We start from the raw sequence: 109,530 nt of genomic DNA, 5'->3' as shown, positions 1-109,530 counted from the left end.
CCGCCGATGTCGATCTGCTCGACGATGTCGGCATCCGGCGCCCCAGAGCGCACCGTCTCGACGAAGGGGTAGAGGTTCACGACCACGAGCTCGAACGGCTCGATGCCGAGCTCGGCGAGCTCCGCCTCGTGGTGCTCGAGCCGCAGGTCGGCCAGCAGGCCGGCGTGGATCGCCGGGTGCAGCGTCTTGACGCGGCCGTCGAGCGCCTCGCGGAATCCCGTGACGCTCGCCACCTCGGTGACGGCGAGCCCCGCATCCGCCAGCATCTTCGCCGTCGAGCCGGTCGAGACCAGCTCGACGCCCGCCGCGGCGAGGGCACGGCCGAGCTCGACGATGCCTCGCTTGTCGCTCACCGAGAGCAGCGCGCGCCGGAACGGCACCTGGTCGCGATCGCGATAGAGGCTCTGCTCGTGCTGGGGTCCGCTCACTGTGCTGTCCTTAGCTGTCGGTTCGGTCGAGGCGATGCTCGAGCCCGTGGTCGGCGAGGTCGATGGTGCCGTCGGCGATGTGGGTGATGACGCTCGCCAGCAGGTCGCGCTCGACGAGCTTGATGCGGTCGTGGAGGGAATCCTGCGTGTCGTCGGGCAGCACGGGCACGCGCTGTTGAGCGAGGATCGGGCCGGTGTCGATGCCGCTGTCGACGATGATGACGCTCGCACCGGTCTGCGCGACGCCCGCCGCGAGCGCGTCGCGCACGCCCTGGGCGCCGGGGAACTCCGGCAGGTGAGCCGGATGGGTGTTGAGGATCGCCGGCTCGAAGCGCGAGACCGCCGAGGCCGAGAGCAGCCGCATGAAGCCCGAGAGCACGACCAGGTCGGGCTCGAAGGCGTGGATGCGGTCGGCGATGCGCGCCGACCACTCCTCACGGGGTGCCACGAAGGGCTCGACGAAGGTGGGGATGCCGGCCGCGGCTGCCACCTCGAGGCCGCCGCACGCACGGTCGGCGCCGACGGCGATGATCTCGGCAGGCACGCTCCCCGCGTTGGTGCGCTGGAGCAGATCGGCGAAGTTGGTGCCGCTGCCGGAGACGAGGACGACGAGGCGCAGCACGTCCTCCATCCTACCGAGGGTCGCGATCCGTCTCGCCCTCGCCCTGCTCGCCCGCGTCGGCGACCGGCTCCACCGGCTGCGTGCGGGTCTGATCCTCGGTCGAGACGGCGACGACCGGCGAGGTCTCCTGGGCCGGCGTCGAGCCGTGCGTCGGCGTCGGCTCAGGCTTCGGCTTCGGCTTCGGCTTCGGCGCAGGCGTCGACTCAGCGGCCGCCAGCGGCTCGACCGCCTCCGTCGGCTGGTCGTCCGACCACTCCGAGGGTATGGAGGCATCCTCGTCGACCGTCTCGCCCGGACCCCGGCCGAAGCCGAAGAAGTCGCGCAGCGTCGAGCCTTCTCGCTCGGCGGCCAGCGGCACCGCGAAGCCTCCCGCGAGCGCCCCCGTGCCCCGCCCGCCTGCGAGCATGCCGATCAGCAGGCCGATGCCGATCTCGAGGGCTCCCCACGCGGCGACCAGCACCGCATCCGGCCCCGTGACGGAGAGGCGGCCAGGGCCGATCGCGCCCGTCGAGAGCATCGCCAGGATGCCGAGCAGCGCACCCGCGAGCACACCGCCGCCCAGCGCGGCGATCGCGAGCTCCCACCAGTGCACCGGTCGACCCGGCGTGCCGGCCAGCAGGCTCTGACGCGCGAGGACGCCGACGAGCACCGCGGCGAGCACGGGCAGCACGACGACGACGGCCATCCACGGCTGGGCGCTCGGGTCGATCGCAGCCAGCAGCGGCATCGCGGGCACCGGGCCGAGATCGGTGCCGAGCGGCGAGACGCTCGAGCCGCGACCGATCATGAACCCGGGCCCGATCGCCCAGGTGGCGCCCCAGACGATCGCGACGGGGGCGAGCGCCAGCTGCAGCAGGAACATCACGATCACGCCGACCGCGGTGACCCCGAGCGACTCGAGCAGCAGCAAGCCCTCGGTGAAGCGCAGGAACAGCCCGGCGCCGACGAGCAGCGCACCGACGCCGAGCACCGCGATCGTGCTGCCGACACCGGTCCGGAGCGCCGTGCGGATCGAGCGCAGCCAGCGATCCTCGATCGTGAGCGTGCGAGCGGCGGCGAGGAGCCAGTCGTGCTTGTGCACCGCGAGCACCGCGCCGCCCATGCCCACGAGGGCGACGAGCGCGGGGAAGACGGCGGCATGTGCCAGATTGGGCGCCGCCGTGGCGTGCTGTGCGCTCACGCCGACGAGCAGGCCGATCGTGCCGGTCGCCGCGGCACCGAGCACCACGGCGATGGTCGTGTCGATGATCGGCAGCGTGGCGAGCCTGCGACCGCTGCGCCAGTGCAGCCAGAAGGTGATCAGGCCGATGCCCCACGCACCGAGCGAGAGCACCCACGAGCGCCCCGCCTCCTCGAGGCCGACGGCGATGACGGCGTCGCGGCCGAGGGTGACGCCGAGGTCGACGCCGTGGCCCACGAGCCACGCGTCCGCGGCGAGGCGCCACTGCAGCAGCGGGTCGCCCCCGAAGCCCTGATCGATGCCCCAGACGGCGAGGCAGACGAGCGCGCACAGCACGAGGCCCACCGCCGCGATGGCGGCGGACTCGACTGCCTGGCCGATCCCGGCCCACACGCGACGCACGGCAGGCACCCTACCGAGGCATCCGCCCTCTGTGTCGCCGCCTCGCCGCGCGACGCGGGCTGGCTAGACGGTAGGTTGGATGGGCACGGCGCGGCCCGCGAGACGACTGCCGGCCGCCGTTCTTCAACTTCACCGCGAGGGGTTCGAGCCGCATGGCCAAGATCATCTACACGTACACCGACGAGGCGCCGATGCTCGCGACGCACTCCTTCCTGCCGATCGTGAGCGCGTTCGCCGCCGCGGCCGACGTGGAGGTCGAGAGCCGCGACATCTCGCTGGCAGGTCGCATCGTCTCGGCGTTCGCCGACCTGCTGCCCGCCGACCAGCGGGAGTCGGATGCGCTGGCAGAGCTGGGCGAGCTGGCGAAGACGCCGGAGGCCAACATCATCAAGCTGCCGAACGTCTCGGCATCCGTGCCGCAGCTGAAGGCAGCCGTCACCGAGCTGCAGGCGCAGGGCTTCGCCCTCCCCGACTACCCGGATGAGGTCACGACGGATGAGGAGCGCGAGATCCGCGCCCGCTACGACGCCATCAAGGGCTCCGCCGTGAACCCGGTGCTGCGCGAGGGCAACTCGGATCGCCGCGCGCCGCGCTCGGTGAAGGAGTACGCCCGCAAGCACCCGCACTCGATGGGCGCGTGGGCTGAGGATTCGAAGACGGCCGTCGTCACGATGGACGCCGGCGACTTCCGTGCGAACGAGCAGTCGGTCACGCTCCGCGCAGACGACACCCTGCAGATCCGCCTCGTCGGCACCGACGCGGAGACGACCGTGCTGAAGGACGGCCTCGCTGTGCTCGCCGGCGAGATCGTCGACGCGACCTTCATGAGCGCGTCGGCGCTCGACGCGTTCCTGCGCGCGCAGGTCAAGCGCGCCCGAGACGAGCACGTGCTGTTCTCGGCACACCTCAAGGCGACGATGATGAAGGTCTCCGACCCCATCATCTTCGGCCACGTCGTGCGCGCGTTCCTGCCGACCGTCTTCGAGAAGTACGGCACGCAGCTCGAGCAGGCGGGCCTCTCGCCCGAGAACGGCCTCGCCTCGATCCTCTCCGGCCTCTCGGAGCTCGACGACTCGACCGCCGCCGGCGTGCGCAAGGCGATCGAGGACGGCATCGCCGATGGCCCCCGCCTCGCGATGGTGAACTCCGACCGCGGCATCACCAACCTGCACGTGCCCTCTGACGTGATCGTGGATGCCTCGATGCCGGCCATGATCCGCCAGTCCGGCCACATGTGGGGCCCGGACGGCGAAGAGGCCGACACGCTCGCCGTGATCCCCGACTCCTCCTACGCGGGCATCTACCAGGTCGTCATCGAGGATTGCCAGGCCAACGGCGCCTTCGACCCGACCACCATGGGCTCGGTGCCCAACGTCGGCCTCATGGCGCAGAAGGCCGAGGAGTACGGCTCGCACGACAAGACCTTCCGCCTCGAGCGGGCAGGCCGCGTCGAGGTCGTGAACGGCGCCGGCGAGGTGCTGCTCTCGCACGACGTCGAGGCCGGCGACATCTGGCGCGCGTGCCAGACGAAGGATGTGCCGGTGCGCGACTGGGTCAAGCTCGCGGTGACGCGCGCTCGCGCCTCGTCGACCCCCGCGGTGTTCTGGCTCGACAAGGCTCGCGCGCACGACGCCGAGCTCATCAAGAAGGTCGAGGAGGAGCTGCCGAAGCACGACACTGCGGGCCTCGACATCCAGATCCTCAGCCCGATCGAGGCGACCAAGCTCTCGATCGAGCGCATCCGCCGCGGTGAGGACACCATCTCGGTGACCGGCAACGTGCTGCGCGACTACAACACCGACCTCTTCCCCATCCTCGAGCTCGGCACGAGCGCGAAGATGCTGTCGGTCGTGCCGCTGCTCAGCGGCGGTGGGCTGTTCGAGACGGGCGCCGGCGGCTCTGCCCCGAAGCACGTGCAGCAGCTGGTCGAGGAGAACCACCTGCGCTGGGACTCGCTGGGCGAGTTCATGGCGCTGGCCGAGTCGTTGCGCCACCTGTCGGAGTCGACCGGCAATGCGCGCGCCGGCGTGCTGGCCGAGACGCTCGATGCAGCGACCGGCTCGTTCCTCGGCGACAACAAGTCGCCCTCGCGCAAGGTCGGCGAGATCGACAACCGCGGCAGCCACTTCTGGCTCGCCCGCTACTGGGCTGAGGAGCTCGCAGCGCAGACGGACGACGCCGCGCTGGCCGCGACGTTCGGGCCGGTCGCCGAGCAGCTGGCCTCGCAGTCGAACACCATCGAGCAGGAGCTGCTCTCGGTGCAGGGCAGCCCGGTCGACCTGGGTGGCTACTACCGCGTCGACACCGACCTGGCCGACGCCGCCATGCGCCCGAGCGCCTCGCTGAACGCGATCCTCGCGCCGCTGCGCTGAGGCGCGCCGACCAGCGCTGACGCACGCGACGGGCCCGGCTTCGGCCGGGCCCGTCGTCGTCTCGGCAGATGTGCAGCTGAGAGCAGGCTCGCCTGCACTACGCAGCCGAGTGCCCGCTCAGCCGCACATCTGCCGAGCGCGGCCAGCGATGGTCACCCCGCCGGATGATCGCGAGGATGTCGCGCTCGACATTCGGCCAGTCGTCGACGATCTGGCGATAGGTGAGCCTCAGCGGCAGGTACCCGCGGGCGGCGAGCTGCCGGTCGCGCGCTCGGTCTGCCTGCTGCTGCTCCCAGTCCGAGTGGAATGCCTTGCTGTCGCACTCGATCACGAGCCTGTCCCCCACCAGCAGATCGACCCGCATGCCCTCCCAGATCGAGATCTGCGGCCGCACCATGATGCCGAGCAGCCGCAGCCGAACCCTGACCATCGACTCCGTGCCCGACTCAGCGCGATCGAAGGGGTCCGCCAGCAGCTGGATGCGCACCGGTGCATCGCGCAACCACTGCTCCAGCTCGTGCTGCGTCGCCATCCTGAGCTGCACCAGCGAATCCGCCACGACCACCACGTCCTCTGCGCTTCCGCACTTGAGCAGGCAGCGGAACGCGATCTCCAGCTCGTCCACCGCCTGCGCGACCGCCGGTCGCCCGCCGTGTGGCGAGCAGCCGCGCTTGCCCGCCCGCCTGGGATAGCGAGTGTGACTGCGCACCGTCAGCGCCTCCGGCACCCACACGCCCCGAGCCCGCAACGCGCTCGCGCAGGAGAGGCAGCCGCCGGCTCGCACTGCCGCGATGACGGCCGCATCCGCGCCGTCCTGCGCGAACCAGCCGTCGCGCAGCCGTTGCAGCGAGCGCTCGCGCACAGCACGCGCGAGCTGCGCCTTCGTCCAGCCGCCAGAGAGGAGCTGGGCCGCCGTGAGGACACCCAGCGAGACAAGGAGCGGATCGAGCATGGCGCGGAGACTGCCACGACCGCGCGCGGTCCCGGGGCGGCGGCACCCGCGCCTGTGGATCAGGTCAGGTCGTCGTGCTCGCCGCGGCACCAGGCGATGTGCCGGGCCGCCGAGCGCTCGACCGCCGCGGGGCCATCCTCGATCAGCTGCCCGGGGATGTTGCCGTAGATGCGCCGGTAGCGCAGCGGCGCGAGCTGGTCGGCGATTCGCCGCACGACGCCGGGCGACATCGGGATGTTGTTGGGGAACGAGCGCATGAACCCCAGGCTCGCCCGGTCTGGCTTCGGCTGGATGGTGTCGCCGGCGAGCAGTGATCCCTCACCGTCGCTGCCCTGCTGCCACACCACCATCGCCGAGCCCGGGAAGTGCCCGCCGAAGCGGATCAGCCGCACACCGGGCAGCAGCTCGACCTCCTGGTCCCACAGCTCGACCCGCTCGTGCTGGCGCTGGATCCAGGATGCGTCGCGTCGGTTGACGAGCACGCGCGCGTCGAGCGCATCCGCCCACGCGCACTGCACCCCGAACATGTGCGGGTGCGAGGCTGCGACCGCCACCAGCCCGCCGAGCTCGCGCACCTGCTCGACGGCGGCATCCGTGATGGTGCCGATCGGGTCCCAGAGCAGGTTGCCGCCGTCGGTCTGCACCAGCAGCGCCCGCTGGCCGATGCCGACCGCGGGCTCGGACGTGATCGCCCAGAGGCCGGGCTCATCCTCGACCACGTCGACGCGCATGCCGTCGCGCTGCTGCACGTCGACGGAGGTCCAGACCTGCCCGTGCCGCGGCACCCACTGGCGCTCGTCGGCGCAGATCGGGCAGGTCTCTGGCAGGGGCTCGGCGGATTCCACGCCGCACGTCGCGCACAGGATCGTCATGGCTCCACCCTGCACCCGCAGGCCTCCCAGCGCCAAGGGAATCGCAGCATCGCCCGCCGCGTTGGCCCCGGCATGCGAGCAGCGATCTACGACAGCTACGGCGGCACCGACCGCATCCGCGTGACCGACGTCCCAGAGCCCAAGGTGGGCCCCGCGACCGTGCTCATCCGGGTGCGCTCCGCCGGCGTCAACCCGGTCGACTGGAAGGTCATGGCCGGCTACCTCGACGGCATGTTCGACGCGGTCTTCCCGGTCATTCCGGGGTGGGATGTGTCGGGTGTCGTCGAGGCCGTCGGGCTCGACACACCGGAGTTCCAGGTGGGCGACGAGGTGATGGCCTACGCGCGCAAGGACGCGCTGATCGGCGGCACCTTCGCAGAGCTCGTCGCGGTGCCGGTGCGCGCCGTGGCGCGCAAGCCCGCCTCGCTGGACTGGCACCAGGCAGCCGGCCTGCCGCTCGCCGGCCTCACCGCCTACCAGCTCATCGATCGCCTGGAGGTCGCCGAGGGCGAGACCGTGCTCATCCACAACGCCGGCGGCGGGGTCGGCTCGCTCGCCGTGCAGATCGCCATCGCACGCGGCGCGCGCGTCATCGGCACCGCCGGCGAAGGCAATCACGAGCGGCTGCGCGAGCTCGGCGCCGAGCCGGTCGCCTACGGCGACGGTCTGGTCGAGCGTGTGCGAGCGCTCGCGCCAGAGGGCGTCGACGTCTCGCTCGACCTGGTCGGCGGCGTGCTCGGGCAGGCGAAGGCACTGCTCCGCGAGGGCGGCAGGCTCGGCTCCATCGCCGACGGCTCGGTCGCCGAGCACGGCGGCCTCTCGCTCTGGGCTCGCCCCAGCAGCGCCGACCTGGCGGTGCTCGCGCGCCTCGCCGACGACGGCGACCTGACGGTGCCCATCGACGCAGTGCATCCGCTCGATGACGTCGCAGGCGCCTTCGAGCGCAGCATGACCGGCCACACCGCCGGCAAGATCGTGATCGAGATCAGCGCCTAGCGCAACCCGGCAGGACGACGAATGCCCCCGGCGATCGCCGGGGGCATTCTCGCTGGTCGCGTCAGAGCGACTCGATGATCTCCCGCATCAGGCGAGCGGTCTCGGTCGGCGTCTTGCCGACCTTGACGCCGGCGGCCTCGAGGGCCACCTGCTTCGCCTCCGCCGTGCCCGACGAGCCCGAGACGATGGCGCCTGCGTGGCCCATGGTCTTGCCCTCGGGAGCGGTGAAGCCAGCGACGTAGCCGACGACCGGCTTCGTCACGTTGGCCTTGATGAAGTCCGCAGCGCGCTCCTCGGCGTCGCCGCCGATCTCGCCGATCATGACGATCGCCTTGGTCTCCGGGTCGGCCTCGAAGGCCTCGAGCGCGTCGATGTGCGTCGTGCCGATGACCGGGTCGCCGCCGATGCCGATGGCGGTCGAGAAGCCGATGTCGCGCAGCTCGAACATCATCTGGTAGGTCAGCGTGCCCGACTTCGACACCAGGCCGATGGGGCCCTTGCCGGTGATGTTCGCGGGCGTGATGCCGACGAGCGACTCCTCCGGCGTGATGATGCCGGGGCAGTTCGGGCCGATGATGCGCGTGGTGCCCTTGGCCTTGGCGTGCGCCCAGAACTCGGCGGAGTCCTGCACGGGGATGCCCTCGGTGATGACCACGAGCAGGCCGATGCCCGCGTCGACGGCCTCGATGACGGCGTCCTTGGCGAAGGCCGGCGGCACGAACACGATCGAGGTGTCGGCGCCGGTCTCGGCCATGGCCTCGGCGACCGAGCCGAAGACGGGCAGCTCGACCTGCGAGCCGTCCTGCGCGACGTGCGAGACGGTCGTGCCGGCCTTGCGCGCGTTCACGCCGCCGACGACCTGGGTGCCGGCCGCGAGCATGCGGGCGGTGTGCTTCGAGCCCTCGCCGCCGGTGATGCCCTGGACGATGACCTTGTTGTCCTTGTTGAGGTAGATCGACATCTCTTGCTCCCTTACGCCGCAGCCAGCTCGGCGGCCTTGTCGGCTGCCTCATCCATCGTGTCCACGACCGTCACCAGCGGGTGCGCGGCGTCGGCGAGGATCTTGCGACCCTCCTCGACGTTGTTGCCGTCGAGGCGCACGACGAGCGGCTTGGTCGCCGCGTCGCCGAGGATCTCGAGTGCCTGCACGATGCCGCGGGCGACCTCGTCGCACGCCGTGATGCCGCCGAAGACGTTGACGAAGACGCTCTTGACGTCTGCGTCGTTCAGGATGACGTCGAGGCCGGCAGCCATGACCTGCGCGGATGCGCCGCCACCGATGTCCAGGAAGTTGGCCGGCTTCACGCCGCCGTGACGCTCGCCCGCGTAGGCGACCACGTCGAGCGTCGACATGACCAGCCCCGCGCCGTTGCCGATGATGCCGACCTGGCCATCGAGCTTCACGTAGTTGAGGTCCGACTCCTTGGCCTTCGCCTCGAGCGGGTCGGCAGCCGCCTTGTCCTCGAGCGCCGCGTGACCCGCCTGGCGGAAGTCGGCGTTCTCATCGAGCGAGATCTTGCCGTCGAGCGCGATGATGTCGCCGCCCTCGGTGAGCACGAGCGGGTTCACCTCGACCAGCGTGGCGTCCTCCTTGACGAAGACGTCGTAGAGCTTCACGATGACCGGAGCGACCTTGGCGACCAGCTCCTCGGGGAACTTCCCGGCACGCACGATCTCCTCGGCCTTCGCGGCGTCGATGCCGACGGCGGGGTCGACCTCGATCTTCGCGAGCGCCTCGGGTCGCTCCTCGGCCAGCTGCTCGATCTCCATGCCGCCCTCGAACGAGCACATGGCGAGGTACGAGCGGTTCGCGCGGTCCAGCAGCACAGAGAAGTAGTACTCCTCCTTGATGGCTGCGCCCTCTGCCACCATCACGCGCTGCACCGTGTGCCCCTTGATGTCGAGGCCGAGGATGGCTTCCGCTGCATCCTTCGCCTCCGCGGGGCTCTTGGCCAGCTTCACGCCGCCTGCCTTGCCACGCCCGCCGGTCTTGACCTGTGCCTTCACGACGACGACTCCGCCGCCGAGCTCCGTGGCTGCTGCCTCGGCCTGCTCGGGGGTGTCGGCCGTGATGCCGCGCAGCACAGGAACCCCGTGCTGCTCGAACAGGTCTCTTGCCTGGTACTCGTAGAGATCCACGCGTCATCCAATCCGTGTGTTTTGGGGGGATTCGCCGCGACAAGCCTAGCCCCGCCAAGGGGGCGCTCCTGCGCGCTTTCGGTGCTCCGAACCCCGAAGATTCGGCTTTCTTGCGGCTTTCGTACGAGCCTCGCCTTGCTTGCGGCGCTCGCACCGACCCCGGACGATGGTTGCACAGGAGGACACATGGATCCCGCACTGCAGCGTCGGCCCGACCTGCCACCGCCGGTCGAGTCGATGACCTCGAAGCTCAACTGGCTGCGCGCCGGCGTGCTCGGCGCGAACGACGGCATCGTCTCGACGTCGGCGCTCATGGTCGGCGTCGCGGGCGCGGGCACCTCCGTCGGCGGCGTCCTCACGGCGGGGCTCGCGGCGCTCGTCGCCGGCGCGTTCTCGATGGGCGTCGGCGAGTACGTCTCGGTCTCGTCGCAGCGCGACAGCGAGCGCGCCGCCATCCGCCGCGAGCAGCTGTTCCTGGAGGCACAGCCAGAAGCACAGGTCGATCAGCTCGCGCACATGTATGAGCTGCGCGGCCTCAAGCCCGCGACCGCGCACCAGGTGGCGGTCGAGCTGACCGATGCCGATCCGCTGCGCGCGCACCTCGACGTCGAGTACAAGCTCGACCCCGAGGATCTCAACAACCCGTGGTCGGCCGCCGCCGCCTCCGCGCTCGCGTTCACGCTCGGCTCGCTCGTGCCGTTGCTCGCGGCGCTGCTCTCCCCCGCCGCCTGGATGCCCTGGCCGATCATCGTCGCGACGGTGCTCGCGCTGCTGGTGACCGGCATCGTCTCCGCCCGCATCGGCGCCTCGAGCAAGCGCGCCGCGATGCTGCGCGTGCTGCTGGGCGGCATCGTCGCGCTGGCAGCGACCTGGCTGATCGGCTCGCTCTTCGGCAGCCCGGTGCACTAGCCGAGTGTCGACCGCGCCGGCCCGTCAGCCTCCGCGACCTGCCCGCTCGCGCTCCTGCTCCTGCTCCTCCGGCAGATCGAGCTCGCCGACCACCGAGACCGAGACGTCCTGCACCCGCCAGTCGAGCGCCATGATGTCGGCGACCGCACGGTCGACATCCGCCACCTTCACCGTGCCGCGCCTGGGCACCACGAAGGCCTCGACGTGCAGCACCTGGCCCTCGTCGCGGATCCTGCTGGCCGCCTCGCGCACCCAGCGACGCCGCCGCAGCAGCACGTCGATGCGACCGTGCACCGGGTCGGGCTCCGACTGATCAAAGGTGGTGGCGCGCATGTCCATGAGGTCGAGCACGGATGCGCGGGTGTTCTTGACGCCGTCCCACAGGATGCTGAGGGAGATGAAGAGGGCTGCGGCGCCGTCGAGCCACCAGATGCCCATGCCGATGCCGAGCACTCCGATGATCGAGCCGACGTTCGTCGTCCAGTCGGCCTGCGCCATGTCGGCGTCGGCGTAGAGCAGCTTGTTGTTGAGCTGCTTCGCGAGCCGCATCTTCATGCGGCCGTAGATGAGCGGGCCGATCACGATCAGTGCCATCACGGACACCATCACCCAGCCCTGCCACACGGTGACGCCGAAGAGCTGCATGGTGCCGATCGGCGGATGCTCCTGCTTCACGAGGCCGCTGATCGCCTCGAAGCAGAGGTTGGCGCCGACGGCGAGCAGCGCGACGCCCGCGACGAGGTGGCCGACGCCCATCGCCCGGTGGTAGCCGTATGGATGCTTCGCGGTCGCGGCGCGACGCACGAACGGCAGCGCGACGAGGAACGCGATCTGCGGGATCGTCGAGAGGATGTCCTCCACCCAGGCCGTGCGCATGGCCTGGGAGTTGCCCATCACCAGGGCGACGACCGTGATCGTGCAGGCGGTGTAGGCGAGCACCGCCCACTCCAGCGTGCGCGCCTTGCGCATCGCTCGCGCCTGCTCCTCGGGCAGCTCGCGCCCGCCGATGCGGCTCACGGCTCGCCCTCCGTCTCGGCGTCGAGGTGCCGTTCGAGCGCCGAGAGGAACGCGTTCTCGCCCATCGGCGCGAGCATGACGAGGCCGCTGGTCGAGCCGTCCTGCTGCTCGGCCTCGGCGTAGGAGCGGGTGAGCGCCACACGGTCGCTCCAGGGCGTCTGCTCGGTGAGGCCGCCGATCACCAGGTCGAGCTCGCCGATCTCGAGCAGCTGCACGAGCGACTGCTCGCTGCCCTCCGTCCACTCGACGCTCGCTCCGATCGAGCCGGCGAAGGAGCCCACGAGCGCCACCTCGGTGCCGGCGGGCTGCTCGCCGCTGGTGTCGACGTGCGGCGGGTTGGGCGTGATGCCCACCTGCAGCACGCCCCCGGTCACGTCGTCGAGCGTGCCCTCCACGTCGGACGGGATCGTGATGCCGCAGCCGGCAAGCACTGCGGTGAGTCCCGCAGCGAGCGCGACGGCAACGGGGCGGCGCATCCCGGGGCGGCGCATCCAACGTGCTCGCATGCCCGCAGGATAGCGCCGGTGTCCCCCAGCCGCGATGCACTCAGCGCACGCTGTAGCGCAGCTCCGGCCTGCCGGTGCCGCCGTAGCGCGGCGCCACCGCCGCCCGGCCCTCGATCACGAGCCTCTCGAGGTATCTGCGGGCGCTCACGCGTGCCATCCCCAGCTGCTCCGCGACCTCCGTGGCGCTGACGGAGCCCTCGACGCCCGCGAGCAGCGCCGCCACTCGATCGAGCGTGAGCTGCGAGCCAGCCACCGGCTGCTTCTGCCGCTCGCTGGGCTGCAGCATCGCGTCGACGGCGCGCTGGTCGAGCGGGTGGGTCGAGAGCGTCTCCGCCTGTGCGAGCTCAGCCCGGATGGCCTCCAGCCGTTCGCGCATCGCCTCGAGACCGAACGGCTTCACCAGGTAGTGGCGCACGCCGAACGCCCGCGCGGCGCGCACGGTCTCGAGGTCGCGGGCGGCGGTCACAGCGACGACCTCGCCGGCGAAGCCGCGCGCCCTGGCGACGCGCAGCACCTCGATGCCGGATGCGTCGGGAAGGTGCACGTCGAGGAGGACGAGGTCGGGGCGCACGGCTTCGATCGCCTCGAGCGCGTCGCGACCGGTGCCGGCCTCGCCGACGACGGCGAAGGCGCCGTGGCGCTCCACGAAGCCACGCGTGACGAGCGCGACCGCCTTGTCGTCCTCGACGATCAGCACGCGCAGCAGCCTCATGCGCGCACCTCGTCGACCGCGACGGTGCTCTCGACCACGGGCAGCGTCGCGATGAAGCGCGCACCGCCCAGCGGCGACGCCTCGACGATCGCGCTGCCGCCGAGTCGCTGGGCGACTCGGCGCACCAGGGTGAGTCCGTAGCCGCGCGAATGGCTGCCGGGGCGCTGCTTGGTCGAGACTTCGACGTCGAAGATCGACTCGCGCATCTCGGGCGCGACCCCCTCCCCTCGTCGTCCACCGTGATCGTCACGACGCGTCCCGCATCCGTCGTCTCGTCCGCGAGCGCCACCTCCACGCGTCCACCGGTCGAGGCGTCGAGCGCATTGTCGACCAGGTTGCCCAGCACCGTCAGCCAATCGCCCGCGACCGCCGCCGACGGGGCGGGCTGCAGCGCCGCATCCGTCGCCACCAGCTCGACCCCGTGCTCGCGCGCCTGCGCGCGCTTGGCCATCATGAGCGCGGCGACCTCGAGCTCGAGGATGCCCGACTCGGGCTCGAGCGGGTCGAGCGCGCCGCCGGCGCCCGCGCGCTCGATGACGCCCATCGCCGCATCCGTCTCGCCCAGCTCGAGCAGGCCGCCGAGCGTGTGCAGCGTGTTGGCGAACTCGTGCTGCTGCGCGCGCAAGGTCTCGGTCATCCCCTGCGCGCCAGCCAGGTCGCGCAGGGCGGCGTCGAGCTCGGTGCGGTCGCGCAGGATGAGCACGGTGCCCACCGCGCGGCCGTCGACGATCACCGTGTCGGCCCGCGCCACGAGCACGCGCTCACCGACGAGCACGAGCTGCTGCTCACCGGCGTCGGCCAGCAGCGGCTGCAGCTGCGCCTCTGCCACCTCGGAGACCGGCACGCCGGCGAGGTCGTCACCCTCGCGCCCGAGCAGCCGCAGCGCCGCGTCGTTGCAGAGCGCGATCGTGCCGTGCTCGTCGAGCACGACGAGCCCCTCGCCGATGCCGTGCAGCGTGGCGTTGCGGGTCTCGAGCATCGCCTTGATCTCGTCGGGCTCGACGCCGTGGATGCGCCGTCGCACGAGCGCCGCGGCCCAGGTCGCGAGCACGACGCCGAGCACGGCCGCGGCCGCGAGGCACACCCCGAGCACCCAGATGTCGTCGAGCCAGTCGGCGCGCACCTCGGATTCGAGGATGCCGACCGAGACCTGTCCGAGCAGTGAGCCGTCGACGTCGTAGACGGGCACCTTCGCCCGCCAGGAGACGCCGAGCGTGCCCTCCTGCGTGCCGACGAAGCGCACGCCGGTCTCGGCGGTGGTGGGGTCGGTCGAGACGCGCTCGCCGATGTTGTCGGGATTTGGATGCGAGAAGCGGATGCCGTCGCGGTCGGTGACGACGACGTAGGTCATGCCGGAGGCGATGCGGATGGTCTCGGCGATCGGCTGGATGACGCGGGAGGGATCCGGATCGTCGTAGGCGTCGATGACGGAGGGGAGCTGCGCGACCGATTCGGCGGTGCCGACCATCCGGTCGACGTAGGCGCTGCGCAGCACGCGCTCCTGGATGACGGCGGCGGCGGCCCCGGTGCCGAGGATGACGACGAGCATGATGGCGCTCTGCAGCAGCACCAGCTGCGTGCGCAGCGTCATCGCTCGTCCCACGAGCCCCATGCTAGGCCGCCCGGAGGCCGCTCGAAGGCCGCTCGAAGCCTGACCGAAACGACCGAAACGCACCTTTCGACCACAACGCCGGCCGCCCATCCGAGCCGGGCTAGGTTCGGCGAAGATCGTGACCCGGCATGGCGCCGGGCGCTCAAGGAGGAGACGTGCGATCCATGCACCCGAACACCGCGCGCAACACGCGCACGCAGTCCATGTTCCGAATCGGCCTGGCGGGTGCAGCGGCACTCGCGCTCGCCGCCTGCTCATCCGGCGGCACGCCCGCTGACGGCGAGGCGCCCGGCGCGATCAGCGCCGTCAACGTCATCGCCCCCGCCGATCCTGGCGGCGGCTGGGACCAGACCGCCCGCGAGATCTCGCGCGTGCTCACCGAGGACGGCATCGTCGGCTCCGCACCCGCGTCGAACATCGGCGGCGCCGGCGGCACCGTCGGCCTCGCGAACCTGGCGACCGAGACCGACCCCAACACGCTCATGGTCACGGGCTCCGTGATGGTCGGCGCGGTCGAGACGAACGCATCCGACACGCGCATCGAGGACATGACGCCGATCGCGCAGCTCACCGAGGAGCCGCTCGTCATCGTCGTGCCTGCCGACTCTCCCTACGAGTCCCTGCAGGATCTGGTCGACGCGATCGTCGCCGAGGGTCAGGGCGTCGCCGTCACCGGCGGCTCGGCCGGCGGCATCGACCACATCCTCGCGGGGCTGCTGCTCACCGAGGCGGGCGTCGCGCCCGAAGAGGTGCCCGGCACGCTCAACTACGTCGCCAACTCCGGCGGCGGCGAGGCGCTCACCATGCTGCTCGGCAACACCGTGCAGGCCGGGATCTCCGGCGTCGGAGAGTTCTCGGAGTCGGTGCTCTCCGGCGACCTGCGGGCGCTCGCGGTCTCGAGCGCCGAGCCCGCAGAGATGCTGCCGGACGTGCCGACGATCCAGGATGAGGGCATCGACGTCACCATCACGAACTGGCGCGGCGTCATCGCCCCTGGCGGCATCTCCGACGAGGAGCGCGCGGCGCTGATCGACCTCGTGACGCAGCTGCACGACAGCACCGTCTGGGCCGACGCGCTCGAGCAGCGCGGATGGACGGATGCGTTCCTCGCCGGTGACGACTTCGACGCGTTCCTGACGGAGGACATCACGCTGACGCAGGAGACCCTGCGCACGATCGGCCTGATCGAATGACCGCCACGACGACCGCCGGCGCACCCTCGGGTGCGCCGGCGGCGTCGCGTGCCGCGCGCATCGAGGCGATGGCCTTCGTCGGCCTCATCATCGTGCTCTCGATCGCCGTGCTCATCGCGACCACCACCATCCGCGAGCCTCCCGGCTCCACCAACACGCTCGGGGCGCGCGTCGTGCCCTACGCCGTCGGCGGCCTCATGCTCGTCAGCGCCATCGTCGTCCTCGTCGCACAGCTGCGCGGCCGCTTCGGCGAGGCGGAGGAGGGCGAGGACATCGACACCGAGCACGGCACCTCGTGGGGCGTGACCGGCATCGTGCTGCTGAGCTTCCTCTCGCTCATGCTGACGATCCCGCACCTCGGCTGGCCGCTCGGCGTCACCATCCTGTTCACCGGCGCATCCATCGCCCTGGGCGCGAAGCGCTGGTGGGCGGCCGTGCTGATCGGGCTCGCCATGGGTGTCGTGACGCAGCTCATCTTCGGCACCCTGCTCGGGCTATCGCTGCCCGTGACGGGCACCCTGACCTCCTGGATCGGCCTCTGATGGACACCTGGTCCCTGCTGCTCGACGGCTTCGCCACGGCGATCCAGCCCGTCTACCTGCTCTACGCGCTGCTCGGCGTGCTGCTGGGCACGGCCGTCGGCGTGCTGCCGGGCATCGGCCCCGCCATGACGGTCGCCCTGCTGCTGCCCATCACCGCCGTGCTCGAACCGACCGCGGCGTTCATCGTCTTCGCGGGCATCTACTACGGCGGCATGTACGGCGGGTCCACCACCTCCATCCTGCTGAACACCCCGGGTGAGTCTGCGTCGATCGTGACGGCGCTCGAGGGCAACAAGATGGCGCGCGCCGGCCGCGGCGCCGCCGCCCTCGCCACCGCCGCCATCGGCTCCTTCATCGCGGGCACGATCGCCACGGTGCTGCTCACGCTGCTGGCGCCGACGGTGGCGCGCTTCGCGGTCAGCCTCGGCCCGGCCGACTACTTCGCCCTGATGGTGATCGCCTTCCTCACCGTCGGCGCCCTGCTCGGCAACAGCATGTGGCGCGGCATGGTCTCGCTCGCGCTCGGCCTGTTCGTCGGCCTCATCGGCGTCGACACGCTGACCGGCCAGTCGCGCTTCACGCTCGGCATCCCGCAGCTCGGCGACGGCATCGACGTCGTGCTGGTCGCCGTCGGGCTCTTCGCGCTCGGTGAGGCGCTCTACGTGGGCTCGCGACTGCGAGGCGGCGAGCTGCCGATCATCCCGATCACCCGCGGCTGGCGCACCTGGATGCGCCGCTCCGACTGGGCGCGCTCGTGGAAGCCGTGGCTGCGCGGCGCATTCATCGGCTTCCCGATCGGCTCGATCCCGGCCGGTGGCGCCGACGTCGCGACCTTCCTCTCCTATGCGACAGAGCGCAGCCTGGCGAAGCCGGAGTACCGCAAGCAGTTCGGCAAGGGAGCGATCGAGGGCGTCGCGGGGCCCGAGTCGGCGAACAACGCGGCGGCCGCGGGCGTGCTCGTGCCGCTGCTGACGCTCGGCATCCCGACCACCGCGACCGCGGCGATCATGCTCTACGCGTTCCAGAGCTACGGCCTGCAGCCCGGCCCGCGCCTGTTCGAGTCGCAGCCGGAGCTCGTGTGGGCGCTCATCGCGAGCCTCTACATCGGCAACGTGCTGCTGCTGGTGCTCAACCTGCCGCTCGTGGGCATCTGGGTGAAGCTGCTGCAGATCCCCCGGCCCTACCTCTACGCCGGCATCCTGGTCTTCGCGGGACTCGGCGCCTACGCCACGAACTTCACGGTCTTCGACATCGCCGTACTGCTGGTGCTGGGCGTCGTGGGCTTCTTCATGCGGCGGCTCGGGTTCCCGATCGCACCGCTCGTGATCGGCGCGATCCTCGGCCCGATGGCCGAGGAGGAGCTGCGCACGGCGATGCAGATCGGCCAGGGCGACCCCGCCTACCTCGTGCAGAGCCCGTTCGCGGTCATCGCCTACGTGGCGATGGCGCTCATCGTCGTGCTCGCCCTGTGGCTCAAGCGCCGCCGCGCGCGCTATGAGGCCTCGCTGCCGACGGTCGAGACGACCACGATCGCGGCGCTCGACGAGGACATCGAGCTGCACGAGCCGCATCCCGAGCTCGACCGCGGACGGCTGTCGACGACGGCGCTGCCGAAGATCCGCCGCGATGGGCCCAACCATCCAGAGGGTCCTGAGATCGGCGGCGACTGACCGCAGCACCACACGACGGATGCCGTCCCGGATGACCCGGGGCGGCATCCGTCGTCCGTGCCAGCGGTGGGCGGCCGGTGCACCTGGTGCGCGTGGGCGACCGATGCGCTGGTGCGCGTGGGTGGCCCGGCGTAGCGTCGTGCTCGACGCGGCCGACGGCGACCGCGACTGACGATCGGAGAACCCAGTGGACTTTCGCATCGAGCTGATCTTCGTGCCGGTGAGCGACACCGACAGGGCGAAGGCGTTCTACGGCGACCAGCTCGGCTGGAACGTCGACCACGACCAGACGGTGCAGCCCGGGCTGCGCTTCGTGCAGGTCACGCCGCCCGGCTCTGCATGCTCGATCGCCTTCGGCGAGGGAATCGCGGAGGATGCGCCGGGCAGCATGCGCAACGTACAGGTCGTCGTCGAGGATGCAGATGCAGCGCGCGCCCAGCTGGTGGCAGCCGGCGTCGACGCGAGCGAGGTCGACGACCTGGCCTGGGGGCGCTTCGTCAGCTTCGCCGATCCGGATGGCAACCGCTGGACGCTGCAGCAGCTGCCCGACTACGGTGCGCAGGCCTGACCTCTCCTCCCTCTCCTCCTCCTCCGGTCATCGAGTAGGCCGCAGGCCACCCCACCGGTCATCGAGTAGGCCGCAGGCCGTATCGAGATGACGCCCGATCTGCCAGGCTGAACCCATGCAGGAGCACGAGCAGCGCGAGCACGACCGGATCCCGCCAGAGCTCGATCCCGACTTCGAGCGCTACGACGACGGCAAGCCCCCGCGCACGATGCGCCGCCGCATGCAGCCGTTCATCTGGCTGGTCGGCGCGGTCACGCTGCTCGCGATGGTGCTGCTGGTGACGCAGGGACTGTAAGCCGCCTTCAGGTCACATGGCTTCGCGACGCGTGCGGCTGCGCCGCGCGCTCGACCTCAGCCCAGGACGGGCCTCGGCGCTGGCGTCGCGGCGTCGACCCGAAAGGGTCGACGCTTCAGCTCCAGCGCGCAGCCTTGAGCCCTCCGCGCGCAACGCGCTTCGCACATGGCGCGCTACGGGCTCAGCTTCTCGATCGGCGCGATCTTGATCAGCAGCCGCTTGCGGCCCGCGCTCTCGAAGAGCACCTCGGCGACGCGCTTCTTGTCGACGCCCGTGATCGTCTGCACCCTGCCCTCGCCGAAGTCCTTGTGGCGGATGCGGTCACCGGGCTCGAGCACGAGGCCCGAGTTGTCGCGCACCTCGGTGATCGTGTTCGCGAACTCGCGCTTCGGCCCCTTCGGCAGCGCCTTGGGGGTGTCGCGGAAGCCGGTGACGAACGACTCCCGCGGGCCGTCGCTCCAGCGGCCGCCGAGCGCCTGCTGCGTCGACGGGCGCATCGTCGACGGCGGTGTGCGCCAGTCGATCAGCCCGGCGGGGATCTCCTCCAGGTAGCGGCTCGGCACTGCGTTCTCGACCTGGCCGAACTGCGCGCGCGACATCGCGAGCGAGAGGTGCAGGCGCTTCCTGGCACGCGTGATCCCGACGTAGAACAGCCGCCGCTCCTCGGCCAGCCCGCCCGGCTCGTTGGCCGCCATGCGGTGCGGCAGCAGGTTCTCCTCGATGCCGGTGATGAACACCGCCTCGAACTCGAGGCCCTTCGCCGTGTGCAGCGTCATGAGCGAGACCTGGCCGCCCGAGTCGTCGAGCTCGTCGGCCGCGGCGACGAGCGAGGTCTCGGTGAGGAAGTCGATCAGGTTGGCGCCCGGGTTCTGACGCCGGAACTCGCGCGTCACCGCCACGAGCTCCTCGACGTTCTCGAGCCGTGCGGCATCCTGCGGGTCGAGCGAGCGCCGCAGCTGGTCGGTGTAGCCGGAGCGGCTCATGAGCTCGCGCAGGATCTCGCCCGGGTCCGCCTCCGGACGCGCGCTCCACTCGTCGAGCAGCGCAGCGAGATCCTTGATGGCCGCGGCCACCTTCGGGCCGAGCGCGAGCTCGTCGACGCGACGCATCGCATCCCGCAGCGTCATCTGCTGCTCGTCGGCGAAGGCCTGCAGCGCCGCCTCGGTGGCGGGACCGATGCCGCGCTTGGGCACGTTCATGATGCGGCGCAGGCTCAGGGCGTCGTCGGGGTTGGCCACCGTGATCAGGTAGCTCATGGCGTCCTTGATCTCGGCACGCTCGTAGAACTTCGTGCCGCCGATCACGCGGTAGGGGATGGCGCTGCGGATCAGCACCTCTTCGAGCGCCCGCGTCTGGGCGTTCGTGCGGTAGAAGACGGCGACGTCGCTGTAGGACATGTCGCCGCCCGAGGTGAGCTCGACGATCTCGTCGGCGACGAACTGCGCCTCGTCATGCCCCGAGTAGCCGGTGAAGCCGACGATCATCGCGCCGTCGCCGGAATCCGTCCAGAGGTTCTTCGCGCGCCGGTCGAAGTTGTTGCCGATCACGGCGTTGGCGGCAGAGAGGATGTTCTGCGTCGAGCGGTAGTTCTGCTCGAGCATGAGCACGCGGGCGCCGGCGAAGTCGCGCTCGAAGTCGGTGATGTTGCGGATGTCGGCACCGCGGAAGGCGTAGATCGACTGGTCGGAGTCGCCCACGACCGTGAGGGATGCGCCCGGCAGGTCGCTGCGGAGCTCAGGCAGCTCGGCGCGCGTGACGGGCTGCGTGAGCTCGCGGATGAGCGCGTACTGCGCGGCGTTGGTGTCCTGATACTCGTCGACCAGGATGTGCCGGAAGCGCTTGCGGTACTGCGCGGCGACGCGTGGGAACGCACGCAGTAGGAAGACCGTCTGCGAGATGAGGTCGTCGAAGTCGAAGGCGTTCGCGCGCCGCAGCTCGGCGTCGTAGGCGCGCCACAGCTCGAGGAAGGCCGCGTCGAGTGGGTCCTCCAGGCTGGCGGTGCGCGCCCAGGAATCGACGTCGTGCAGCTCGTTCTTCGCCTTCGAGATGCGGCCCGCGACGCCGCCGGGCGTGAGCCCCTGGATGTCGGCGCCGCGCTGCTTGATGAGCCGCTTGATGAGCGCGCGCACGTCGCCGGAGTCATAGATGGTGAACGTCTGCTTGAAGCCGAACTCCTCGGCCTCGCGCCGCAGGATGCGCACGCAGGCCGAGTGGAACGTCCTGATCCACATGCCGCGCGATTCCTCGCCGACGAGCTGCTCGACGCGCTCTCGCATCTCGGCGGCGGCCTTGTTCGTGAAGGTGATCGCGAGGATCTGGCTCGGCCACGCCTCGCGGGTGGCGAGCAGGCCGGCGATGCGGTGCGTGAGCACGCGCGTCTTGCCGGAGCCTGCGCCTGCGACGATCAGCAGCGCGGGACCGCGGTGCTCGACCGCCTCGCGCTGCGGCGGGTTGAGGCCGGCGAGCAGGTGCTCGGGGATGCCGTCGCCGCGGGGGCCTGTCGGTCCGGGTCGCTGCACGTCACCGAAGCCGTCGTCGCCCAGCCCCCACAAGTCGCTCATTCGTTCAATTCTACGCGGCGCCGCCCACGGTCCTGCTCGTCGAGCAGGCCCGGAGGGCCGTATCGAGACGCCCTTGCCAGGTCTCGATACGGCCGCTGCGCGGCCTACTCGACCAGCGGGCGCCGCCTCGCCACCAGCAGGCCAGCGCCCGCGAGCGCCAGCAGCATCGCCAGCAGGGCGATCGTCATCGGACCATCGGCGCCGGTGCGCGGCAGCTCGCCGGCAGCCTGGCCGCCGTCGTCGGCTCCGCCACCGACACCGCCGTCATCCGTGCCACCGTCATCCGTGCCGCCGTCATCGGTGCCGCCGTCGTCGGTGCCATCACCGTCGCCAGGCTCCGTCGGCGGCACGACCGCCTCGCAGGTGCCGGCCGCCACACGCAGCGAGACGCCCTCGTGCGGCGTGTCCGCGATCCAGGCGACGGTCGGCGTGCCCTCGGTGCCCGCATCGCACCAGCGCAGGGCAAGGCCCTCGTTGGTGTAGCCGACCGGCATGGTCGACGGAGCGAGCACATCGCGCTGCACCGTCAGCAGCCCGTCGACGAACGCGAGCTCCGAATGCCGGTTCTCGCACGCCTCGTCGCAGAGCGCCCAGAGCGTGTTGCCGCCGGCCTGCCAGTCGAGGCCCATGACGATCTCGAGCGCCGGGCCGGGCGTGGTGGTCTGCAGGATCGTGATGCTGCCGTCGGCCTCGAGCACGGCCAGGTGCAGCTCGCCGGTCTGCTCGATCGCGAAGGCGAAGACGCCGCCGAAGTGCTCGCCGTATGCGGCGGGCTGATAGGCGGTGCCGGATGCGTCCACGACGCCCAGGCGGGTGGCGTCGGCGTCCGAGATCCACTCGACCGCCTCGATGCCGAGGTTCGCGCCCAGCGCGCCCAGCGCATCCGTCACGTTCCACTCGTGCGTCGTGGTCGATGCCCCGTCGGCGCCGAGCTCGACGCGCAGGATCGACGGGCGGCTGACGCCGCCGAAGGTGTTGTCGCGCTCGGTCGCGACGTAGATCGCGCCGTCGCCGCCGACCGAGATGCCCTCGCCGTCGGGCTGGCCGCTGCCGTCGGCGTAGTGCGGCACCCACGACTCCACGATCGTGAAGAGGCCGTCATCGCCTTCGGCGAGCTCGAAGATCTCGGAGTTGTCGTTGTTGATCGCCCACAGCGTGCCGTCGGCGTCGAAGTCGAGCCCGGACATGTCCTCGCCCCAGGTGTCGACCGCCACGGCGTCGACCACGGTGTCGCCGTACGGCCAGGCCACGGCGTCCACGACGGGCTCCTCGACCTCTGCGCAGTCGTTGACGAGCTCGAAGGTCGCCGTCGCGGCATCCACGAACTCGCCCGTCATGTCAGCGCAGCGGGCATAGCTGACGGCCGCGTGCGCCTCCCACGCGAAGTGGTCGACGACGCTGCCGGATGCGTCGCGCAGCGTCACGCTGTCGCCGCCGCCGAGGCCGAAGTCGGTGTTGTAGGTGCCCTCGGCGTCGGTGATGATCGCTCGGTAGCCGCCTGACTCGATGGTCGTGCCCTCAGGCAGCACGATCGGCTCGTGCTCGGGGTCGGCGTCGACGATCGTCCAGCCGGAGAGGTCGATCGTGTTCACCTGGTCGGTGTTGGCCAGCTCGACCCAGTCGCCGCGCGGGTCGCCGTTCGACTCGACCTCGTTGATGACGATGGGCGAGTCGACGCTGCGCGCGACGTTCGCGGCGCCGCGGGTGGGCTCGGTGTCGCCGAACTCGCCCGTGCCGTCGGGCACGCGGCCCTCGGTGACGGCGTGGTCGGTCCAGGCGTACTCGTCGACGAGGCCCGTGCCGGCTGCCGTGAAGAGGCGGATCTCGTCGTTGCTGCCGAGACCGAAGCCGGCGTCGGTGGCGTTCGACTCGATCACCAGGAAGGCGCCGGGCTCGATGACCGTCCCTGCCGCGATGGGCAGCGCGCTGAGGTCGTCGTCGTCGCGCAGGATCCAGCCGCTCACGTCGACGGCGACATCGCCGGAGTTCGTCAGCTCGACCCAGTCCGGGCCGCCTGTCGCGTCGTCGGACTGCACCTCGTTGATCGCGACGGTCGAGTCGACCGGCTCCACGATCACGACCTCGCGCTCGACGTTCGCGGCGCCGGGCGTCGGCTCGGTGTCGACGAACGCACCCGTGCCGTCGGGCAGCCTGCCCTCGGTGAAGGCGTGATCGGTCCAGCCGTAGGAGTCGATGAGCGTCGTGCCGTCAGCCGCGAAGATGCGGGCCGTGTCGTTCGAGCCGAGGCCGAAGCCATCAGCCCCGGCGTCGGGCTCGATCACGAGGAACGCGCCGGGCTCGAGCATCGTGCCGTCGGCCACGCGCAGATCGCGCTCGTCGTTGTCGTCCTTGACGACCCAGCCGGAGAGGTCGACCGGGTCGAGGCCCGTGTTGAGCAGCTCGATGAAGTCGGGCGCATCGGTGGCGCTGTTCGACTGCACCTCGTTGATGACGATGTCGCTGTCGGCGGCGAAGGCCGCAGGGGCGGTGAGGAGGGAGACTGCCAGTGCCGCTGGGACGGCGGCGGCAAGCATGGCGGTACTGCGTCGGCGCATGGGGGTTCCTTCGATGAGAGGGGTGCCCTCAGCAAACGCGCGCCAGGCATCCGGCAGGTGCCCGACGGGAAACGTCAGGTGAACGACGGATGGCGAGTCCGCGATCCCAGGCACCCACCGTGTCGAAGGGTCAGGTGGTGACGCGGTGCCAGAGATCGGGGTGGTCGACGAAGACGCCCTCGAGCCCGAGCTCGGCGATCAGCAGCCACTCGCGCTGCCAGTCGCCCCATGCAGCCTGGTCCGCTCCGAGCCGATGCTCCGGCTCGAGGAAGGCGTTCTCGGGCCGCAGCGTCCAGGTGATGGTGCCGAGCCCGGCCGCGCGCGCCCGCTCGACCAGGTCGCTCGTGCGCAGCACACCGCCCGCGCGCTCGAACAGCGCGCCCTTCGCGACGCTGATCGCATCGACGCGCTGCGCGAGCGCGGCCAGACCCGCGTCGGTGCGCTGTGCGCGGTAGGTGACGGATGCGTCCTCACGGCCGACGAGGTCGGCTGCGGTCCCGTCCTCGTCCATCAGGTAGACGAGCCGTGCCTCCACGCCCCGCGCGCGCACCTCGTGCAGCACAGTCTCCTCGAAGGACTCGACCACGAGCCTGCCGGGAGCCGTCCAGCCTGTGCCGGCCACGGCATCCGCCAGCATCTCGTCGAGCGGGAAGCCGATCGCGGCGTGGTGGGTGGCGTGCTTGAGCTCGGCCACCACATCGAGCCCGGTGTCGTCGGCGATCGCGAGCAGGTCGGTGAAGCGCAGGATGCCCTCGGCGCCGTCGCGACGCGCGCTCAGCGGGCGCAGCTGCGGCAGTCGTTCGCGGGCGCGGAGCGTGGCGAGCTCGCTCCAGGTGAGGTCTTCCACGAACCAGCCGGTGAGCTCGTGCCCGTCGATGGTCTGGGTGCGGCGGCGGTCGGCGAGCTCGGGGTGGCTGGCGATGTCGGTCGTCTCGCTGAGCTCGTTGTCGTGGCGCACGACGAGCACGCCGTCGCGGCTGGCGACGAGGTCGGGCTCGACGGCGTCGGCACCGAGGCTCGCGGCGAGGCGGATGGCGGTCTCGGTGTGCTCGGGCGCCCAGCCCGAGGCACCGCGGTGGGCGATGAGGCTCGTGGTCTGCACGGCGTCAGGGTAGCGGCGCCGGATGACGTGTGCGCGCAGGGCGAACGGCCAATGATCCACAGCAAAACCATGCACAGAGTCGGTACGCTGACGTCGTCCGCTTTCGCGGCCACCCGATCTCTTGAGGAGCACTCCCTTGGCAGGCAACCCGGCGTTCCGCAACTCGCCCGCGTTCACCGAGAACTCGCAGCGCGCTGCGCAGGCCACCCCCGGTGGGCAGCAGGCGCCCTACGGCCAGCAGCAGCCCTTCGGCCAGCAGCAGTACGGGCAGCAGCCCTACGGCCAGCCGCAGCAGTATGGCCAGCAGCCCTACGGTCAGCAGCAGGGCATCCCCAGCCCCGAGCAGCTGAACCAGCAGTTCAACGCCCCGGCGGCCGGCCCTGTCGAGACCGAGCGGCTCACCTACGACGGCGTGATCATGAAGACAGGCCTCACGCTCGGCGTGACGGCGCTCGGCTTCATCGTGACGCTCGGCATGCTGCTCATGACCGGCACGTCGATGCCCTTCTACGTGCTCACCTACGGCGGCGCGCTCGTCGGCTTCGTGCTGGCGCTCGTCAACATCTTCAAGAAGGAGCCGAGCCCCGCGCTCGTGCTCGCCTACGCCGGCGCACAGGGCCTCTTCCTCGGTGGGTTCTCGGGCCTGCTCGAGTTCGGCATGGGCCTCGACGGCATCATCTTCCAGGCGCTGATCGCCACCGCATGCGTGATCGCGGCGACGCTCGGGCTGTACGCCTTCCGCATCGTGCGCACCTCGCCCAAGATGAACAAGATCTTCTTCATCGTGCTGATCGGCTACGGGCTCTTCTCCCTGGTCAACTTCGGCATGATGCTCTTCGGCGCGACGGGCGACCTCGCCTTCGGCATGCGCTCGGCACCGAGCCCGCTCTTCGGCATTCCGTGGGGCGTGCTCCTCGGTGGCCTGGCCGTGCTGCTCGGCGCCTACTCGCTCGTGATGGACTTCGAGGGCATCGAGCTGGGCGTGAAGCGCGGCGTGCACAAGAAGTACGGCTGGTCGGCGGCCTTCGGCCTGACGATGACGATCATCTGGCTCTACGTCGAGATCCTCCGCATCATCGCGATCGTGCGAGGCAACAACTAGGACGCGGAGCGATCCTACGGACGAAGGGCCCTGGCATCTGCCGGGGCCCTTCGTCCGTCCGCGCCGCTACTGCTCCCGGCTCGAGAGCACGCAGAACTCGTTGCCGTCGATGTCGGCGAGCACCGTCCACGAGACATCCGGCCCCTGACCGACGTCGATGCGCGTCGCCCCGAGCGACTCCAGGCGAGCGATCTCTGCGTCGCGATCGTCGCTCGTGTGCGGCGCGAGATCCATGTGGATGCGGTTCTTCGTCTGCTTCTCGTGGTCGACGCGCACGAACACGAGCCCTGGCGGCACCTGCTCGAAGCGCAGCGTCGGCTGCAGCTCCGCCGCCCACTTCGGGATCAGCACGACCTCGTCATCGGCGTCGAAGGCGATCTGCCAGTCGAGCACCTCGGCCCACCAGCGGGCCAGCCTGGAGACATCCGTCGTCTCGATCACGTTCGAATACCAGCGCAGCGCCATCGCGGCCTCCTCGGTCGGTGCGGCCAACGCTACGCCCGGCCGACCTCGCCCGCGAGGCCGCGCATCCGCGCTCCCCCTCGCCGCAGAGCACGAGCGCCCCGCCTCCCCTGCGGGGTGACGGGGCGCTGCTGCTGCGTCGCGCGCGCTGTCAGCTGATGACGGCGGCCGACTCGTCGTGCGCGGCGGCATCCTTCGGCGGGCGCCGCGACCAGAACGACGCAAGCAGGGCGCCCGAGACGTTGTGCCAGACCGAGAAGATCGCGGCGGGCAGCGCGGCCTCCGGCGTGAAGTGGGTGCGCGCGAGGCCTGCGGCGAGACCCGAGTTCTGCATGCCGACCTCGATCGCCACAGCGCGCCGGGCCGAGGTGTCGAGCCCGACCGACTTGGCGGCCAGGAAGCCGAGGCCGTAGCCGATGCCGTTGTGCAGGATGACCACGAGCACCACGAGCAGCCCCACCGACAGTATGGTCGCGGCCGAGCCCGCGACCACGGCCAGCACGACGAGCGTGATGCCGGTGACGGAGACGAGCGGCAGCCAGGGCAGGATCGCCTGCACGAGCTTCGGCAGCAGCAGTCGCAGCACCACGCCGGCGATCACCGGCAGCAGCACGATGAAGATGATCGACTGGAACAGTCCCCAGGCGTCGACCGGCAGGTACGAGCCCGCGAGCCACAGCACCAGCAGCGGCGTCAGCACCGGCGCGAGCAGCGTGGAGGCGGTGGTCATCGCGACCGAGAGTGCCGTGTCGCCCTTGGCGAGGTAGACCATCACGTTCGACGAGGTGCCGCCGGGCGCGGAGCCGACGAGCACGACGCCGACGAGCAGCGCGGGCGGCAGCTGGAAGGCGAGCGCCAGGGCGATGGCCGTCAGCGGCATGATCACGTACTGCGCCACGATGCCGATGAGGAACGCCTTCGGCTTCTTGGCGATGACCTTGAAGTCGACCGGCTGCAGCGTCAGGCCCATGCCGAGCATGATGATGCCCAGCAGCGTGTTGATCCATGGTCCGAGCGGCAGGAACAGCTGCGGCATGACGATCGCGATCGCGCCGGCGATGAGCACGACGAGCGGGAACCAGGTGCCTGCGATGCGCCCGATGCGCTCGCCGACGGGTGTGGTGCTGGACATGTCAGACCTCTTTCATTGCTGTCTGATAGCGAAGCACATCGCGCATGCCCGAACGGACAGGCTCGCTCAGCGGTCGAGCTGCGCCAGCGCGTCCTCGAGCGCCACCCAGGCGAGCATCGCGCACTTCACCCGCATCGGGAACTTCGCGACGCCGGCGAACGCGACGGCGTCGCCCAGCAGCTGCTCGTCGGGCTCCACCGTGCCGCGCGAGCGCAGCAGCTCCCGCAGCGCCTCGATCCGCTCCCGCACCTCGGCCACGGTGAGCCCCGGCGCCTCCTCCGCGAGCACCGACGCCGAGGCCTGCGAGATCGAGCAGCCCTGCCCGACCCATCCCAGCGCATCCACGCGTGCCTCGTCACCGGTGACGTCCAGGCGCACGCGCAGCCGGATCTCGTCGCCGCACGTGGGGTTGCGCAGGAAGCGCTCGGCGTCGAAGGGCTCGATCTCCCCCTCGCCCGAACGGCGCTTCGAGTGCTCGAGGATGAGCTCCTGGTAGAGCCCCGCCAGCGGATCGGCCATCAGGCTGCCCCGAAGTAGGCGCGCACGCCCGAGAGCACGTCGAGGAAGTGGTCGACCTCTGCCTCTGTCGTGTACAGGTAGGCGGATGCGCGGGTCGTCGCGGCCACGCCGAGGCGGCGGTGCAGCGGCTGCGCGCAGTGGTGCCCGACCCGCGCGGCGATGCCCTGCGCATCGAGCACCTGGCCGGCGTCGTGGGCGTGCACGCCGTCGACGATGACGCTCGCGATGCCGGCGCGCTCGACGCCGGGAGGCGGGCCGACCAGGCGGATGCCGTCGATCGAGGCCGCACCGGCCGCGAGCCGCTCGCCGAGCGCGAGCTCGTGCGCCGAGATCGCCAGCATGCCGACGGCCTCGAGGTAGTCGACCGCGGCGGCGAGCCCGACGATCGAGGCGACCGGCTGCGTGCCTGCCTCGAACTTCTGCGGCGGGGGCAGGAACTCCCGCTCGGTCATCGTGACGGTCGTGATCATGGAGCCGCCGACGCGGGCAGGCGGGAGCGCCTCGCCCAGCGCCTCTGCCAGGTAGAGCACGCCGATGCCGCCGGGGCCGAGCATCTTGTGGCTCGAGAACGCCGCGGCGTCGACGCCCAGCGCACGGAGGTCCACCGGGCGATGCGGCACGGACTGGCACGCGTCGAGCACCACGAGCGCGCCGACGGCATGCGCTGCGGCCACGATCTGCTCGACGGGCGCGATGAGCCCCGTGACGTTCGAGATGTGCGCGAGGGCGACCACCCTGGTGCGCTCCGTGATCAGCGCGAGCGCGGCATCCGCCGTCCACACGCCGTCGTCGTCGACCTCCACCCAGCGCAGCGTCGCGCCGGTCTCGTCGGCGAGGCGCTGCCAGGGCAGCAGGTTGGCGTGGTGCTCGGCCTCGGTGATGAGGATCTCGTCGCCCTCGCGGATGCTGAGGCTCGGGTCGGTGCTGTCGGCCCGGTTGGCCTCGGCGAGCGAGAGCGCGACGCTGTTGAGCGCGTCGGTGGCGTTCATCGCCCACGAGATCTCGGTCGGCCGGGCGCCGACGAAGCGGGCGAGCGACACGCGCGCCTGCTCGTAGTCGTCGGTCGCGAGCCCCGCGAGCGTGTGCGCGCCGCGGTGCACGGCGGCGTTGCGCTGCGTGCGGAAGGCCCACTCGGCCTCGAGCACCTGGCGGGGCTGCTGGCTCGTGGCACCGGAGTCGAGATAGACGAGCGGCACGTCCGCCGGACGTTCGGCCAGGATCGGGAAGTCAGCGCGCAGCTGCTGGATGCGCTCCTCGGTCAGGGCGGTCTGGGTCGCGGTCGTCACCCATCCAGGGTAGTAGCCCTCCCGATCACCCCCATATGCGCGCTTGTCACCCGCCGTCACGGCGAGGTCGACCTCGGCATATGTGCACCTGAGCGTGCAGTCGCGCGCAGCGTGCAGCCCGACCACCGCTCAGGCGTACATCTGCCGAGCGAGTCCAGAGCTCAGCGTCCGGCCGCGGCGCGGGCCAGCAGCACGGCGCGCTCGCGCGCGTTGTCGGTGCGCTCGGCGGCCTCGGTGAAGGCTGCGCTCGCCTCCTCGTCGCGACCGAGCCGCGCCAGCAGCTCGCCCCGCACCGAAGGCAGCAGGTGGCCGATCGCGAGCACCTTCTCACCCGCAAGGCCGTCGACGATCGCGAGTGCGGCCGCGGGGCCGCCATTCGGCCCGGGTGCCATCGACACCGCGACCGCACGGTTCAGCGTCACGATCGGCGAGGACGCGATCTGCTCGAGCCCCTCGTAGGCCGCGACGATGCGCAGCCAGTCGGTCGAGCCGACGTCGGATGCGTCGGCATGCGTCTCGGCGATCGCCGCCTGGAGGGCGTACGGGCCGAAGCCGCGACCGAACGACGCCGCTCGCGCCAGCGATGCCTTGCCACGTCGGATCGCGGCACGATCCCAGCGACGGCGATCCTGGTCGGCGAGCAGCACGGGCTCGCCCTGCGCGTCGACGCGCGCGGAGAATCGCGCGGCGGTGAGCTCGAGCAGCGCGAGCAGGCCGTGCACCTCGGGCTCGTCGGGTTGCAGGGCGGCGAGGACGCGCGTGAGACGGATGGCCTCGCGGCTGAGACCCGGGCGCATCCAGTCGTCGCCCGCGGTGGCCGTGTGCCCCTCGGTGAAGATCAGGTAGAGCACGCCCAGCACCGCGCTCAGCCGCTGCTGCCGCTCGGCGCGCGGCGGCGTCTCGAACGGCACCTGCGCGTCGGCGAGCGCCTGCTTGGCGCGCACGATCCGCTGCTGGATCGTCGCCACCGGCGCCAGGAAGGCGCGGGCGATCTCTGCGGTCTCGAGCCCCGCGACGACCCGCAGCGTCAGCGCGACGCGAGCCTGCTGGCTGAGCACCGGGTGGCAGGCGGTGAACACGAGCCGCAGCACATCGTCGTCGATCTCGTCCGGATCCCACGGCACCGCATCCGCTGCCTGGTGCTGCTCGCGCTCGAGGTCGAGCCCCATCGCCTCGATTCGGTCAGCGAAGCGCTCCTGCCGCCGCCAGCCGTCGATCGCCTTGCGCTTGGCCACCGAGGTGAGCCAGGCCGCGCCGTTGCGGGGCGCGCCCTGCGCCGGCCACTGGGCCAACGCATCCGTCAACGCATCCTGTGCGAGGTCCTCCGCGAGCGCGAAGTCGCCGGTGTAGCGGGTGAGCGTCGCCACGATGCGTGCAGACTCGATGCGCCAGACGGCGACGACGGCGCGCCGGGCGGATTCCTCCGCTCGGCGCGCCGTCTCGTCGCCCGCTGCCTCAGCCAGCGCTGCCGCCCGGTGCCTTCGCGGCCTGCTTGGCCGCCTGCTCCTCGCGCCAGCCCTCTTCCTTCTGCACCCATTCGTTGTCGGCCGGGAAGTCCTCCGGCCCGGTCACGCGGCGCACCTCGAGCTGGGCCCCGGGGCCGAGCGGGCAGCGCTTCGCCCACTCTGCGGCCTCCTCCTTCGAGGCGACCTCGAGGATCCAGAAGCCGTTGAAGAGCTCCTTGGTCTCGCCGTAGGGGCCGTCGGTGACGAGCGGCGGGTCGGCCGTGAAGTCGACGACGAAGCCCTCGCTCGCATCGCTCAGGCCCTCGCCTGCGATGAGCACGCCGGCCTCCATCAGCGACTCGTTGTACTTCCCCATCGCCTCGATGATCTGCTCGAAGGGGATCTCCTGGTACGCCGCGACTGCCTCGTCGTTCGAGCGCATGATGAGCATGTACTGCATGATCTGACTCCTTGTGTGCGGGGGCCGCTGCTCGACCCTCTCACTCAAGACGTCGATCGGGAATCCCCTCGATCGACATCGCGGCAGACTTTTCTCGAGAACTTCTCCGAGGCTCGCTTCAGCGCGTTCTCGGAGCCGCCGCCGCGAGGTACCAGGCAGCGCCGATGACGCCTGCTGCGATGAGCCCGGTCGAGAGCGTGCCGAGGCTCGAGAGCACCGCTGCGACCAGCAGCAGCGCGAGCGCCAGCACCACCAGCGCGCCGGCGAGCCTGCCCGCCAGGCCGCGGGCGCGCATCCGCAGCCCCGCCGCTGCCGCGACCCCTGCGACGGCCATCGTGATCGCGGCGGGCAGCGCGTGCTCGGCCCAGAGCGCGACTCGGCCCTCGCCTGCGAGCACGCCTTCGGCGTCGGCGACGGATGCGTCCCACCACAGGGCCGCACACAGCACGAGGGCGGGCATGACGGCAAGCGGCCCCGCGGTGGCGAGCAGCCCGGCGTGCGCGCTCGGACGCTGCCAGCTCGCGGTGACGACCAGGAGCGCGCCAGCCATCGCGAACGCGCCGAGCACGACGGTCGCGATCGCGGGCACCAGCAGCGCCATCCCGTCGGAGCAGGTCCACGCCGCACGGCCGCCGCCGGTCGCCGCGACCGTGCAGCCGAAGCGCAGCGAGCCCTGCAACCAGCGCGCGGCAGAGAGCCCGGTGAGCAGGGCGCCGGCGAACCCGATGAGCAGCATCCACAGTGCCGCTGCGCGGGCCGCGTACTCCGGCCCCCGCTCCCCCGTCATGCCGCCATCCTCTCGCGTGCCCGCCGCCATCCGCCTCGCCCCACCCCGCGAGCGCTGGTCGCGTGCGTCGCGGGGTGTCGAGTTATGACGAAGTCCGGATGCCCTTGCGGCATCCGGACTTCGTCATTGTTTGAGCTGAGGAGCGACGCACGCGACCAGCGCGCTACACCGCTACTCCCACTCGATCGTCCCCGGCGGCTTCGACGTCACGTCGAGTACGACCCGGTTGATCTCGGCGACCTCGTTGGTGATGCGGTTCGAGATGCGGGCGAGCACGTCGTAGGGCACGCGGGTCCAGTCAGCGGTCATGGCGTCCTCCGAGGAGACCGGGCGCAGCACGACCGGGTGTCCGTAGGTGCGGCCGTCACCCTGGACGCCGACCGATCGCACGTCAGCGAGCAGCACGACGGGGCACTGCCAGATCTCCCCGTCGAGACCGGCGGCCGTGAGCTCAGCGCGAGCGATCGCATCCGCTCGCCGCAGGATGTCGAGCCGCTCCTCGGTGACCTCTCCGATGATGCGGATGCCCAGGCCGGGACCAGGGAAGGGCTGGCGGCCGACGATGACCTCCGGCAGGCCGAGCTCGCGGCCGATGGCGCGCACCTCGTCCTTGAACAGGGCGCGCAGCGGCTCGATGAGCTGGAACTGCAGGTCCTCGGGCAGGCCGCCGACGTTGTGGTGGCTCTTGATGTTGGCAGTGCCGGTGCCGCCGCCCGACTCGACGACGTCGGGGTAGAGCGTGCCCTGCACGAGCCAGCGGATCGGCTCGCCGTCGGCCGCCGCCTCCGCCGCCAGGTCACGCTCTGCCTGCTCGAACGCGCGGATGAACTCGCGGCCGATGATCTTGCGCTTCGTCTCCGGGTCGGTCACGCCGGCGAGCGCCGACATGAACCGCTCGCGCGCGTCGACGGTCACGAGCCGCACGCCGGTGGAGGCGACGTAGTCCTGCTCGACCTGCTCGCGCTCGTCCTGGCGCAGCAGCCCGTGGTCGACGAAGATGCACACGAGCTGGTCGCCGACCGCCTCGTGCACGAGTGCCGCCGCGACCGCCGAGTCGACGCCGCCCGAGAGGCCGCAGATGACGCGGTCGGTGCCGACCTGCTCGCGGATGCGCGCGACCTGCTCCTCGATGATCGAGCCCGAGTCCCAGTCGCCCGGGAGCCCCGCGATGTCGTGCAGGAACGACTCGAGCACGCGCTGGCCGTGCTCGGAGTGCCTGACCTCCGGGTGCCACTGCACGCCGGCCAGCTTCCTGGCGCGATCCTCGAAGGCCGCGACCGGGGTGTCAGCGGTCGTCGCGAGCACCGTGAAGCCCTCCGGAGCCTGCGAGACCGAGTCGCCGTGGCTCATCCACACCGTCTGCGTGCCGGGCTGGCCATCCAGCAGCGCGCCCGCCGCATCCACCGTCATCGCCGTCGAGCCGTATTCGCGCCTGCCGGTCTGCGCGACCGTGCCGCCGAGCTGCGCGGCCATCACCTGGAAGCCGTAGCAGATGCCGAAGGTCGGGATGCCGAGCTCGAGGATGCCCTCGTCGAGCCGGGGCGCGCCCTCTGCGTAGACGCTCGAGGGGCCGCCGGAGAGCACGATCGCCGCGGGATCCTTGGCGCGCACCTCGTCGGCCGTGATGGTCGATGGCACGATCTCGCTGTAGACGTCGGCCTCGCGCACGCGTCGCGCGATGAGCTGCGCATACTGCGCGCCGAAGTCGACAACGAGCACGGGCCGCTGAGCGGTGTCGGACATCAGGACTCCCTGGGCGATGCGGTGGCGGATGCGTCGACCTGCGTGGCCGAGGACCTGGCGGCCTTCTCGGCCTCCAGTCGTGTGAGGTCGGCGACGGCGATGCGGTGCATCGGGCGCTCGACGAAGAAGGAGAGGAAGGGCACGACGCCGCCGAGCGCCATGGCGAGCAGGCGCTTGAAGGGCCAGCGGAGCAGGCTCCAGAGCCGGAAGCTGGCGAACAGGTAGACGACGTAGATCCAGCCGTGCACGATCAGGATCGCGAGCGAGATGTTGAAGCCGTCGCCGAGGGAGGCGATCTCGCAGCCCATGCCGCCGGGCACGAAGAGCGAGAACCACTGGCAGCCGACGCCGGGGACGACCGCCTCGAGCGAGAGCGGGCCGCTCGAGCCGAACGCGAAGACCTCGACATGCGTGGGCGAGTACTTCAGCACCATCTCAGCGACCAGCAGCAGCAGGAAGGCTCCCGTCACCCACGACATGACGCGGTAGAACGGGATCGCCGAGCGGATCTGAGGCAGCTGTTCGATGGGGCGTGGCACGGCATCCAGTCTATCGACGGTCCGCGGCCGCCTCGGCGTCCTCGATCGCCTCGACCTCGCGCTCGAGCGCATCCTTCACGAGCCGGTACCAGAGGTAGAAGGCGAACAGCATGAACGCGACCCACTCGATCGCGTAGAAGACGTTGAGCCAGTTGAGCTGCGTGTCGGTGACGGGCCGCATCGACACGATCGGCTCCGCCCCATCGACCAGGGCGCCGGATGCGGCTGCCGACGGCTGATCGAGGATGGCGTACGACCCGTAGACCAGGCCGTTGTAGTCCTGCCACTCGTTGATGAGCGCAGCGACCGACATCGCCTCGGTCGCGCCGGTCTGGATGTCGCCCTGGGTGGGCGCCTCGGTGGGCATCAGCCTCCCGACCAGGTCGACCTCGGCATCCGACGTGGCGAGCTCGGCGACGAGCCGCTCGGCAGCGGCGGCCTCGGCGAACCACGACAGCGCGACAGGCAGCGACACCGGCCCAGCGGACTCGCTGCCGGGCGGCGCGACGAGCAGCCGGCCGATGACCCACGTGCCGGTCCGCCCCTCCTGCGAGCGGCCGGCGAGCGTGTCGAAGTCCTCGGGCACCCAGGTGCCGCTGAAGGAGACCATGCGACCGCCCGCCTCGGTCGTCAGGGTCGAGGTCGGCTGGGCGACGGTCTCGAGCGGCACGGCCGTCTCGGTGTCGCGCTCGTCGCTCTGGCCCTGCTCGACAGCACGCTCGATCTGCCATTGTCCGAGCACCGCGAAGACCGCGGCGACGAGCAGGCAGAGCGCGAGCACGGCGATCCACTTCGGGCGCGTGGCGACCTGCTTGAAGGTGGGGAGGGGGGTGCTCATGGGCGCCTGCAGTCTATCGGCGCCCGGGCGCACCTTCGCTCGTCGAGCAGGCACCGAAGGTGCCGTATCGAGACGATCCGTGGCGTCTCGATACGCGGCCTGCGGCCGACGAGCGTGGGCGCGACCGCTCCTCGACGAACGTGGAGCGCGGTCGCTCCGCTCAGGCCGCCGGCTCCGGCCGCGTCCTCACCGTGTCTGCCGTCGGCAGCGCGCTCAGCGGCACGATGTCGGGCGCCTCGAGGCGTGCGCGGTCGGCCGACTCGTCGTCGGGCAGCTCCTGGCTCTGCAGCTCGGCGGCGACGCGCTTGTTGTAGGTGTTGACCTCCTGCTCGACCCGAGCGTCGTCCCAACCGAGCGCATCCGCCATGATCCTCGCGGCGACCGGAGCTGCCGCGACGCCGCGATCCCAGGCCTCGATCGAGATGCGGGTGCGACGGGCGAGCACGTCGTCGAGGTGCAGCGCACCCTCGTGGGTGCAGGCGTAGCGCACCTCTGCGCCGATGTAGTCGTCGGCGCCGGGCAGCGGCTCGGCGAGCGACTCGTCCTTGCGGATCATGTCGAGCAGCTCGTCGGTGAGCACGCCGTAGCGGTTCAGCAGGTGCTCGACGCGGTGCTTGTGCAGACCGAACGCGCGAGCGATCTTGGCCCGCTTGTTCCAGGCGGCCTTGTAGCCCTCCGCGCCCAGCAGCGGGATGTCGGCGGTGCACGACTCGGGCACCTTGCCGTCGATCGAGGTCGCGACCTCGTCGATCGCATCCTTCGCCATCACGCGGTAGGTGGTGAACTTGCCGCCCGCGATGATCACGAGGCCTGGCACCGTGTGGCCGACGTGGTGTTCGCGCGAGAGCTTCGCGGTCGAGCCACCGTCGCCCGCGGACAGCAGCGGGCGCAGGCCTGCGTAGACGCCCTCGACGTCGGCGCGCGTGAGCTTCGTGGAGAGCACCCGGTTGACGTTGTCGAGGATGTAGTCGATGTCGGCGGCGGTCGCGGCCGGGTGCGCCTTGTCGAGCTGCCAGTCGGTGTCGGTGGTGCCGACGATCCAGTGGCGGCCCCACGGGATGACGAACAGCACGCTCTTCTCGGTGCGAAGGATCATGCCCATCGTCGAGTGGAATCGGTCGCGCGGGATGACGAGGTGCACGCCCTTCGAGGCACGCACCTTGATCTCGCCGCGAGCGCCGACCATGGCCTGCGTGTCGCCCGTCCAGACGCCGGTGGCGTTCACGACCTGCTTCGCGCGGATCTCGAACTGCTCGCCGGTCTCGTAGTCGTGCGCCTGCACGCCGACGACGCGCTCGCCCACCTTGAGGAAGCCCTCCGCGCGCACACGGCTGGCGACGTGGGCGCCGTAGAAGGATGCGGTGCGCGCGACCGTGGCGACGTAGCGCGCGTCATCCATCTGCGCGTCGTAGTACGCCAATCCGCCGATCACCTTGTCGGTGTCGAGGGAGGGGATCTCCTTCTGGAGGCGCTTCTTCGAGAGGTGGCGGTGCAGCGGCACGCCGGGCTTCATGAAGCCGGTGTAGCTGAACGCGTCGTACATCGCCATGCCTGCGCCGATGTAGGCGCGCTCGATGATCGGCTTCTCGAGCGGGTAGAGGAACTGCACCGGCTTCACCAGGTGCGGTGCGAGCCGCTGCAGCAGCAGGCCGCGCTCGATCAGCGCTTCACGCACGAGCTCGAAGTTCATCTGCTCGAGGTAGCGGATGCCGCCGTGGACGAGCTTCGACGAGCGGCTCGAGGTGCCGGATGCGAAGTCGCGCGCCTCGATGAGGCCGACGCGCAGGCCGCGGGTGACGGCGTCGAGGGCCACGCCCGCGCCGACGATGCCGCCGCCGATCACGAGCACGTCGACCTCGCGGTCGCGCATCGACGCGATCGCCGCCGCGCGCTCCTCGGGGCCGAGCTTCCTCGACCGACTCACGTTGTTGGTGGTCTCAGCCATGGATCCTCCTTCAGTGCGCCGCCTTCGAGGCGGTAGATCTAGCGCGGCGGGTTCGCTTCGACGACCACGTCGATCCGCTGGAACTCCTTGAGATCCTTGTAGCCGGTGGTCGACATGGCCTTGCGGAGCGCGCCCATGATGTTCGCCGAGCCGTCTGCGACGGGCGACGGGCCGTTCAGCACCACCTCGAGCTGGCCGACCTGCTCGACCTGCACGCGGTTGCCGCGCGGCAGCTTCTGGTTGTGCGCCTCCGGGCCCCAGTGCCAGCCGCGGCCGGGGGCATCCGTCGCTCGGGCGAGCGCCGTGCCGAGCATCACGCCGTCAGCGCCGCAGGCGAGTGCCTTGACGACCTGGCCGGAGGTGCCGAGCGAGCCGTCGGCGATGACGTGCACGTAGCGGCCACCCGACTCGTCGAGGTAGTCGCGGCGGGCGGCGGCGACGTCGCTGACGGCGGTCGCCATGGGTGCCGCGACGCCGAGCACGCGCTCGCTCGTGGAGGCGGCCCCGCCCCCGAAGCCGACGAGCACGCCAGCCGCGCCGGTGCGCATGAGGTGCAGCGCCGCCGTGTAGGTGACGACGCCGCCGACCACGACGGGCACGTCGAGTTCGTAGATGAACTGCTTGAGGTTGAGCGGCGTGCCGGCCTCTGCCGAGACGTGCTCGGCGCTCACGGTCGCGCCGCGGATGACCATCAAGTCGATGCCGGCGGCGAGCACGGTCTCGTAGTGCTGCTGCACGGCCTGCGGGCTGAGGCTGCCGGAGACCACGACGCCCGCCTCGCGCACCTGCGCAAGCCGGTCGCGGATGAGCTCTGGCTTGATCGGCTCCGCGTAGATCTCGCGCATGCGGCCGGTCGCCTCGTCGCTGGGCAGCTTGGCGATCTCGGCGAGCAGCGGCTCGGGGTCGTCGTAGCGCGTCCAGACGCCCTCGAGGTTGAGCACTCCGAGGCCACCTGCGCGACCGAGCGCGATCGCGGTCGCGGGACTCATCACCGAGTCGGTGGGTGCGCCCATCACCGGGATGTCGAACTTGAACGCGTCGATCTGCCACTGCAGCGAGACCAGGTCGCTGTCGCGCGTGCGGCGCGAGGGGACGATGCTGATGTCGTCGAAGCCATAGCCCATGCGGGCGCGCTTGCTGCGGCCGATCTCGATCTCCGTCACGCTGTCAGCCTATCGTCGCCAAGCCTCGACGCCGCTCAGGTTGGGCGGCGCCGAGGCTCAGGACCGGTGAGTCATGCATGGGGCGCTGGGCGCCAGAGCACGCTGGTCGACAGCTTCAGAGCACGCTCTTGATCCGCAGCAGCGCCGCCTCGAGCTCGTGCCGCACGGTCGCCGACGTCGCGGTCGTCATGTGCTCCCCGCGGTCGCGCCGCACCGCCTCGCGCACCTGCTGCCGGAAGTCGCTGAGCGCGAGGTCGATGTCGTGCACCGCCATGCGAGCCGCGGCCTTCGTGGCCGTGTGCGACGCATCCGCGGTCTCCGACTGCGGCGGCACGGGCGGCGTCCACGGGTTGGCGAAGGGGGCGGATGCGTCGGTGCCGGATGCGTCGGCCCTGGCGGGCGCATCGGCCCACGCGGGGTCGGCTGCTGGTGCGCTCTGCGGCGCGGGCGCGCTCTTGGTGCCCGATCCCCGCGAGGGCCGCGCTGTGGACCGCGCGTCGCGCTCGGCCTCCGCAAGGTCGGCGCGCAGCGCCTGCATGGCCGACTTCACGCCTTGCCGCACATCCGAGGCCATGCGACGCACCGAATCCGTGATCTCGCTCTCGAGCGTGTGCAGCTCACCGTCGCGCTCGCGCAGCTCGGCCCTGCCTGCGTCGGTGATCGCGTAGGTGACCTTGCGCCCGTCGACGCTCTTGGTCACCAGCCCCTCCTCCTCGAGCTTCGACAGCCGCGGATAGATGGTGCCGGCGCTGGGCGAGTAGGTGCCGCCGAAGCGGTGCTCGAGCGCCTGCATGAGCTCGTAGCCGTGGCGCGGGGCCTCGGCGAGCAGGCTCAGCAGGTAGAGGCGCAGCGCGCCATGGCCGAAGACGGGGCTCATGCGCCCCTCCCTGCGGCGTCGCGGTGCACGACGGTGACGTCGCCGGAGACCGTGCTGGCGCTGAAGTCGAACGCGTTCGCGCCGTCGATCGTCTCGCGACCGCCGCGCTTGGGCATGGCGACGCCGGCGATGGAGCCTCGGCCGGAGACCGTGTGCGTGCTGGCGCGCACGCCCTGGCCGGCATCGAGCCGCACGGTGACGTCGCCGGAGACCGAGTTGGTCGTGATGCTGCGGGGCGAGCCGTGCACGTCGAGCAGCACCTCGCCGCTGACGGTGTCGACGGCGACGCGGTCGAGCGCGCCCGACGCCGTCACGTCTGCCGAGACGCCGTGCACCGAGAGCCTGCCGGTGCCGCCGGAGACCTCGAGGTCGCCAGAGACCGTGTTGAGGTCGAGCTCGCCCTCGTGCGACTCGATCTGGATCCCGCCGGAGACCGTGCTGAGGCTGGCGCGCGAGCGCAGCCCGGTGACGAGGGCGGATGCGCTGACCTGGCCCAGCGACAGCGCCACGTGCCTGGGCACGACGATGCTCAGCTCGACCTTGGCGCGCACGCCGACGAGGGCCTTCACCGACTCCCAGACGTCGTCCCAGGAGACCTTCGGGTGCGAGATCGACAGGCGCCCCTGCTCGAGGGTGACCGTGAGGTCGCGGCCCTCGACGCGGTGCACCTCGACCCGCGCGGTCGGCTCGTCGTGGCCGACGATGTCGACGCTGCCGCCGACGATGCCGACGCGGAGTGCCGTCACCGCATCCAGGTCGATGACCCGGCTCTGCCCCTCGCCGATCGTCCAGCGCTCGGTGATGGTGTCGGCGCCCGAAGCTCCGGCGCCCGAAGCGCTGCGCGGCTTGCTGTCGTTCGATGCGTCGGCGCCAGTGCCGCCGCTGCACCCATCCGCTGCGGCGCCTGCGGCACCATCCCACTGCTCATCCATGACTTTTCCTCCACCTGGCGTGGCGCCCAGCGCGACCACTACTCGCGATATATCGCGTCTTCGAACACACGATATATCGCGTCTGCGCCGACCGCAAGCCCTGCGTGCATCCCCGCTCGCCACCCGCTCGCCACCCGCTCGCGCGCCGAGTGGGGCGCTTCTGCACCAGTGGGGCTGGCACGCCAGCCCCACTCATGCGCACGAGCCCCAGTCGGCCACAGCGGGCGGCGCGCAGCGAGCGGCGGGCGGCGGGCGGCCTGCCCACCGCGAGCGTGCGCTCACCGCGTGTCCTCCACAGCTCCACGCGCGGCGCGAACGCCGCACATCCCCGCTGCGCCATCGTGCGCACATGGCGATCGAACTGCTGCCCTCCGATGCCGACAGCCCGATGCGGCACCGCCTCGACCCGACCCTGCACCGCATCCGTCGGGGCGCCTATGTCGACCGTGCCGCCTACGAGGCGACTCCGGTGCACGATCGCCACGAGTTGCAGGTGCGTGCTGTCGCTGCCGCGCGCCCGGCTGCCGTGTTCGCCCGCGAGTCGGCGCTCGCGCTCGCGCGCCTGCCCCACGGCAGGCCAGCGAACGTCTTCACGATCGGTGCCCCCACTGCTTCGGGCCGCCGAGGCGGTGTCGTCGCGTCGCGGGAGGCGATCGGCGACGACGACATCGTGCTCGAGGACGGCATCGCCCGCTGCGCTCCTGCCTTCGCGCTCGCGCACCTCGCGCGCGTCGGCAAGCAGGCGGATGCCGTGGGCGCGCTCTATGCAGCGCTCCGGCTGCAGCTGGTCACGAAGGATCAGGTGGCGGATGCGCTCGGTCGCCAGGGCCCACGCGGCCGTCGCCGAGCGGAGTGGGTGATCGCATTCGCCGATCCGCTGTCGCAATCGGTCGGCGAGTCCTGGAGCCGCGTGGCGATCCACCGGATCGGCGCTCCGCCGCCGCGGCTGCAGGTGCGGATCGTCACGCGCCTCGGCGTCCGTTTCCCCGACTTCCTCTGGGAGCGGGCGGGCATGCGCCCGCTGGGCGGCGAGTTCGACGGCGCGGCGAAGTACGGGGTGATCGCCGACGCGAACGGCGTGCAGCCGGTCGACGCAGTCATCGAAGAGAAGCGGCGCGACGATGCGCTGCGCGAGCACATCGACACGCTGCACTGGATGTGGGCGGAGGCGCAACGCCCCGAGCGCCTGCGCGACATGCTGTCACGCCACCACCTGCCGGTGCTCAGCAGGCTGCTCCCCGGCTGGTGACGCGGCAGCACCAGCCACTGGGGCACTTGCGCATGAGTGGGGCCTGCGTCCCGGCCCCACTCATGCGCAAGCGCCCCACTCGGGTGGGGCCGCGCGAGCGAGCCAGCGCGGTTGAGACCGCGTGGGCGAGTCAGCGGCGGCACTCGGGCGGGTGCGCGCCAGCGGGCCAGCTGGTCAGCGCCGGTAGTTCGGCGCCTCCACGACCATCTGGATGTCGTGCGGGTGCGACTCCTTGAGCCCGGCTGCGGTGATCTGCACGAAGCGACCCTTCTGCTGCAGCTCCTCGATCGTGCGCGCGCCGGTGTAGAACATCGACTGCCGCAGGCCGCCGACGAGCTGGTACGCCACCGAGCCGAGCGGGCCGCGGTAGGGCACCTGGCCCTCGATGCCCTCGGCGATGAGCTGCTCGTCGCTGGGGACGTCGGCCTGGAAGTAGCGGTCGCGCGAGTAGGCCGTCTTCTTGCCGCGCGTCTGCATCGCGCCGAGCGAGCCCATGCCGCGGTAGGTCTTGAACTGCTTGCCGTTCACGAGCACGAGGTCGCCGGGGCTCTCGTTCGTGCCGGCGAGCAGCGAGCCGAGCATGACCGACGAGCCGCCGGCCACGAGCGCCTTGGCGATGTCGCCCGAGTACTGCAGTCCGCCGTCGGCGATGATCGGGATGTCGGTGCCGGCGTCGTGCGCGGCACGTGCTGCGTCGTAGATGGCCGAGACCTGCGGCACGCCGACTCCCGAGACGACGCGGGTGGTGCAGATCGAGCCGGGCCCGACGCCAACCTTCACGGCATCGACGCCCGCCTCGATGAGCGCCGCAGCGCCCTCGTAGGTCGCGACGTTGCCGCCGATGATGTCGATCTCGTCGAAGCGCGCGTCTCCCTTGAGCTGCGTGACCATGTCGAGCACGCCCTGGCTCTCGCCGTTGGCCGTGTCGACCACGATCACGTCGACGCCGGCCTCCGCGAGCGCCACGGCCCGCTCGAAGGCGTCGCCGAAGAAGCCGATCGCTGCGCCGACCCGGAGGCGACCGTGCGCATCCTTCGTCGCGTTGGGATACTGCTCGACCTTGTCGAAGTCCTTCACGGTGATGAGGCCGCCGAGGCGCCCCTGCTCGTCGACGAGCGGCAGCTTCTCGAGCTTCGTCTGCTCGAAGATCTTGAAGGCCGACTCGCGATCGATGCCGATCGGTGCCGTCTTCAGCGGCGACGGCGTCATGATGTCGCGCACGAGCGTGGTGGCGAACTCCTCACGCGGCACGAAGCGCATGTCGCGGTTGGTGACGATGCCCACCAGCACGTTGTCCGCATCGACCACCGGCAGGCCGGAGACCTTGAACTCGCCGCAGATGCGGTCGACCTCTTCGATGGTCGCGTCGGCGTGCGTCGTGACCGGATCGGTGATCATGCCGGACTCCGAGCGCTTCACGCGGTCGACCATCCCTGCCTGGTCCTCGATCGAGAGGTTGCGATGCATGATGCCGATGCCGCCCTGGCGAGCCATCGCGATCGCCATGCGATCTTCGGTGACCGTATCCATGGCGCTCGACACGAGCGGGATGGACAGTCGGATGCGGCGGGAGAGCCGGGTGCCGGTGTCGGCCTCGCTCGGAATCACATCCGTGCGGCCGGGCAGGAGCATGACGTCGTCGTAGGTCAGGCCGATCGGGCCGAACGGATTGCGCATTTCCATCGCTCTCATCGTATCTATTCGGTAACGGTCCCGCGGCATCCTGGTGAATTGACCTCCGCTGGCGCCGAAATGGACTCGGAGCGGCCGATCGCGCCGCTACTGTGTCACCACCGATGTAACGGGCACGGCGCACACGGCATTCCCAGATGCCCCGCTGCCGCACAACATGGAGGACATGTGAAGACGTCCAGCAGACCTCGACGGGGAGGGCTGCGGCGAGCGATCGCCGTTGCCGTTGCCGTCATGGGAATGGTCGCAGGTGGCGCCGCTGCGGCCACCGCGGCAGACCTTCCCGCGACAGACCAGCCCGGCGCCTATTCCTACAGCGGCACCATCCGCGACGCCGGCGAGCCACTCGAGGGCGTCGAGATCACCGTCTCGGGCAACGGCGTCGACGAGACGACGGCGACGGATGCGGAGGGCCGGTGGTCGATCGCAGTCGCCGAGCCGGGCACCTACACGGTCTCGATCGACACGGCGACGCTGCCAGACGGCGTGACGCTCCGCGACGCGTCGTTCGAGAGCCGGGAGTTCCCCATCGGCGCCTCGACCTCGGTCGGCGTGCTGTTCCCCTTCGCTGCTGCCGGCGACACCGGCGGTGACTCCGGTGGCGACACCGGCACCGGCTCCGAGGGCAACACCGGCACGGGCGGCAACACCGGAACGGGCGGCGACACCGGCACAGGCGCCCAGCCAGGCACCGACGCCGGAGCCGACCCGACGGGGGCCGCGACCGGCACCCGCGACAACAGCTTCGGTTCGCTCCTGCTGGCACGCACCATCTCCGGCCTCAGCTTCGGCCTGCTGCTGGCGCTCGCCGCGATCGGCATCACGCTCATCTTCGGCACCACCGGGGTCAACAACTTCGCGCACGGCGAGATGCTGACGTTCGGCGGCGTCATCTTCTACGTCACGACAACGCTCGTCAACTGGCCGGTGTGGATCGCTGTGGTGGTGACGCTCGTGGCCTCCGCGGCGCTCGGCTGGGCGCACGACTGGGCGATCTTCAAGCCGCTGCGAAAGCGGGGCGTCGGTCTCGTGCAGGTCTTGATCGTGACGATCGGCCTCTCGATCGCGCTGCGCTACTTCTTCCAGTTCTTGATCGGCGGCGGCACTGAGGGCCTCTCGGTCTCGCGCGGCGCCATCGTCGAGGTCGGGCCCGTGTTCATGACCACAGCTGACCTGGTCAGCATGGCGATCGCCATCGTGGTGCTGATCGGCGTCGGGTTCTTCCTCACCAGGACGCGCATCGGCAAGGCCACGCGGGCAGTGAGCGACAATGCCTCGCTCGCTGCTGCATCCGGCATCGACGTCGATAAGGTCATCCGCATCGTGTGGGTGCTCGCCGGCCTCCTCACCGGTGGTGCGGGCATCCTCTACACCTACTTCATCGGCTCCAACATCAAATGGGACGTGGGCTTCACGATCCTGCTGCTGCTGTTCGCAGGTGTCACGCTCGGTGGCCTCGGAAGCGCCTTCGGCGCACTCGTCGGAGCCGTGGTCATCGGTCTCGTGACCGAGATCTCGACGATCTTCATCGCACCCGACCTGCGCTACGCGATCGCGCTGCTGGTGCTCATCCTCGTGCTGCTGTTCCGACCGCAGGGCATCCTCGGTCGCAGGGAAAGGATCGGCTGACATGGATCTCGCCGCCATCTTCAACAGCGCCCTCGGGGAGATCCTCTCCCCGACCACGGCCGCCTTCGCCCTGGCCACCATCGGGCTGAACATCCACTTCGGCTACTCCGGGCTCCTGAACTTCGGGCAGGCAGGCTTCATGGCTGTCGGCGCCTACGCGTTCGCGATCTTCACGATGATGGTCGACCCGACCGCGACGCTCGGCTGGCCGGTGTGGCTGTCGTTCCTGGCCGCCATCGTGGCTGCCGTCATCGCGTCGGTGATCTTCGGCCTGATCCTCGGCATCCCGACGCTGCGGCTGCGTGGCGACTACCTCGCCATCGTGACGATCGCCGCCGCTGAGATCATCCGCTTCACCGTCCGCACGCAGGACCTCACCGCGATCACCGGCGGCTCGCAGGGCTTGCGCGGCCAGGACTACAAGGGCGACATCGACGCGCTCAACCCGCTCACCGGCAGCACCTACGGCTTCGGTCCGTGGACGGCGACCGCCTACGACACCTGGGTGCGCATCATCGCCTGGTCGCTCGTGATCGTCGCGCTCGTCGTCGTCTGGCTGCTGATGCGCAGCCCCTGGGGTCGCGTCATCAAGGGCATCCGAGAAGACGAGGACGCGGTGCGCTCGCTCGGCAAGAACGTCTACAGCTACAAGATGCAGGCGCTCGTGCTCGGCGGCGTCATGGGTGGTCTCGCAGGCGTGATGTACGTGCTGCCACGAGCGGTGCAGCCCGACAACTTCGCCACCACGATGACGTTCTACATCTGGACCGCCCTGCTGCTGGGCGGCGCCGCGACCGTGTTCGGCCCATTGATCGGTTCGATCCTGTTCTGGGTGCTGCTGTCGCTCACGGGCGGCATCCTCACCGGGCTGCAGGCGATCGGTGCCTTCGGCGAGATGTCCGGCACCCAGGCCGGCCAGCTGCGCTTCGTGATCGTCGGGCTCGCGCTCATGGCGCTGGTCGTATTCAGACCGCAAGGCATCCTGGGCAACAAGAAGGAGCTCTCGTTCCATGTCTGAGACCATCACTCCCCCGACCACGCATCCGCTCGTCGACGGGCAGGTCGCACCCGGCTGCAAGAAGGTCGACCCGATCGTCGTCGCCGACGGCGTCATCCGGCAGTTCGGCGGTCTCACGGCCGTCGACGTCGAGCACGTCGAGATCCCGCGTGGCGCCATCACGGCGCTCATCGGCCCGAACGGTGCAGGCAAGACGACCTTCTTCAACCTGCTCACCGGCTTCGACCGCCCCAACAAGGGCACCTGGGCGTTCGAGGGGCAGTCGCTCGCGCACGTGCCCAGCCACAAGGTCGCTCGCCGCGGCATGGTGCGCACGTTCCAGCTGACGAAGTCGCTCGGCCGCCTGACCGTGCTGCAGAACATGCTGCTCGGCGCGCGCGACCAGCGCGGCGAAGGCATCTTCGCTGCGCTCATCAAGCCGCTCTGGAAGGCGCAGGAGGCGGCCAACATCATCAGGGCCGACAACCTGCTCGCGCGATTCCAGCTGGACGCCAAGCGCGAGGACTACGCGGCATCCCTCTCGGGCGGCCAGCGCAAGCTGCTTGAGATGGCGCGGGCGCTCATGAGCGAGCCGACGCTCGTCATGCTCGACGAGCCGATGGCCGGCGTCAACCCGGCCTTGACGCAATCGCTGCTCGACCACGTCCGAGGCCTCAAGGACGACGGCATGACCGTGCTGTTCGTCGAGCACGACATGCACATGGTGCGCCACATCTCCGACTGGGTGATCGTGATGGCCGAGGGCAAGATCGTCGCCGAGGGTCCACCGGAGACGATCATGCAGAACAAGGCCGTCGTCGACGCCTACCTCGGCGCCCACCACGACACCGACCTCGGCACGCTGACCAACCAGCAGGTCGCGCAGATCCACCAAGACGCGGAGGGGGAAGTACCCATCGATCCCGACGACACCACCGCCCGCGATGAGACGACGGATGCGCGGGCCGAGTCGACGACGGACACGGACGACCAGAAGGGCCAGCGATGACCACGACCCCCGTCCTCGAGACGAAGGATCTCGTCGCCGGCTACCTGCCCGGCGTCAACATCCTCAACGGCTGCTCGATCGTGGCGAACCAGGGCGACCTGATCGGCATCATCGGTCCGAACGGTGCCGGCAAGTCGACGCTGCTGAAGGCCGTCTTCGGTCAGGTGCACGTGCGCGGCGGCGAGATCCTGCTCCACGGCGAGGACATCACCGGGCTCAAGGCCAACAAGCTCGTCGGCAAGGGCGTCGGGATGGTGCCGCAGAACAACAACGTGTTCCCCTCCCTCACGATCGAGGAGAACCTCGAGATGGGGCTCTTCCAGGCACCCAAGCTGTTCAGAGAGCGCTTCGAGTTCGTCGGCGCGCTCTTCCCCGAGCTGGTGAAGCGGCGCAAGCAGCGCGCCGGCAGCCTCTCTGGCGGTGAGCGGCAGATGGTCGCGATGGGCCGCGCCCTCATGATGGACCCGGCCGTGCTGCTGCTCGACGAGCCGAGCGCGGGTCTGAGCCCCGTGCGCCAGGACGAGACGTTCCTGCGCGTGGCCGAGATCAACAGCCACGGCGTCACGATCGTGATGGTCGAGCAGAACGCTCGCCGCTGCCTGCAGATCGCGCACCGCGCCTACGTGCTCGACCATGGCACGGATGCATACACGGGCACGGGCCGCGAGATGTTGAACGACCCGAAGGTCATCCAGCTCTATCTCGGCACGCTCGCGACCGACGTCGAGGAGAAGGCACGCACCGAGGCGCAGCCGGTCGTGGAGCCGAAGGCGGAGTAGCCGACAGGCATTGCTGAGGGCCCCCGCTGGTGGAGAGCGGGGGCCCTTCGCTGTGCGCGCGCTCAGCAGGCCGGCCCCTGAGCCGGTGCGCGCCGCAGGCGCACGCCGTGCCGAAGGGCAACGTGCCGAACGGGCGACAGCGAAGAGGGCCCCGCCGAAGCGAGGCCCTCCACGATCAGCGGTTCAGCTCACTCGGTGAGCGAACCTGCCTCCGAGCGGACGAAGGTGTACTGGTTGTCGGCGCCGTACTGGTAGATGCCGATGAAGGCCTCCGTCGGGTCGCCGTTCTCGTCGAACTCGATCGGGCCAGAGACACCGTCGTAGTCGATGTCCTCGTCGTTCGCGAGCAGCTCGAGGCAGTCGGCGAGAACGGTGCACTTCGTGCCGTTCGTCGAGACCTCGAGCAGGTTGTCGCGGATCGTCACCGAGTCAGCGCTGCCGCCCTGGACGGCCGCGAGGCCAGCCATGATGACCGCGTCGTACGACTCGGGGCCGTACGAGAAGTCCTCGAGCGCCGGGTCGACCTCGAGCAGGCGCTCGCGGAAGGTGTCGTCGGCCGGGTTGCCCGGCAGCGTGCCGAACGCGCCCTCGAGCGTGCCCTCGGGGAAGTTGTACCCGTTGGAGAGGTTGCCGTCGACGAAGTACATGCCGGAGGCCGGGAAGCCGTTCGTGACGAGCTCGGGCACGATCTGCGCCGTCTCCTCGAAGGCGAGGATGCCGATCACGTCGGGCTCACCGGCGAGGATCTCTGCGACCTGCGACGAGAAGTTCGTGTCGCCCGGGTTGTAGAGGACGCTGCCGGTGACGGTGCCGCCCGCAGCCTCGACCGCTGCGGTCGCATTCGCCTCGAGCCCTGTGCCGTACGGGTCGTTGATCGTGATGAAGCCCACCGATGCTGCGCCGTTGGCGACCATCAGGTTGCCCAGCACGCGACCCTGGATGACGTCGGACGGCGCGGTGCGCCAGTAGAACCCGTCGTCCTCGTAGTCGGTGAAGTCGGGCGAGGTGTTCGCCGGCGAGATCTGCACGATGCCCGCGTCGATCACCTGGTCGATGAACGTGAACGAGACGCCCGAGGACGCTGCGCCGATGATGACGTCGGCGCCGGCCTGCACGAGCACGCCCGTGGACTGCGTGGCGATGTCGGTCGTCGTGTCACCGGAGTCCTGGTGGTTGACCGAGACCTCGTAGTCGAGGCCGGCCTCCTGCAGATCCGCCACCGCAAGGTCGACGGCCGCGAACTCGGGCGGGCCGAGGAAGGCGAGGTTGCCGGTCTGGGGCAGGATCGTGCCGATGACGAGGTCGGTGTCGACCTCCGCCTCGTCGGGCCCGGCGGATCCGGACGGTGCTGGGGTGCCGCCGCCTGCACAGGCGGCGAGCAGCAGCACGCCCGCGGTCGCCGCGCCGAGCGCTGCGAACCGGCGGGGGCTGTTCCCCTTGGTGCGAAGGAAGGACTGCATGGTGCTCCTCGGTTGCATGGAACCACCCGCTGACGCAGGTGTTGGTGCAACAGTAGGCGAGCAATGCACGCTTTTCAGCCGTTCTGCGTCACGACCTTGTAACGGTCTTGGTGCAAACGCAGACCGGATGCGACAAACCTGCGCCAGCGCTGAGCGACCCGGCCGCTCAGGCCGACGGCGGGATCGGCCGCGGTCGCCGCAGCTGCCGACCCACGAGGTCGAGCGAGACCAGCAGCACCGATGCCCAGACGAACGCGAAGCCGATCCAGCGCTCGAGCGGCATGGGCTCGTGCATCACGAAGGCGCCGAACAGGAACGTCATGATGGGCGCGAGGTACTGCGTGAAGGCGACCCAGGTGAGGGGGATGCGCCGGGTGGCGGCCGCGAACGCCAGCAGCGGGACGGCGGTGACGATGCCGAAGCCCGCGGTGCCGAGGATGCCGGTGAGGCCGGTCGCGTCCACCGTCAGGCCGTTGGCCGTGATGGCGATGCCCAGCATCACCATCGATGCAGGCAGCACGGCCGTGGTCTCGATCGTGAAGCCCGACAGCGCATCCACCGAACCGCCGACGCGCTTCTTGATGAGGCCGTAGGTGCCGAAGGAGAAGGCGACGATGAGCCCGATCCATGGCACCTCGCCGTAGCCGACGATCATGACGCCGACGCCGATCGCGCCGAGGGCGACCGCGACCCACTGCAGCGGCCGCAGCCGCTCACCGAGGAAGACGACAGCCAGGACCACGCTCACGAGCGGGTTGAGGAAGTAGCCGAGGCTCGTCTCGAGCACCCGGTCGGACAGCACGCCGATCACGAAGGCCGTCCAGTTGATGAGCACGGCGTGGCCGGCGATCACCAGGGTCCAGGTGTCGCGGCGGCTGCGCAGCACCTGCCGCATGCGCGCCCATCCGCGGGTCATCGCCACGAGTGCGAAGGCGACGATGACGGAGGAGACCACCCGCCAGCCGATGAGCTCGAACCCGTCGATGCCCTTCGTCAGCTGCAGGTAGATGGGAACGAGGCCCCAGCAGAAGTACGCGAACAGCGCGTAGCCGAGGCCTGCCTTCGCGTGCTGCCCCATCGACCCTCCAGGAAGATGCGAAGGCGGCTCCCCCGAAGGGGAGCCGCCGATGCGTCAGTAGCGGAGCGTCAGCGCTCGACGATGGCGAGCACGTCGCGCGCCGAGAGCACCAGGTACTCGTCGACGCCGTACTTGATCTCGGTGCCGCCGTACTTCGAGTAGAGCACGCGGTCGCCGACGGCGACGTCCATGGGGACGCGGTTGCCGTTGTCGTCGATGCGGCCGGGGCCGACCGCCACGACCTCGCCCTCCTGGGGCTTCTCCTTGGCGGTGTCAGGGATGACGAGACCGCTTGCAGTGGTCGTCTCAGCCTCGACCTGCTGGATGACGATGCGATCCTCAAGCGGCTTGATGGAAACCGACACGGTTGCCTCTTTCTAGTCAGACTTTGGGGTTCGTCCGGACCTGCCGGACAACAGCCCAAGCCTAGGCGCTCGATTGGCACTCGGTCAACATGAGTGCCAGCCGTTCGCGGTGGGCGCACGCGTGCTCGGCGCAACCGCGATCTCGCGCGATGGTCGAGACTGGAGCCATGGAAGCCGAGGAGCTGCGACTGCTGCTGTCGACCGAAGGGCTCACGCTGCTCGAGCGCACGGAGGCGGGCGCAGACGGGGCGGGCATCGGCGATCGCACCGACGTCGTCCGCGAGGTCACCCGGCTGCGGGCGGAGGGGCACGATCCGCGCCTCGTCGCCGCCGTGCTGACGCAGGCGCGGCTGCGACGCCGCGCGCAGGCGAAGTTCGGCGAGTTCGCGCGCGGGATGCTCTTCACCGAGGCCGGGCTCGAGCAGGCCACCCGGCTGCGCGTCGCCGCGCACCACGCGGGGCGGATGCGGCAGGCCGGCATCGTCTCGGTGGCCGACCTGGGGTGCGGCATCGGTGCCGACTCGCTCGCCTTCGCCACCCTCGGGCTCGCGGTCACCGCGGTCGAGCGCGACGAGGTGACCGCCGCGATCGCGACGTACAACCTCGCCGCGTGGGACGCATCCGTCGTGCACGGCGACGCCCTCGAGACCCCCGTCGACGTGGAAGCCCTCTGGTTCGACCCCGCCCGCCGAGACGAGCGCAAGCGCCTGAGCGACCCGGGCGACTGGTCACCGGCGCTCGACGCCGTCTTCGCACGAGCTGCCGAGCAGCCGGCCGGCATCAAGCTCGCACCCGGCATCGACCGCGCGCTGCTGCCTGCGGGCGCCGAGCACCAGTGGGTGACGGATGGGCTCGAGACCGTCGAGGCCGTGGTGTGGACGGGGAGGCTTGCCCGGCAGGGCGTCGCGCGCAGCGCGCTCGTGCTGGCGGACGGCGGTGCGGCCGAGCTCACCGGCGAGGCCTCGCACCCCGAGCAGGGCGAGCTCGCCGCGTTCCTCTACGAGCCCGCCGGGGCCGTGATCAGGGCCGAGCTCATCGGCGCGCTCGCCGAGCAGCTGGAGGCGACGGCGATCAGCGAGGGGATCGCCTATCTGAGCGGCGCGCGGCAGATCGCGACGCCGCTCGCGCAGGCGTTCAGGGTGCGCGAGACGCTGCCGCTCGACGAGCGCGGCATTGCCAAGCGGCTGCGCGCACTCGGCATCGGCGAGCTCGAGATCAAGAAGCGCGGCGCCGACATCGACCCGGCGACATTGAGGAAGCGGCTGAAGCTCGCCGGCCCGGAGCGCGCCACGCTCTTCGTGACGCGCGTGGGCGGGCGGCACCGAGCGATCCTGGCTGACCGGGTGTAGGCGCGCGGCTGCAGGACGCAGCCGGTGTCAGCGCTGCTGCTCCTCCGCTACGAGGTCGAGGTCGCCCGCCTCCGGCTCGGCGAAGTAGGCGTCGACGGATTCCTGCGTCACCTCGGCGAGGGAGGCCGGCTGCCAGCGCGGCTGGCGGTCCTTGTCGATCACCTGCGCGCGCACGCCCTCGCTGAAGTCCGACGTCGAGAGCGCATGCATCGACACCCGGAACTCCTGCACGAGCGCGGCCTCGAGCGTCGGCAGCGCGCGAGCGCGGCGCAGGGCCGCGAGCGCCACGGAGACGGCGACGGGCGAGGCGGCACCGACCGCCGCGGCGAGCTTCGCGGCGGGCTCGCCTGCAGCGGCCAGCCGCTCGACGATGGCCGCGGCGTCGTCGCCGGCGAACACCGCGTCGATCCACGCGCTGCCTGCGACGAGCTCGCCCGCGGGGGCCGCTCCCGCGACGGCGGCGATGGCAGCCGTGGGCTCATCGACCTCAAGCGCTGAGAGCAAGCCATCCAGCCGGTCCGAGGGCACGAACGCGTCCGACAGCCCGAGCGCGATGGCATCCGCGGCCCCGATCATCCGCCCGGAGAGCGCTGCGGCGACGCCCAGCTGGCCGGGCGCCCGCGAGAGGAGCCACGTGCCGCCCACGTCGGGCACGAACCCGATGCCCACCTCCGGCAGGCCGAGCCGGCTGCGCTCCGTGACGACTCGGTGGGAGCAGTGCGCCGAGACGCCGATGCCCCCGCCGAGCACGAGCCCGTCCTGGATCGCGACCACGGGCTTCGGGTAGCGCGCGAGGCGGGCGTTCATGCGGTACTCGTCGGCCCAGAACACGGCGGATGCCGTGCCATCGCCGTCGAGCGCGTCGCGGTAGAGCGCCACGAGGTCGCCGCCTGCGCAGAGTCCGCGGTCGCCAGCGCCCGTGATGAGCACGGCCTGCACAGCGGCGTCTCCCTCCCACGCGTCGAGCATGCGCCCTATCTCACGCACCATGCCGTGCGTGAGCGCGTTGATCGCCTTCGGGCGGTTCAGGGTCAGCACTCCGAGTCGGCCGCGCTGCTCGACGAGGACCTCTGGCGCTGCCGGGGCCGTGCCTGCGGTCAGGTCGTCCATCGATCCCCCACCCTGCTGCGTCCGACGATCTGGCTCATGGTCTCGTTGTTCCCCTCGAAGATGTGCCGACGCGGAGCACGGCGTCGTCGGGCTGCAGCCGGCGCGAAGAAGCCCCGGCCGCGTGCTGCTCGTCTCCAGAGCTCTGGGGAACGATGCACGCGAGCCGGGGCCGCAAGCGCCTGCGCGCTAGAGCTGGCTGAGCGCCGTGAAGTAGTTCGCCCACTGCACCGCGAGCACGATGAACACGACCAGCGAGGCGATCGCGAAGACGATGCCCGCGATCGCGGCGATGAGCGGCCACGGCTTCGCCGCGGGGTTCTTCTTCATCGCGATGAAGCCGAGGATCGCTCCGACGATGGCGGGCAGCGTGCCCAAGCCGCTGACGAAGGTGAACAGCAGGCCCAGGCCGCTGAAGATGAGCGCGGCGATGGTGATGCCCTTGAACTTCTTCTCACCAGGCAGCGCGGAGGACGCCTGCTGGCCGTAGCCCGCGGCAGCGTTCGCGTCGGCGTAGGACGTCTGCTGGCCGTATGCCGGCTGCTGGCCGTACGCGGCCTGCTGCTGGCCGTACGCGGGCTGCTGCTGGCCGTAGCCGACCTCTGCAGGTGCGCTCGCCTGGCCGTAGGCCGGCTGCTGGCCGTAGGACTGCGCGGGCGCGCTCTGGCCGTACTGCTGCTGGCCGTACGACGGTGCGTTCGCACCGTAGCCCGGGGCGCTCTGGCCGGTGGACTGCTGGCCGTACGACTGCTGCGACGAGTCGGGCTGCTGGCCATACGACTGCTGCGACGCATCGGACTGCTGGCCGTAGGACGTGTCCTGAGCGGGCGCGGCCTGACCGTACGGCTGCTGGCCGTAGGAGGGCGCGGCGTCCTGCTGCGCGGCGGGCTGGCCGTAGGTCTGGGACTCCTGCGCGGGAGCCTGACCGTAGGACGGCGTCTCCTGCGCGGGCTGCCCATATGCGGGCGCCTGCTGGCTCTGGTCGCCGAAGGACGCGGCGGGCGCGTCTGCGGGCTGGCCGAACGACGGCGTCTGCTCTGGCTGCTGGCCGAAGTCGGTGGCGGGCTGCGCGCTCGCAGCAGGCTGACCGGGCTGTGCGGCGGCGCCGTCCTGCTCGGGCTGGTCGGGCCGACGGAAACGGTCGTCGGCCGGCGGGAACTGGTCGCTCACGGGGAACCTCCTTGCGGTGCGCAAGTGCGCGGGCACAACAGTATCGCGCGGTGGAGCTCAAAGTCTGAGATCCGTTCGGATCTCAGCGCGACCCCAGCGCCGTGGCCCGTCTCGGGCCGCGGACCCGGTGGCGCGCCAAGTCTGAGATCCGTTCGGATCCCGACCGGCGCGCCCTACGGGACCTGCAGCTCCGGCATCTGCTGCACGAACGCGACCATCGTCGCCACACCGAGCACCGTCGCCGCGATGAGCGCCACGAGCGTGATGGCGCCGAGCACGATCGACCAGATCGCCAGCAGCCTGCCGTCGTCGCCGGTGCGCTTCATCTGTGCCAGCGCGATGGCACCGAGCACGATCGCGGCGATGGAGCCGAGACCCAGGAAGACCGTGGACCCGGCAGCCGCAGCAGCGATGGCGAGGATCGCCAGCAGGTTGGTCTTGGGACCCGGATGCGTCGGCACGCTCCACACCTGCGGCTGCGGCGGAGCAGGTGGTCCAGCGGGCGGCTGCGCGCTCCAGCCCTGCTGGGGCCATGCGGTCGCGCTCATGCCGTGCCTCCTCCGAAGTCGTTGGCATCGGAGCCGAGCCGGCAATGGCCGTGGCGCTCGATGCTGTCTCGATCCTGCCAGGCCGACCTGGGCATCCGCTTCACCATGTGTGTGACGTCACCGCTCGGATGACGTGACCTGCACGACGTCGGCCTCGAGCGTCGACACCGCGGCGAACCCCAGCGGGCTGGGTGCCTCGCCGCGTGCGACGAGCATCGCGCCGACCGCGGCGATCATGGCGCCGTTGTCGGTGCAGAGCTCGAGCGGCGGGATGCGGAGGGTGACGCCTGCCGCGGCGCAGCGCTCTGCCGCGACCTCGCGCAGGCGAAGGTTGGCGACCACGCCGCCGCCGAGCAGCAGCCGCGGGATGCCATGGCTCTCGCACGCGTCGAGCGCCTTCGACACCAGCACGTCGACGACCGCCTCGCGGAAGCTGGCCGCGACGTCGGCGATGGGCAGCGCCTCCCCCGTGGCGTCCGAGCGCTCGACGTGGCGGGCGACCGAGGTCTTGAGCCCGGAGAAGGAGAAGTTCCAGCGGTGCCGCTCTCGATCCTTGGGCGCAGTGAGCCCGCGCGGGAAGGCGATCGCCGCAGGGTCGCCGCCCACCGCGGCGGCATCGATCGAGGGGCCGCCCGGGTAGCTGAGCCCCAGCAGCCGGGCAGTCTTGTCGAAGGCCTCGCCCGCGGCGTCGTCGATGGTCTCGCCCAGCAGCTCGACGTCGCCGGCGAGGTCGCGCACGAGCAGCAGCGAGGTGTGGCCGCCCGAGACCAGCAGCGCGATCGTGGGCAGCTCGAGCGGCTCCCCCGAGAGCACGTCGGCGGCGACGTGCCCGACGAGGTGGTTCACGCCATAGAGCGGCAGATCGCGCGCGGTCGCGAGCCCCTTCGCGGCGCCGATGCCGACCATCAGCGCACCCGCGAGACCCGGCCCCGCCGTGACAGCCACCGCGTCGATGTCGTCGAGCGTCAGGCCCGCGTCGGCGAGCGCCGCTCGGATCGTGGGCTCCATAGCCTCGAGGTGCGCGCGGGCGGCGATCTCCGGCACGACGCCGCCGAAGCGCGCGTGCAGCTCCATCGACGACGCGATGCGGTTGGCGAGCAGCTCGGTGCCGCGCACGATGCCGACACCGGTCTCGTCGCAGCTCGTCTCGATGCCGAGCACGACCGACGCCACCACTGGCGCGCTCATGCCTGCACCCGCTTCATGACCACGGCATCCACATCCTCCGGCTGGTAGTAGCGCGGCCGCACGCCGATCTCGGCGAAGCCGACCGAGGCATAGAGCGCCCGCGCCGTCGGGTTGTCTGCTCGCACCTCGAGGAAGAGCTCGCGCACGCCGCGCCGAGACGCCTCCTCCAGCAGCTCGGCGAGCAGGGCCCTGCCGATGCCGCGGCCGCGCGCGTCGGCGCGCACGGCGATCGTCTGCACATCGCCCTCGACGCCGACCGCGCGGAGGCCGGCGTAGCCGAGCGAGCTGCCCTCCGCATCCTCGGCCACGATGTAGCGCCCCCACTCGCTCGCGAGCTCTGCGCGCATGGTCTCGCGCTCCCAGGCGCTCGCCTCGAAGGATGACTGCTCGATCGCCATGATCGCGTCGAGGTCGGATGCGCCGGCCGTGCGGATGCGGACGTCGTCGGTGGTCACTGGCTCACCCGCTTCGGCCCGGCGGAGGGCACCGCGTCGGCCTCGCGCAGGTAGAGCGCCTGCTCGACCTCCGCCGCGCCGCGCGCCACCGCGAGCGCCAGCAGCGCGGCATCCACGCCGTCGGCGTCGATGCGCTCGAGCGTCGCGTGCTCGCCATCGAGCGCCGGCACCGCGTCGGCTGGGGCGAGATGCGGGCCGTCAGCGACCAGCCCGTCGATCACGATGCTCCACGCACGCTCGCGCCGCCGGACATCCGTCGTCACCTGTGCGCTGCCGGTCGTGACGCCGGCGTGGCTGGCGACGCCCCTGCACGGCACTCCCAGCCCGAGCGCTGCGGCGCGGGCGGCCGCGATGCCGACGCGCAGGCCCGTGAAGGCCCCGGGGCCCATGCCCGCGACGACGAGCTCGATGCGGTCGCGACGGCCGTCGAGGGCGCGCTCGAGCATGCCGCCCAGGTGCTCCGCGTGCCTGCGGGTGTCGACGGCGTGCTCGCGGAAGACCACCGCGGCGCCGTCGACGACGGCCACTGAGGTGCCGAGGGAGGTGTCGATCGCGAGGATCATGCGGAGGCTCCCTCTTCGTCGCTGTGATGGGTCGCGTGCGCGTTCGGGGACCCGTTCGCCGACCGGGGACCGGTTGCAACGGGTCCCCGCGGCGGGAACGGGTCCCCGAGCGCGGCGTCGGCGAGTGCGGCGTCGGCGAGCGCGGCGTCGGCGAGCGCACGCACGCGGGCGGCGGGCCACGCGGGGCCGCGGCCGCTCAGCCGCACGGTGCGCGGCGACTCGTCGTCCGACTCGAGGTCTGCGTCGTCGGCAGCGACGTCGTCGCGTGCGATCTCGACCCGCAGCCACGACTCGAGCGCGTGCTCGAGCGGCGCGCCCCACTCGGCGACCGTGATGGCGCCGTCGAGGTCGAGATCGAGGTCGTCGAGCTCCGCCTCGTCGTCGCCATCGCCCAGCAGTCGGTACGCATCGACGTGCTGCAGGTCGGGCCCGGCGGCGGTGCGATGCGTGCGCGCGATCACGAACGTCGGGCTCTGCACGGTGCCGCGCGCCCCGAGCGCCCGCCCGATGCCGCGCGTGAGCGTGGTCTTGCCGGCGCCCAGCGGCCCGATGAGCAGCACCGTGTCGCCCGCCCGCAGGCTGCCACCGATGCGCGCGCCCAGAGACTCCATCGCGTCGGCGTCCGGCACCGAGCCCGCCAGCTCGACCGCGACACGCGCGCCGATCATGCCGGTGAGCTCAGGGGCGGATGCGTGGGCGAGCTCGACGGGGTCGCCGACGCTGGCAGCGCGGTCGCCGATGTCGAGCACGAGCTGATCCATCGCCACCCGGCCACGGATCGGATGGGCGATGCCGCCCAGCACCACCGGCCTGCCGGTCGCAGCGCGGGTGACGCCGTCTGCGTAGCCGAGGCCGACGAGGGCGAGCGTCGTCTGCCGCTCGGTGACGTAGTCGGCGCCGTAGGAGATGCCGAGGCCCGCATCGACGTGCTTGACGCCGATCACCTCGCCGAGCAGCCGCTGCGGCTCGCCGTCGAGGCCGAGCTCGAGCACGCGGCGCGGGGCGAGTGCGCCGCTCCGCATGGCGGCGTCCTGACCCCTGAGACCGCCCTCACCCGAGCCTTGACCGGCATCCCCGCCCTGACCGCGGTCGTGGCCGTGCTGGACCGCGCCCATCCGGGTCACCGTCTCATAGCCGATCGTGCCGGCGGCGACGGCCCAGGCATCCGCGCCGGGCTCGGCGAGCGCTGGATCGGCGGATGCGCCGGGCAGCGTCGAGGCAGGCACGCCCGGGTCGCCCCACAGCACGCCCTCGCCGGTGAGCGGCGGCTCGATGCGCAGCCTGCGCGGCTCGATCGCGACGACGCGCGCCAGCTCGCCCGCGACGACCACGGGAGCGCCGATCGCCGGCAGCAGGCCGTCATCGAGGCCGATGCTGGCGACGCCGGCGGTGAAGTCTGCGCACACGCGCATCGCCGGCACGAGCCCGAGCGCGGCGGCACCAGAGCCGGAGCCGTCGCCAGGGCCGTTCGGGTCGATGCCATAGGCGGCCATGCCGATGCGCACCATGTCGAAGCGGGCCTGCGGCAGGGCGAGCGCGCCCTGCGAGTTCGCGAGATGCCGCAGCTCGAGCTCGAGGTCCGCGGCCTCCGCGATCGCTGCGGTGAAGTCGCCCACCTGGGCGAGGTCGTCGTCACGGCTGGTGCCGGCGAGATGCGACATCACGGCACGGATGCGGGCGCCGCCCCGGGCGAGCTCGATCGCGCGGGCGATGGCCGCAGTGCGGTCGCCGCGCGCGATGCCGTTGCGGCCGAGTCCCGTGTCGAGCTTGAGGTGCACGGTGGCGCCCGCCGCTGCCGCGGCCTCGAGCTGCGCGATGGACGAGACGGCGACGTCGATGCGGTTGGCGGCCGCGATCGAGAAGTCGACGCCCGGCCCGTGCAGCCAGGCCAGCACGGGAGCGTCGATGCCGGCACGGCGCAGCGCGACTGCCTCGCCGAGGTCGACGACGCCGAGCATCGCCGCTCCCCCGTCGAGCATCGCCCTCGCCGAGCGCACGGCACCGTGGCCGTAGCCGTCGGCCTTCACCACGCCGCAGACGGGCACGCCGACACGCGCGGCCAGCACCCGGACGTTGGCGGCGATCGCCGCCGCATCCACCTCGACGCGCATCAGGACTCCGCGATCACCGTCGCCGTCGCGATGCCCGCGTCATGGCTCATCGAGACGTGCAGGTGCACCACGCCGACAGCGGCCGCGAGCTCTGCGGCGCTGCCGCGCAGCTCGAGCGTGGGCTTGCCGTCTGCGGCCTGCAGCACCACGTAGTCGATCCAGCGGATGCCCGCGGCCGTGCCGATCGCCTTCTGCGCTGCCTCCTTCGCGGCGAACCGCGCGGCGAGCGAGTGGATCGGACGGGGCTCGCCGTTGGCCTCGAGCTCCTCCGCAGCGAACAGCCGCTCGCGCAGCCTCGGGGTGCGGGTGATGGCGCGCTCGAAGCGAGCGAGGTCGACGACGTCGACGCCGAGCCCGAGGATCACGAGCAGACCACCATGCTGAGCCCTAGCGGCTCACTCGACCGTGACCGACTTCGCCAGGTTGCGCGGCTGGTCGACGTCGAGCCCCTTGGCGGTCGCGAGCTCGAGCGCGAAGATGTGCAGCGGCACGACCTGCAGCACCGGCTCGAGCATCGGCAGCGTCAGCGGCACGCGCAGCACCTGGTCGGCGTAGGGCATGACCGCCGCGTCGCCGGCCTCTGCCACCGCGATGACGCGGGCGCCGCGGGCGCGGATCTCCTGGATGTTCGAGATGATCTTCGAGTGCAGCACCGGCTCGTTGCGGGGGCTCGGGACCACGACGAAGACGACCTGGCCGGGCTCGATGAGCGCGATCGGACCGTGCTTGAGCTCGCCGCCGGCGAAGCCCTCCGCGTGGATGTAGCTGATCTCCTTGAGCTTCAGCGCGCCCTCGAGCGCGACTGGGTAGCCGACGTGACGGCCCAGGAAGAGCACCGAGCGGGTGTCGCTCATCCAGTGCGCCAGCTCGTGCACGGTCTCCTGCTCGGAGAGCACCTGCCGCAGCTCGTCGGGCAGCTCCTTGAGCTCGCCGACGACCTCGGCGATCGCCTCGTCGGTCATGGTGCCGCGCACCCGCGCCAGGTGCAGGCCGAACAGCAGCTGGCCGATGACCTGGGCGAGGAACGCCTTCGTCGAGGCGACCGCGACCTCGGGGCCGGCATGCGTGTACAGCACGGCCTCCGACTCGCGCGGGATGGTGGCGCCCTGCGTGTTGCAGATCGACAGCGTGCGGGCGCCCTGCGCCTTCGCGTGCTGCACGGCCATCTTCGTGTCCATCGTCTCGCCGGACTGCGAGATCGAGATCACGAGCGTGTGCTCGTCGAGCACGGGGTCGCGGTAGCGGAACTCGTGCGCCAGGTCGACCTCGACGGGCACGCGCGACCAGGTCTCGATCGCGTACTTGCCCACGAGGCCCGAGTAGTTGGCGGTGCCGCAGGCGACGATGACGATGCGGTTGATGCCCTTGAGCGTCTCGTCGTCGAGCACGCCGAGCTCGCCGAGGTCCACGCCGCTCTCGGTCAGCCGGCCGCGCAGGGTGTTGGCGACGGCCTCCGGGCCCTCGGCGACCTCCTTGGCCATGAACGACGACCAGCCGCCCTTGTCGGCGGCCGAGGCATCCCAGTCGACCTCGAAGCGCTTGGGCTCGAGCGGGTTGCCGTCGAAGTCGATGACGGATGCGCCGTCGGCGGTGATGGTGACGATCTGGTCGTTGTCGAGGGCCGCGGCGTTGGGCGTGAACTTCACGAAGGCGCTCACGTCGCTGCCGAGGAAGTGCTCGCCCTCGCCGTAGCCGACCAGCAGCGGGGAGTTGTGGCAGGCGCCGACGACGACGCCGGGCTGCTCTGCGTGCACGGCGAGCAGCGTGAACTGGCCCTGCAGGCGCGTGACGACCTGCTGCATCGCGGTCGTCAGGTCGCCGGTCTCGCGGAACGCGCGGCCCACGAGCTTCGCGGCTGCCTCGGTGTCGGTCTCGCTCAGGAAGGTCTCGCCATCGGCCTCGAGCTCGGCGCGCAGCTCGGCGAAGTTCTCGATGATGCCGTTGTGGATGAGCGAGAGTCTGCCCTCGTCACCCAGGTGCGGGTGCGCATTCTCATCCGTGGGGCCGCCGTGCGTCGCCCAGCGGGTGTGGCCGATGCCGGCGCCCTCGTCGGGAAGCGGCGAATCCTCGAGGCTGCCGCGCAGCACCGCGAGCTTGCCGCCCTTCTTGCGCAGCGCGACGGTGTCGCCGTCGAGCACCGAGACGCCAGCGCTGTCATAGCCGCGGTACTCGAGCCTGCTGAGGCCCTCGAGCAGCACCCCGACGGTGCCGCGCTGACCCGTGTAACCGACGATTCCGCACATGGCCCCGATCCTACCGGCGGTAGGCTCCCCTGCGTGTCACACCCCATCCGGTCGCCGTTCGTCGAGATCGAGCGTCCCGACTGGGCGCGCCTGGCGCCCCGCATGCCCAATCCCCTCACCGAGGAGGAGGTTCGAAGGCTGCGCGGCATCGGCGATCGGCTCGAGCCGCGCGAGGTCGCGGAGGTGTACCTGCCGCTGTCACGGCTCGTGAGCCTGTACCAGGAGTCGGCCGCCCGCCTGCATCGCGACACCCACGCCTTCCTGGGCACCAGCGGGCATCCGACCCCCTTCGTCATCGGCGTCGCCGGCTCGGTGGCGGTGGGCAAGTCGACGACCGCGAGGCTGCTGCAGGAGCTGCTGCGCCGCTGGGAGGGCTCGCCGAAGGTCGACCTGATCACCACCGACGGCTTCCTGCACCCGAACCGGGTGCTCGAGGAGCGCGAGCTGATGACGCGCAAGGGCTTCCCGGAGTCGTACGACCGGCGAGCGCTGCTGGGCTTCGTCTCGCGCGTGAAGTCGGGCGAGGAGGAGGTGCGCGCTCCCGTCTACTCGCACCTGACCTACGACATCGTGCCCGGCGAGGAGATCGTGGTGCGCAGGCCCGACATCCTCATCGTCGAAGGCCTCAACGTCCTGCAGCCGCCGCCCTCCGGGTCGCACCTCGCGGTGAGCGACCTGTTCGACTTCTCGATCTATGTGGATGCCCGCACGAGCGCGATCCGGGAGTGGTACGTCGACCGCTTCTGGGCGCTGAAGGAGAGCGCGTTCCAGGACCCGCTGTCGTACTTCCACCGCTTCGCCGACATGACGCGGTCGCAGGCGCGCATCTACTCGGAGGACGTGTGGGACTCCATCAACGGACCCAACCTCGTCGAGCACATCGTGCCCACCAGGCCGCGCGCCGACCTGGTGCTGCGGAAGGCGGACGACCACACGATCCGGAGCGTCCTGCTGCGGAAGCTGTGACACCCCGCGGGTCTCACGCTCCCGGGATCCCCTCGACGATCGCCGGGCCCTTCGTGGTCCTCGGCCTGCGCGCCTGGCCCAGCCGCACGAGCAGCACGCCCGCGATGATCGCCGCGGCACCCATCCACTGCATGCCGCTCGGCAGGATCGCCAGCAGCAGGGCCGTCCAGAGGATGCCGAACATCGGCTCCGAGTAGCCCACGAAGCTCGCGAGCGTCGCCCCGAGGCGCCGCGCGCCGAGGATGCCGACCACGTAGGAGGCCGCGGTCGCGATGAGGATGAGCATGCCCATCGCCGCCCACCAGGGCACGGTGGCACCGGCGAGCACGACCGGCGCCGCGGTCGCGACGAAGGGCAGCAGGCCGGTGACGACAGCGACGCCCAGCACGAGCGCGCCGACCAGGAGCCCCAGCCCCGCGAGCGCGATGGGCGGCAGCTCGGAGTCGGCCTTCGACGCCGAGGCCCAGTAGCCGGCATTGCCGACGGCGGCGCCGAGCGCCAGCAGCACGCCGAGCGGGTGCAGCGCCTCGCCACCGATGCCGGAGATCAGGCCGAGGCCCACGAGGGCGACCGCGGCCCCGGCGAGCGTCAGCATCGCGGGCGCGCGGCGGGTGGTCGCCCAGGTGAAGAACACCAGCAGCACGGGCCCTAGGAACTCGATGAGCAGCGCGAGCGACGGGTCGATGAAGGCCACGGCGCTGAAGAACGCGAGCTGGCAGACCGCGACGGCGAGCACGCCGAGCACCAGCACCTCCCTCCACGACCGCAGCACCGCATCCCATCTGCCGCGCAGCAGCCACAGCGTGGGTGCCAGCAGCACGAGCGCGCCGCCGCCGATGCGCACGAGCGTGACGGCACCGGCGCTCCAGCCGCCGTCGAGCAGCGCGGCGGCGAAGATGCCGGAGAGCGCGAAGGAGGCGGCACTCGCGAGGGCGAATGCCAGGCCGACCTGGCGACGAGACTGCATGGCTGCTCGCTCTGGGGAGAAGGACTACGATCGTGCTGACCAGGTCGGGGCACGCGCGTCACGACCGTAGGCCCTGACAGTCGTGAGCATAGCCCGAGGACGATCCGTGTCGCTGCCCCACCCCCGTGAGCTTGCGCGCACGCTCGAGTTCATCGCCGAGGTCTGCAACCAGCGCCGCGTCGGAACGCTCGGCTCCGCGACGAGCCTGCGGGCCTTCTGCGCCGAATGGCGCTTCCCGGGCGCCAGCACGATCACGAAGGCGGATGCGGATGCGACCTGGGCGCATGTGCGCACGATCGAGACGATGTGGGATGCCGACCGGGACACCGCGGCCGTGATGGCGAACCGGGTCTTCCGGGAGTGCGACGCACGGCCCCATCTGGTGCGCCACGACGGCCTCGACTGGCATCTGCACGGCCTGCCGGCGGGCGCGCCGATCGCCGACGCCATCGCGGTCGACGCCGCGATGGCGTTCGTCGACCTCGTGCGCGTGGACGACACGGCCCGGTGCAAGCGCTGCGGAGATGCGCGGTGCGAGCGCATGTTCTTCGATCTCTCGCGCAACCGATCGCGTCGCTTCTGCTCGACGACCTGCCAGTCGCGCACGAACGTGGCCGCCTTCCGGGCCAGGGCGGGGCAGCTCTAGCACGACCTGGACGCGAGTCGCCGGACTTCGTGGCATCCTTGTCGACCATGGCTCAGACCACTGCTGCAGAACCTTCGCCCGTCACCACGAAGCTGAAGCGCGGGATCACCACCCTGCTGCTGTTCTTCTTCATCGTCGGCGACACGCTCGGTGCCGGCATCTACACCCTCGTGGGCACCATCGCGCAGGATGTCGGCGGCGTCATCTGGCTGCCGCTGGCGTTCGCCCTCGTGCTGGCGCTCCTCACCGCTGGCACCTATGCAGAGCTCATCACGAAGTACCCGCACGCCGGCGGCGCGGCTCGCTTCGCCGAGCGCGCGTTCAACAAGCCGTACGTCACCTTCCTCATCGGGTTCCTGATGCTGTCCTCCGGCATCACGACCTCCGCGGCCCTCGCGAACGCGTTCGCGGGCGACTACCTGCAGGCGCTCGTGCCCGGCATCCCGACGATCCCCGTCGCGCTGGCGTTCATCGCGCTGCTGATCATCATCAACCTGCGAGGCGTGCGCGAGTCGCTCATCGCCAACGTCGGCGCGACCGTCGTCGAGATGACGGGCCTCATCATCATCATCGCCGTCGCCGCGATCGTGTTCGGCTCGGGCGGTGGCGACCCCTCCCGACTGACGACCTTCGCCGAGGGCGTGCCGCCGCTCTCCGGCGCCTTCGCCGCGACGATCACCGCGTTCTTCTCATTCCTCGGCTTCGAGGCCGCGGCGAACATGGCCGAGGAGGTCAAGGACCCGAGCCGCTCGTATCCGCGGGCGCTGTTCGGCGCGATCATCACGGCAGCGGTCGTCTACCTGCTCATCGCGCTCGGCGCGGCGATCGTCGTGCCGATCGACCAGCTCGCGAACTCCGAGGGCCCGCTGCTCGAGGTCATCCAGGCCTCGGGCCTGGCGTTCCCGCCGTGGCTGTTCGCGATCATCGCGCTCGTCGCGATCGGCAACGGCGCCCTGCTGTTCATGGTGATGGCCTCCCGCGCCACCTACGGCCTCGCCGAGGCGAAGCTGCTGCCGAAGGCCTTCGGCGCCGTGCTCTCGGGACGCCGCACCCCGTGGGTCTCGATCCTCGTCGTCGGCCTGGTGACGATGGCGATGTCGTTCGTCGGCGACGTCGGCACGCTCGCCGACACCACCGTGCTCCTGCTCGTGCTCGTGTTCATCTCAGCCAACATCTCGGTGCTGGTGCTGAAGAAGGACAAGGTCGCGCACAAGCACTTCACCGCGCCGCGCATCGTCTCGGTGCTCGCGCTCATCGCCTCGATCGCGCTGCTCACGCAGCAGAGCATGCAGACCTGGCTCATCGCGGGCGGCTACGTGGTCGTCGGCACGATCCTGTTCCTCATCGCCAGGGCAGCACGCCGCCGCGAGTACCGGGAGGGCACGGCGGAGCCGACCCGCTCCATCCCGTTGGAGTAGCGCGGTGGAGCTGAGGATGGGGGTCCTTGCGGACCCCCATCGCGACCCCAGCGCCGGGGCCCGTCCCGGGCCGCGGGAGTCGGGATCTAGGCGCTGACGCCCAGCTCGGCCCGCACCAGGTCGGCGAGCTCGTCGGCGATCGACTGCGCGACGTGCTGTTCGGAGGCCTCGACCATGACGCGCACGATCTTCTCGGTGCCAGAGGGGCGCAGGAGCACGCGGCCCTGCTCGCCCAGCTCTGCCTCTGCCCTGGCGACCGCGTCGGCGATCGCCTGATTGCCGCGCAGCCCGAGGCGGTCGACGCCCGTGACGTTGATGAGCACCTGCGGGAAGACCTCCATCACCGCGGCGAGCTCAGCGAGCGACTTGCCGGTGCGCGCCATCTCCGCGGCGATCTGCAGGCCGGTGAGGATGCCGTCGCCGGTGGTGGCGTGCGCGGAGAAGATGATGTGGCCAGACTGCTCGCCGCCCAGCGAGAGGCCGTACTGGCCGAGCGCCTCGAGCACGTAGCGGTCGCCGACCGCGGTCTGCACGAGCGCGATGCCGTGCGCATCCATCGCCACCTTGAGGCCCAGGTTCGACATCACGGTCGCGACGAGCGTGTCGTCTGCCAGCAGCCCGCGGCGCTTGGCCGAGAGCGCCAGGATCGCCATGATCTGGTCGCCGTCGATGACGTTGCCCTGGGCGTCGATCGCGAGGCAGCGGTCGGCATCGCCATCGTGCGCGATGCCGAGATCGGCGCCGGAGGAGACGACGAGCTCTTGCAGCTGCTGGAGGTGGGTCGAGCCGACCTCGCGGTTGATGTTGATGCCGTCGGGGTCGTTGCCCATCACGGTCACCTTCGCGCCCGCGTCGCTGAATGCCTGCGGGCTCACGCCCGCTGCGGCGCCGTGCGCGCAGTCGAGCGCCACGTGCAGCCCCTCGAGGCTGCCCTCGAGCGTGCCCAGCAGGTGCACGAGGTAGCGGTCCTCGGCGTCGGCGAAGCGCCGGATCGTGCCGACCTCCGCGCCGATCGGGCGCAGCGGGGCGCCGCCCAGCGCGGTCTCGATCTCGTCCTCGACCACATCCGGCAGCTTGCGGCCACCGGTGGCGAAGAACTTGATGCCGTTGTCGGGCGCCGGGTTGTGCGAGGCGGAGACCATCACGCCGAAGTCGGCTCCGATGCTCGCCACCAGGTAGGCGGCAGCCGGCGTCGGGATGACGCCAGCGTCGAGCACGTCGATGCCGCTCGAGGCGAGGCCCGCCGAGACGGAGGCTGCGATGAACTCACCAGAGACCCGGGGATCACGCGCGACGACAGCAACAGGGCGCCGCCCCTCCTGCCGGGCGTGACGCCCGAGCACGAGTGCGGCGCCCTGTGCAAGCGCCATCGCCGATTCCGCCGTGATGTCGAGGCCTGCGAGACCCCGAACGCCATCCGTGCCGAACAGGCGCGACATGAATCAGCGCTTCGAGTACTGCGGCGCCTTGCGGGCCTTCTTGAGACCGGCCTTCTTGCGCTCGATGACGCGAGCGTCGCGCGAGAGGAATCCGGCCTTCTTGAGCTCCGGACGGTTGTTCTCGGTGTCGATCTCGTTGAGCGTACGAGCGATGCCGAGGCGGAGCGCGCCGGCCTGGCCCGAGGGGCCACCGCCCGAGATGCGGGCGATCACGTCGTAGCTGCCCGAGAGCTCGAGCAGCGTGAACGGGTCGTTGATCAGCTGCTGGTGCAGCTTGTTCGGGAAGTAGTCCTCGAGCGTGCGGCCGTTCACGGTGTACGCGCCGGTGCCGGGGACCAGGCGCACGCGGGCGATGGCCTGCTTGCGACGGCCGACGGCCTGGCCGCCGATGTTGACGACGCGGGGAGCCTTGGGAGCCTCAGCCGCGGGCGTCTCGGTCGAGAAGCTCTCGGGAGCCTCGATGGAGTCTGCGATCTTCGCCATGTCTGTTGTCTCCTCGCGCCCTACTGGGCGACCTGGTCGAACGTGTAGGGGGTCGGCTGCTGCGCCGCGTGCGGGTGCTCGGGGCCTGCGTAGACCTTGAGCTTCTTGATCTGAGCTGCGCCGAGCGAGTTCTTCGGCAGCATGCCGCGGATCGCCTTCTCGACGGTGCGGACTGGCCAGCGCTCGAGCATCTCTGCATAGTTGGTGGCGCGGAGGCCGCCCGGGTAGCCCGAGTGGCGGTAGGCCATCTTCTTGAGCAGCTTCTGGCCCGTGAGCGCGACCTTCTCTGCGTTCACGATGATGACGAAGTCGCCCATGTCCATGTGGGGGGCGAACGTCGGCTTGTGCTTGCCGCGGAGCATGGCAGCTGCGTGGCTGGCCAGACGGCCGAGCACCACGTCGGTGGCGTCGATGACGATCCAGTTGTGCTGGACGTCCGCCGCCTTGGGCGAATACGTGCGAGTCATTGATGCCTCACTGATCGAATGGATGGTCGTGAATCCCGCTCCGAGGTGTTCCAGCCGCGATGGGCGGGAACGATCCGGTGGAGGGCTCATTCGGGAGCGCACAGGCTGTGCGCACCAAGGATCGATCTTACGTGGGCGATCGATGCAGAGTCAAGCCGACCGAGCGATCAGCGGCCGCCGATCACCGATCGATCGAGGGGTCGTACGCCTCGTCCTCGTGCCAGACGACCTCGACGACCTCCTCGCGGGTAGACGGCTCCTCCACCGGCTCACCCTCGATCGGCTCGTCGACCGAGAGCGTGAGGTCGGCGAGCGGGTCGACGTCGGGGGCGGATGTGCTGTGCGAGTCGGGCACGACGACGCGATCCTCGGCAGCCACCGACGGCACCGCGGCCTCGTCGACCTGCGTCGTGGACGCATCCGCCGTCACATCGTCAGCGACGGTCGCCGCGGCACCGGATGCCGCGCCAGCTGCGCCCCACGTGCGCGGATCGGCGGCATCGGCGACGTGCATGAGCGACTGCACCTCTGCCATGAAGCCGTTCAGCTGGGTCTGCTGGTAGCGCAGGCTCCTGGTGCGGTCCTCGGCATCGCGCAGCACATCCTTCGTGTGCTTCGTGACCGTGTCGACGATCGCCTGCGAGCGCTGCCGTGCCTCGTCGAGCATCGAGGACGCGCGGGCCTTGGCGCTCGCCTCGATCTGCGCGGCCTGCGCCTTCGAGAGCTGCTCGTAGGCCTCCGACTGCTCGGCGACGTGCTTGGCGTGCGCGAGGGCGGATGCGACCTTGTCGTTGGCGTCGGCCGTGATGCGCTCCGCGTGCGCGACCGCCTGGCTGTGGAGCCGCAGGAACTCCTGCTGGGCGTCGTCCTGCCTGCGGGTGATCGCGGCGTCGAGCTCGACGCGACGGGCCTTGGCCTCTCGCACGATGCGGTCGGCGTCGAGCTTCAGGTCGTCGGTCTCGCGCTGGGCCTGCGCGCGCATCGCGGCGGCGGCGCGCTCGGCCTCGCCCAGCAGCACCTGCGCCTCGCGGTCGGCCTGCGACACCTTCTCCCCCAGCGAGCCCAGCTCTGTCTCGACGCGGGCGCGGTGCGCGGTCTGCTCGGTCTCGCTGCGACGGCGCGCGAGCTCCGCCTCGTGCTGCGCCTCCTGCAGGGTCCGCGCGGCCTCCTCCTGCGCCTCCTTGCGGATGCGATCGCGCTCGGCGTTCGCGTCGTCGAGGATGCGCTCCGACGAGCTCGACGCGTTGGTCACGAGCGTCGAGGCCTGATCCTCGGCGACACGCAGGATCTCGGCGAAGCGCACGCGGGTCTGGCGGCCCTCCTCGGCGTCGCCGGGCTCGGTGGACTCCTCGGCGTCCTCCTCGTCGAGCGTCTGCACCTGCTGCGCGAGGCGCAGCATGCGGGCCTCAGCCTGGTCGGCGCGCGCGACTGCGGCGTCGAGGTCCTCCGTCAGGTGCTGCACGCGTGCCTCAGTCGCGAGGGCCGCCTGCTGCCCCGCCTGCTTGACCGTGGCGAGCTCGGAGCGCAGCGTCGTGAGCGCACCGTCGACCTGCTCGCGGTCATAGCCGCGGAAGGCCGGATCGAATGCTGGCTGCTGCTCCGACATGTGTGCCTCCGGGTCTCCGCCGAGCGCTGCCCCGGCGCCACAAGTCTAGGCGGATCCCACACACCTGGCGAGCCCGATCAGATACCTGGGATCATGGCAGGACATGAATCCCCACGGCATCATCTTCGACCTCGACGGCACCCTCACCGACTCCAAGCAGGGGCTCCTCGCGAGCCTGCGGCACATGCATGCGGCGGTCGGCTGGCCGGTGCCCGAGGAGGCCAGGCTGCTCGAGTGGCTCGGCCCGCCGCTCGTCACCGTGCTCAGCGAGCAGGGCCACTCCCCCGCAGAGGTCGACCGGGCGATGGTGGCCTTCCGTGCCCGGCAGGCCGGCGGTGGTCTGCTCGAATCCGCCCTCTACCCCGGCATCGACGAGCTCATCAGGGCCCTCGACGAGGGCGGTCGCCCGCTCGCCGTGGCCACGCACAAGCTGCAGCACGATGCCGAGACCGTCATCGAGCACTACGCGCTGCGTCACCGCTTCCGCGGCGTGCACGGCCGCGTCGATGGCGAGGCAGGCCATTCGAAGGCCTCGGTCATCGCGCGCGCGGCAGCGTCGATCGGGCTGCCGGGCTCCGAGCTCGTGATGGTCGGCGACCGCGTCAACGACATCGCCTCGGCGCACGAGCTGGGCATGCGCTCGATCGGCGTCGCCTACGGCTACGGCGGCCGCGCAGAGCTCGAGGCCGCCGGCTCGACGCTCATCGTCGAGTCTGTCGACGAGCTGCGCGCCCTGCTCGCCGCCTGAGCCCGCCGGCGCGGCCGCACAACGCAAGCTCGCCGCATCCCTGCCGCTGCAGATCGCACGTGTGCACCGATTGCGCCGCACCGCGGGCCGTGCGGGCTTGCGTCGTGCTTCGCGTGGACGCTCAGTCAGGGGCGAGGTCGGATGCGCTGCGGAGCGCCCTGGCGCGCTCGGCCTGCTGGGCGAGCGCGTCGTCAGGCGGGTAGCCGACGGCGACGAGCGTCAGGCCGTGCGCCGGCATGAGCCCTGTGAGCGGCGAGCGCTGCCGCTCGTCGAGCAGCGCCGCAGCCTGCGCGAGGCCGAGCCTGCCCTCGCCCACCCGCACGCACGCGGCGACGAGCGCACGCACCATCGAGTGGCAGAAGGCATCTGCCGTGAGCGACGCCGTGAGCACATCGTCGTGCAGCGCCCACGAGAAGGCGCGCAGCTCGCGGATCGTCGTCGCGCCCTCGCGCGGCTTGCAGAAGGCGGCGAAGTCGCGCAGCCCCACGAGTGCCTCCGCAGCGCGCTGCATGGCAGCGACGTCGAGGGGCTGTGGCACGTGCGCCGCGGTGCGCCGCTCGAGCGGGTCGGCAGCAGGGCTCGCCATGATGCGGTAGCGGTAGGAGCGCGAGACGGCGGAGAAGCGTGCGTCGAATCCGTCGGGGGCGAGCGAGACGGCGCGCACCACCAGATCGCCATCCGGCGCCGCCAGCCGGGAGATGCGATGGGCGAGCCTCGCTGCCCGCGCGGTCACGTCCGCCCCGAGCGCCTCCGGCAGGTCTGCGTGCGCGACCTGCCCGCTCGCGTGCACCCCCGCATCCGTGCGACCTGCGACCGTGACCCGCACGGGCTCGCGCGCGATCGTCGTGAGCGCGCGCTCGAGCTCGCCCTGGCAGGTGCGCAGCCCTGGCTGCACGGCCCAGCCCGAGAAGCCGCCGCCGTCGTAGGCGAGGTCGAGGCGGATGCGGCGCATGCCGTCAGCCTATTGAGGCACGGGGCGACGGCGGCCGCGGCGGCGCCGCGCCACCGTCGGCCTGGCATGCTCCTCGCGGCACCCGCCGGTACGCTCGCGGGATGCCCGACGCGACGCCCATCGAGGACTACGCCCTGATCGGCGACCGCACCACCGCCGCCCTCGTGGGGCGCGACGGCTCGATCGACTGGCTCTGCCTGCCGCACTTCGACTCGCCCGCATGCTTCGCCGCCCTGCTGGGCGACCGCAAGCACGGGCACTGGCGCATCGGGCCGACCGGCGAGGCGTCGTCGACGCGCCGATACCTGCCGGGCAGCCTCGTGCTCGAGACGACGCACGAGACCGCGAGCGGCACGGTGACGGTGACGGATGCGATGCCCACCGGTGATGAGCGCGCCGACGTGGTGCGCATCATCGAGGGCGTCGACGGCGAGGTCGAGCTCGAGCAGGAGCTCGTCGTGCGGTTCGGGTACGGCAAGGTGCCGCCGTGGTTCCGCCGCACGCGCGACCACGACGAGGATGTGCTGGTCGCGATCGCCGGGCCGGACCGACTCGTGCTGCGCGGCGACGCCCTGCCGCGCGCCGACGGCCACCGGCACCGCTCCACGTTCGCCGTGCGCGCGGGCGAGCGGCTCGTGCTCGACCTGTGCTGGCAGCACTCCTGGCTGCCGATCGCCGGTCCGGTGGGCGAGACCGAGATCGTCGAGACGACGATCTCGGAGTCGGCGGAGTGGCTCGCCGAGCTCGACTACGAGGGCCCGTACCTCGAGGCGGTGCAGACCAGCGTGCTCGTCCTCCGCGCACTGACCGACGACGCGACCGGCGGCATCATCGCCGCGCCCACCACCTCGCTGCCGGAGGACCCCGGCGGCGAGCGCAACTGGGACTACCGCTTCACGTGGCTGCGCGACGCATCCCTCACCGTCGACGCGATGCTCGCCGTGCAGCTCTCCGAGAAGGTCGCCCTGTGGCGCAACTGGCTGCTGCGCGCGATCGCGGGCGACCCGCAGGACATGCGCATCATGTACCGGCGAGACGGCGGCCGCGAGCTCATCGAGCGCGAGCTGGATCACCTGCCGGGCTACGGCGGCGCCGCCCCCGTGCGCATCGGCAACGGCGCTGCGGACCAGCGCCAGCACGATGTGCTCGGCCAGGTCATGCTCACGCTGCAGCGGCTGCGCGCGATCGGCCTCGACGACACGCACGACTCGTGGCACATGCAGCGCGCACTGCTGAACGAACTCGCCACGCACTGGCACGAGCCCGACCAGGGGCTGTGGGAGATGCGCGGCGAGCCGCAGTTCTTCACCCACTCGCGCGCCATGATGTGGGCGGCGTTCGACTGCGGCGTGCGGGCGATCGAGGAGGGCTGCGACGGCGACCCGACTCGTTGGATCGAGCTGCGGGATGCGCTGCGAGAGGAGGTGCTCACGCGCGGCTTCGACGAGTCCACTGGCTCGTTCCGTCAGCACTACGGCACGAGCGAGGTCGACGCGTCGCTCCTGCAGCTGCCGACGATCGGCATCGTGGAGGCGACGGACCCGCGCTTCCTCGGCACGATCGAGCGCATCGAGCAGGACCTGCTCATCGGGGGGATCCCGCTGCGCTATCGCACGACCGGCGTGGACGGCCTTGCCGGGAACGAGCATCCGTTCGTCCTCTGCGGGTTCTGGCTCGTGATCGCCTACGCGCAGGCGGGCAGGCTCGACGAGGCCACCGACCTCATGGACCGCCTGGTCGCGATGCGCAACGACGTCGGCCTGCTCGCCGAGGAGGTCGACCCTGAGACGGGGCACCACTGGGGCAACTTCCCGCAGGCGTTCTCGCACCTCGGGCTCGTGCTGGCCGCCACGGAGATCGCGAAGGCGCAGCGAGGCTGAGCGGCCGGCGAACGCGAGAGGGGCCCCGCGCGATGCGGGGCCCCTCTTCGTACGGGTTGCGACCGGCTGCTACTTGCCGGCCTCGGTGAAGCCTGCGGCCTCGGCGGCCTCGCCGGTGCGGAACCACACCTCGGCGACCGTCTGCTCGTACCACTGGCCATCGGGGCGGTGGAACTTCATCGAGTCCTTGTTGCCCTTGATGTCGAAGCCCTCGGGAGCCGAGCCGTCCTCGAGCGCAGCGGCGGAGTCCTCGCCGAAGCCGCCATCGGCGACCTCCGCGTCGGCGGCCGACGTGTCAGCAGCCGCGGCGACGCCCTCGAGCTCGCCATCGGCGGCCTCGGTCGTCTCCTCGGCGGCGGCCTCGTCAGCAGCCTTGGCCTCTGCGGCCTTGGCCTCCGATGCCTCCTGGTCGGCAGCAGCCGACGTGGCGGCAGCCGATGCCTTCGACTTCGAAGCCTTCTTCTGGACCGGCTCGAGCACAAGCTCGATCTGAGCCATCGGGGCGTTGTCGCCCTTGCGGAAGCCGAGCTTCGTGATGCGGGTGTAGCCACCCTCGCGCTCTGCGACGAGCGGCGCGATCTCGGTGAAGAGCTCGTGCACGACGCCCTTGTCACCGATCACGGCGAGCACGCGACGACGCGCGTGCAGGTCGCCTCGCTTGGCGAACGTGATGAGGCGCTCAGCGATCGGGCGGAGGCGCTTGGCCTTCGTCTCGGTCGTCTTGATCGACTTGTGGGTGAACAGTGCGGCCGCGAGGTTCGCGAGCAGCAGGCGCTCGTGCGCCGGACCGCCTCCGAGGCGGGGACCCTTTGTGGGTGTGGGCATGGTTCGTATCCCTCTAGTTCTTCAGTCGGCCCGCGTTCAGCGAGCGTCCTCGTCGTAACCGCTGTAGAAGTGCGCGCCGTCGAAGCCGGGCACCGCGTCCTTGAGCGACAGGCCGAGCTCGACGAGCTTGTCCTTGACCTCATCGACCGACTTCTGGCCGAAGTTGCGGATGTTCATCAGCTGGGTCTCGCTCAGCGCCACGAGCTCGGACACCGTGTTGATGCCCTCACGCTTGAGGCAGTTGTAGGAGCGGACCGAGAGGTCGAGCTCCTCGATCGGCGTGGCGAGCTCGCCGGAGCCGATGGCCTCGGCGGGAGCCTGTCCGATCTCGATGCCCTCGGCCTCGGCGTTCAGGTCGCGCGTCAGGCCGAACAGCTCGACCAGCGTGCGCCCGGCCGACGCGATGGCGTCGCGCGGCGAGATCGCCGACTTCGACTCCACGTCGACGACGAGCGAGTCGAAGTCGGTGCGCTCACCGGCACGCGTCGCCTCGACGCGGTAGGTGACCTTGAGCACGGGCGAGTAGATCGAGTCGATCGGGATGACCCCGGCCTCGGCGAACTCGTCGCGGTTCTGGGCGGCCGAGACGTAGCCGCGGCCACGCTCGATCGTCAGCTCGAGCTGCAGCTTCGCCGAGTCGTTCAGCGTCGCGAGCACGAGCTCGGGGTTGTGGATCTCGACACCGGCGGGTGCCGTGATGTCGGCAGCCGTCACCGTGCCCGCGCCCTGGCGCGAGAGGTAGGCGACGACGGGCTCGTCGTGCTCCGACGAGACCACGAGCTGCTTGATGTTCAGGATCATCTCGGTGACGTCTTCCTTGACACCGGCGATCGTCGAGAACTCGTGCAGCACGCCGTCCAGGCGGATGCTGGTGACAGCAGCGCCGGGGATCGACGAGAGCAGGGTGCGGCGAAGCGAGTTGCCAAGGGTGTACCCGAAGCCAGGCTCGAGCGGCTCAATCGTGAACCGCGAGCGGTGCTCGGAGACGGTCTCCTCGGTGACAGTGGGGCGCTGGGCGATCAGCACGTGTCGGTTCCTTTCGGTCGCGAGTCCGCTATATGACTCGCGTGTTCAATGACGGCGGATGGCCGGGCAGGGGATGATCCCCTGCCCGGCGGGAACGACTTAGTTGCGGCGGGGCTTCGGCGGGCGAACGCCGTTGTGAGCCTGCGGCGTCACGTCGTGGATCGCACCGATCTCAAGGCCAGCGGCCTGGAGCGAGCGGATGGCCGTCTCGCGGCCCGAACCGGCACCCTTGACGAAGACGTCGACCTTCTTCATGCCGTGGTCCTGCGCCTGACGCGCAGCCGACTCGGCGGCGAGCTGCGCGGCGTAGGGCGTCGACTTGCGCGAGCCCTTCATGCCGACGCCGCCACCCGAGACCTGCGAGACGACGGCCCCGGTGGTGTCGGTGATCGAGACGATCGTGTTGTTGAACGTCGACTTGATGTGAGCCTGGCCCACAGCGATGTTCTTCTTGTCCTTCTTGCGCGGCTTACGGACCGCGGCCTTGGGAGCTGCCATATTCTTCTACCCTCCACGCGGCCTAGCGGCCGGCCTTCTTCTTGCCGGCGACCGTCTGCTTCTTGCCCTTGCGGGTGCGCGCGTTCGTCTTGGTGCGCTGGCCGCGCACGGGGAGCCCGCGGCGGTGGCGGATGCCCTGGTACGAGCCGATCTCGACCTTGCGGCGGATGTCGGCGGTCACCTCGCGGCGGAGGTCGCCCTCCACCTTGAACGCAGTCTCGATGTGCTCGCGCAGTGCGAGCAGCTGCTCGTCCGTGAGGTCCTTGACGCGAGTGTTGCGGTCGATGCCGGTGGCCTCGAGCGTCTCGACGGACCGGGTGCGGCCGACGCCGAAGATGTATGTCAGTGCGATCTCCACGCGCTTCTCGCGCGGGATGTCGACACCTGCGATGCGTGCCATCGTGTGTCTCCTAAGGAGTTATGAGAGGTATGGAGCAGCGGAGGTGCCTGGGCCTCTCCCCAAGGTGTCGCTCGCCGAGGCGAGCTCTGACCGCTGCTGGATGCTGTTGTTCAGTTGTGCGCCTCGCGGAGCGAGCGCCGGGGCTCAGCCCTGGCGCTGCTTGTGGCGGGGGTTGTCGCAGATGACCATGACGCGACCGTGCCGGCGGATCACCTTGCACTTGTCGCAGATCTTCTTGACGCTGGGGTTGACCTTCATGTGTTCTTCCTCGCTGGCCTCGTGCTCGCGCGGCGCGCGAGCCGTTCCTTATCCAGCAGCCTGTTACTTGTAGCGGTAGACGATTCGGCCGCGGCTGAGGTCGTAGGGGCTGAGCTCCACGATCACCCTGTCCTCCTGGAGGATGCGGATGTAGTTCTGCCGCATCTTGCCGGAGATGTGCGCGAGCACAACGTGTCCGTTGGAGAGCTCGACGCGGAACATGGCGTTCGGGAGCGCCTCGACCACCGTTCCTTCGATCTCGATGACGCCGTCTTTTTTGGCCATAGCCTTCTTCTGCAAGTTTCTTGGTTGCCGGTCATGCGAGTGACGCGCGCAGAGGGCGCACGACACCAACGGTCAACTCTACGCGCTTGGAGAGCGTTCGTGCAAGCCGGGCGTGTCTTGGATCACCGCTGGACGACGATCGACCCCCACAGCATCCCTCTGTCGCGCCTCGCGCGCTTGGCCGCCTCGTCGTCCATCGTGGTCGCGAAGGAGCGGGCGATGACCGGTCCGCCCGGCACCACGGCCCGCATGGCCGCCTTGCGGAGGTCGCGCACCCAGCGCTCGTCGGCGCCATCGATCACGTTCGAGAGCGTGACCGCGTCGTACGAGCCGGGCGCGACGTGCTCGAGGTGGTCGAGCAGCGGCTCCGAGATCCAGGAGATCGTCGACGGGTCGACGACCGGCAGCCGGTGGCCGCGCAGCTCCTCGCCCAGCAGCAGCCGCCAGGCGTAGGGGTTGTCGCGCGGCGCGTGCTTGCGGAGCGCCCGGCCGATGCGCCCGCGGATCGCCTCGTCGAAGTGCGGCGGGATCGGCGTGGCGAAGTCGCGCAGGATCAGTGCCGAGAGCGTGCCGGCCGGCCCGAGCATCGTCTTGAGGATCGACGCCAGCGTGCGGTTGTCGAGCCTCGACTTCCAGTGCTCGGCCGCCTTCAGGGGCTCGTCCTCCTGCAGGAACTGCCGCATCCGTCGTCGGCTCCATGCCGGGCTCGCCGCCCGGATCATGCCGCGACCGAGGTCGATCAGCCGCTCGGCGGCGCCCGCCTCGAAGTCGCCGCCGGCGACGCGGCGGGCGGCGTAGTCGAGCTGGTGGCGGTTGGAGGCGAGCGCGGTGACGTGATGACCCGCGTCTGCGAGGGCCGCGATCATCTCGCCAGCACCGGCTGCGGCCAGCACCCGGCTGCCGGGCGCGAGCTCCTCGAGCTCGATCCGCGGGTCGGCCCAGTCCCAGCCGTGCAGCAGCCGCTGGCGCGGGTTGGCGCTGGAACGACCCTTCCTCCTCGAGCCTCTCGTCAGCACCCGGATCGCCATCTCTCCATGTTCCGATCCTGCCGGATCCGGCTGGGAGCCGTCGCCGTCAGCGCTCGGCCGTGGCGGCCTCCACCTGCGCGACCAGCTGCGCATGCAGCTCCCCGCTCTCGACGCCGCTCACCTGCGCCACGAACGCCGAGGGCTCGAGCTCGTCGAGCAGCCGCTGCAGCTCCACCGCCTGCTCGTCGGCCTCCGCGTCGAAGCGCAGTGCCGAGCCATACGCGGCGATCAGCCCGTCGGCGCGCTCGCCGCTCGCCACCAGCTCGACCGCGGGCTGCACGAAGCGCTCGCCTGCCGACAGCTTGCGCAGCGGCTGGCGGCCGATGCGCTCGCACGTGTCGGGCAGCGCGGGGTTCTCGAAGCGCTCGATGGCGCGCGCCACGTAGGCGGCGTGCTCGTCGGCGTCGAAGCCGAACTTCGCCAGCAGCAGCCGGGAGGTGTCGGCGAGCGCCGCCTCGACGGCCGCGCGGATCTCCGGCTCCTGCAGCGCCTCCGCGATCGTCTCGATGCCGGCGTTCCAGCCCGCGTACGCCGTGGTCGCGTGGCCCGTGTTCACCGTGAACAGCTTGCGCTCGATGAAGGGCGCGAGGTCATCGACGAAGTGGGCGTCGGGGATCACCGGCTCGTCACCCGCGAAGGGCGTGCGGTCGATCGACCACTCGAAGAAGTCCTCCACCACGACGTCGAGCCCCGCAGGATCCTGCGGCGGGATGATGCGGTCGACCGCCGTGTTCGCGAACACCGCCTTCGAGGCGAGCGTCGGCGCCCCCTCGAGCACGAGGTCTCGCAGCGTGTCGGTCGCGCCGATGGCGTTCTCGCACGCCATCACCACCACGGGCTGCCCCGAGCGCAGCGCGAGCCCCTCCCGGATGACCGGCGCGATGAACCGCAGCACCGTCGGTCCCACCGCGCACGTGACGACATCCGCATCCGCCACCGCCTGCGCGGCAGCGGCGGGGTCTGCCTTCGAGTCGATGCCCGTGAAGCCCGAGACCGTGTGCACGGTCGCGTCGCCGCCGACCTCGCGCACCTGGTACACATCCGCCGTCTGCAGCATGCCGATGAGCTCGGGGTTCACGTCGACGAACGTGACCTCGTAGCCCGCGCGATGCAGGAGCAGCCCGACGAAGCCGCGGCCGATGTTGCCCGCGCCGAAGTGGACGGCGCGCATCACTCGTTGACGTCGCCGAGCAGCTCGAGGATCGCCGCGGCATCGGGCGCAGCCTCGAGCTTGGCCACCTCATCCTCGTCGGCGAACACGATCGCGATCTTCGACAGGATCTCGAGGTGCCCGCCGTCCTTGCCGGCGATGCCGATCACGAACTTCACCGGGTTGCCGTCCCAGTCGATGGGCGTCTCGTAGCGGGCCACCGAGAGGCCGGAGTCGAGGATCGACTCCTTCGACTCGTTGGTGCCGTGCGGGATGGCCAGCAGGTTGCCCATGTAGGTCGAGACGCTCGTCTCGCGCTCGCGCATCGCGTCGGCGTAGTCGGGCGTGACCGCGCCGGCCGCGACGAGGATGTCTGCCGCCTCCTGGATCGCCTCGTCCTTGGTGGTCGCCGCGGGGGTCGTGGTGATCTGCTCGAGGGAGAGGACGGGCATGGGGGCTCCTATTCGGTCGTGTTCGACTCGCCGACGAGCGTGACGACGTCGTCGTACTTGGGACTGTTCATGAAGTTGTCGACCGACACGTGCGTCGCGTGGTCGTTGCGCTGGCGGGCGCGCGCCGTGAGGTCCTGGTGGGTGACGATCAGGTCTTCGCTGCCGTCGAGGTTCGCGATCGCCACGTTCGTGACCTCCACGCCCTCGATGCCGGCCTTCTTGATCTTGTTGCGCAGCACGCTCGCACCCATGGCGCTCGATCCCATGCCCGCATCGCAGGCGAAGACGATCTTGCGGATGGGCTCGGCCGCGACCGCGGGCACGCCCGCGTCGGTCGCGGTGCCTGCAGCAGTGGCGACAGCCGCTCCCCCGGCTGCGGCGGTGCCCGCGGCCGCGAGGTTGGAGAGGTGCTCCGACTTCTTGCCCTTCGCGGCCTCGGTCTTGGCGATGGCCGCCGACAGGTCGCCGGCGTCTTCGCGCTCCAGGTCGCGCTTGCGCGAGGCCCGCAGGATGATCGCGGCGACGACGAAGGTGACGATCGCAGAGACCAAGACCGAGACGAGCACGCCGACGAGGTTCATCGGCGACACCAGCAGCGCTTGGCCGCCGACCGCGAAGATGCTGCCCGGCGATGCGGGGGCACGGAGGCCGGTGTCGAGGATGACGTTGGTCAGCACGCCGGAGGCTCCGCCGAGGATCATCGCCAGCAGCAGCGCCGGCTTGGCGAGCACGTAGGGGAAGTAGACCTCGTGGATGCCACCGAAGAACTGGATGATCGCCGCACCGGGGGCTGTGGCGCGCGCGGCACCGATGCCGAAGACCGTGAACGCGAGCAGCACACCGAGGCCCGGGCCGGGGTTCGCCTCGAGCAGGAACAGGATCGAAGAGCCGTTCGCGTCGGCCTGCTGCACGCCCAGGGGCGTCAGCACGCCGTGGTTGAGCGCGTTGTTAAGGAAGAAGACCTTCGCCGGCTCGATGATGATGCTGACGAGCGGCAGCACACCGGTGGAGATCAGCCAGTCGACCGCGGCACTGAGCCCCTGCATGATCCACATGACGATGCGGGCGACGACGAAGAAGCCCACGAGCATCATGACGAATCCGACGATGCCCGCCGTGAACATGTTGACGAGCATCTCGAAGCCCGACTTGATCTTGCCGTCCCACAGCTTGTCGAGCTGCTTCATGACCCAGGCGCCCAGCGGGCCGAGGATCATCGCGCCGATGAACATGTGGGGCGAGCCCTGGCCTGTGCCGAGCTGCTCGGTGATCCAGTCGGCGCCGCCGATCGCTCCCATGGTGGCGAGCACGCCGACGACCGAGCCGCGGTGGCCGTGCACCATCGCGCCGCCGGTGCTGGCGATGATGAGCGGCAGCAGGTAGTGGATGGTCGGTCCGACGAGCGAGCCGAGCCCCTCGTTGGGCGTGAAGCCGTCGGGGATGAAGAAGGCGGTCAGGATGCCCCAGGCGATGAGCGCGGGGATGTTCGGCATGATCATGCCGGAGAGGAAGGTGCCGAACTTCTGGACGGCGACGCGCGCGCCGCCGGAGGTGGTGGGGGCCTGGGTGCTGGTCATCGTTGACTCCGTGCTGCGAAGCGGTGGTGGATCAGGCGTCGTGATCGGTGGAGAGCAGCTGCTCGAGCTCGTCGAGCGCTGCCTCGTCGTCAGAGGCGATCGTCACGCTGTCACCCTTGCTGACGCCGAGCGAGATCACCGAGAGGATGCTGGCCGCGTTGACCTGCTTGTCACCCTTGGTGACGGTCACGGCACTGGTGGCCTGTGCGGCCGCCTGCGCGAAGAGCGCTGCGGGTCGGGCGTGCAGTCCGTGGGAGGACTCGACAGTGACGGTGCGCTCGGCCATGCTGCTCCTTCGAGGTCAGGGCCGGACGGCCCGATCGTGCTCGTCACGCTACCACCGGGGGTCCCCGGCCCCGAAGCATCACCGCGGCTGCGATCCGCGCAGCCGCAGCCACGCGATCGCCGCGAGCACGGCGGTGCAGACGATGACGGTGCCGAGCGCTGCCGGCAGCGCTTCCGGCGGCACCGGTTGCAGCAGCGCGCCACCCGTGGCCGGCAGCTCTGCGAGGACCCGCAGCGCGTGCCCCGGCATCGCCCAGCGGAGTCCAGCGAGGTCGGCCTGCGTCAGCAGCCCTGCTGCCGCGGGCTCGACCACGATCGGGAGGCCGGCGCCGATGGCGAGCGTCAGCATCGGCGACCGGCTGGCGTGCGCGAGGCACAGCGTCCACAGCGCCCAGATCGTCGTCACGGCCACGTGCAGGCAGGTCGCGAGCGCGAGGCTGGGCGGGTCGATCCTGCTCACGAGCGCAGCAGCCGCCGTCGCGGACGCCGCCGAGACCAGCGCCAGCAGCACGCTGGCCGACAGTGCCGGGGCTGCAGCGGTGAGCAGCCTGCGCGACGGCCGTGGCTCGGCGAGCGCGAGCTGCAGCCAGGATCCGTCGCGGTAGCGACCCGCGACCGCGACGCTCATCAGCAACACGACCGCCAGCTGCGTCGCGGCGCCCCGGGAGACGACGGCCGTCTGCAGCTCGATGGCATCGATGCCGGGCAGCTGCGCCGCGATCGCGGCGTGCACCAGCCCGCCGATCGCCGAGCAGCCGACCGCGAGCGCCAGGATCCAGCGCAGGCGCCGATCGGTCGACAGCTGCCGCAGCTCAGCCGCGACGCCTGCGCGGGATCGGGATCTCACCCTGCCTCCGAGGTCATGGTTGCGAACGCCTGGCTCAGCGAGACCCGTCTCGGCGACAGCTCGGTGACGAGCACCTGCGCAGCAGCCGCAACCTCGGCGATCTGCGCCGCCGCGAGGCCGCGGACTGCGACCGCCCCGGCAGCACGGCCGGCGACGGTCGCACCGGCGCTGCGGAGCGCGACAGCCAGGCGCTGCTGATCGAGCGAGCGCACGATCGTCACGGGCGCGGCGTGCGCCTGCAGGAAGCGCTCTGCGGCGCCCTCGAATCGCACCCTGCCGGCATGCAGGCACACCAGGCGGTCGAGCAGCGGCTCGATCTCGTCGAGCGCATGAGCCGAGAGCAGCACGACGCCACCGGCGTCCGCGTGCGCGCGCAGCCGCTCCCCCAGCCAGCGCCTCCCCTCGGGATCCAGCCCGTCGAACGGCTCGTCCATCACGAGCACGGGCGGTGACGCGACGAGCGCCCCGGCGATCGCGAGCCGTCGCCGCATGCCGAGTGAGTACGTGCGGATGCGCTGGGTCACGTCTGCGAGCCCGACCTCGCGGAGCGTGCGCTCGACAGCGTCGACGCCCGCTCGCGTCGCGATCGCACGGAGGTGCTCGCGCGCGGTGCTGCCCGCTGGCGCACCGAGGGCATCGGGGCAGAAGCCTATGGAGCGCAGCGGGTCTTCGAGATCGCGATAGTCGGCGCCACCGATGAGCGCATCGCCCTCTCCGTGCTCGAGCGCGAGCAGTCGCCGGAGCGTCGTCGTCTTGCCTGCTCCGTTGACACCGACGAAGCCGGTCACCGAGCCCGCGGGGGCTCCGAAGGACACGCCGTCGAGCACGGTGCGGCCGCCGAAGCGGATCCGCAGATCCTGCACGTCGATCGCCGCTGCCGTCGCGCGCCGCCGCACACCCGCCATCATGCGACCGCCGCTCCCAGGTGCAACTCCTGCACCACTGCGCCGAGCCGCCGCTCGCCGTGGTCGACCAGCACCACCAGTCGCTCCTGCGCCCACGCCTCGAGTCGCTCCCGGAGCGCGGTCTCGGCATCGACGTCCATTCCCAGGAACGGCTCGTCGAGCAGCAGCACCGGCGCTGCCCCCAGCGTCGTGAGGCGCACCCACGCGCGTCGCGCCTCCCCCGTCGAGAGCTCGGCCGTGCACGCATCGATGAGATGGGCCAGCCCCTCGTCGGCGAGCGCGTCGAGCGCGGTGCGCAGATCGACGGCGGCCGCGCGTGCGAAGAGCGTCGCGTGACGCCGGATCGTGAGCCTCGGCAGGAGCGCGATGTCGGCCCGGCTCACCCGCCGCATGACTCGCGCGGCCGTCGAGGCTGCAGGCAGCCCGCACATCCTGACATCCCCCTCGCGGGGCCGCACGCCCCCGGCGAGCAGCTCGACGAACGTGCTCTTGCCCGCGCCGTTCGGCCCGCGCACCAGGATGATCCCCGGGCCCTCGACATCGAGCTCGGGCACCGGCAGCTCGCGCACGCCGCGCCGCAGCCCTCGCACCTCCGCGACACGGATGCCGATCACGACAGCCTGCTCACCAGGAGCCCGAGCAGCACGATGCATGCCAGCGCCGCGGCCGCACCGAGCGAGATCCAGGATCCTGCAGCGAGCGCGAGCCCAGCAGGCACGAGCGCGACCGCGAACAGCAGCACGCGGGGAACGATGTCCGACGCCGTCGGCCGCGCCACGAGCACGGCGACCGCGCTCACCGTGACGGAGACGACGCTGAGCCCGCCGAGCGCTGCGAGGGCGGACGAGCCGCTGAGCGCCCCGACCGCTGTGGCTGCGGCCATCCCGAGCGCTGCTGCGCATCCCAGGGCACCGCCGAGGACGAGCGCGACGAAGCGCCACGGTGCCGCACCGCAGTCGAGGAGCGATCGCGCGAGTCGCAGCGGCCCTCGAGCATCCAGCCCCAGGATCTCCCCCGCGACGTGCACGGCGCCTGCCACCGCGGCGGCGAGTGCGGCGCTGCCGACCGCAGCGTGCATCCCGGCAGGGGCCAGGGGCGCCCCAGCGGCCACGACCAGCGCGACGCCGGTGAGCAGCGCGGCCTGCATGAGCACTCGCCACAGCGGAGCGGGGCGTTGCTCTTGGGCTCGGAGCGAGCGCGCGGCCCTGATGGCGGCGAGCCAGCCGGCGGCGGCGCCCGCTGCCGTCGCCGCCGCGACCACGAGGCCGTGCATGCTCGAGCCCCGGGCGATCAGCACGGCGGCGCCGGCGAGCCCGAGCACCGCGATCGGCCCGATCGGCGCGATCAGCGCCGCGATCCTGCCCGCCCGCTCGAGCGCGGGGCCGAGGTCGATCGCTCGCAGCAGCGGTGCGGCATGGGCGATCGCTGCGGCGGGGCCGCTGGGCACGCCGAGCACCAGCTTCGACGCCGGAAGCAGGAGCACGGCGATGGCGAGCACGAGCGCGACGGCACCGGATCCGACGAGGAGTCGTGCGACGTCGATCACTGCGAGCACCGCCAGCACTGCAGCGAGCGCGCTCGCGCCCATCGCGACCCACAGCGGCCCACGGAGGCGTCGGAGCGTCGCGGTGTCGACGCCGTTCGGCATCGTGACCTCGATGAGCGCCGCAGCGACCCCTCGGAGCCCGCCGTCGGCCGACGAATGCCGTCTGGCGGCCAGATGCATCATTCCCCCTGATCGGAGAGGCCGCGGCCGAGCAGGTGGTACACGATCGTGCAGCCGCCGAGCACGATGAGCAGCGAGGCGAGCAGCGGCGTCGGCCAGGCTGCTCCGAGCGCCAGGGAGACGGCCGCGACGAGGCTGAGTGCGAGCACAGGGATGCCCACGAGCAGCGGCCGGTAGCCGCCGTCGAGCAGCGGCAGCACGGTGGCCAGCACGGTCAGCACGCCCAGCGCCAGCACGATCGGTGTCACGAACGGCTCGCGCGCCGCCAGCACCGGCCCCTGCGCGATGCCCGCGATGGTGCCCGCGCCAGCGAGCAGCGTCATCGCCGCCAGCAGACGCACGCCAGCGGGCGCCAGTGCGACGCTGACGCCGACGACGGGCAACCGGAACGACCCGCTCATCCGATGCACAGCAAGCCTCCGATCACGCCGGTCACGAGCAGCGCCCGAGCATACGGCCGCAGGCCGGCACGGGCTGCGGGGAACAGCAATGGTGTGGAGAGCGCGACGATCGCGCCGGCGAGCCACATCGGCCACCCCCGCTCGACCGCAGCGACACCGGAGACGGTCGCGATCGCCTGCTGCCCGAGCATGAGGATCGCGAGTGCCGCGCCTCCGACGCCCACGCGCAGCCTCGCGCCCAGCGCGCGAGGGCCGAAGAAGCGCTCGAGCACCGTGGCTGCGGCCGCCACCAGCAGGATGCCGATCGCGTGCAGCGCGATGGCTGTGGCAGATCCGATCACGATCGCCGCATCCGAGAGCGCTTCGTCCCCGAGCGTCGCGGTCGCGTCTGCCAGGGAACCCTCCGCGACTGCGATGAACTGCGGCAGCCGGATCACCAGCAGCGCGATCGCCACGACCACCACCAGCAGCCAGGTTCCGATGGATGTCGTCCGAGCCCTGCGCTCCGTGCGCTCGGCCCTCTGCACCGTGTCGGTCATTGCCTTCTCCTCCCTCGGTGTCACGTCGCGTGCGCACCGATGACGATCGCCTCGACGAGAGCCGCGACGACGATGAGCGCCGCGGCGATGCCGCCGAGCGCGAGACTGGTTCCGAGCGCATCCGTGTACGCCCGGAACGGTGAGGGTCGACGACGCATCGCGGCCAGCAGGGCGTGCACCGCAGGCAGCAGGCCCGCGACCGCTGCGAGCGCGACGCCGGTGAGCTCGAACACGATGTACGGCGCGATGCGTGAGACGGTCTCCGCGGCACCGAGCGCTGCCACCGCCGCCGCCCCGCCCCATCCGACGCCGATCCCGACGATGGCGACCGCCAGCACGGTCAACAGGCCGCATGTGGCGGCACCGCCGGCAAGGATCGCGATCGCGCCGAGGTTGCGCACGGCGATGGCGACCGCATCGCGATCACCCGCGAGCACGCTCTCGTCGATGTCGCCGTTCGCGATGGCCGCGACGTTCGCGGCTGCCAGCCCACCCGCAGAGCCGGCGCTCGTCGCGATGACCAGCGCGAACCCCGCCAGGGCGAGCACAGCCGACGCCGTCGCGGCCGGCCACAGGCGTGCCTGCGGAGCGTCGACGTCGGCTGCGCGCATGTCAGGCGATCGCCAGCTTGCGCAGCTTGCGCTTCAGGTACCAGACGACGGTCGAGACGACGATGCCGACCACGCCTGCGCTGAGGATCGCTGAGATGATCGCGATCGCGGCCCCGCCGATCTCGATCGCCGTCACGATCTGCGTGGCGGCCGCCGTCGAGATGCCGAAGCTCCCGACGAGCCACGCGAGCGACAGCCCCGCGATGGCGAGGCCGACGACGCTGACGGCGGCGGAGGCGCTCCAGATCGCGGCGCGCCCCCTTCGGGTTTCGATGTGCATGTTGTTCCTCCTCTGTCTCACCCGTGCATCGGGCGCTCATGCCGTTCGGCACGAGACTGTGGGCTCGCTCCAGGCGTCATGCCTGGCCTCCTCGCAGCCGGAGGGCGAGCGCAGCGGTCAGACGCTCGACCAGCGTCACCGGCGGCTCGATCTCCCCACGCTCGATGCCGATCACGGTGGCGAGCGGCGTGCCGGCGAGGTCGGCAAGCTGCTCCGGAGTGATGCCCGCCTCCTCACGCAGCACGGCGAGCGACGCCCCGAAGCGAGATTCTGCAGTCATGTCGCAAACCATGCCATGTTTTCGACGTCCGTGCAAGATGTTCTCCACAGACACGCCAGGAGACTGCGGCATTTGTCGAAGAAGTGTCGAAGAACCGTGACGCTGCTCCGCGCGCGTGCGGATAATCTGGTGCAGAGGCAGCAGAGAGACGAGGCCACGGATGTCGATCCACCTTCGCGGCGCGAGCGCGTCAGAGCGGGCGCACTACGCAGCGCTCGTGCGACCGGCGCGACTGCGCCGCGGCCTCAGCCAGTTGGCGCTCGCGCAGCTCGCGGAGGTCGACCGCACCACGGTGAGCAACATCGAGCGCGGCGCGGGTGCACCGCAGGAGGACGTGCTGCGGCGACTGTTCGCCGCACTCGGCCTCGCCACCGACGCGCAGCGGCGCGATCCAGAGGTCGAGCTCTGGATCGCCGTGATGTCTGAGCTGCTCTCCAGCGTTCCCGACGACCGTCGGCACCTCGCCGCAGATGCCGCGATCGCGACGCTGGCTGCGCATGTGCGCGCGGGCGCCGTGTCAGAGGGCTCGGCTACGGTCACCGCACTCCATGAGCACGAGCAGCGGAAGCAGACGATCGATGGACTTGCGGCACGGCGCGGCATCCCTCGAAGGGACGAGCCCCACGCTGAGTGAGCTCGTCGCGCTCTGCAGCCAGCTTCGCGTCGACGTGCGCAGCGCGCCACTGCCGAGCGGCTGGCTCGGGGCCTACGACCACACCGCAGCCCGCATCCTGCTGCTGCCCGGGCTCACCCCGGTCGAGCAGCGCTCCGTGCTCGCGCACGAGCTCGGCCACGCGCTGCGGATGGACACCGGCGACTCGGCGGCCGCGGAACGGGCGGCTGAGCGCTTCGCTGCGCTGCTCCTCATCGATCCCGCCGCCCTGAAGGCTGCGGTGGCGTGGGCCAGGGACGAGACCGAGCTCGCCGAGGAGCTGGGCGTGACGGTCGACATCGTGCGCAGCTACCTCGCGCTCCGCCCGCGACCGGCGCTGCTCCGAGCCGCGTAGCTCAGCGCTCGGCGATGGGTGCGGGCACGATCCCGTAGGGCGCGAGCTCGGCGGCGCCTCCGTCGAGCGCGGTGAGCACCCAGATGCCGCCGGCGTGCACAGCCACCGAGTGCTCCCACTGGCAGGCGTCGCTGCCGTCGGCGCTGCGCACCGTCCAGCCGTCGTCATCCGTGGTCGACTCGGTGCCGCCAGCGTGGATGATCGGCTCGATCGCGACGCACAGCCCGGGCTTCACGGCAGGCCCGACGACGCGGGTGCGGTAGTTGAAGACCGGCGGCTCCTCGTGCATGGCCCTGCCGATTCCGTGGCCGATGTAGTCGTCGCTGATGCCGTAGTCGCTGTTGGCCTCCACGTGGTCCTCGACCGCCGCGCCGACCTCGCCGAGCTGCTTCGCGGAGGCCAGCGCTGCGATGCCATCCCACAGCGCGCCCCTCGTGACGTCGCTGAGGCGCTGCCTGGCAGCGTGCAGCTGTGGGTCGCCGCCCGGCACGACGACCGTGATGGCGGCGTCGCCGTGGAAGCCGCCGATCGTCGCGCCGCAGTCGACGGTGACCAGATCGCCTGGCGCGATCGGCCGATCGCCGGGGATGCCGTGCACGACCACGTCGTTGAGGCTGACGCAGAGCGTGTGCTGGTAGCCGGGCTCGAGCTGGAAGTTGGGCACGGCGCCGTGCTCGCGAATCACGCGCTCGGCCAGCCGATCGAGCTCGAGCGGCGTGACGCCGACCTCGATCGCCTGCTCGACCGCCGCCAGTGCGAGGGCGGTGATGCGGCCCGGCTCGCGCATCGCTGCGAGCTCGCGCCGGGACTTGTAGGTGCCGCGCCCCCGCATCAGGCGGAGATGCCCCGCTCGGCGAGGCCGGCGAGGATGCGCTCCGTCACCTCGTCGACGGCGCCGATGCCGTCGACCTCGACCACCAGGCCCCGCTCGGCGAAGATCGCGATGAGCGGCGCCGTCTCGCGCTCGTAGACGTCGAGCCGGTGCCGGATGACCTCTTCGGTGTCGTCGCTGCGGCCCTGCTCCTGCGCACGCATCAGCAGGCGCCGGACGACCTCGTCCGTGTCGGCGACCAGCCGGATGACGGCGTCGAGCTGCTCGCCACGGTGCAGGTTCACGCCGTCGAGGAACTCGACCTGGCCCGCCGTCCGCGGGTAGCCGTCGAGCAGGTAGCCCTGCTCAGCGTCGGTCTGCGAGAGGCGGTCGTCGATGAGCTCGTTGGTGAGCGAGTCGGGCACGTACTCGCCCGCGTCGAGCATCGCCGAGACGCGCTGACCGAGCGCGGTCTGCTCCTTGATGTTCTGACGGAAGATGTCGCCCGTCGAGACGGCGGGAACGCCGAGCGCCTCAGCGATCCGGACGGCCTGGGTTCCCTTGCCCGCACCGGGCGGGCCCACGATGAGGAGGTTCGACATCTAGCGGATGAGCCCTTCGTAGTGGCGCTGCTGCAGCTGCGCGTCGATCTGGCGGACCGTCTCGAGACCCACACCGACGATGATGAGGATCGAGGCGCCACCGAACGGGAAGTTCTGGTTGGCTCCCACCGTCGACAGCGCGATCAGCGGGATGAGCGCGATGACGCCGAGGTACAGGGCGCCCGGCAGGGTGATGCGGGTCAGCACGTAGTCGAGGTACTCGGCCGTCGGGCGTCCCGCCCGGATCCCGGGGATGAATCCGCCGTACTTCTTCATGTTGTCGGCGACCTCTTCAGGGTTGAAGGTGATCGCGACGTAGAAGTAGGTGAAGCCGACGATGAGAAGGAAGAACACCAGCATGTAGAGCGGTGCATCGCCAGAGGTCAGGTTGGCCTGCACCCACAGCACCCACTCGGGCGGCGCGGTGCCGTCGGTCGGCGTCATGAACTGCGCGACGAGCATCGGCAGGTAGAGCAGCGACGAGGCGAAGATGACCGGGATCACGCCGGCCATGTTGACCTTGATGGGGATGTAGGTGGACTGGCCCCCGTACATCCGCCTGCCGACCATGCGCTTCGCGTACTGCACCGGGATGCGGCGCTGGGACTGCTCGACGAAGACGACCGCCGCCATGATGATGACGCCGACGGCGAGCACCATCGCGAAGGTGTTCGGACCCTGGGTCGTGAAGATCTGGCCGAGCGCGCCGGGGAAGGTCGCGGCGATCGACGTGAAGATGAGCAGCGACATGCCGTTGCCGACACCGCGCTCGGTGATCATCTCGCCGAACCACATGATGAGCCCCGTGCCAGCGGTCATCGTGAAGATCATCAGCGTGATCGACCACCACGAGTCGTTCGTCAGCAGGTTCTGGCACTGCGGCATCACGGGGCCGCCACCGGTCTGCGAGAACAGGCCGCCGGAGCGGGCGACCGTGATGAGCGTCGTGGACTGCAGGATGGCGAGCGCGATCGTCATGTAGCGCGTGTACTGCGTGAGCTTCGCCTGGCCCTGCTGGCCCTCCTTCTGGAGCGCCTCGAAGTGGGGGATGACGACGCGGAGCAGCTGGGTGATGATCGCCGCGGTGATGTAGGGCATGATGCCCAGCGCGAAGATGCTCAGCTGCAGCAGGGCGCCGCCCGAGAACAGATTGACGAGCTGGTAGAGCCCCGTCGCAGTCTGGTTCGCTGCGATGCACTCCTGCACGTTGCCGTAGTCGACGAACGGCGCGGGGATGAACGACCCGAACCGGAACAACACGACGATGGCGAGCGTGAAGAGGATCTTCCGACGCAGGTCTCGCGTCTTGAAGATGCGTGCGATAGCACTGAACACGTGCAGCCTTCCAGAGAATGGCGATCGGGGCGGTCCGCGAACGGACCGCCCCTCAGCCTACTTACTTGACCGAACCGCCAGCTGCCACGATCTTCTGCTCCGCCGCGGCCGACACCTTGTCGACTGCGATCGTGAGAGCGACCGTGAGCTCGCCACCGGCGAGCACCTTGACGAGCTCGTTCTTGCGGACGGCGCCCTTGGCGACCAGATCCGCGATCGTGACCTCGCCACCGTTCGGGAACAGCTCAGCGAGCTGCCCGACGTTGACGACCTGGTACTCCTTGCGGAACGGGTTCTTGAAGCCGCGCAGCTTGGGAGCGCGCATGACGCTCGTGAGTTGGCCACCCTCGAACCCGGGGCGCACGGAGTAGCGGGCCTTCGTGCCCTTCGTGCCTCGACCGGCCGTCTTGCCCTTCGATGCCTCACCACGACCGACGCGCGTGCGGGCCTTCTTGGCGCCCGGCGCGGGCCGGAGGTGGTGGACCTTGAGCGACGGCAGCTCGGCCGACTTGTTCTTGTCAGTCATTCTCGATCTCCTCGACCTTGACGAGGTGCCGAACCGTGTTGACGTAGCCACGGTTCTGCTGGTTGTCCTCACGCTCGACCGACTGGCCGATGCGCTTGAGACCGAGCGAGCGCAGCGTGTCGCGCTGGTACTGCTTCTCGCTGATCTGGGACTTCGTCTGCGTGATCTTCAGCTTGCTCACTTGGACACCGCCTTCGCGATCTCGGCCTCGTGCTTGGTGTGCTCCGCCTCAGCACGGAGCAGGCGCTCCGGCACGACACGGTCCACGTCGAGACCACGGCGGGCAGCCACTGCGCGCGGCTCTTCGAGCATGCGCAGCGCCGCCACCGTCGCGTGGACGATGTTGATGGAGTTCGACGAGCCGAGCGACTTGCTCAGCACGTCGTGGATGCCGGCGCACTCGAGGACGGCGCGCACGGGGCCGCCCGCGATGACACCGGTACCGGCGGCAGCGGGACGCAGGAGCACGACGCCAGCTGCGGCCTCGCCCTGCACCGGGTGCGGGATCGTCTTGGCGATACGGGGAACGCGGAAGAAGTTCTTCTTCGCCTCCTCGACGCCCTTCGAGATCGCCGTCGGGACCTCACGGGCCTTGCCGTAGCCGACACCGACCATGCCGTCGCCGTCGCCCACGACCACGAGAGCCGTGAAGCTGAAGCGACGACCGCCCTTGACGACCTTCGAGACGCGGTTGATCGTCACGACGCGCTCAAGGAACTGATTCTCCTTGCTGTCGTCACGACGACCGCGCTCGTTGCGCGTGCCGCGGTCGCGGCTGCCGCGACGCTGCTCGCGGGGCTCGTCGCGGTGGTCGGCCGACTGGCCGGCCTCGGCCGCGGGAGCACCGGCTGCAGCCTGCTGCGTGGTGTCCGTCACCTGCGTGTCCTTGTTCTCTTCGCTCACAGTCCCAGCCCTGCCTCTCGTGCGCCATCGGCGATCGCTGCGACGCGACCGGCGTAGCGGTTGCCGCCGCGGTCGAACACGACCGACTCGACGCCTGCGGCCTTGGCACGCTCTGCCACGAGCTCGCCGACGCGCTTGGCCTTGGCCGTCTTGTCGCCGTCGAGCCCGCGGAGGTCAGCCTCCATGGTCGACGCCGACGCGACGGTGATGCCCTGCGAGTCGTCGACGACCTGCACGAACATGTGGCGTGCCGAACGGGTGACGACCATGCGCGGCACCGAACCGGTGCCGACGATCTTCTTGCGGAGACGTGCGTGACGACGACCGCGGGCAGCCGACTTGGTCTTGCCTCGGGTACCGATGCCCATCACTTACCAGCCTTTCCAGCCTTGCGGCGGACCTGCTCGCCTGCGTAGCGCACACCCTTGCCCTTGTAGGGCTCGGGCTTGCGCAGCTTGCGGAGATTCGCAGCCACTTCGCCGACGGCCTGCTTCGAGATGCCGGTGACGGTGACCTTGGTGTTGCCCTCGACCGCGAACGTGATGCCGGCGGGCGGCTCGATGTTGATCGGGTGCGAGTAGCCGAGCGCGAACTCCAGGCCCGTGCCCTTCGCCTGCACGCGGTAGCCGGTGCCGACGACCTCGAGAGACTTCGAGTAGCCGTCCGTGACGCCGACGATGTCGTTGGCGATCAGCGTGCGGGTGAGGCCGTGCAGCGAACGCGACTCGCGCTCGTCGTCCGGCCGGGTGACCTGCACCTGACCGTCGGCGATCTCGACCTCGATCGGCTGTGCGATGCGGGTCGTGAGCTCGCCCTTGGGGCCCTTGACGGTGACGACGTCGTCGTTCACCGAGATCTCGACACCCGAGGGGATGTCGATGGGGAGACGTCCGATTCGTGACATGTCAGATCACCACACGTAGGCGAGGACTTCCCCGCCGACGCCCTTCTTCTCGGCCTCACGGTCAGTGAGGAGTCCAGAGCTCGTGGACAGGATGGCGACTCCGAGGCCGCCATGCACCTGGGGGATCTCAGCCGATCGCGCGTAGACGCGCAGACCGGGCTTCGAGACCCGCTTGAGTCCGACGAGCGCGCGCTCGCGGTTCGGACCGTACTTGAGGCTCAGCGTCAGCTTCTTGCCGACGCGAGCGTCCTCGACCTTCCAGCCAGTGATGAAGCCCTCGCGCTCGAGGATCTCAGCGATGTTCGCCTTCAGGTTCGACGACGGCAGCGTGACCTCGTCGTGCATCGCCGTGTTGGCGTTGCGCAGACGCGTCAGCATGTCGGCGACCGGATCGGTCATCGTCATGGGTGTTTCTCCGTTCTGGTTTCGCCGCCCGTTCCACGGACGGCGACCTTGAATTCAGCATCGGCGCCGGCGGCGCCGATGGGGGTCAGGACTGGAAGGGGAAGCCGAGCGCCTTGAGCAGCGCGCGACCCTCTTCGTCATTGTTCGCCGTCGTGACGACGGTGATGTCGAAGCCGCGGACGCGGTCGATCTTGTCCTGGTCGATCTCGTGGAACACAGACTGCTCCGAGAGGCCGAACGTGTAGTTGCCGTTGCCGTCGAACTGCTTCGGGCTCAGGCCGCGGAAGTCGCGGATGCGCGGGAGGGCGAGCGTCAGCAGACGGTCGAGGAACTCCCACATGCGGTCGCCGCGCAGCGTGACGTGCGCGCCGATCGGCATGCCGTCGCGCAGCTTGAACTGGGCGATCGACTTCCTGGCGGCGGTGACCTTCGGCTTCTGTCCGGTGATCTGCGTGAGGTCACGAATGGCCCCATCGATCACCTTCGAGTCGCGCGCGGCCTCGCCGACGCCCGTGTTGACGACGATCTTGGTGAGGCCAGGCACCTGCATGACGTTGGTGAAGCCGAACTCCTCCTGGAGCTGCTTCACGATCGTCTCGCGGTACTGCTGCTTCAGCCTCGGCAGTCGCACTGCAGTGTCAGTCATTGCTCTTGATCTCCTTGCCCGACTTCGTCGCGACGCGGACCTTCTGAGGGATGGTGACGCCGTTCTTTTCGACGTTCTTCACCTCGGCGCGGACGCGTGTGGGCTTCTTCGACTCGGGGTCGACGAGCGCGACGTTCGACACGTGGATCGGGGCCTCGTGGGTCTCGATGCCACCCGTACGGGTGCCGCGGTTGGTCTGGCCGACCTTGATGTGCTTGGTGACGAGGTTCACGCCTTCGACGATCACCCTGTCCTGCTCGAGGAGGACCTCGATGACGCGACCGGTCTTGCCGCGGTCGCCGCCGCGCGACTCGCGCGCGCCTGCGATGACCTGGACAAGGTCGCCCTTCTTGATTCTGGCCATGGGTCAGATCACCTCCGGTGCGAGCGAGACGATCTTCATGAAGCGCTTGTCGCGGAGCTCGCGACCGACCGGACCGAAGATGCGGGTGCCGCGGGGGTCTCCGTCCGTCTTCAGGATGACCGCTGCGTTCTCGTCGAACTTGATGTACGAGCCGTCGACGCGACGCGTCGACTTGACGGTGCGGACGATGACGGCCTTGACCACATCGCCCTTCTTGACGTTGCCGCCGGGGATGGCGTCCTTGACCGTTGCCACGATGGTGTCACCGAGGCCCGCGTAGCGGCGGCCGGAGCCACCGAGCACGCGGATGGTCAGGAGCTCCTTGGCGCCGGTGTTGTCGGCGACCTTGAGGCGGGATTCCTGCTGGATCATGTCTTGATCTCCTTCGAGGCCGAGGCCTACTTGGCCTTCTCGAGGATCTCCACGACGCGCCACCGCTTGGTGGCGCTCGTCGGACGGGTCTCTGCGATCAGGACGCGGTCGCCGATGCCGGCTGCGTTCTGCTCATCGTGGGCCTTCACCTTCGAGGTCTTGCGGAGCACCTTGCCGTAGAGCGGGTGCTTCACGCGGTCCTCGACCTCGACGACGACGGTCTTCTCCATCTTGTCGGAGGTGACGTAGCCGATGCGCGACTTGCGGTAGCCGCGCTGGACGGTCTCGTCCTTGGGCTGCTCAGTAGCCATCAGTTGTCCTCAGCCTTCTCGGCCGGGTCGGCCTTCTTCGACTTCTTCTTGTCCGCAGCCGTCTCGACAGGCGCCGGAGAGGCGCTGATGCCGAGCTCGCGCTCGCGGATCACGGTGTAGAGCCGCGCGATGTCACGCTTGACGGCGCGCAGGCGGCCATGCGAATCCAGCTGGCCGGTGGCCGACTGGAAACGCAGGTTGAACAGCTCTTCCTTGGCTCGCTTCAGCTCGACGACGAGTCGTTCGTCGTCCAGCGTTGCGAGCTCAGCGGGCAGGAGCTCCTTGGAACCGATCGCCATTATGCGTCAGCCTCCTCGCGCTTGATGATGCGTGCCTTGAGCGGCAGCTTGTGAATGGCTCGCGTCATCGCTTCGCGTGCGAGCTCCTCTTCGACGCCGGCGACCTCGAACAGGACGCGACCCGGCTTGACGTTGGCGACCCACCACTCGGGCGAGCCCTTGCCGGAACCCATGCGGGTCTCAGCGGGCTTCTTCGTGAGAGGACGGTCGGGGTAGATGTTGATCCACACCTTGCCACCGCGCTTGATGTGGCGCGTCATGGCGATACGTGCAGCCTCGATCTGACGGTTCGTGACATACGCAGGCGTGAGGGCCTGGATGCCGTAGTCACCGAAGGACACCGCCGTGCCGCCAGTGGCCTGGCCACGGCGCTTCGGGTGGTGCTGCTTGCGGTGCTTGACTCGACGGGGAATAAGCATTACTTCGCCTCTGCTCCTGCTGCAGCCGGAGCTGCGTCACGACGGGGTCCACGACGCTCACGCTGCGGCGGCTTCTGGTTCGCCTGCTCGCGAGCGAGCTCGCGGTTGGTGAGCTCACCGTTGTAGATCCAGACCTTCACGCCGATGCGGCCGAAGGTGGTGCGGGCCTCGTAGAAGCCGTAGTCGATGTTCGAGCGGAGCGTGTGCAAGGGAACGCGGCCCTCACGGTACTGCTCGCTGCGGCTCATCTCGGCGCCGCCGAGGCGACCCGACACCTTGATCTTGACGCCCTTGGCGCCGGCGCGCTGCGCCGACTGCAGGCCCTTGCGCATCGCGCGGCGGAACGCCACGCGGGCGCTCAGCTGCTCAGCGATGCCCTGTGCGACCAGCTGCGCGGAGCCCTCGGGGTTCTTCACCTCGAGGATGTTCAGCTGGATCTGCTTGCCGGTGAGCTTCTCGAGGTCGGCGCGGATGCGCTCAGCCTCTGCACCACGGCGACCGATCACGATGCCCGGGCGGGCGGTGTGGATGTCGACGCGGACGCGGTCCTTGGTGCGCTCGATCTCGATGCGGGCGACGCCGGCGCGGTCGAGGCTCGTGATCAGCATCTTGCGGATGCGGATGTCCTCGGCCACGTAGTCGGCGTAGCGCTGGCCAGGCTTCGTCGACTCGGCGAACCAGCGCGACACGTGGTCGGTGGTGATGCCGAGGCGGAAGCCGTACGGGTTGACCTTCTGTCCCATTACTTCTCGTCCTCCGTGGTCGGCGTCGCGAGCACGACGGTGATGTGGCTCGTCCGCTTGTTGATGCGGAATGCGCGACCCTGTGCACGCGGGCGGAATCGCTTGAGCGTGGTGCCCTCATCGACGAACGCGCGGGCCACGTACAGGTCCTGCTCGTCGAGGAACTCGTTCGCAGCGTCAGCCTTGACTCGGGCGTTGGCCACCGCCGAGGCGACGAGCTTGAACACCGGCTCCGAGGCGCCCTGCGGGGCGAACTTCAGGATCGCGAGGGCTTCCTCAGCCTGCTTCCCGCGAATCATGTCGACGACACGGCGGGCCTTCTGAGGGGTCACGCGGATGTGACGAACGCGAGCGATCGACTCAACCATTGCCTTCTCCTTCTTCCGTCACCGCGCTTAGCGGCGACGGCCCTTCTTGTCGTCCTTCACGTGGCCACGGAAGGTGCGGGTGGGCGCGAACTCGCCCAGCTTGTGACCGACCATCGTCTCCGTGACGAAGACCGGGATGTGCTTGCGACCGTCGTGGACGGCGATCGTGTGACCGAGCATGGCCGGCACGATCATCGAACGGCGCGACCACGTCTTGATGACGTTCTTGCTGCTGGCCTCGTTCTGGCGAACCACCTTGGTGAGGAGGTGGTCGTCGACGAACGGACCCTTCTTGAGGCTGCGGGGCATCGGACTCTCCTACTAGCGCTTCTTCTTGCCGGTCGAACGGCGGCGGACGATGAGCTTGTCGCTCGGCTTGTTCGGCCGGCGGGTGCGGCCCTCAGACTGACCCCACGGGCTGACGGGGTGGCGACCACCGCTCGTCTTGCCCTCGCCGCCACCGTGCGGGTGGTCGACCGGGTTCATCGCGACACCACGGACAGTCGGGCGGACGCCCAGCCAGCGCTTGCGGCCAGCCTTGCCCCAGTTGATGTTCGACTGCTCGGCGTTGCCGACCTCGCCGATCGTGGCGCGGCAGCGTGCGTCGACGTTGCGGATCTCGCCCGACGGCAGGCGGAGCTGCGCGTAGGGGCCGTCCTTGGCGACGAGCCGCACCGATGCACCAGCAGAGCGAGCCATCTTGGCACCACCCGCGGGGCGGAGCTCCACGTTGTGGATCACCGTTCCGGTGGGGATGTTGCGCAGCGGCAGGTTGTTGCCCGGCTTGATGTCGGCGCCAGCGCCCGACTCCACGACGTCGCCCTGCTTGAGCTTGTTCGGCGCCAGGATGTAGCGCTTCGTGCCGTCCACGAAGTGGAGCAGCGCGATGCGCGCCGTGCGGTTGGGGTCGTACTCGATGTGCGCGACGCGAGCGTTCACGCCGTCCTTGTCATTGCGACGGAAGTCGATGACGCGGTACTGGCGCTTGTGACCGCCACCGATGTGACGCGTGGTGATGCGTCCGGTGTTGTTGCGGCCACCGGTCTTCGGCAGCGGGCGCAGCAGCGACTTCTCGGGCGTCGATCGGGTGATCTCAGCGAAGTCTGCGACGGAGGAGCCTCGACGACCCGGGGTCGTCGGCTTGTACTTGCGGATAGCCATGTTCTCGTTCCTTCAGTCCTCAGCCGACAGTCGTGAAGATGTCGATCGAACCGGACTTCAGCTTCACGATGGCGCGCTTGGTGTCCTTGCGCTTGCCAGTGCCGAAGCGGGTGCGGCGCGACTTGCCGACGCGATTGAGGGTGTTGACGCGCTCCACCTTGACGTTGAAGATCTTCTCGATGGCGAGCTTGATCTCGGTCTTCGAGGCGCGGGGGTCGACCTCGAAGGTGTAGCTGCCCATGTCGATGAGCGCGTAGCTCTTCTCCGACACGATCGGTCGGATGATGATGTCGCGAGGGTCCTTGTTGTAGCCGCTCATCAGTTGTCCTTCTCTGCCTTGTCGGCCTTCGAGGCCTTGCCGGCCTCGACGAAGCCGGCGGCCTCAGCGGCCTCGGCGGTGCGGAACCACACCTCGGCCTCAGTCTGCTCGTACCAGCGACCGTCAGGACGGTGGAACTTCATCGAGTTGGCGTTGCCCTTGATCTCGAAGCCCTCGGGAGCCGAGCCGTCCTCGAGCGGAGCGGCCGAGTCGGTTCCGAAGTCGGCAGCGGCAGCAGCCGGAGCCTCATCGACGACCTCGGCCTTGGCCTTTGCGGGCTTCTCGGCCTTGGCGGGCTTCTCAGCCTTGACGGGCGCAGCGACGGGTGCCGCTTCTGCGACCTCGACCTTCGCACCCGTCTTCGCGGCGACGAACGCCTCGTAGGCGGGCTTCGTGAAGACGATGTCGTCGCTCCGGAGCACGTCGTAGGCGTTGAGCTGGTCCCACTGGAGCACGTGGACCTCTGGGAGGTTGCGCACCGAGAGCGCCGCGGTCTCCTCCGAGCGGTCGAGCACCAGCAGCACGTTCTTGACGACGCCGAGCACCGCGAAGGTGTCGACGGCGATGCGGGTGCTGGGAGCGTCAGCCGGGAAGGCCTCGATGACGTGCAGGTGGCCACCGCGAGCGCGGTCCGAGAGCGAGCCGAGCAGTGCTGCGGCAATCATCTTCTTGGGGGTGCGCTGCGAGTAGTCGCGCGGCGTCGGGCCGTGCACGATGCCACCGCCGCGGTGCTGCGGCATGCGGATCGAGCCCTGACGGGCGCGGCCGGTGCCCTTCTGCTTGTGCGGCTTGGCGCCGGAGCCGGAGACCTCGCCGCGACCCTTGGTCGAGTGCGTGCCCTGGCGTGCGGCAGCGAGCTGCGCGACGACGACCTGGTGGATCAGCGGAACGTTCGTCTGGACGTCGAAGATGCTCGCGGGCAGCTCGACAGAGCCTGCCTGCTTGCCCTTGGCGTCGACGATGGCGACCTGTGCAGTCATGCTCAGGCTCCCTTCACAGCGTTGCGGACGTACACGAGACGACCACGGGCACCGGGGACGGCGCCCTTGACGAGCATGAGGCCCTGCACGACGTCGATGGAGTGGACCGTGAGGTTCATCACCGAGACGCGCTCGCCGCCCATGCGGCCGGGCATGCGCTTGCCGCGGAACACGCGGCTGGGCGTGGACGAAGCACCGATCGAGCCGGGCTTGCGGTGGTTGCGGTGGGCACCGTGCGATGCCGAGACGCCAGCGAAGTTGTGGCGCTTCATGACACCGGCGAAGCCCTTGCCCTTCGACGTGCCAACGACGTCGACCTTCTGGCCGGCGGCGAACAGGTCGACGGCCAGCTCCTGGCCGAGCTCGTAGGCTCCGGCGTTGTCGGTGCGGACCTCGGTGAGGTGGCGGCGCGGCGTGACGCCAGCGGCCTCGAAATGACCGGCAGCAGGCTGGTTCACCTTGCGCGGGTCGATCTGGCCGGCGGCGATCTGGATGGCTGCGTAGCCATCCTTCTCGGGCGTGCGGATCTGCGTGACCACATTCGGCGTGATCTCGAGCACCGTGACGGGGACGAGCTTGTTCTGCTCATCCCAGACCTGGGTCATCCCGAGCTTCGTGCCGAGCAGGCCGCGAGTCGTCGTGATCTTCGACATTGCGTTCCTTAAAGCTTGATCTCGATGTTGACGTCAGCGGGCAGGTCGAGGCGCATGAGCGAGTCGACTGCCTTCGGCGTCGGGTCGATGATGTCGATGAGTCGCTTGTGCGTGCGCTTCTCGAAGTGCTCGCGGCTGTCCTTGTACTTGTGAGGTGAACGGATCACCACGACCACGTTCTTCTCGGTCGGCAGCGGCACAGGGCCCACCACCGTCGCGCCCGCACGGGTCACGGTGTCGACGATCTTGCGCGCCGAGGAGTCGATGACCTCGTGGTCGTACGACTTCAGTCGGATGCGGATCTTCTGTCCCGCCATGGCTGACTCTCTTCCTGTCGACGCAGCCGTTCAGGCTGCTCGCAACGCACCCTCGAGTGCACCGCTGTTCTTCTGTCAATGCCCACGAGGGGCGCGCACCGCAGCCGAGCATGGACATGCCACGCTCTGCTTCGGCGAAGTTCTTGTTGGGGGGCTGCTCGCGGCCCAGGTTCGTGTTCGACCTGTGCACAGCCAGAGCAGTGAGCGACGAGAATCCGTCGCGTTTGCAACCTGACGATTCTCGCACGGATGCAGAGGTTCATGCAACCCGGGCGTGTCGCGCGGACTTCCGCGTCGCCTCGCGGGAGTCCGGGCAAGCGAGAGGGGCGAGGACGCTCGTCCCCGCCCCTCGCCTGCAGCGACTACTGCTGCTGCTGGTCCTGCTGGTCCTGCTGGCCGACGAAGCCATCGGCCTGCTGCTGCACGCCGTCGGTGTGCTCGGCGAACTTGCCACCGGTCACCTTGTCGAACGCGTCGCCGCCGCCCTGGATGGCCTGGTCGCTGATCTGCTCGCCCTGCTCGCTGTTCAGCGCTTCCTTGCCCTTGTTGACGAGATCTTCGAAGCCCATGTGCAGTCCTCCGGTCAGAGCCGCGCTTCTCGCGGCCTTCGCCGACACGAAACCACACGCTCCTGAGAAGCACCAGCAGCAGATTCCCCGCCTGGGTCGACGGCATGGGCAGACGCGCGGGCTTGCTAGCGTCGCGGCATGGCTCCGTCGACCTCCCAGCTTCCCAACGACCCCAGCTGGCCGCGGGCCGGCGACTGGTCACCGCTCGACGAGGCCGGCGACGAGCTCGACGCCGTGCTCGTCGGCATCGGCACGCACACGACCTCGCTGAGCCCCACGCAGGCGCACGCCACGCCCCGTGCCGTGCGCGAGGCGCTGCGCCGGTATTCGCCACATGCCTCGGGGAGCACTCCGCTCGCGGCACTCCGCATCGCCGACGCCGGTGACGCATCCGACCCGGACGCCGACGAGGAGGGCGCCACCGCACTCGTCGCGCGCGCGGCTGGCCGTGCGCGGCTCGCGATCGTGCTCGGCGGCGACAACGCCGCGACCGTGCCCGCGGCGCTCGGCAGCTGGGGCGAGCGCATCGCGACCGCCGGTCTCATCACGATCGACGCCCACCACGACCTGCGCGACGGGCGCTCGAACGGCTCCCCCGTGCAGCGACTGCTCGATGCCGGGCTCGCCGGCACGCGCGTGGCGCAGATCGGCATCCAGGAGTTCGCGAACTCGCGACACTACGCCGAGCGCGCCGAGGCAGCCGGGATCCGGGTGCTCTCGCGCGGCGACCTCGAGCTGCAGGGCGTGCAGGAGATCGCCGCCCAGGCGCTGCAGGTCGCCGGCGCCGCAGGCGGGCCCGTGCACGTCGACGTCGACGTCGACGTGTGCGACCGCTCCGTCGCGCCCGGCTGCCCCGCATCGGTGCCCGGCGGCATCAGCGCCTGGCAGCTGCGCTCGCTGATCCGCGCGCTCGTGGCCGACGACCGCGTGCGCTCGATCGACTTCACCGAGGTCGACGCCACCGCCGACACGGCCGATGGTCGCACGGTGCGGCTCGTCGCGCTGGGCGTGCTCGAGGCGCTCGCCGCGCTCGCGGGTCGCGAGCGCCCCGTCCCGCGGCTGCGCGCGGTCTGAGGGGCGGCGCCGACCGCGCATCGCGCACGGCACCGCCAGCGCAGCGCGCAGGCACTGCCGCTCAGAGACCGCGCATCGTGAACGCCGCCACCAGCGCAGCGCGCGCGGGCGGCAGCGCGAGCGCGCGCACGAGCGCCAACCGCCCGGCGAGCACCGACTCGCTCGCGGGTGCTCCCATCGCCATGTTCCAGGCGGCTCGACGCATGGCGCGCGCCGCGGCCGCCCGCCGCACCCGCGCGTAGGTCGCGAACGGCGCAGCACCGGGCTGCGCACCGGCGATCGCTCGCTCGAGCGCGAGCGCGTCGAGCCAGCCGAGGCTCATGCCCTGCCCGCCGATGGGGCTGAGCTCATGCGCCGCGTCGCCCGCGAGCGCGACCCGGCCGCTCGCGAAGCGCGCGGCGAGCCGCTGCCGGGCGAGGAAGGCGCTCGGCACGGTGCCGCTGGGCACGGTGCCGCTCGGGACGGTGCCGCCGGGCGGGGCTGCGTGGGGCAGTTCGGCGCTGGGCACGGCTGCGCTGCGCATGCTGCCGCTGGGCCCGCGGAGCCGCTCGTCGAGGATGCGCTGGAGCTGCTCGGCCGTGACGGACGCCTGCGGCTGGGCGAGCCGCACGACCCAGCGCCGCCGGCCCGCGGGCAGCGGGAACGACTCCACGATGCCGCCCGGCTCGAGGTGCAGCAGCGCGGCCGCGCCCGCATCCGCGTCGTCCACGTCGGCCATCGCATAGCCGGCGACCCCGCGTCGCTGCCGCAGCTCGATGCCCAGCAGCTGCCGCACGCGACTGCGCACCCCGTCGGCGCCGACCGCCCAGCGCGCGCCGACGCATCCGCCGCCCGTGAGCGTCAGCTCGACGCCGTCCGCGTCCTGCCACAGGCCGATGACCTCGGCACCCGTGCGCAGCGCCGCAGGAGCCAGCGCCGCGAGCCGCTCGCGCAGGATCATCTCGGTGCGGTGCTGCGGCAGCGCGTGGACGGGTCGCTCCGACAGGTCGAGCGTCGCGATGCGACGGCCGCCGCTGAGCGCTGCGCCGGAGCGGATCTCCAGCGCCTCGGCCCGCACCGTCTCGCCGACGCCGGCGGCATCGAGGGCCGCGAGGCCGGGCGGATGGATGCCGAACGCGCGTGACGCGGATCCGGGCTCGCTGCGGCGCTCGAGCACGACGACATCGATGCCCCGCTGCGAGAGCAGGCAGGCCAGCAGCAGCCCCACGGCGCCGGCGCCGACGATCGCGACGTCGTGCTGCTCGATCCCGGGCCGAGCGGACCCGGGCCGCCAGGTCATGGAGCGCCCCGCACCAGCTCGAGTCGCGCGGGGAAGCCGCGCTGCACCCGCCAGCCGGGCGGCGCTGCCCGCGCGAGCTCAGCCCTCGTGTGACTGCGGCGGATCGAGGCGAGGCCGTCTGCGCGGATGAAGGTGTCGCGCAGCAGCGTCGACTCGAAGGGCAGCGTGGCGGCCGCGAAGGCGGCATACGCGAGCGGCGAGCGGGCGATGTCGCCGTGCACCACGACGCCTCCGGGCGCTGCGAGCCGCTCGGAGTCGGCCAGGATCGCGCCGAGCTCGTGCGGCGAGAGGTGGTGCAGCACGTGGTTGGAGACCACGACGTCGAAGCGCTCGCCCGACACGGCGAGCGCGCGCGTGGTGGTCTGGCGGAGGTCGAGGCCGGGCATCGACGGCCCGTCGAGCGCCGCCGCGATCGCCCGCGGGTCCGGGTCGATCGCGACCGCCGTCAGTGCGCCGCCGTCACGCGACGCCCAGCGGAGCAGCCGGCGCGGCAGGTCGCCGCCGCCCGTGCCCACGTCGAGCATCCGCACCGCCTCGCCCGCCCGCAGACGGGGGCGGATCCAGTGGCGGTAGAGCGCGCCGGGTGACGAGACGAGCGCGTTGACGAGCGCGAAGCGCGCGAACGTGCGCGCCAGCATGACCGGGTCGCAGTCCGGATCGTCCATGGTCTCGTGCGCCTCGGGGTCGCGCGCGAGGAGCCCACCCAGCAGCACGCCGGCCTCAGCCGCGGACGGTGAGCAGCGCCGACTCGACCGTGAGCCCCGGCCCGAAGGCCATCGCCACCACCCGGTCGCCGTCGACCGCCGCCGGGTCGCGCAGGATGCGCTCGAGCACGAACAGCACGGTGGCGCTCGACATGTTGCCGTAGTCGCGCAGCGTCTCGCGGGCGGGCACGAGCTGCGCCTCGGTCAGCCGCAGCGTCGACTCGACCTTGTCGAGGATGCTGCGCCCGCCCGGATGGATCGCCCAGTGCTCGATCGCCTCGCCGGCGCGCTCCTCGTCCAGCGCTGCGCCGAGCGCGGGTTCAGACTCCAGCAGCGGCGCGATCGCGCCGGTCACGTGCTCGCCGATGAGCGAGGGCACGGCGTTCGAGAGCACCATTTCGAAGCCGTGGTCGCCGATGCGCCACGCCATGGCTCCCTCGCCCTGCGGGGTCGTGCGGGTGGCGAAGGCATCGAGCTGGAACGCGCGCTCGCCCTCGTCCAGCGGCCGCGCGCTGACCAGCGCAGCCCCGGCGCCGTCGCCGAACAACGAGGTCGCGACGATCGTGTCGGGGTCGTTCGAGGTGCGCAGGTGCAAGGTGCAGAGTTCGACGCTCACCACGAGCACGACGGCTTCGGCGTCGGCCTCGCACAGCTGCCGCGCCAGGCGCAGCGCGGGCACCGAGGCGTAGCAGCCCATGAAACCGAGGTGGTAGCGCTGCACGCCCGCCCGCAGCCCGAGGTCGCGCGCGAGGACGAAGTCTGGTCCAGGCGCGTAGAAGCCGGTGCACGAGACGGTGATCACGTGCGTCACATCAGCGGCCGTGATCCCGTCGACCGCGTCGAGCGCGGCGCGACCGGCCTCGACGTAGAGGCGGCTCGCGTGTGTCTCGTAGCGGTCGTTGCGCAGCCGCGTGCCAGGGTCGAGCAGCCGGCCAGACGTGCGATCGAAGAACTCGGGCTCCTCGGCGGCCGGCCCCTCGAGGGTCAGCTCGTCGATCACCGTGTAGCGGCGCTCGATGCCTGAGACGCCGAACGAGGTGCTGACGATGCGCTGCGCGAGCCTCGTGAGCCCCGGCTGCGAAGCGAAGACCTCCTCCACATCGGACTGCACCAGCTCCGTCGTCGGCACTGCCGTGCTCAGGCCCCGCATCATCACCGTCATGGCGAGAGGCTAGTGGGGGACACTGTGCGTCGCATCGGCGGCGCGATCCTGGGCTTCAGACCAGCCTCTCCCCCGCGCGCCACACGGCGTGCACGAGCGGCACGCCGGGGCGGTAGGCGAGGTGCGTGATGGAGGGCGCCTCGAGCACCTGCAGGTCGGCGCGGGACCCGGGGCGGATGCGGCCCAGCGGCAGGCGGGCGGTGCCGGCCTGGGCGGCGCCTGCCCCGGCGGTGCCGGCCTCGTCGCGGCCCAGCGCGATCGCGCCGCCCAGCGTCGCAGCGCGCACCGCCTCCTCGAGCGTGAGGCCCATCTGCAGCACCGCGGTCGCCACGCAGAACGCCATCGAGGTCGTGTAGCTCGTGCCGGGGTTGCAGTTGGTGGCGATCGCCACCACCGCGCCGGCGTCGAGCAGCCGCCTGGCGGGCGCGAGCGGCATGCGGGTGGAGAGGTCGCATGCGGGCAGCACCGTGGCGACGGTGCCGCGACCGCCTGCCGCGCCCGACCCGCCCTGCCAGGTGTCGGCGAGCATCCGCACCTCGTCGTCGTCGAGGAAGGCGACGTGGTCGACGCTCGCGGCGCCCAGCTCGACCGCGAGTCGCACGCCGGGCCCGGGGCCCAGCTGGTTGCCGTGCACGCGCAGCGCCAGGCCGGCCGCCCGTGCCGCCTCGAGCACGCGGCGCGACTGGGCCTCGTCGAAGGCGCCGCGCTCGCAGAAGACATCGACCGCGTCGACGTGCGGCGCGACCGCGTCGAGCATCGCGCCGGTCACGAGGTCGACGTAGGCATCCGCATCCTCGCCCTCCGGCACCAGGTGGGCGCCGAGGAAGGTGACAGCGTCGGCGCGGGTCGCGGCGATGCGGGCGCTGCGCAGCTCGTCGGCGACCGTGAGCCCGTAGCCGGTCTTCGTCTCGAACGCGGTCGTGCCGCCGCGCAGCATCTCGTCGGCCAGCCGGTCGAGGTTGGCGGTGAGCGCCTCGTCGCTCGCTGCACGGGTGGCCGCGACGGTCACGCCGATGCCGCCGGCCGCATAGGCCTGCCCCGCCATGCGCGCCTCGAACTCCGCAGTGCGGTCGCCCGCGAACACGAGATGGGTGTGGCTGTCGACCCACCCCGGCAGCACGGCGCGGCCCTCGACGTCGATGCGCGCATCGGCGGCCGGGGCGTCGGATGCCCGGCCGACCCAGGTGATCGCGTCGCCCTCCACCACCAGGGCGGCATCGCGCATCCGACCGAGGCCCTCGTCGTTCGTGGTGAGCTCGCCGATGCCGGTGATGAGCGTCGAGCGCGGCTGCTCGGGCATCAGGCCTCCCGCGTCGCTGCCTGGTCGCGCCGCATGGGGATGGGTACGTCGTTGGCATCCGCGAAGTCGATCGCCTCGTCGTAGCCGGCGTCGACGTGGCGGATGACGCCCATCTCGGGGTCGTTCGAGAGCACCCGCGCGAGCTTCTCGGCGGCGAGCGGCGTGCCGTCGGCGACCGTCACCTGGCCCGCGTGGATGGAGCGGCCGATGCCGACGCCGCCGCCGTGGTGGATCGAGACCCAGCTGGCACCGGATGCGGTGTTGACGAGCGCGTTGAGCAGCGGCCAGTCGGCGATCGCGTCGGAGCCGTCCTTCATGGCCTCGGTCTCGCGGTACGGGCTCGCGACGGATCCGCTGTCGAGGTGGTCACGGCCGATCACGATGGGCGCAGAGAGCGTGCCGTCGGCCACCATCTCGTTGAACCTGAGGCCCGCGAGGTGGCGCTCGCCGGCACCCAGCCAGCAGATGCGGGCAGGCAGCCCCTGGAAGGCGACGCGCTCCTGTGCCATGCGGATCCAGCGGTGCAGGTGCGCGTTGTCGGGGAAGAGCTCGAGGATCGCCTCGTCGGTGCGGCGGATGTCCTCCGGGTCGCCAGAGAGCGCCGCCCAGCGGAACGGGCCCTTGCCCTCGCAGAAGAGCGGGCGGATGTATGCGGGCACGAAGCCGGGGAACGCGAAGGCGTCCTCGAAGCCGCCGAGCTTCGCCTCGGCACGGATCGAGTTGCCGTAGTCGAAGACCTCGGCGCCGGCCGACTGGAAGCCGACCATCGCCTCGACGTGGGCGGCCATCGACGCCCGCGCGCGGTCGGTGAAGCCCTCCGGGTCGCGCTCTCGCTCTGCGTGCCAGTCGTCGAATGCGACGCCGCTCGGCAGGTAGGCGAGCGGATCGTGGGCGCTGGTCTGGTCGGTGACGATGTCGATCGGTGCGCCCATCGCGAGCAGCTGCGGCACCACGTCGGCGGCGTTCGCGTGCAGGCCGATGCTCAGGCCGCGCCCGGCGTCCCTCGCCTCGACGGCGCGCGCCAGCGCATCCGTCACATCCGTCGCCTCGACGTCGAGGTAGCGGTGCTCGATGCGGCGCTGGATGCGCGAGCGGTCGACCTCGATGCAGATGGCGACGCCGTCGTTCATGGTGACGGCCAGCGGCTGCGCGCCGCCCATGCCGCCGAGGCCGGCCGTGAGCGTGATGGTGCCGGTCAGGCTCTCGCGGCCGAGCGCCGCCGCGACGGCTGCGAAGGTCTCGAAGGTGCCCTGCAGGATGCCCTGGGTGCCGATGTAGATCCAGCTGCCGGCCGTCATCTGGCCGTACATCGTGAGGCCTTCGGCCTCGAGGCGGCGGAACTCGGGCCACGTCGCCCAGTCGCCGACCAGGTTGGAGTTGGCGATCAGCACGCGCGGCGCCCACGGGCTCGTGCGCATGACGCCGACGGGCCTGCCCGACTGCACGAGCAGCGTCTCGTCATCCTCGAGCTGCGTCAGCTCGCGCACGATGGCGTCGAAGGAGCGCCAGTCGCGGGCGGCCTTGCCGGTGCCGCCGTAGACGACGAGCTCGTCGGGATGCTCTGCGACCTCGGGATCGAGGTTGTTCATGAGCATGCGCAGGGCGGCCTCCTGCTGCCAGCCCTTCGCGGTCAGCTGCGTGCCGCGGGGTGCGCGGACGGTGCGGGCGCCTTCCATCAGTGGTCTCCTCGGGGGTTCGGGGCCGAGAACATCACGGTCTCAGCGGTGTACCGGTAATTCCGCCGGGGCACCCATGCCTCGGCGTGGTCGAGCAGCTCGGCGGCGAACAGCGCGCCGCCGCCGACCGTGAACGTGACGGATGCCTCGATGTCGCGGGCGAGGAAGCGGTCGGGGCCGATGCCCGGCACGCGCTCGCGGAGCGCCTCGACGACGCGTCCGGTGCGGGGCCCGGCGGGCTCGTCGCGCAGCTCGATGCCGCGTGCGGCGGTCATCAGCTCGATCGCGAGCACGCGGCCGAGCCCGTCGACAGAGCGCCGCAGCTTGCGCGCAGCGCCCCAGCCCATCGAGACGTGATCCTCCTGCATGGCGCTCGACGGGATGGAGTCGACGGATGCGGGGCTCGCCAGGCGCTTGAGCTCCGAGACGATGCCCGCCTGCGTGTACTGGGCGATCATGAGGCCCGAGTCGACGCCGGGGTCTCCGGCGAGGAACGGCGGCAGGCCGTAGGAGCGCGCCGGGTCGAGGAAGCGGTCGCTGCGGCGCTCGCTCATCGACGCGACATCGGCGATCACGATGGCGAGGAAGTCGAGCACGGCCGCGATCGGGGCGCCGTGGAAGTTGCCGTTCGAGACCACGCGGCCGTCTGGCAGCACGACCGGGTTGTCGATGGCGCTCGCCAGCTCGATCTCTGCCACCCGAGCCGCGTGCGCGGCGGTGTCGCGCGCGGTGCCGTGCACCTGCGGGGCGCAGCGCAGCGAGTAGGCGTCCTGCACGCGGGTGTCCTCCGGCCCCTTGTGGCTCGCGACGATGGGACTGTCGGCGAGCAGCGCGGCGATGTTCGCGGCGCTGGCGATCTGGCCGGGGTGCGGGCGCAGCGCCATGAGCTCTGCGGCGAATGGCGCGTCGCTGCCGAGCAGCCCCTCGACGCTCATGGCGGCGGTGAGGTCGGCGGTGTCGAGCAGCTTGTCGAGATCCGCGAGCGCCAGGCACAGCATCGCGAGCATGCCGTCGGTGCCGTTGACGAGCGCGAGCCCCTCCTTCTCGGCCAGCACCACGGGCGCGAGACCCGCCTCCGTGAGCGCCGTCGACGCATCCATCGTCACCGACTCGACCGTGCCGGGCTTCGCGCCTGGGCGCTCCACCCGGACGGTGCCCTCGCCCATGGCGGCGAGCGCCACGTGCGAGAGCGGCGCGAGGTCGCCGGAGCAACCGAGCGAGCCGTACTCGCCGATCACCGGCGTGATGCCGGCGTTGAGCATGGATGCGTAGAGCTCTGCGGTCGCGCGGCGGATGCCCGTGCGGCCGGTCGCGAGGGTCTGCAGCCGCAGCAGCATGAGGCCGCGCACGACCTCACGCTCGACCGCCTCGCCGCTGGAGGCGGCGTGCGAGCGGATGAGCGACTGCTGCAGGCGCGTGCGGTCCTCGGGCGCGATCGCCGTGTTGGCGAGGGCGCCGAAGCCCGTGGAGATGCCGTAGTGCGGCTTGGGGTCGGCGGCGAGGCCGTCGATCACGGCGCGTGCCTCGTCGATGCGCGCGAGCGCTCCGGGGCTGAGCTCGACGGGTGCGTCGAAGCGGGCGACCTGCACGACGTCGTGTCGGGTGAGCGGGGCGTCTCCGATGATCACTGGCATGGCCCCATTCCACCGCTCTGGCCGTGTCGACGCATCCGTCTGCGCCATAGTGGTGTCTGAGATCTCAGACAGCGTGGTCGTCGCGACCGCGCACGGACGCCGGAGGTGCACGGTGGTGGTGCCCAGGATGCCGGCGGCGCGCAGCGCGCTGCGGGTGCTGTCGCTGCTGGCCGAGCAGGCGGGGCCGGTGCGCGCCTCGACCATCGCGCGCGCGCTCGACCTGCCACGCTCGAGCGCCTACCAGCTGCTGCAGGTGATGCGCGACGAGGGGTTCCTGGTGCACTATCCGGAGCTCGGCGCCTGGGGACCGAGCGC

At 70.8% G+C, this 109,530-nt stretch carries 120 protein-coding genes and 2 pseudogenes (2 of these 122 cut by a window edge); 24 read left to right on the top strand and 98 right to left on the bottom strand.

Annotated features, from left to right (window positions below):
- The 3 genes in view from MKD51_RS15170 to MKD51_RS15160 are tightly spaced (at most 10 nt apart) and all read right to left on the bottom strand, a layout consistent with a single transcriptional unit that may run on beyond the window.
- Positions 1–428 carry the beginning of a bifunctional phosphoribosylaminoimidazolecarboxamide formyltransferase/inosine monophosphate cyclohydrolase gene (locus MKD51_RS15170; protein ID WP_240241317.1) on the bottom strand. The gene continues 1,438 nt to the left of window position 1, outside the view, so only the first 428 of its 1,866 coding nucleotides appear in the window; the start codon lies at positions 426–428; its stop codon lies off the left edge, out of view.
- A 10-nt stretch (positions 429–438) separates the two neighbouring features.
- Complete coding sequence (gene purN / locus MKD51_RS15165; protein WP_240241316.1) at positions 439–1,050, bottom strand: phosphoribosylglycinamide formyltransferase; 612 nt, start codon at positions 1,048–1,050, stop codon at positions 439–441.
- Positions 1,051–1,060: 10 nt separating this feature from the next.
- Positions 1,061–2,632, bottom strand: a complete 1,572-nt coding sequence (locus MKD51_RS15160) for a DUF6350 family protein (protein WP_240241315.1) — start codon at positions 2,630–2,632, stop codon at positions 1,061–1,063.
- A gap of 152 nt (positions 2,633–2,784) precedes the next feature.
- On the opposite strand from MKD51_RS15160, the gene MKD51_RS15155 reads away from it, so the two are divergent.
- Complete coding sequence (locus MKD51_RS15155) at positions 2,785–5,004, top strand: NADP-dependent isocitrate dehydrogenase (protein ID WP_240241314.1); 2,220 nt, start codon at positions 2,785–2,787, stop codon at positions 5,002–5,004.
- A gap of 97 nt (positions 5,005–5,101) precedes the next feature.
- Here MKD51_RS15155 and MKD51_RS15150 read toward each other — a convergent pair whose 3' ends face one another.
- The gene (locus MKD51_RS15150) at positions 5,102–5,956 is read right to left on the bottom strand and encodes a DUF559 domain-containing protein (protein ID WP_240241313.1); all 855 of its coding nucleotides are present in this window, start codon (positions 5,954–5,956) and stop codon (positions 5,102–5,104) included.
- Positions 5,957–6,015: 59 nt separating this feature from the next.
- Positions 6,016–6,828: a hydrolase gene (locus tag MKD51_RS15145; RefSeq protein ID WP_240241312.1), complete on the bottom strand. Its 813-nt coding sequence runs from the start codon at positions 6,826–6,828 to the stop codon at positions 6,016–6,018.
- 72 nt (positions 6,829–6,900) lie between these two features.
- Here MKD51_RS15145 and MKD51_RS15140 point away from each other — a divergent pair, with 72 nt between their 5' ends.
- Positions 6,901–7,824: an NADP-dependent oxidoreductase gene (locus tag MKD51_RS15140; RefSeq protein WP_240241311.1), complete on the top strand. Its 924-nt coding sequence runs from the start codon at positions 6,901–6,903 to the stop codon at positions 7,822–7,824.
- Positions 7,825–7,885: 61 nt separating this feature from the next.
- Here MKD51_RS15140 and sucD read toward each other — a convergent pair whose 3' ends face one another.
- Positions 7,886–8,785 (bottom strand): succinate--CoA ligase subunit alpha, encoded by a 900-nt coding sequence (sucD, locus tag MKD51_RS15135; protein ID WP_240241310.1) that lies wholly within the window; start codon positions 8,783–8,785, stop codon positions 7,886–7,888.
- An 11-nt stretch (positions 8,786–8,796) separates the two neighbouring features.
- Complete coding sequence (gene sucC / locus MKD51_RS15130; protein WP_240241309.1) at positions 8,797–9,963, bottom strand: ADP-forming succinate--CoA ligase subunit beta; 1,167 nt, start codon at positions 9,961–9,963, stop codon at positions 8,797–8,799.
- Positions 9,964–10,149: 186 nt separating this feature from the next.
- On the opposite strand from sucC, the gene MKD51_RS15125 reads away from it, so the two are divergent.
- Positions 10,150–10,872, top strand: a complete 723-nt coding sequence (locus tag MKD51_RS15125; protein ID WP_240241308.1) for a VIT family protein — start codon at positions 10,150–10,152, stop codon at positions 10,870–10,872.
- A gap of 24 nt (positions 10,873–10,896) precedes the next feature.
- Here the strand turns inward: MKD51_RS15125 and MKD51_RS15120 are convergent, their stop codons facing one another.
- From MKD51_RS15120 to MKD51_RS15100, 5 genes and pseudogenes are all read right to left on the bottom strand, one after another.
- Positions 10,897–11,889: a cation diffusion facilitator family transporter gene (locus MKD51_RS15120; RefSeq protein ID WP_240241307.1), complete on the bottom strand. Its 993-nt coding sequence runs from the start codon at positions 11,887–11,889 to the stop codon at positions 10,897–10,899.
- The gene (locus MKD51_RS15115; RefSeq protein WP_240241306.1) at positions 11,886–12,395 is read right to left on the bottom strand and encodes a transporter substrate-binding domain-containing protein; all 510 of its coding nucleotides are present in this window, start codon (positions 12,393–12,395) and stop codon (positions 11,886–11,888) included. The genes MKD51_RS15120 and MKD51_RS15115 overlap by 4 nt, the downstream gene beginning before the upstream one ends.
- Before the next feature lie 40 nt (positions 12,396–12,435).
- Positions 12,436–13,107, bottom strand: coding sequence for a response regulator (locus MKD51_RS15110; protein WP_240241305.1), 672 nt, complete (start codon positions 13,105–13,107; stop codon positions 12,436–12,438).
- On the bottom strand, positions 13,104–13,313 hold the full coding sequence (locus MKD51_RS16400) for an ATP-binding protein (protein ID WP_346986735.1): 210 nt from the start codon (positions 13,311–13,313) through the stop codon (positions 13,104–13,106). The genes MKD51_RS15110 and MKD51_RS16400 overlap by 4 nt, the downstream gene beginning before the upstream one ends.
- 644 nt (positions 13,314–13,957) lie before the next feature.
- A pseudogene (locus MKD51_RS15100) lies at positions 13,958–14,575 on the bottom strand (sensor histidine kinase); the annotation flags it as partial.
- A 308-nt stretch (positions 14,576–14,883) separates the two neighbouring features.
- On the opposite strand from MKD51_RS15100, the gene MKD51_RS15095 reads away from it, so the two are divergent.
- The 5 genes from MKD51_RS15095 to MKD51_RS15075 all read left to right on the top strand — a co-directional run bounded on the left by MKD51_RS15095 (position 14,884) and on the right by MKD51_RS15075 (position 18,987).
- The gene (locus MKD51_RS15095) at positions 14,884–15,912 is read left to right on the top strand and encodes a tripartite tricarboxylate transporter substrate-binding protein (RefSeq protein ID WP_240241341.1); all 1,029 of its coding nucleotides are present in this window, start codon (positions 14,884–14,886) and stop codon (positions 15,910–15,912) included.
- Positions 15,909–16,454: a tripartite tricarboxylate transporter TctB family protein gene (locus tag MKD51_RS15090; RefSeq protein ID WP_240241303.1), complete on the top strand. Its 546-nt coding sequence runs from the start codon at positions 15,909–15,911 to the stop codon at positions 16,452–16,454. The genes MKD51_RS15095 and MKD51_RS15090 overlap by 4 nt, the downstream gene beginning before the upstream one ends.
- Positions 16,454–18,124: a tripartite tricarboxylate transporter permease gene (locus MKD51_RS15085; RefSeq protein WP_240241302.1), complete on the top strand. Its 1,671-nt coding sequence runs from the start codon at positions 16,454–16,456 to the stop codon at positions 18,122–18,124. The genes MKD51_RS15090 and MKD51_RS15085 overlap by 1 nt, the downstream gene beginning before the upstream one ends.
- 187 nt (positions 18,125–18,311) lie before the next feature.
- Positions 18,312–18,692, top strand: a complete 381-nt coding sequence (locus tag MKD51_RS15080; protein ID WP_240241301.1) for a glyoxalase superfamily protein — start codon at positions 18,312–18,314, stop codon at positions 18,690–18,692.
- 115 nt (positions 18,693–18,807) lie between these two features.
- Positions 18,808–18,987 carry a DUF3040 domain-containing protein gene (locus tag MKD51_RS15075; protein WP_240241300.1) on the top strand — a complete coding sequence of 60 codons (180 nt, stop codon included), beginning with the start codon at positions 18,808–18,810 and terminating at the stop codon, positions 18,985–18,987.
- A 173-nt stretch (positions 18,988–19,160) separates the two neighbouring features.
- On the opposite strand, the gene MKD51_RS15070 is transcribed toward MKD51_RS15075, so the two are convergent.
- The 3 genes from MKD51_RS15070 to MKD51_RS15060 form a co-directional block, all read right to left on the bottom strand.
- Positions 19,161–21,548, bottom strand: coding sequence for a UvrD-helicase domain-containing protein (locus MKD51_RS15070; protein ID WP_240241299.1), 2,388 nt, complete (start codon positions 21,546–21,548; stop codon positions 19,161–19,163).
- Between the two features lie 104 nt (positions 21,549–21,652).
- Positions 21,653–24,103: a lamin tail domain-containing protein gene (locus tag MKD51_RS15065; RefSeq protein WP_240241298.1), complete on the bottom strand. Its 2,451-nt coding sequence runs from the start codon at positions 24,101–24,103 to the stop codon at positions 21,653–21,655.
- Between the two features lie 130 nt (positions 24,104–24,233).
- Positions 24,234–25,205: a glycerophosphodiester phosphodiesterase family protein gene (locus MKD51_RS15060; protein ID WP_240241297.1), complete on the bottom strand. Its 972-nt coding sequence runs from the start codon at positions 25,203–25,205 to the stop codon at positions 24,234–24,236.
- A gap of 136 nt (positions 25,206–25,341) precedes the next feature.
- Between MKD51_RS15060 and MKD51_RS15055 the strand changes: the two genes are divergently transcribed.
- Positions 25,342–26,307 (top strand): Bax inhibitor-1/YccA family protein, encoded by a 966-nt coding sequence (locus MKD51_RS15055; protein ID WP_240241296.1) that lies wholly within the window; start codon positions 25,342–25,344, stop codon positions 26,305–26,307.
- Between the two features lie 66 nt (positions 26,308–26,373).
- On the opposite strand, the gene MKD51_RS15050 is transcribed toward MKD51_RS15055, so the two are convergent.
- The 14 genes and pseudogenes from MKD51_RS15050 to MKD51_RS14985 all read right to left on the bottom strand — a co-directional run bounded on the left by MKD51_RS15050 (position 26,374) and on the right by MKD51_RS14985 (position 40,435).
- Positions 26,374–26,772, bottom strand: coding sequence for a VOC family protein (locus MKD51_RS15050; RefSeq protein WP_240241295.1), 399 nt, complete (start codon positions 26,770–26,772; stop codon positions 26,374–26,376).
- A gap of 148 nt (positions 26,773–26,920) precedes the next feature.
- The gene (locus tag MKD51_RS15045) at positions 26,921–27,901 is read right to left on the bottom strand and encodes a bile acid:sodium symporter family protein (RefSeq protein WP_240241294.1); all 981 of its coding nucleotides are present in this window, start codon (positions 27,899–27,901) and stop codon (positions 26,921–26,923) included.
- A gap of 66 nt (positions 27,902–27,967) precedes the next feature.
- On the bottom strand, positions 27,968–28,420 hold the full coding sequence (sufU, locus tag MKD51_RS15040) for a Fe-S cluster assembly sulfur transfer protein SufU (RefSeq protein WP_240241293.1): 453 nt from the start codon (positions 28,418–28,420) through the stop codon (positions 27,968–27,970).
- A complete protein-coding gene (locus MKD51_RS15035) occupies positions 28,420–29,706 on the bottom strand; it encodes a SufS family cysteine desulfurase (RefSeq protein ID WP_240241292.1) in 1,287 nt (428 codons plus the stop codon). The genes sufU and MKD51_RS15035 overlap by 1 nt, the downstream gene beginning before the upstream one ends.
- A gap of 161 nt (positions 29,707–29,867) precedes the next feature.
- Positions 29,868–31,073, bottom strand: a complete 1,206-nt coding sequence (locus MKD51_RS15030) for a DUF6596 domain-containing protein (protein WP_240241291.1) — start codon at positions 31,071–31,073, stop codon at positions 29,868–29,870.
- An 88-nt stretch (positions 31,074–31,161) separates the two neighbouring features.
- On the bottom strand, positions 31,162–31,611 hold the full coding sequence (locus MKD51_RS15025) for a YciI family protein (protein WP_240241290.1): 450 nt from the start codon (positions 31,609–31,611) through the stop codon (positions 31,162–31,164).
- 118 nt (positions 31,612–31,729) lie between these two features.
- Entirely contained in the window at positions 31,730–32,398 is a 669-nt protein-coding gene (locus MKD51_RS15020; RefSeq protein ID WP_240241289.1) for a hypothetical protein, read from the bottom strand.
- A 171-nt stretch (positions 32,399–32,569) separates the two neighbouring features.
- Complete coding sequence (guaA, locus tag MKD51_RS15015) at positions 32,570–34,141, bottom strand: glutamine-hydrolyzing GMP synthase (RefSeq protein ID WP_240241288.1); 1,572 nt, start codon at positions 34,139–34,141, stop codon at positions 32,570–32,572.
- Positions 34,141–34,680: a DUF3817 domain-containing protein gene (locus tag MKD51_RS15010; protein WP_240241287.1), complete on the bottom strand. Its 540-nt coding sequence runs from the start codon at positions 34,678–34,680 to the stop codon at positions 34,141–34,143. Before MKD51_RS15010 ends, guaA begins: the two co-directional genes overlap by 1 nt.
- Before the next feature lie 10 nt (positions 34,681–34,690).
- On the bottom strand, positions 34,691–35,518 hold the full coding sequence (locus MKD51_RS15005; protein WP_240241286.1) for an SURF1 family cytochrome oxidase biogenesis protein: 828 nt from the start codon (positions 35,516–35,518) through the stop codon (positions 34,691–34,693).
- A gap of 160 nt (positions 35,519–35,678) precedes the next feature.
- Positions 35,679–37,463 carry a glycerol-3-phosphate dehydrogenase/oxidase gene (locus MKD51_RS15000; protein ID WP_240241285.1) on the bottom strand — a complete coding sequence of 595 codons (1,785 nt, stop codon included), beginning with the start codon at positions 37,461–37,463 and terminating at the stop codon, positions 35,679–35,681.
- A 38-nt stretch (positions 37,464–37,501) separates the two neighbouring features.
- Positions 37,502–38,626 (bottom strand): GuaB3 family IMP dehydrogenase-related protein, encoded by a 1,125-nt coding sequence (locus tag MKD51_RS14995; protein ID WP_346986734.1) that lies wholly within the window; start codon positions 38,624–38,626, stop codon positions 37,502–37,504.
- Positions 38,627–39,116: 490 nt separating this feature from the next.
- A pseudogene (locus MKD51_RS14990) lies at positions 39,117–39,503 on the bottom strand (PadR family transcriptional regulator); the annotation flags it as partial.
- Positions 39,500–40,435: a DUF4097 domain-containing protein gene (locus tag MKD51_RS14985; RefSeq protein WP_240241284.1), complete on the bottom strand. Its 936-nt coding sequence runs from the start codon at positions 40,433–40,435 to the stop codon at positions 39,500–39,502. The pseudogene MKD51_RS14990 and the gene MKD51_RS14985, both read right to left, overlap by 4 nt.
- A gap of 349 nt (positions 40,436–40,784) precedes the next feature.
- On the opposite strand from MKD51_RS14985, the gene MKD51_RS14980 reads away from it, so the two are divergent.
- Entirely contained in the window at positions 40,785–41,684 is a 900-nt protein-coding gene (locus tag MKD51_RS14980) for a hypothetical protein (protein ID WP_240241283.1), read from the top strand.
- A 174-nt stretch (positions 41,685–41,858) separates the two neighbouring features.
- Here the strand turns inward: MKD51_RS14980 and guaB are convergent, their stop codons facing one another.
- Complete coding sequence (guaB, locus tag MKD51_RS14975; RefSeq protein WP_240241282.1) at positions 41,859–43,367, bottom strand: IMP dehydrogenase; 1,509 nt, start codon at positions 43,365–43,367, stop codon at positions 41,859–41,861.
- A 243-nt stretch (positions 43,368–43,610) separates the two neighbouring features.
- Here guaB and MKD51_RS14970 point away from each other — a divergent pair, with 243 nt between their 5' ends.
- The 4 genes from MKD51_RS14970 to MKD51_RS14955 are packed head-to-tail and all read left to right on the top strand — an operon-like array spanning position 43,611 to position 47,790.
- Positions 43,611–45,005 carry a branched-chain amino acid ABC transporter permease gene (locus MKD51_RS14970; RefSeq protein ID WP_240241281.1) on the top strand — a complete coding sequence of 465 codons (1,395 nt, stop codon included), beginning with the start codon at positions 43,611–43,613 and terminating at the stop codon, positions 45,003–45,005.
- 1 nt (position 45,006) lies between these two features.
- Positions 45,007–46,023, top strand: coding sequence for a branched-chain amino acid ABC transporter permease (locus MKD51_RS14965; RefSeq protein WP_240241280.1), 1,017 nt, complete (start codon positions 45,007–45,009; stop codon positions 46,021–46,023).
- Positions 46,016–47,011 (top strand): ABC transporter ATP-binding protein, encoded by a 996-nt coding sequence (locus MKD51_RS14960; protein ID WP_240241279.1) that lies wholly within the window; start codon positions 46,016–46,018, stop codon positions 47,009–47,011. The genes MKD51_RS14965 and MKD51_RS14960 overlap by 8 nt, the downstream gene beginning before the upstream one ends.
- Complete coding sequence (locus tag MKD51_RS14955) at positions 47,008–47,790, top strand: ABC transporter ATP-binding protein (RefSeq protein ID WP_240241278.1); 783 nt, start codon at positions 47,008–47,010, stop codon at positions 47,788–47,790. The genes MKD51_RS14960 and MKD51_RS14955 overlap by 4 nt, the downstream gene beginning before the upstream one ends.
- Before the next feature lie 188 nt (positions 47,791–47,978).
- Here MKD51_RS14955 and MKD51_RS14950 read toward each other — a convergent pair whose 3' ends face one another.
- The 3 genes from MKD51_RS14950 to groES all read right to left on the bottom strand — a co-directional run bounded on the left by MKD51_RS14950 (position 47,979) and on the right by groES (position 50,693).
- On the bottom strand, positions 47,979–49,250 hold the full coding sequence (locus tag MKD51_RS14950; protein ID WP_240241277.1) for an ABC transporter substrate-binding protein: 1,272 nt from the start codon (positions 49,248–49,250) through the stop codon (positions 47,979–47,981).
- A 166-nt stretch (positions 49,251–49,416) separates the two neighbouring features.
- Positions 49,417–50,328 carry an EamA family transporter RarD gene (gene rarD, locus MKD51_RS14945; protein WP_240241276.1) on the bottom strand — a complete coding sequence of 304 codons (912 nt, stop codon included), beginning with the start codon at positions 50,326–50,328 and terminating at the stop codon, positions 49,417–49,419.
- Between the two features lie 68 nt (positions 50,329–50,396).
- A complete protein-coding gene (gene groES, locus MKD51_RS14940) occupies positions 50,397–50,693 on the bottom strand; it encodes a co-chaperone GroES (protein WP_240241275.1) in 297 nt (98 codons plus the stop codon).
- A 167-nt stretch (positions 50,694–50,860) separates the two neighbouring features.
- On the opposite strand from groES, the gene MKD51_RS14935 reads away from it, so the two are divergent.
- Entirely contained in the window at positions 50,861–52,042 is a 1,182-nt protein-coding gene (locus MKD51_RS14935) for a class I SAM-dependent methyltransferase (RefSeq protein ID WP_240241274.1), read from the top strand.
- Between the two features lie 27 nt (positions 52,043–52,069).
- On the opposite strand, the gene MKD51_RS14930 is transcribed toward MKD51_RS14935, so the two are convergent.
- From MKD51_RS14930 to glmS, 9 genes are all read right to left on the bottom strand, one after another.
- Positions 52,070–53,152: a 3-hydroxyisobutyryl-CoA hydrolase gene (locus tag MKD51_RS14930; RefSeq protein WP_240241273.1), complete on the bottom strand. Its 1,083-nt coding sequence runs from the start codon at positions 53,150–53,152 to the stop codon at positions 52,070–52,072.
- Between the two features lie 186 nt (positions 53,153–53,338).
- Positions 53,339–54,319 (bottom strand): DUF4190 domain-containing protein, encoded by a 981-nt coding sequence (locus MKD51_RS14925; protein ID WP_240241272.1) that lies wholly within the window; start codon positions 54,317–54,319, stop codon positions 53,339–53,341.
- Between the two features lie 173 nt (positions 54,320–54,492).
- Positions 54,493–54,867, bottom strand: a complete 375-nt coding sequence (locus MKD51_RS14920) for a DUF4190 domain-containing protein (RefSeq protein WP_240241271.1) — start codon at positions 54,865–54,867, stop codon at positions 54,493–54,495.
- A gap of 117 nt (positions 54,868–54,984) precedes the next feature.
- Entirely contained in the window at positions 54,985–56,055 is a 1,071-nt protein-coding gene (gene tsaD, locus MKD51_RS14915) for a tRNA (adenosine(37)-N6)-threonylcarbamoyltransferase complex transferase subunit TsaD (protein ID WP_240241270.1), read from the bottom strand.
- Positions 56,052–56,510 carry a ribosomal protein S18-alanine N-acetyltransferase gene (rimI, locus tag MKD51_RS14910; protein ID WP_240241269.1) on the bottom strand — a complete coding sequence of 153 codons (459 nt, stop codon included), beginning with the start codon at positions 56,508–56,510 and terminating at the stop codon, positions 56,052–56,054. Before rimI ends, tsaD begins: the two co-directional genes overlap by 4 nt.
- The gene (gene tsaB, locus MKD51_RS14905) at positions 56,507–57,073 is read right to left on the bottom strand and encodes a tRNA (adenosine(37)-N6)-threonylcarbamoyltransferase complex dimerization subunit type 1 TsaB (protein WP_240241268.1); all 567 of its coding nucleotides are present in this window, start codon (positions 57,071–57,073) and stop codon (positions 56,507–56,509) included. Before tsaB ends, rimI begins: the two co-directional genes overlap by 4 nt.
- Positions 57,070–59,184 (bottom strand): tRNA (adenosine(37)-N6)-threonylcarbamoyltransferase complex ATPase subunit type 1 TsaE, encoded by a 2,115-nt coding sequence (tsaE, locus tag MKD51_RS14900; protein ID WP_240241267.1) that lies wholly within the window; start codon positions 59,182–59,184, stop codon positions 57,070–57,072. The genes tsaB and tsaE overlap by 4 nt, the downstream gene beginning before the upstream one ends.
- Complete coding sequence (locus tag MKD51_RS14895) at positions 59,184–59,549, bottom strand: holo-ACP synthase (RefSeq protein WP_240241266.1); 366 nt, start codon at positions 59,547–59,549, stop codon at positions 59,184–59,186. Before MKD51_RS14895 ends, tsaE begins: the two co-directional genes overlap by 1 nt.
- Before the next feature lie 30 nt (positions 59,550–59,579).
- On the bottom strand, positions 59,580–61,427 hold the full coding sequence (glmS, locus tag MKD51_RS14890; RefSeq protein ID WP_240241265.1) for a glutamine--fructose-6-phosphate transaminase (isomerizing): 1,848 nt from the start codon (positions 61,425–61,427) through the stop codon (positions 59,580–59,582).
- A 33-nt stretch (positions 61,428–61,460) separates the two neighbouring features.
- On the opposite strand from glmS, the gene coaA reads away from it, so the two are divergent.
- Entirely contained in the window at positions 61,461–62,393 is a 933-nt protein-coding gene (gene coaA, locus MKD51_RS14885) for a type I pantothenate kinase (protein ID WP_240241264.1), read from the top strand.
- 13 nt (positions 62,394–62,406) lie between these two features.
- On the opposite strand, the gene MKD51_RS14880 is transcribed toward coaA, so the two are convergent.
- Entirely contained in the window at positions 62,407–63,360 is a 954-nt protein-coding gene (locus MKD51_RS14880; RefSeq protein ID WP_240241263.1) for a DMT family transporter, read from the bottom strand.
- Between the two features lie 106 nt (positions 63,361–63,466).
- On the opposite strand from MKD51_RS14880, the gene MKD51_RS14875 reads away from it, so the two are divergent.
- Positions 63,467–64,006: a CGNR zinc finger domain-containing protein gene (locus MKD51_RS14875; protein ID WP_240241262.1), complete on the top strand. Its 540-nt coding sequence runs from the start codon at positions 63,467–63,469 to the stop codon at positions 64,004–64,006.
- 47 nt (positions 64,007–64,053) lie between these two features.
- Positions 64,054–65,424 (top strand): APC family permease, encoded by a 1,371-nt coding sequence (locus MKD51_RS14870; protein ID WP_240241261.1) that lies wholly within the window; start codon positions 64,054–64,056, stop codon positions 65,422–65,424.
- A gap of 86 nt (positions 65,425–65,510) precedes the next feature.
- On the opposite strand, the gene glmM is transcribed toward MKD51_RS14870, so the two are convergent.
- The 4 genes from glmM to MKD51_RS14850 form a co-directional block, all read right to left on the bottom strand.
- Positions 65,511–66,863 (bottom strand): phosphoglucosamine mutase, encoded by a 1,353-nt coding sequence (glmM, locus tag MKD51_RS14865; RefSeq protein ID WP_240241260.1) that lies wholly within the window; start codon positions 66,861–66,863, stop codon positions 65,511–65,513.
- Between the two features lie 3 nt (positions 66,864–66,866).
- Positions 66,867–67,346, bottom strand: coding sequence for a 30S ribosomal protein S9 (gene rpsI / locus MKD51_RS14860; RefSeq protein ID WP_240241259.1), 480 nt, complete (start codon positions 67,344–67,346; stop codon positions 66,867–66,869).
- Positions 67,347–67,366: 20 nt separating this feature from the next.
- Positions 67,367–67,813 (bottom strand): 50S ribosomal protein L13, encoded by a 447-nt coding sequence (gene rplM, locus MKD51_RS14855; RefSeq protein WP_240241258.1) that lies wholly within the window; start codon positions 67,811–67,813, stop codon positions 67,367–67,369.
- A gap of 181 nt (positions 67,814–67,994) precedes the next feature.
- Positions 67,995–69,419, bottom strand: a complete 1,425-nt coding sequence (locus tag MKD51_RS14850; protein ID WP_240241257.1) for a cell division initiation protein — start codon at positions 69,417–69,419, stop codon at positions 67,995–67,997.
- Positions 69,420–69,522: 103 nt separating this feature from the next.
- On the opposite strand from MKD51_RS14850, the gene MKD51_RS14845 reads away from it, so the two are divergent.
- Positions 69,523–70,167, top strand: a complete 645-nt coding sequence (locus MKD51_RS14845) for an HAD hydrolase-like protein (protein WP_240241256.1) — start codon at positions 69,523–69,525, stop codon at positions 70,165–70,167.
- 121 nt (positions 70,168–70,288) lie between these two features.
- Here MKD51_RS14845 and truA read toward each other — a convergent pair whose 3' ends face one another.
- Positions 70,289–71,119 carry a tRNA pseudouridine(38-40) synthase TruA gene (truA, locus tag MKD51_RS14840; RefSeq protein ID WP_240241255.1) on the bottom strand — a complete coding sequence of 277 codons (831 nt, stop codon included), beginning with the start codon at positions 71,117–71,119 and terminating at the stop codon, positions 70,289–70,291.
- Between the two features lie 101 nt (positions 71,120–71,220).
- On the opposite strand from truA, the gene MKD51_RS14835 reads away from it, so the two are divergent.
- Complete coding sequence (locus MKD51_RS14835) at positions 71,221–72,999, top strand: glycoside hydrolase family 15 protein (protein ID WP_240241254.1); 1,779 nt, start codon at positions 71,221–71,223, stop codon at positions 72,997–72,999.
- A gap of 69 nt (positions 73,000–73,068) precedes the next feature.
- On the opposite strand, the gene rplQ is transcribed toward MKD51_RS14835, so the two are convergent.
- From rplQ to MKD51_RS14735, 20 genes are all read right to left on the bottom strand, one after another.
- The gene (gene rplQ / locus MKD51_RS14830; RefSeq protein ID WP_240241253.1) at positions 73,069–73,824 is read right to left on the bottom strand and encodes a 50S ribosomal protein L17; all 756 of its coding nucleotides are present in this window, start codon (positions 73,822–73,824) and stop codon (positions 73,069–73,071) included.
- Between the two features lie 36 nt (positions 73,825–73,860).
- On the bottom strand, positions 73,861–74,850 hold the full coding sequence (locus MKD51_RS14825; RefSeq protein WP_240241252.1) for a DNA-directed RNA polymerase subunit alpha: 990 nt from the start codon (positions 74,848–74,850) through the stop codon (positions 73,861–73,863).
- A 99-nt stretch (positions 74,851–74,949) separates the two neighbouring features.
- Positions 74,950–75,348, bottom strand: coding sequence for a 30S ribosomal protein S11 (rpsK, locus tag MKD51_RS14820; protein WP_240241251.1), 399 nt, complete (start codon positions 75,346–75,348; stop codon positions 74,950–74,952).
- Positions 75,349–75,370: 22 nt separating this feature from the next.
- A complete protein-coding gene (rpsM, locus tag MKD51_RS14815) occupies positions 75,371–75,748 on the bottom strand; it encodes a 30S ribosomal protein S13 (protein WP_240241250.1) in 378 nt (125 codons plus the stop codon).
- Positions 75,749–75,892: 144 nt separating this feature from the next.
- Entirely contained in the window at positions 75,893–76,006 is a 114-nt protein-coding gene (gene rpmJ, locus MKD51_RS14810; RefSeq protein WP_038503151.1) for a 50S ribosomal protein L36, read from the bottom strand.
- Between the two features lie 63 nt (positions 76,007–76,069).
- Positions 76,070–76,291, bottom strand: a complete 222-nt coding sequence (gene infA, locus MKD51_RS14805) for a translation initiation factor IF-1 (RefSeq protein WP_240241249.1) — start codon at positions 76,289–76,291, stop codon at positions 76,070–76,072.
- Positions 76,292–76,413: 122 nt separating this feature from the next.
- The gene (locus tag MKD51_RS14800) at positions 76,414–77,319 is read right to left on the bottom strand and encodes a hypothetical protein (protein ID WP_240241248.1); all 906 of its coding nucleotides are present in this window, start codon (positions 77,317–77,319) and stop codon (positions 76,414–76,416) included.
- Positions 77,320–77,365: 46 nt separating this feature from the next.
- The gene (locus MKD51_RS14795; protein WP_240241247.1) at positions 77,366–78,490 is read right to left on the bottom strand and encodes a mannitol-1-phosphate 5-dehydrogenase; all 1,125 of its coding nucleotides are present in this window, start codon (positions 78,488–78,490) and stop codon (positions 77,366–77,368) included.
- Positions 78,490–78,921 carry a PTS sugar transporter subunit IIA gene (locus MKD51_RS14790; RefSeq protein ID WP_240241246.1) on the bottom strand — a complete coding sequence of 144 codons (432 nt, stop codon included), beginning with the start codon at positions 78,919–78,921 and terminating at the stop codon, positions 78,490–78,492. Before MKD51_RS14790 ends, MKD51_RS14795 begins: the two co-directional genes overlap by 1 nt.
- A gap of 8 nt (positions 78,922–78,929) precedes the next feature.
- Positions 78,930–80,498, bottom strand: a complete 1,569-nt coding sequence (locus tag MKD51_RS14785; RefSeq protein ID WP_240241245.1) for a PTS mannitol transporter subunit IICB — start codon at positions 80,496–80,498, stop codon at positions 78,930–78,932.
- Positions 80,499–80,529: 31 nt separating this feature from the next.
- Positions 80,530–80,784 carry an HPr family phosphocarrier protein gene (locus MKD51_RS14780; RefSeq protein ID WP_240241244.1) on the bottom strand — a complete coding sequence of 85 codons (255 nt, stop codon included), beginning with the start codon at positions 80,782–80,784 and terminating at the stop codon, positions 80,530–80,532.
- Positions 80,785–80,862: 78 nt separating this feature from the next.
- Positions 80,863–81,630 carry a hypothetical protein gene (locus MKD51_RS14775; RefSeq protein ID WP_240241243.1) on the bottom strand — a complete coding sequence of 256 codons (768 nt, stop codon included), beginning with the start codon at positions 81,628–81,630 and terminating at the stop codon, positions 80,863–80,865.
- Positions 81,627–82,538, bottom strand: coding sequence for an ATP-binding cassette domain-containing protein (locus MKD51_RS14770; RefSeq protein WP_240241242.1), 912 nt, complete (start codon positions 82,536–82,538; stop codon positions 81,627–81,629). The genes MKD51_RS14775 and MKD51_RS14770 overlap by 4 nt, the downstream gene beginning before the upstream one ends.
- Complete coding sequence (locus MKD51_RS14765) at positions 82,535–83,149, bottom strand: ATP-binding cassette domain-containing protein (RefSeq protein ID WP_240241241.1); 615 nt, start codon at positions 83,147–83,149, stop codon at positions 82,535–82,537. The genes MKD51_RS14770 and MKD51_RS14765 overlap by 4 nt, the downstream gene beginning before the upstream one ends.
- Positions 83,146–84,261 (bottom strand): hypothetical protein, encoded by a 1,116-nt coding sequence (locus MKD51_RS14760; protein WP_240241240.1) that lies wholly within the window; start codon positions 84,259–84,261, stop codon positions 83,146–83,148. Before MKD51_RS14760 ends, MKD51_RS14765 begins: the two co-directional genes overlap by 4 nt.
- Positions 84,261–84,662, bottom strand: a complete 402-nt coding sequence (locus tag MKD51_RS14755; RefSeq protein ID WP_240241239.1) for a hypothetical protein — start codon at positions 84,660–84,662, stop codon at positions 84,261–84,263. The genes MKD51_RS14760 and MKD51_RS14755 overlap by 1 nt, the downstream gene beginning before the upstream one ends.
- Positions 84,659–85,201: a hypothetical protein gene (locus tag MKD51_RS14750; protein WP_240241238.1), complete on the bottom strand. Its 543-nt coding sequence runs from the start codon at positions 85,199–85,201 to the stop codon at positions 84,659–84,661. The genes MKD51_RS14755 and MKD51_RS14750 overlap by 4 nt, the downstream gene beginning before the upstream one ends.
- Positions 85,202–85,221: 20 nt before the next feature.
- Positions 85,222–85,812, bottom strand: a complete 591-nt coding sequence (locus MKD51_RS14745) for a stage II sporulation protein M (protein WP_240241237.1) — start codon at positions 85,810–85,812, stop codon at positions 85,222–85,224.
- Position 85,813: 1 nt separating this feature from the next.
- Positions 85,814–86,092: an uberolysin/carnocyclin family circular bacteriocin gene (locus tag MKD51_RS14740; RefSeq protein WP_240241236.1), complete on the bottom strand. Its 279-nt coding sequence runs from the start codon at positions 86,090–86,092 to the stop codon at positions 85,814–85,816.
- A 76-nt stretch (positions 86,093–86,168) separates the two neighbouring features.
- Complete coding sequence (locus MKD51_RS14735) at positions 86,169–86,372, bottom strand: helix-turn-helix transcriptional regulator (RefSeq protein WP_240241235.1); 204 nt, start codon at positions 86,370–86,372, stop codon at positions 86,169–86,171.
- A gap of 160 nt (positions 86,373–86,532) precedes the next feature.
- Here MKD51_RS14735 and MKD51_RS14730 point away from each other — a divergent pair, with 160 nt between their 5' ends.
- Positions 86,533–87,006 carry a helix-turn-helix transcriptional regulator gene (locus MKD51_RS14730; RefSeq protein ID WP_240241234.1) on the top strand — a complete coding sequence of 158 codons (474 nt, stop codon included), beginning with the start codon at positions 86,533–86,535 and terminating at the stop codon, positions 87,004–87,006.
- Complete coding sequence (locus tag MKD51_RS14725; protein WP_240241233.1) at positions 86,951–87,379, top strand: ImmA/IrrE family metallo-endopeptidase; 429 nt, start codon at positions 86,951–86,953, stop codon at positions 87,377–87,379. Before MKD51_RS14730 ends, MKD51_RS14725 begins: the two co-directional genes overlap by 56 nt.
- 1 nt (position 87,380) lies before the next feature.
- Here MKD51_RS14725 and map read toward each other — a convergent pair whose 3' ends face one another.
- The 24 genes from map to MKD51_RS14605 all read right to left on the bottom strand — a co-directional run bounded on the left by map (position 87,381) and on the right by MKD51_RS14605 (position 100,386).
- Complete coding sequence (gene map / locus MKD51_RS14720) at positions 87,381–88,211, bottom strand: type I methionyl aminopeptidase (RefSeq protein ID WP_240241232.1); 831 nt, start codon at positions 88,209–88,211, stop codon at positions 87,381–87,383.
- Positions 88,211–88,792 carry an adenylate kinase gene (locus MKD51_RS14715; protein WP_240241231.1) on the bottom strand — a complete coding sequence of 194 codons (582 nt, stop codon included), beginning with the start codon at positions 88,790–88,792 and terminating at the stop codon, positions 88,211–88,213. The genes map and MKD51_RS14715 overlap by 1 nt, the downstream gene beginning before the upstream one ends.
- Positions 88,793–90,127 carry a preprotein translocase subunit SecY gene (secY, locus tag MKD51_RS14710; RefSeq protein ID WP_240241230.1) on the bottom strand — a complete coding sequence of 445 codons (1,335 nt, stop codon included), beginning with the start codon at positions 90,125–90,127 and terminating at the stop codon, positions 88,793–88,795. It abuts the gene before it with no gap.
- A 61-nt stretch (positions 90,128–90,188) separates the two neighbouring features.
- Entirely contained in the window at positions 90,189–90,653 is a 465-nt protein-coding gene (rplO, locus tag MKD51_RS14705; RefSeq protein WP_240241229.1) for a 50S ribosomal protein L15, read from the bottom strand.
- Positions 90,646–90,834, bottom strand: a complete 189-nt coding sequence (rpmD, locus tag MKD51_RS14700) for a 50S ribosomal protein L30 (protein WP_240241228.1) — start codon at positions 90,832–90,834, stop codon at positions 90,646–90,648. Before rpmD ends, rplO begins: the two co-directional genes overlap by 8 nt.
- Positions 90,831–91,556 (bottom strand): 30S ribosomal protein S5, encoded by a 726-nt coding sequence (rpsE, locus tag MKD51_RS14695; RefSeq protein ID WP_346986733.1) that lies wholly within the window; start codon positions 91,554–91,556, stop codon positions 90,831–90,833. Before rpsE ends, rpmD begins: the two co-directional genes overlap by 4 nt.
- Positions 91,553–91,924 carry a 50S ribosomal protein L18 gene (gene rplR / locus MKD51_RS14690; RefSeq protein WP_240241338.1) on the bottom strand — a complete coding sequence of 124 codons (372 nt, stop codon included), beginning with the start codon at positions 91,922–91,924 and terminating at the stop codon, positions 91,553–91,555. Before rplR ends, rpsE begins: the two co-directional genes overlap by 4 nt.
- Positions 91,924–92,460, bottom strand: a complete 537-nt coding sequence (gene rplF, locus MKD51_RS14685) for a 50S ribosomal protein L6 (RefSeq protein WP_240241227.1) — start codon at positions 92,458–92,460, stop codon at positions 91,924–91,926. The genes rplR and rplF overlap by 1 nt, the downstream gene beginning before the upstream one ends.
- A 6-nt stretch (positions 92,461–92,466) precedes the next feature.
- The gene (rpsH, locus tag MKD51_RS14680) at positions 92,467–92,865 is read right to left on the bottom strand and encodes a 30S ribosomal protein S8 (RefSeq protein ID WP_240241226.1); all 399 of its coding nucleotides are present in this window, start codon (positions 92,863–92,865) and stop codon (positions 92,467–92,469) included.
- An 85-nt stretch (positions 92,866–92,950) separates the two neighbouring features.
- Positions 92,951–93,511 carry a 50S ribosomal protein L5 gene (gene rplE / locus MKD51_RS14675; RefSeq protein ID WP_277604026.1) on the bottom strand — a complete coding sequence of 187 codons (561 nt, stop codon included), beginning with the start codon at positions 93,509–93,511 and terminating at the stop codon, positions 92,951–92,953.
- The gene (gene rplX, locus MKD51_RS14670) at positions 93,504–93,875 is read right to left on the bottom strand and encodes a 50S ribosomal protein L24 (RefSeq protein WP_240241225.1); all 372 of its coding nucleotides are present in this window, start codon (positions 93,873–93,875) and stop codon (positions 93,504–93,506) included. The genes rplE and rplX overlap by 8 nt, the downstream gene beginning before the upstream one ends.
- A 3-nt stretch (positions 93,876–93,878) precedes the next feature.
- On the bottom strand, positions 93,879–94,247 hold the full coding sequence (gene rplN, locus MKD51_RS14665) for a 50S ribosomal protein L14 (RefSeq protein ID WP_240241224.1): 369 nt from the start codon (positions 94,245–94,247) through the stop codon (positions 93,879–93,881).
- Between the two features lie 26 nt (positions 94,248–94,273).
- Positions 94,274–94,558, bottom strand: a complete 285-nt coding sequence (gene rpsQ / locus MKD51_RS14660) for a 30S ribosomal protein S17 (protein ID WP_072312794.1) — start codon at positions 94,556–94,558, stop codon at positions 94,274–94,276.
- The gene (rpmC, locus tag MKD51_RS14655; RefSeq protein ID WP_240241223.1) at positions 94,558–94,857 is read right to left on the bottom strand and encodes a 50S ribosomal protein L29; all 300 of its coding nucleotides are present in this window, start codon (positions 94,855–94,857) and stop codon (positions 94,558–94,560) included. Before rpmC ends, rpsQ begins: the two co-directional genes overlap by 1 nt.
- On the bottom strand, positions 94,857–95,276 hold the full coding sequence (gene rplP, locus MKD51_RS14650) for a 50S ribosomal protein L16 (protein ID WP_240241222.1): 420 nt from the start codon (positions 95,274–95,276) through the stop codon (positions 94,857–94,859). The genes rpmC and rplP overlap by 1 nt, the downstream gene beginning before the upstream one ends.
- Positions 95,276–96,019 carry a 30S ribosomal protein S3 gene (gene rpsC / locus MKD51_RS14645; protein ID WP_240241221.1) on the bottom strand — a complete coding sequence of 248 codons (744 nt, stop codon included), beginning with the start codon at positions 96,017–96,019 and terminating at the stop codon, positions 95,276–95,278. Before rpsC ends, rplP begins: the two co-directional genes overlap by 1 nt.
- Complete coding sequence (gene rplV / locus MKD51_RS14640; RefSeq protein ID WP_240241220.1) at positions 96,019–96,387, bottom strand: 50S ribosomal protein L22; 369 nt, start codon at positions 96,385–96,387, stop codon at positions 96,019–96,021. Before rplV ends, rpsC begins: the two co-directional genes overlap by 1 nt.
- A 27-nt stretch (positions 96,388–96,414) precedes the next feature.
- Complete coding sequence (gene rpsS / locus MKD51_RS14635) at positions 96,415–96,696, bottom strand: 30S ribosomal protein S19 (protein ID WP_092915854.1); 282 nt, start codon at positions 96,694–96,696, stop codon at positions 96,415–96,417.
- A 12-nt stretch (positions 96,697–96,708) separates the two neighbouring features.
- Positions 96,709–97,548, bottom strand: coding sequence for a 50S ribosomal protein L2 (gene rplB / locus MKD51_RS14630; RefSeq protein ID WP_240241219.1), 840 nt, complete (start codon positions 97,546–97,548; stop codon positions 96,709–96,711).
- Between the two features lie 19 nt (positions 97,549–97,567).
- Positions 97,568–97,867 carry a 50S ribosomal protein L23 gene (gene rplW, locus MKD51_RS14625; RefSeq protein ID WP_240241218.1) on the bottom strand — a complete coding sequence of 100 codons (300 nt, stop codon included), beginning with the start codon at positions 97,865–97,867 and terminating at the stop codon, positions 97,568–97,570.
- Complete coding sequence (gene rplD, locus MKD51_RS14620; RefSeq protein WP_240241217.1) at positions 97,867–98,847, bottom strand: 50S ribosomal protein L4; 981 nt, start codon at positions 98,845–98,847, stop codon at positions 97,867–97,869. The genes rplW and rplD overlap by 1 nt, the downstream gene beginning before the upstream one ends.
- Before the next feature lie 2 nt (positions 98,848–98,849).
- Entirely contained in the window at positions 98,850–99,500 is a 651-nt protein-coding gene (gene rplC / locus MKD51_RS14615) for a 50S ribosomal protein L3 (protein WP_240241216.1), read from the bottom strand.
- Positions 99,501–99,508: 8 nt separating this feature from the next.
- The gene (gene rpsJ, locus MKD51_RS14610) at positions 99,509–99,817 is read right to left on the bottom strand and encodes a 30S ribosomal protein S10 (protein WP_021010896.1); all 309 of its coding nucleotides are present in this window, start codon (positions 99,815–99,817) and stop codon (positions 99,509–99,511) included.
- Between the two features lie 362 nt (positions 99,818–100,179).
- Positions 100,180–100,386 (bottom strand): antitoxin, encoded by a 207-nt coding sequence (locus MKD51_RS14605; RefSeq protein ID WP_240241215.1) that lies wholly within the window; start codon positions 100,384–100,386, stop codon positions 100,180–100,182.
- Between the two features lie 138 nt (positions 100,387–100,524).
- On the opposite strand from MKD51_RS14605, the gene MKD51_RS14600 reads away from it, so the two are divergent.
- A complete protein-coding gene (locus tag MKD51_RS14600; RefSeq protein ID WP_240241214.1) occupies positions 100,525–101,460 on the top strand; it encodes an arginase family protein in 936 nt (311 codons plus the stop codon).
- A gap of 61 nt (positions 101,461–101,521) precedes the next feature.
- On the opposite strand, the gene MKD51_RS14595 is transcribed toward MKD51_RS14600, so the two are convergent.
- The 6 genes from MKD51_RS14595 to hutH are packed head-to-tail and all read right to left on the bottom strand — an operon-like array spanning position 101,522 to position 109,215.
- Entirely contained in the window at positions 101,522–102,739 is a 1,218-nt protein-coding gene (locus MKD51_RS14595) for an NAD(P)/FAD-dependent oxidoreductase (RefSeq protein ID WP_240241213.1), read from the bottom strand.
- Entirely contained in the window at positions 102,736–103,452 is a 717-nt protein-coding gene (locus MKD51_RS14590; RefSeq protein WP_346986732.1) for a methyltransferase domain-containing protein, read from the bottom strand. Before MKD51_RS14590 ends, MKD51_RS14595 begins: the two co-directional genes overlap by 4 nt.
- A gap of 7 nt (positions 103,453–103,459) precedes the next feature.
- Positions 103,460–104,605: a type III polyketide synthase gene (locus MKD51_RS14585; protein WP_240241211.1), complete on the bottom strand. Its 1,146-nt coding sequence runs from the start codon at positions 104,603–104,605 to the stop codon at positions 103,460–103,462.
- Between the two features lie 55 nt (positions 104,606–104,660).
- The gene (gene hutI / locus MKD51_RS14580; protein WP_240241210.1) at positions 104,661–105,905 is read right to left on the bottom strand and encodes an imidazolonepropionase; all 1,245 of its coding nucleotides are present in this window, start codon (positions 105,903–105,905) and stop codon (positions 104,661–104,663) included.
- A complete protein-coding gene (gene hutU / locus MKD51_RS14575; protein WP_240241209.1) occupies positions 105,905–107,581 on the bottom strand; it encodes a urocanate hydratase in 1,677 nt (558 codons plus the stop codon). Before hutU ends, hutI begins: the two co-directional genes overlap by 1 nt.
- Positions 107,581–109,215, bottom strand: a complete 1,635-nt coding sequence (hutH, locus tag MKD51_RS14570) for a histidine ammonia-lyase (protein ID WP_240241208.1) — start codon at positions 109,213–109,215, stop codon at positions 107,581–107,583. Before hutH ends, hutU begins: the two co-directional genes overlap by 1 nt.
- On the opposite strand from hutH, the gene MKD51_RS14565 reads away from it, so the two are divergent.
- Positions 109,214–109,530 carry the beginning of an IclR family transcriptional regulator C-terminal domain-containing protein gene (locus MKD51_RS14565; RefSeq protein ID WP_240241207.1) on the top strand. It continues 559 nt past the right edge of the window, so only the first 317 of its 876 coding nucleotides appear in the window; its start codon is at positions 109,214–109,216; the stop codon falls past the right edge of the window. The genes hutH and MKD51_RS14565 overlap by 2 nt on opposite strands.

The sequence above is a fragment of the Agrococcus sp. ARC_14 genome (genome assembly GCF_022436485.1).
In the GTDB taxonomy this organism is placed as follows: Bacteria; Actinomycetota; Actinomycetes; order Actinomycetales; family Microbacteriaceae; genus Agrococcus.
Note: the sequence above shows the minus strand (reverse complement) of the source record. Positions and strands in the feature narration are given on the sequence as shown.

Coding starts and splice junctions, on each gene's coding strand:
- MKD51_RS15155 (WP_240241314.1), top strand. CDS start 2,785: ATGGCCAAGATCATCTACACGTACACCGACGAGGCGCCGATGCTCGCG.
- MKD51_RS15150 (WP_240241313.1), bottom strand. CDS start 5,956: ATGCTCGATCCGCTCCTTGTCTCGCTGGGTGTCCTCACGGCGGCCCAG.
- MKD51_RS15145 (WP_240241312.1), bottom strand. CDS start 6,828: ATGACGATCCTGTGCGCGACGTGCGGCGTGGAATCCGCCGAGCCCCTG.
- MKD51_RS15140 (WP_240241311.1), top strand. CDS start 6,901: ATGCGAGCAGCGATCTACGACAGCTACGGCGGCACCGACCGCATCCGC.
- sucD (WP_240241310.1), bottom strand. CDS start 8,785: ATGTCGATCTACCTCAACAAGGACAACAAGGTCATCGTCCAGGGCATC.
- MKD51_RS15125 (WP_240241308.1), top strand. CDS start 10,150: ATGGATCCCGCACTGCAGCGTCGGCCCGACCTGCCACCGCCGGTCGAG.
- MKD51_RS15115 (WP_240241306.1), bottom strand. CDS start 12,395: ATGCGAGCACGTTGGATGCGCCGCCCCGGGATGCGCCGCCCCGTTGCC.
- MKD51_RS15110 (WP_240241305.1), bottom strand. CDS start 13,107: ATGAGGCTGCTGCGCGTGCTGATCGTCGAGGACGACAAGGCGGTCGCG.
- MKD51_RS16400 (WP_346986735.1), bottom strand. CDS start 13,313: ATGCGCGAGTCGATCTTCGACGTCGAAGTCTCGACCAAGCAGCGCCCC.
- MKD51_RS15095 (WP_240241341.1), top strand. CDS start 14,884: ATGCACCCGAACACCGCGCGCAACACGCGCACGCAGTCCATGTTCCGA.
- MKD51_RS15090 (WP_240241303.1), top strand. CDS start 15,909: ATGACCGCCACGACGACCGCCGGCGCACCCTCGGGTGCGCCGGCGGCG.
- MKD51_RS15085 (WP_240241302.1), top strand. CDS start 16,454: ATGGACACCTGGTCCCTGCTGCTCGACGGCTTCGCCACGGCGATCCAG.
- MKD51_RS15075 (WP_240241300.1), top strand. CDS start 18,808: ATGCAGGAGCACGAGCAGCGCGAGCACGACCGGATCCCGCCAGAGCTC.
- MKD51_RS15070 (WP_240241299.1), bottom strand. CDS start 21,548: ATGAGCGACTTGTGGGGGCTGGGCGACGACGGCTTCGGTGACGTGCAG.
- MKD51_RS15065 (WP_240241298.1), bottom strand. CDS start 24,103: ATGCGCCGACGCAGTACCGCCATGCTTGCCGCCGCCGTCCCAGCGGCA.
- MKD51_RS15050 (WP_240241295.1), bottom strand. CDS start 26,772: ATGGCGCTGCGCTGGTATTCGAACGTGATCGAGACGACGGATGTCTCC.
- MKD51_RS15045 (WP_240241294.1), bottom strand. CDS start 27,901: ATGTCCAGCACCACACCCGTCGGCGAGCGCATCGGGCGCATCGCAGGC.
- sufU (WP_240241293.1), bottom strand. CDS start 28,420: ATGGCCGATCCGCTGGCGGGGCTCTACCAGGAGCTCATCCTCGAGCAC.
- MKD51_RS15025 (WP_240241290.1), bottom strand. CDS start 31,611: ATGCAGTACATGCTCATCATGCGCTCGAACGACGAGGCAGTCGCGGCG.
- MKD51_RS15020 (WP_240241289.1), bottom strand. CDS start 32,398: ATGACGGGGGAGCGGGGGCCGGAGTACGCGGCCCGCGCAGCGGCACTG.
- guaA (WP_240241288.1), bottom strand. CDS start 34,141: ATGTCCGACACCGCTCAGCGGCCCGTGCTCGTTGTCGACTTCGGCGCG.
- MKD51_RS15005 (WP_240241286.1), bottom strand. CDS start 35,518: ATGAGCACCCCCCTCCCCACCTTCAAGCAGGTCGCCACGCGCCCGAAG.
- MKD51_RS15000 (WP_240241285.1), bottom strand. CDS start 37,463: ATGGCTGAGACCACCAACAACGTGAGTCGGTCGAGGAAGCTCGGCCCC.
- MKD51_RS14985 (WP_240241284.1), bottom strand. CDS start 40,435: ATGGATGAGCAGTGGGATGGTGCCGCAGGCGCCGCAGCGGATGGGTGC.
- MKD51_RS14980 (WP_240241283.1), top strand. CDS start 40,785: ATGGCGATCGAACTGCTGCCCTCCGATGCCGACAGCCCGATGCGGCAC.
- guaB (WP_240241282.1), bottom strand. CDS start 43,367: ATGGAAATGCGCAATCCGTTCGGCCCGATCGGCCTGACCTACGACGAC.
- MKD51_RS14970 (WP_240241281.1), top strand. CDS start 43,611: ATGGGAATGGTCGCAGGTGGCGCCGCTGCGGCCACCGCGGCAGACCTT.
- MKD51_RS14965 (WP_240241280.1), top strand. CDS start 45,007: ATGGATCTCGCCGCCATCTTCAACAGCGCCCTCGGGGAGATCCTCTCC.
- MKD51_RS14960 (WP_240241279.1), top strand. CDS start 46,016: ATGTCTGAGACCATCACTCCCCCGACCACGCATCCGCTCGTCGACGGG.
- MKD51_RS14955 (WP_240241278.1), top strand. CDS start 47,008: ATGACCACGACCCCCGTCCTCGAGACGAAGGATCTCGTCGCCGGCTAC.
- MKD51_RS14950 (WP_240241277.1), bottom strand. CDS start 49,250: ATGCAGTCCTTCCTTCGCACCAAGGGGAACAGCCCCCGCCGGTTCGCA.
- rarD (WP_240241276.1), bottom strand. CDS start 50,328: ATGGGGCAGCACGCGAAGGCAGGCCTCGGCTACGCGCTGTTCGCGTAC.
- MKD51_RS14935 (WP_240241274.1), top strand. CDS start 50,861: ATGGAAGCCGAGGAGCTGCGACTGCTGCTGTCGACCGAAGGGCTCACG.
- MKD51_RS14930 (WP_240241273.1), bottom strand. CDS start 53,152: ATGGACGACCTGACCGCAGGCACGGCCCCGGCAGCGCCAGAGGTCCTC.
- MKD51_RS14920 (WP_240241271.1), bottom strand. CDS start 54,867: ATGAGCGCGACCGCATGGCCCCAGCAGGGCTGGAGCGCGCAGCCGCCC.
- tsaD (WP_240241270.1), bottom strand. CDS start 56,055: ATGAGCGCGCCAGTGGTGGCGTCGGTCGTGCTCGGCATCGAGACGAGC.
- tsaB (WP_240241268.1), bottom strand. CDS start 57,073: ATGATCCTCGCGATCGACACCTCCCTCGGCACCTCAGTGGCCGTCGTC.
- tsaE (WP_240241267.1), bottom strand. CDS start 59,184: ATGCGCGTCGAGGTGGATGCGGCGGCGATCGCCGCCAACGTCCGGGTG.
- glmS (WP_240241265.1), bottom strand. CDS start 61,427: ATGTGCGGAATCGTCGGTTACACGGGTCAGCGCGGCACCGTCGGGGTG.
- MKD51_RS14880 (WP_240241263.1), bottom strand. CDS start 63,360: ATGCAGTCTCGTCGCCAGGTCGGCCTGGCATTCGCCCTCGCGAGTGCC.
- MKD51_RS14870 (WP_240241261.1), top strand. CDS start 64,054: ATGGCTCAGACCACTGCTGCAGAACCTTCGCCCGTCACCACGAAGCTG.
- glmM (WP_240241260.1), bottom strand. CDS start 66,863: ATGTCGCGCCTGTTCGGCACGGATGGCGTTCGGGGTCTCGCAGGCCTC.
- rpsI (WP_240241259.1), bottom strand. CDS start 67,346: ATGGCGAAGATCGCAGACTCCATCGAGGCTCCCGAGAGCTTCTCGACC.
- rplM (WP_240241258.1), bottom strand. CDS start 67,813: ATGACTCGCACGTATTCGCCCAAGGCGGCGGACGTCCAGCACAACTGG.
- MKD51_RS14850 (WP_240241257.1), bottom strand. CDS start 69,419: ATGTCGGAGCAGCAGCCAGCATTCGATCCGGCCTTCCGCGGCTATGAC.
- MKD51_RS14845 (WP_240241256.1), top strand. CDS start 69,523: ATGAATCCCCACGGCATCATCTTCGACCTCGACGGCACCCTCACCGAC.
- truA (WP_240241255.1), bottom strand. CDS start 71,119: ATGCGCCGCATCCGCCTCGACCTCGCCTACGACGGCGGCGGCTTCTCG.
- MKD51_RS14835 (WP_240241254.1), top strand. CDS start 71,221: ATGCCCGACGCGACGCCCATCGAGGACTACGCCCTGATCGGCGACCGC.
- rplQ (WP_240241253.1), bottom strand. CDS start 73,824: ATGCCCACACCCACAAAGGGTCCCCGCCTCGGAGGCGGTCCGGCGCAC.
- rpsK (WP_240241251.1), bottom strand. CDS start 75,348: ATGGCAGCTCCCAAGGCCGCGGTCCGTAAGCCGCGCAAGAAGGACAAG.
- rpsM (WP_240241250.1), bottom strand. CDS start 75,748: ATGGCACGCATCGCAGGTGTCGACATCCCGCGCGAGAAGCGCGTGGAG.
- rpmJ (WP_038503151.1), bottom strand. CDS start 76,006: ATGAAGGTCAACCCCAGCGTCAAGAAGATCTGCGACAAGTGCAAGGTG.
- infA (WP_240241249.1), bottom strand. CDS start 76,291: ATGGCCAAAAAAGACGGCGTCATCGAGATCGAAGGAACGGTGGTCGAG.
- MKD51_RS14800 (WP_240241248.1), bottom strand. CDS start 77,319: ATGGCGATCCGGGTGCTGACGAGAGGCTCGAGGAGGAAGGGTCGTTCC.
- MKD51_RS14795 (WP_240241247.1), bottom strand. CDS start 78,490: ATGCGCGCCGTCCACTTCGGCGCGGGCAACATCGGCCGCGGCTTCGTC.
- MKD51_RS14790 (WP_240241246.1), bottom strand. CDS start 78,921: ATGCCCGTCCTCTCCCTCGAGCAGATCACCACGACCCCCGCGGCGACC.
- MKD51_RS14785 (WP_240241245.1), bottom strand. CDS start 80,498: ATGACCAGCACCCAGGCCCCCACCACCTCCGGCGGCGCGCGCGTCGCC.
- MKD51_RS14780 (WP_240241244.1), bottom strand. CDS start 80,784: ATGGCCGAGCGCACCGTCACTGTCGAGTCCTCCCACGGACTGCACGCC.
- MKD51_RS14770 (WP_240241242.1), bottom strand. CDS start 82,538: ATGATGGCGGGTGTGCGGCGGCGCGCGACGGCAGCGGCGATCGACGTG.
- MKD51_RS14760 (WP_240241240.1), bottom strand. CDS start 84,261: ATGCATCTGGCCGCCAGACGGCATTCGTCGGCCGACGGCGGGCTCCGA.
- MKD51_RS14755 (WP_240241239.1), bottom strand. CDS start 84,662: ATGAGCGGGTCGTTCCGGTTGCCCGTCGTCGGCGTCAGCGTCGCACTG.
- MKD51_RS14750 (WP_240241238.1), bottom strand. CDS start 85,201: ATGACCGACACGGTGCAGAGGGCCGAGCGCACGGAGCGCAGGGCTCGG.
- MKD51_RS14745 (WP_240241237.1), bottom strand. CDS start 85,812: ATGCGCGCAGCCGACGTCGACGCTCCGCAGGCACGCCTGTGGCCGGCC.
- MKD51_RS14740 (WP_240241236.1), bottom strand. CDS start 86,092: ATGCACATCGAAACCCGAAGGGGGCGCGCCGCGATCTGGAGCGCCTCC.
- MKD51_RS14735 (WP_240241235.1), bottom strand. CDS start 86,372: ATGACTGCAGAATCTCGCTTCGGGGCGTCGCTCGCCGTGCTGCGTGAG.
- MKD51_RS14730 (WP_240241234.1), top strand. CDS start 86,533: ATGTCGATCCACCTTCGCGGCGCGAGCGCGTCAGAGCGGGCGCACTAC.
- MKD51_RS14725 (WP_240241233.1), top strand. CDS start 86,951: ATGGACTTGCGGCACGGCGCGGCATCCCTCGAAGGGACGAGCCCCACG.
- map (WP_240241232.1), bottom strand. CDS start 88,211: ATGCGGGGGCGCGGCACCTACAAGTCCCGGCGCGAGCTCGCAGCGATG.
- MKD51_RS14715 (WP_240241231.1), bottom strand. CDS start 88,792: ATGTCGAACCTCCTCATCGTGGGCCCGCCCGGTGCGGGCAAGGGAACC.
- rplO (WP_240241229.1), bottom strand. CDS start 90,653: ATGACTGACAAGAACAAGTCGGCCGAGCTGCCGTCGCTCAAGGTCCAC.
- rplR (WP_240241338.1), bottom strand. CDS start 91,924: ATGGGCATCGGTACCCGAGGCAAGACCAAGTCGGCTGCCCGCGGTCGT.
- rplF (WP_240241227.1), bottom strand. CDS start 92,460: ATGTCACGAATCGGACGTCTCCCCATCGACATCCCCTCGGGTGTCGAG.
- rpsH (WP_240241226.1), bottom strand. CDS start 92,865: ATGACGATGACCGATCCGGTCGCCGACATGCTGACGCGTCTGCGCAAC.
- rplE (WP_277604026.1), bottom strand. CDS start 93,511: ATGACTGACACTGCAGTGCGACTGCCGAGGCTGAAGCAGCAGTACCGC.
- rplX (WP_240241225.1), bottom strand. CDS start 93,875: ATGGCCAGAATCAAGAAGGGCGACCTTGTCCAGGTCATCGCAGGCGCG.
- rplN (WP_240241224.1), bottom strand. CDS start 94,247: ATGATCCAGCAGGAATCCCGCCTCAAGGTCGCCGACAACACCGGCGCC.
- rpsQ (WP_072312794.1), bottom strand. CDS start 94,558: ATGGCTACTGAGCAGCCCAAGGACGAGACCGTCCAGCGCGGCTACCGC.
- rpmC (WP_240241223.1), bottom strand. CDS start 94,857: ATGGCGATCGGTTCCAAGGAGCTCCTGCCCGCTGAGCTCGCAACGCTG.
- rplP (WP_240241222.1), bottom strand. CDS start 95,276: ATGCTTATTCCCCGTCGAGTCAAGCACCGCAAGCAGCACCACCCGAAG.
- rpsC (WP_240241221.1), bottom strand. CDS start 96,019: ATGGGACAGAAGGTCAACCCGTACGGCTTCCGCCTCGGCATCACCACC.
- rplV (WP_240241220.1), bottom strand. CDS start 96,387: ATGGTTGAGTCGATCGCTCGCGTTCGTCACATCCGCGTGACCCCTCAG.
- rpsS (WP_092915854.1), bottom strand. CDS start 96,696: ATGCCCCGCAGCCTCAAGAAGGGTCCGTTCGTCGACGACCACCTCCTC.
- rplB (WP_240241219.1), bottom strand. CDS start 97,548: ATGGCTATCCGCAAGTACAAGCCGACGACCCCGGGTCGTCGAGGCTCC.
- rplW (WP_240241218.1), bottom strand. CDS start 97,867: ATGAGCGGCTACAACAAGGACCCTCGCGACATCATCATCCGACCGATC.
- rplD (WP_240241217.1), bottom strand. CDS start 98,847: ATGACTGCACAGGTCGCCATCGTCGACGCCAAGGGCAAGCAGGCAGGC.
- rplC (WP_240241216.1), bottom strand. CDS start 99,500: ATGTCGAAGATCACGACGACTCGCGGCCTGCTCGGCACGAAGCTCGGG.
- rpsJ (WP_021010896.1), bottom strand. CDS start 99,817: ATGGCGGGACAGAAGATCCGCATCCGACTGAAGTCGTACGACCACGAG.
- MKD51_RS14605 (WP_240241215.1), bottom strand. CDS start 100,386: ATGGGCTTCGAAGATCTCGTCAACAAGGGCAAGGAAGCGCTGAACAGC.
- MKD51_RS14600 (WP_240241214.1), top strand. CDS start 100,525: ATGGCTCCGTCGACCTCCCAGCTTCCCAACGACCCCAGCTGGCCGCGG.
- MKD51_RS14595 (WP_240241213.1), bottom strand. CDS start 102,739: ATGACCTGGCGGCCCGGGTCCGCTCGGCCCGGGATCGAGCAGCACGAC.
- MKD51_RS14585 (WP_240241211.1), bottom strand. CDS start 104,605: ATGACGGTGATGATGCGGGGCCTGAGCACGGCAGTGCCGACGACGGAG.
- hutI (WP_240241210.1), bottom strand. CDS start 105,905: ATGCCCGAGCAGCCGCGCTCGACGCTCATCACCGGCATCGGCGAGCTC.
- hutU (WP_240241209.1), bottom strand. CDS start 107,581: ATGGAAGGCGCCCGCACCGTCCGCGCACCCCGCGGCACGCAGCTGACC.
- hutH (WP_240241208.1), bottom strand. CDS start 109,215: ATGCCAGTGATCATCGGAGACGCCCCGCTCACCCGACACGACGTCGTG.